The organism is Rhizobium sp. AAP116 (assembly GCF_001295785.1).
Classification (GTDB): domain Bacteria; phylum Pseudomonadota; class Alphaproteobacteria; order Rhizobiales; family Rhizobiaceae; genus Allorhizobium.
In genome coordinates this window covers 342,275-438,536 of the sequence record NZ_LJIB01000004.1, presented here as the reverse complement: position 1 = coordinate 438,536, position 96,262 = coordinate 342,275, and the positions used below count along the sequence as shown (strand labels likewise).

Below are 96,262 nucleotides of genomic sequence, written 5' to 3'. Positions count from 1 at the left end.
GGTGTATCCGAGGGCGGGACGGGGATTAGGGTAAGCGCGTGGAAATGGGCGGGGATGAAAAAACATGTCGGGGTTTGATTTTGCTCGGGATTTCCTCAAAGTCATCCCCCTTTTTTCGGAAAATGGGGCGCAAATGGGAGTTCCCCTCTTCTCCCCAGCGGGGAGAAGGTGCCCCGAAGGGGCGGATGAGGGGGCGGCGCAGCCGAATGCCGGCGAGCACAGAACCTCGATCAATCCGCCAATGCTCTCCCGGGCTGCCTTGCGCTTCGCGCCCCCCCTCATCTGGTCCTGCGGACCATCTTCTCCCCGCTGGGGAGAAGCGGGAGCGAACCGCAAGCGCGACGCCCATCTCCCCCCCTTACGGGGGAGAAAGCGAAATCGAGGAATTGGCTCGATCAGGGCCAAACCTCAGATTTCGCAAGAGGGGGGCTCGGTCAGGTGAGTGCCAACGGAACCATGCCCCTCTCCTGGAAAATCTGAAGTTTAGGCGGCTTGCGCTCGCCTAAGCCTTAGATTTTCCGTCCTCCCCCGCATGGGGGGAGGTGAAGCGTGCCGCTCCTAGAGTTCCTCAAATCCCGACCGCCTTGCGCAGGGCAGCATTGAGCCGCCCCTGCCAGCCCTTGCCGGTCTCGCGGAATTTGGCGATGACGTCTTCGTCAAGCCTCAGCGTGACCTGCTTTTTCGGATGCTCCACGGCTGGACGCCCGCGCGAACGGCGGTGGTCCTCCATTGCCTTGAAGAAGGCAGGCGGCAAGACCTCCTGCGCGGGGCGCATTTTCGCCAGTTCCTCGTCGCTGAGTTCCGGAAACTCGACGGCATCCCAGTCCTCGCGGTCATAGCCGCGTCCAGGCTCGAAGGTTTTCAGTGTCTTGCCTTTGGTGGCCATGGAAGCCTCCTTCTTTCCTTGTCGCTTGCCGGGCGAAAGCTGATGATCGATATGGCTTCCGATCCGAGAAGGGCGAAGACCACGGCTGCCGTCCCCTCACGGAAATATCCGATGGCCTTCAGCCGTCGCCGGCCATCCGCATCTGGCCTGCCGTCTTCGACAACGGCATTCTCCCAATCGAGTTCGCTGACATCGGCGAAGTCGAAGCCGTGCTTTTCCAGGTTGGCGCGCCGCTTGGGTTCATCCCAGATGATCTTCATGATTAAATGTAGCTACATTTAATAGCGATATCAAGACGGGCGTGCCAATAGATGTAAACGCAAAAAACCCGCCGGTCCCACGACCGACGGGTTCAGCTTGATGACAAACCGCTTAACTCTTACTTTGCGTCATCCTCGGCCCTGTGCCGAGGATCTACAACGTCAATAAAATCAAACGGTTGCAGATGCTCGGGACAAGCCCGAGCATGACGACGGAGCCGTTGCCCCAACCTCAGCTGCGCGGCTTCAGATTCTCCGGATCATACAGCGGCTTATACCCCACCGCCGCAACCTCGACCGGATAGGTCTCAGCAAAATACTCGACGTTCAGCTTCCGCCCCACTTCGCAATACTCCGCCGGCAGATAGGCCAGCGCAATGTTCTTGCCGATCGTCGGGCCGTAAGCCACCGACGTGGTGTAGGACCGACGTCCAAGGCTGTCGATCAGGACCTCGCCGGTCGCGGGATCCATGACCGGCATCGAGCCGACGGGGTAGCGGGCGGTGCCTGACTTGTCGACATTGTCGGTCATCACGAGCGTGCAGAGCATGGCGGGCTGCTTGTCACGCGCCTTGTATTCGAGATGTTTGGCCTTGCCGCGGAAATCGGCTTCCTTGACCTTGGGACGCGCCAGATCCGCTTCGATCAGGTTGTACTGGGTGAGCAGGTCGCCGTTCTGCAGGCGCAGGCTCTTTTCCATGCGGCGGGAATTGGCATAGGTTTCGACGCCGAAGGCCATGACGCCTGTGGCACGAAGGGCATCCCAGACGGCGAGGCCGTCTTCGTATTTCATGTGCAGTTCCCAGCCCTGCTCGCCGACATAGGAGATGCGGAAGGCAGTGACGGACTTGCCGGCAATTTCGATCTGCTTGATCGCGGCGAAGGGGAAGTTTTCGGGGTCGAGACCAGCAGGATCGGCGACGGCCTTTTTCAGCGTATCGCGGGCATTCGGGCCCCAGATGCCGATGGTGATGTATTTTTCGGAAGTGTCGGTGATGGTGACATCGAGGCCGCGATCCTGTGCCACGCGCTTCATATAGTGGAAGTCGCGCGGGCCGGCATCGGCGCCGTTGACGAGGCGGCAGCGGTCGGCGAGGCGGAAGACGGTGAAGTCGGCGCGCACCATGCCCTCGTCGTCGAGGAAGTGGGTGTAGATGCCCTTGCCGATATTGGCGTCGCCACCGATCTTGGCGGCGCAGAGCCATTCGAGCAGCTCGACATGGTCAGGGCCTTCGATGTCGACCATGTGGAAATGGCTGAGGTTGACGATGCCGCAATCCTCGCTCATCGCCAGATGTTCGGCATTCGAAACGCGCCAGAAGTGTCTGTTATCCCATTCGTTTTCACGAACCGGAACGCGATCGCCATACTTCTCCAGGAGATGCTCGTTGGCGGCGTAGCCATGCGCACGCTCCCAACCGCCGAGTTCCATGAAGTGGCCGCCGAGTTCGACTTCGCGCTCATACATCGGCGAGCGCTTTGCGCCGCGACCGCTGGCATAGGGTTCGCGGGTGTGCACGGCGGGGAAGTAGATCTTCTGGGCGGCCTCGTAGCAGCGGCCGGCGATGAAATCTTCAGTCAGCTGGTGCGGGTAGAAGCGGGCGTAATCGATCGAGTTGTGGTCGATTTCCGTACGGCCATCGGTCATCCAGTCGGCGATCAGCTTGCCATAGCCCGGGCCGTCCTTCACCCAGATGGCGACGCAGTACCAGAGGCCGCGCACCTTCTGGCTTTCGCCGCAGGACGGGCCGCCGGCAGCGGAGACCTGCAGGAGGCCGTTGAACGAATGGCTCTCGTTATAGCCGAGTTCGCCGAGGATCGGGGTGAGCTCCATGGCGCGCTCGAGCGGCTCGATGATCTGCTCCATGTCGAGGTCGCGCTGCGAGGGCGAGAGGCGCGCCTCGTGCTTTTCGAGGAGCTCGCGCGGATGGCACATGCGCGGATTGTGCTGCTCGTAATAACCCCATTCGATTTGGCCGCCTTCAGACGTCTTCGGGTCGCCGGTGTCGCGCATATAGGCGGAGTTGCCCTGGTCGCGGAGCAGCGGATAGCCGATATCCTTGCCGGTGCCTTCGAACTCGTTATAGGGGCCGAAGAAGGTGAGCGGATGGTCGACCGGCATGACCGGCAGATCCTCACCGACCATTTCGGCGATCAGGCGGCCCCAGAGGCCGGCGCAGACCACGACGTGATCGGCCATGATGGTGCCGCGATGGGTGACGACGCCCTTGATGCGGCCACCCTCGACGATGAGGGACTGGGCCGGCGTATTGCCGAACATCTGAAGCTTGCCGGACTTTTCAGCGGCATCAACGAGTTTGCCGGCAACGGTTTGGCTGCGCGGAATGACGAGGCCGGCATCCGGGTCGAACATGCCACCCATGACCTGGTCTTCCTCGATCAGCGGGAAGAGTGCCTTGATTTCAGCCGGCGAAACATAATGCGCGCGGGTACCAAACGCCTTGGCAGACGACAGCTTGCGCTTGATCTCTTCCATCCAGATGTCATCGCCGGTGCGGGCAACTTCGAGGCCACCGATGCGAGCGTAATGGCCCATCTTCTCGAAGAAATCGATCGAATACTGGGTGGTCCAGACCGAGAGATAGTCGTGGGACGTGGTGTAACAGAAGTCGGAGGCATGGGCGGTCGAGCCGATGTCTGTGGGTATGCCCGATTTGTCGATGCCGACGATGTCGTCCCAGCCGCGCTCGATGAGATGATGGGCGATCGACGCGCCGACGATGCCGCCTAGACCGATGATGACGACTTTCGCCTTGGTCGGAAACTCTGCCATAGCCTTGTGAACCCTGATGTCTGGGAGTGGATGATGTAGCGCCGATCTTAAGAGGCGGGCAAAGACAATTGCAGCCTGTCTGCGACATTCTGCAAGAGACGCACGACCCGTTTGCACTGCAAAATCCGTCTGATCGCGGCGGGATGGGCAGAGAGGATGTCGCGTCGGGAACGAGATGGGGCGCCGACTACAGTCGACGCCCCATCTCGCAGCTGACGGACCTGGAGATCAGACGCGGATGACGCCATTGTCCTCGCCATCCCAATACTGGATGGTCTCTGCATGCACCTTGATCATCACGAGGCCCGGTGTGTCGATACCTTCAGGGAACCAGCGATCGAGATCCTTGGTCCAGTGGGCCTCGAAGACGGCCTTGTCGGCAATCAGGCTGCCGCGCCCGGAGACGGCGACGAAGATGCCAGGCTTGCCGAGCAGGCTGGGCGGCGCGGTAAACGTTAGCGACACGGTCGGATCGGCGGTCAGTTCACGGATCTTGCGGGTGTCGGTATAGGAGAAGAAGTAGCTGTCGCCGTCATAGTCGACATCGCCGTTATTGCTCATCGGCCGACTGGCGATGGCGCCGAATTCGGACTTGGTGATCATCATGCAGAAGTCGATCTTCTGCATCTTCTTGGCGAGGTCGGGAAGGGTGAGTGTCATGGGAGGCCTCCTGCTTGGGTGTCCGGGACAAGCGCCGAACGGGGCGAATGTTCCGGCAAGGGAAGCCCGGCGCGACGTCGTTTCCCCTTGGGCCGATAAGCCGGTGGATCGCCACCTTGCCGCCTATCTTCAGCCTCAGTTGGATCAATCTTTGCCGATAGGCGTTGTTCCACGCTGCCCGAGAAGCCGAAAACGGCCAACCTCCCCGCGGGCAGCAGAACATGGAAGGAGAAATCCCATGAAGAAATTCGTTACGCTCACCCTCGCCGCCCTCCCCGTCCTCACCTCGGCCGGCATTACCGCCGCCGCAGACATGACCGGCGCGGCTCCTGCCCCCGTCGTCATCGAAAGCGACCGTGTCGGCGGTGTGCGCATCGGCTACCTGGATTGCCAGATCGGCGGCGGCTTCGGCTATGTCCTCGGCTCTGCCAAAACAGCCGATTGTGCCTTTACCTCCGTGATCGACGGCGAGCCGCTCGACACCTATTCCGGCTCGATCAAGAAGTTCGGCGTCGACCTCGGTTTCACCACCCAGAGCCGCGTGATCTGGGCCGTCTTCGCCCCGACCGCCGGTTACCACAAGGGCTCGCTCGGCGGCCTTTATGGCGGCGCAACCGCAGAAGCGACCGTCGGCGCCGGCATCGGTGCCAATGTGCTGTTCGGCGGCACCTCCGGCTCGATCCACCTGCAGCCCGTCAGCATTTCCGGCCAGATCGGCCTGAACATCGCAGCAACCGGGACCTCGATGACGCTGCAGCCGTCGGCAATCTGATCGGCCGCATCCGTCACAGAATTGAAAAGGCGCCTCGCAAGGGGCGCCTTTTTTTTTCGTGCTGCGCGTCAGTCGCCGCCGTGAGGACCAACTCAGGTCCCGCAGAAGGTTCGCGTGACCCGCTCCTCTGGCGTCGGGGGCACGCGCAGGTCCGCGGTGTCGGGATCCTCCGCGTAAGGATTGGCAAGCGCCTCGACCAGCCGGTGGAAGAAGGAGAAGTCGCCGTAGACGGCAGCGGCGATGGCCTCTTCGATCCGGTGGTTGCGGGCGATCAGCGCCGGATTGACCGCTTCCATCGCAGCCTGCCGCTCGGCGGCGGTGCGATCATCATCGATGCGGGCCCGCCAGCGGGTGAGCCAGTCGGACAGCCCCGACTGTGGCACGATGAAGAGATCGGTGAACGTCTCGACGGCTGCCCCGCCAGCGACCTTCGAAAGGGTGCGGAAGGTCAGCGTGAAATCGGCCTCGCCCTGATGCATCAGTTCGAGGAAGTCGGTGATCAGCAGCCGATCGTCAGGCCCCTCGCCCGCCAGACCGAGCTTGGACTTGAAGAGCGCGAGCCATGCCTCCTGGAAGACGTCGCCGAAGGCCTTGAGAACACCGTTCGCCGCCTCGATCGCCTTCTCCTCATCCGCATCGAGCAGCGGCAGCAGGCATTCGGCAAGCCGGGCTATGTTCCACTGACCGATCCCGGGCTGGTTGGCATAGGCATAGCGGCCGCGCTGGTCGATCGAGGAGAACACCTTGCGCGGATCGTATTCATCGAGGAAGGCGCAAGGGCCGAAATCGATGGTCTCGCCCGAGATCGCCATGTTGTCGGTGTTCATCACTCCGTGGATGAAGCCGATCGAGAGCCAGCGGGCGATCAACCGCGCCTGCCGTTCGGCGACCAGTGTCAGCATGGAAAGGTAGGGATTTTCAGCGTCGCGCGCCTCGGGATAGTGGCGGTCGATCACGTGATCTGCGAGCGTCTGGACCGCCGCCTCGTCGCCTTGCGCCGCGAAGAACTGGAAGGTGCCGACGCGGATATGGCTTGACGCGACACGGGTGAAGACCGCACCTGGCATCATGGTCTCGCGGACGACCTGTTGACCCGTAGAAACCGCGGCGAGTGCCCGGGTGGCCGGCACGCCGAGCGCGGCGAAAGCTTCCGAGACGATGTATTCGCGCAAAACCGGGCCAAGAGCCGCCATGCCGTCGCCATTGCGCGAGAAGGCCGTCGGGCCGGAGCCCTTGAGCTGGATGTCCCGCCGCCTGCCCCCACGGTCGATCACTTCGCCGAGCAGCAGGGCACGGCCATCCCCGAGCTGTGGATTGAAATGGCCGAACTGGTGACCGGCATAGGCCTGGGCGAGCGGCTCGGCGCCAACCGGAATGATCTGCCCGCCAAAGACCTGCGCAAGCCGCCCCTCGTCGGCGTCAGCGACATCGAGGCCGAGTTCATCGGCCAAGTCCTTGTTGAAGCGGATCAGCTTCGGAGCGGACGCGGCAGCGGGTCTGGCCGGCCGGTGGAAGGTCTGCGGCAGGCGGGCATAACTGTTGTCGAAGGAAAACAAGATGGCACTCCTTGTCCGCGAAGGAGCGGACATGTGTTTGGCTTTCCTCTGATATGGGACTACCCTGTCACGAGACAAGCCGAACCGCGGCTCAGCCCGCGGGTTCTGACCGGGGCGCTGCCGGTCTTTCCGCGGAGAGCGGTGCCGGTGGGAAGGAGCGGCGCGTTCAGGCCGAGAAAGGGCTCGGCCCAGGCCGGCAAGCCGCCAACCGCCGGGACCAAGCGAAAACGGCCGGATAGTCGATGGACTGCAGCCCCGCAACGTCCCCGCGACGTGATTGAAGGGCAGAACACTCGCCATGCGAAAATCGGCATAGAAGAGGCAGCTGTCGGGGAAAACGCAGGCGGTCCAGCCCCATCAGTCGACACGACCAGGATTGGACCAGAGCTTCTGCCCGACAGGGCACCACACCATCTTGCGGGCCATGCCCCCGACGCAGTACGACTGAAGACCTCACCACGCACCCGTCTTGCGAGAACCAAATGCGCCCCGCCCGAAACCTGATCGCCGCTTTTCTTCTGCCGCTTACGCTGCTTGCCGGCTGCACGACGACGGAGGATGCCAATCGCGCCCTGCAGTCGCGCTGGATCGGCCAGCCTGTCGAGCGCTTCTTCGCAGCCTATGGTCCGCCGGAGAGCGAATATCCGCTGTCATCCGGCAAGATCTATACTTGGCGCGGCGGCGACAAGACACGCTACATCCCGCCGACTTATTCAAGCCCGGAACCGGACCGCACCATCGTGCGTACGGAAACCCGCACCGACGGATCCGGCCAGACGGTCGTGACCCAGACACGCGTCATGACCCGTGATCCCTTCTGGGAACCCGAGATGATCACGCCGCCGCAGTATCAGCAGCTCTTCTGTGAGTTGCAGATCAACAGTGACGCCTCGGGCGCAATCACCAGCATCCGTGCAAGCAACGACACCGATGGCGACGGCTTCAGCCTGTCGCGTTGCGCGGAAGTGCTGGGCGTGGAGAAGTGAAGACGGGCGTGCGTCTTCAACGGATCGAGTGGAATTATTGAACACAAACAACTGAAAGGCCTGACTGTCGGGTCATGGCGAACGGCGCCGCAGCGGCGCCACTCCTGATGCAGTCGGAAAGGGCTCAATTGGCCGAGGCGACCACTGTCGTCTCGGCCCGATCGTCCTGGGACGCCTTGGGCAGATAGACGTCGCAGGCGCCCTTGTGGCCGGTCAACTCCTTGACCAGATCATAGGTTGCATCGGCGAGTGTCCAGCGAACCGCGGCCTGCAGGCCTTCCTGTGACTTCGTGCCGATCTTGATGTCGAACAATTCGTCGGAGAAGAAGCGGAAGACGGAGGCGAAGACTTCGCGCCCGACGGCCTGCTTCGAATAGGACTTGGCCCTGACGATGCGCGTCGACTTGGTGTCGGTGACCCGGATGTCGACGGCCGCCGTCACGGCAAACCGGCGGGCGCCACCGCCGCCGCCACCCACGGTTGCCTCGATGCCATCGGAATAGGTGTTGAAGTCGAGCTGCGTGATCACACCATCGATGACATAATCGGAGCCGCGCAGCGCACCCTTGACGAGCGGGCGGAACGGCAGGCTCTCATCGCCGACGACGACATTGCCGCCGTCGCCCAGGATCTGCTCTCGGGCTCGGGCAATTTCCCATTCGGAAACGGCCGTGTTCGATCGGTTGACCTGCTTTACGCCAGCCTTCTGCAGCAGCGAGACCATCATGCCGGCGCTGTCGCGCGGCAGGTAGTTACCGGCTTCTTCGGAGGAATAGCGACCAGTCTGGTCGGTGATGACGTGCACGGCAAACATGCGCGGATAGCGCTGCACCTCGGGCGTCTTGCTCAGGCATTCAAGCGCTGCGTCGACCGGCGTGCGCGTCGCAATCGGAACAGGCCCGAGGAAAGGTTCCTTCGGGGCCTTCTCGGCCGTCTGCGACTGGCATGCGGCGAGCAACAGGACGGGAGCAAGCAAGAGGCTGCGGAATTTACCAAAAGTCATGCCCCAAGCCTCAATTGTTCAGGATGGAATTGTTGCTGTCGGTCTGGGTGATCGTCTGATCACCGGAATTGTCCTGATCGACAGTAATCGTATTTCCAGAGCCATTGATCGTGATGGTCGTGGCATTACCGGTCTGCTGCGTGCCGAGACCGGCAGCCGATCCAACGCCGGTCGCCGGGAACTCGCCCTGCAGTTCGAGGCGGGTGCGCTCAAGATTGAGAAGCACCTGGCGCTCGTTGGGCGTTCGAAACTGGTAGGGACGATCCTCACCGAGGCCGTTCGCGACGGCAGCGGCAGGGCTTATGAGACCCAGCGTAAGAAGCCAGGCGACATGCCGAGAATTGATCATAAAACCCCCATAAATTTATAGGTTACCCATCTCATTCCACCCAATAACCAAGGGTTTGGATAGCACTAAAGCCAGGGAGAGACAGCGGAAATCTACATAAAAAACAACAGAGCAGTTAAGTGACCGAAAGTTCGTTGCTTAAAGACAACACCGCCGCACAACAACGGACACGCGAATCACAACGCTGGACAATAGAAGATGGATGAAGCAAGAATCTTTAAACGACAAGCGATTGTATAGGCGATTCCAATGCGTAAATTTGCATATCTGACACTTGCAGTGGTCCTTGGGGCCTCACCGGCAGCGTCCGAGACGAACGCAGTGGAGAACATGGTGCGTGCCATGGTGGAGCTGAAGCGAACCGGCGCGACCTGCGAAACCTACGTCCGCGGCTCGCCGCAGAGCGTCATGACCGGGATAGACGCCTACTTTACCGCCCTTAACCAGCCCGTGCCGAATACCGTGGATCAGGGCGCGAAGGACAGTATAGGCAAGCTGATCAAGCAACATGCCGCCTATATCTGCTCGACAAAACTGGTGAAGGCGCAGAATAACTACCTCCGTGCGGCCGCGTCCTACATGGAGACGAAGCCGACACAATGGCCCGACGCACCATGGATCGAGTTCCCGCAATGGTGCCAGGACCCGGCCTGCGCGGATTATTGATCTCACTGAAATGGTAGATCACCGCCTGGACGACGCGCGATTGCCGAGCGATTAGCGCTCGATCACGACCGCATTGCCGGTCTGAGACACGGCGCCGGCATTTGCCCCCTGGACGGTCTGGCCATACTCGGCGGACTGCAGCACATCGACCACCTGCGACGTGCCGTCCGGCAAAGCTTTCTTCAAGACGATCACGTTGACATAGTTGTTCGAATTCTGGGTGATGTTCGGCGAAGTGATCGTCTGCGTCAGACCATCGAGCGTGACCTGCTCGACCCGGTTGTTGACGATCTGCCGTCCATTGCTGGATGTCTGGCGGAGGTAACCGATGCTCTCGGCCTCGATATAGTTGGCAATATTGATGCCGTTCTGGCTGATCGAACCCCAGCGCGCGCCATTTTGGAGCGTCACGACATTGTTGATGACCTGATCGCCGGAGAAATCGCGCACCACCTCATCGACATTGCGCGCGATAATGATGTTGCCAAGATTGGTGCCCTCCTGGACAATCGCTCCGCCGCCACCGGCCCCGGTGATGTTCAGTCTGTTGTCGACGACCTGCTCGGCCTGTTTGGTGAAATTCTGCGAACTCAGCGCCACCGACTGCTCGGAATAGACGAGGTTCATGGTGTTGAGGCCAGATTGCCGCACCGTGTTCGGCAATTCAGGCAGGATCAGATGGTTCATCGCGTGCTGCACGGAACCGTCAGCGAAGTATTGCTCGACATTGCCGATATCGCCGCCGATCACGGCATTGCCGATATTGGAGGCATCCTGCTCGATCGACTCCAGGGCGGCAACGGTATTCAGCACGATTTCATTCAGCGAAAGCTGCTTTCCGTCAAAATCCTGACGCACACTTTTCAGCGCCTTGTCATTGATGTCGACAACATTGCCCGCATTGCTGGCTGTCTGCCGAACCCCAACCGCCAATGACGGCGCCGTCCAGTTCAGCACCTGCGTCGCGTCCTGCTGACCCGCGAAACGCTGGATGATCTGGGTAGAGCGCGAAGCCTCGTCAGACGCGAGCAGTTCGAGAGGTTCCGCGGCCGGAAAGCCGGGCACCACAATGGCGACCCCACAGGCAACTGCGAGGGAAACTCGCAAACTCCGGAACATGAAAACACGCATCCCGGCTCATCATGAACCGGACCCCCTCAGACAACTGTTGGAAAGAAACGGGGGCGAGTTGAAACTCGCCCCCATCCAGACAAGTCATTCGCCCGAAGCGATCGCCCCGATCGAGTTGGCGACATTCGTCGCGCTCTGGGTGATCTTCGAGACGTTGTCGAGCGCGCCGACATAGTTCGCAGCGAGCTGGCCGGTGGTAAAGGTCTGAACGATGTTCAGATCGTCACTGACGCTGCCGAGCGAGACCAGGTTTGCGGCATTCAGGGCCGTCTGCGTGACATCATAGATGTCATCGCTGCCGTAACCGCCCTTCCCATGCTTCCAGCCATAGGAACCGACACCCTCAACCGCATTCAACGCGGCCTGGCCGGCGGTCGTCGTCTGTGTGATCGAGCCGGTCACGGAATCGACGGTCAGCGAGTTCAGGACGTTCGTCGCCGACTGCGTGACATCCGACAGGTCTTCGGAGAAGTTCACATAGTTGGCCGCCAGCTGTGCGCCAGCTGCCGTCTGCGTGACAACATCGAGTTCCTCATCAGGAAGGTTGATCAGGTTGGCAGCATTCAGAGCCGTCTGAGTGACGTCGTTGACGTCTTCGCCACCTTCGATCTTGTTCAGCGCGGCCTGGATACCCTGGAACACCTGATTCATGTTGATCTCAGGCGCCGGAACCGGCGGCGGCGGCGGCGGCGAGCCCCAGCCACGCGCCATTGCGGAAGTGGCCATCAATGCAATGACCGAAGCTGCGAGAATAGTTTTCATAGTTTCTCTCCTCTGTTTTAATCTATCGCCCCGATTTCAATCCGTACTCAACCACCTCAGACAGAGATTAGGCCGTACAAGACAACAGAGCTTAACACTCTCCAGACTATTCTGGAGAATCTCTATGTATATTTTGATTCATTCAAAGTCGCCGTTTATCAACGGAAACAATTCAACGACATATCTCTCGATATAGAAGCAGCGCCGAGCACCCCCGAAGCCGTTACAAACGCCACGATAGATATCGAATTATATTTATATATGTAGCGCAATACTAAAGCCTAGGAGACAACCAACCCAACGAGATAGAACCACACCCTCGTTGCTTCGGTCAATACTTTATTAACACAAAATTAGTGATGATTAATGACACTGGTGGACGGTCAAAAACGGTTTTCGAATCAGATGCTTGAATACCAATGGTTGCAAGAGCCACCATTCCTTCGGCAAAAATCCCCAAATTTGGCGTGGCACAGGTCCGGCATTTCGGCACCCAGAGCCCCCAGCCGCGACCGTAGACGATCGGTTTCAAGTATTTGTGACATTTTACTTCAGGCCGGAGGGGGCTCTGACAGGGCGGTGGCGCCCAGTCTCAATGACAACGAGAAGTGGGTTGCGATCATTGAGATTTGGGATGTGACCTCCGCTATCCGACGTAGATTTGCTCTGTGTTTCCCTTGGACAGCGGCAAACCACTTGCGCGAACGTCGTCCATCATCGCCAACTGCCGATCGGCGGAACCGAATATCCGGACGCTCTGGCTCAACCGAGCAAGAGGGACACAGCAGGCTTGGTCTGGTGACGGTCGCCAGCGACGCTCTGATCGTCTTCGGCTGATCCCGACCCATTCCAAGAGGCGCAGATGCGAACGGCGGCACCTTGGCCGCCGTGTTTAGGTATGTGTGCTGACAGGACTACCGCAGAGGCTGGCCTCATTCCGGCGGATCGGTGACGAAGGGCATGATATCGACGCCATCACCGGGAAAAACGGTGAGATGCGGATGATCTTCGAAAAGCCTGGCTGCCGCCTCTGCCGTTTCCGCTTCGACGATCAGATAGCCGCAGATCCCATTTGTCGCCGGGGCAATGCCATCCTTGGTGACACGCATGGCCCTGCCTACCATTCCGCCTCGATTGACGATGGCGGCAGCGTTGCGCTCCTCCCAGGCCATCCACTTCGGAATGCCCTCGGCATCGATCGCATCCTGCTCGGCCTTGGGCAGGTTGCGAAAACGCGCGAAGTCCTCGTGCTTCATCGTATAGACGGCAAGAAACTTTGGCATGTAGGGCCTCCGATCCGGATGCAACGGGCCGGAGGCTAGCGCTTCGGGCGCGGGAAGTCATCCGAAGCGCTTGAGATCAACCGCGTCCGCGATAGGTGGCGACGCCCTGTTCGGGGAGCCAGACGCCTTTTGGCGGCTCGCCGGTCTGCCAGAAGACATCGATCGGGATGCCGCCGCGCGGATACCAGTAGGCACCGATGCGGAGCCACTTGGGATCCAGAAGTTCGACGATGCGCTTGGCGATATAAACCGAGCAATCCTCGTGGAAGGCACCGTGATTGCGGAAGGCGAAGAGGAACAGCTTCAGCGACTTCGATTCCACCAGCCAGTCGCCGGGAATGTAGTCGATGACGATATGGGCAAAATCCGGCTGGCCGGTCATCGGGCAGAGCGAGGTGAATTCGGGCGCGGTGAAGCGCACCACGTAGTCGGTGCCGGCATTGCCGTTCGGCACACGCTCGAGAACGGCGGTTTCGGGGCTGGTGGGCGCTTCCACGCTCTGGCCGAGCTGGGTCAGTCCCGACGTATCGGTCTTGCTCATGATGGGATCCTTTGCTTCAACGCCCGAGTTCGATGCCGGCGCCATGCGCCATTTCGTTTTCGGGTTCAACGTGAATGGTGACGCGCGTGCCGGGCACAGCCTTGTGCACGGCCATTTCCAGCCGGTCACAGATCACATGGGCGTCGCGCACGCTCATCTTCGAGGGCACGACCAGATCGAAGGCGACGAAGGTTGCAGCCCCTGCCCGGCGCGAGCGCAGGTAATGGACGCCCAGCGACCCTTCCGAATTCTCCTTGATCGCCTGCCGGATCGCCTCGGCTTCCTCGGGAGAGACGGCGACATCCATCAGCCCGGCGACGGATTGCGCGATCACCTTCCAGCCCTGCCAGATGATGTTGAGCGCAACAAGGATCGCAAGCACCGGATCAAGGATTGCATAGCCGGTCGCCAGCACCAGCAGGAGACCGATGATCACACCGACGGAGGTGACGACGTCCGACATGATGTGCTGACCATCGGCCGAAAGCGCCGGCGAACGGTGGCTTCTGCCAACGCGGATCAGAAGCGTTGCCCAGGCCGCGTTGATGACGGCGGCAAGGCCGTTGATCGCGAGCCCGAGGAAGGGTGCGTCGGGCAAGGTCGGGTTCTGAAGGGCCGGGATCGCCTCGCGGATGATGAGCAGTGCCGCCACCACGATCAGCACGCCCTCGAGAACGGCCGAGAGATATTCCGCCTTGTGGTGGCCATAGGGATGATCGTCATCCGCCGGCTTCTGCGCATAGCGGATGACGAAATAGGCAAGGAAGGCGGCAATCACGTTGACGGTCGATTCCAGCGCATCGGACAGCAGCGCGACCGAACCCGTCACCCACCAGGCGCAAAGCTTCAGCCCCATGACCCCGAAGGCGAGCGGAATGCCGAAGAGCGCGAGCCGCCGAACGAAAGCGTTGTTGTCAGCCACCATGGCCTTTTCCCTGCAGATGCGAGTGAATTGCAGACGCAATTCCAGAAACGACAAAACCGCCCGGCAAAGCGGGCGGTTCGTTGAAGTGTGAGCGTAATGCCGAAGGGTTGAGGAAAGGTCAAGGCAGGAGATGCTCTCTGCACAGAACCGGAAGGCCGCACCGTGAATGGCCCGGCCAATTCCTTCGTCAGGATGTTATCAACGCCTAGAAATCAAAGGAGGCGGAGAGCATGAATGTCCGGGGTGCGCCGGCCGCGAGGAAACCACGCGCGGACGATGCCCAGTAGTTCTCGTTGAAGACGTTCTCGACATTCGCCCGGATTTCGATCGGCTTGCCGTTCTCGCGTTCGAACTTGTAGCGCGCACCGAGATCGACGCGGGTCCAGCCATCGACCTTCTGCGTGTTGGCCTGGTCGTAGAAGGTACTGCCACTATAGACGAGCCGACCGGTGAGCGTCAGGTTCTCGATCGATGGCAGGTCATACTCGCCGTAAAGGCTGACCATCGTCTTCGGTACCCCCGGCGCGTCCTTGCCGTCGAAGGCGCCATTCCGGGTTCTTGCCAGCTCAGCATCGAGGAAGGTGACACCGCCCAGGAGCCGCAAGCCGTCGATCGGCTCACCGAAGGCTGACAGTTCGACACCACGGTTTACCTGCAGACCGTCAACCGAATAGATGTTCGTGGCTGCCGTGGTATAGCCGCTGGCCTGACGGATCTCAAACAGGGCGGCGGTAAACGCAACACTGCCGAGATCGTATTTGAAGCCGATTTCCTTCTGCTCGTTGACGAAGGGCTGGAACACCTCGTTGGCATTGGCCGCGGCGGCCGGGGCAATCGCCCCTTCCGTCAGCGCCTCGACATAGTTGGCATAGAGCGAGAGGCCGTCCATCAGGCGCAGATTGGCGGCGACGGCCGGGCTGAACCGCGCTTCGTCATAGTAGTAGTTCTGCACGCCAACCGTCCCGCGATCGGGCCGGGTGTTGAAGCCCCTCTGGCGCATTTCCTGGTAGCGGCCGCCGAGCGTGACCTCGAGACGTTCGTCGAAGAAACCCAGCGTGTCCGAAAACGCGACGCTGGTGGACAAGAGGTCGGCAAACAGCGGCAGGTTGTCCGATGTCGGCAGATTGAGACTGCTCACGGCGCTACCGGGCAGGTAGCTCGGATTGTAGATGTTCATCGAATAGGACCCGGGCAGCCCGAGTGCACCGGGCGCAAAGCCGCCACGGTAGTTCTCGTTGAGGCTCTTCTGCACCGAGAGATTGACCTTGTGGTTGACCGGGCCTGTCTCGAACTCTGAACGGATGCCGATTTCCCCGGAATAGCCGTCGATCTGCTGCGGCTGGATCGCAAGCTCAGAGGTCGCATTGCCGTTCGCATTGTTGATCGTATAGGACGAGGTCAGGAAGTCCTCGCGATAGCGGCTGGCGCCCACGGCAGCATAAAGCGTCGTGTTGTCCAGCAAATCATATTCGACACGGGCAGCCGCCATGCTGTGGGTGCTGTCGTGATACTCAAACGGGCTTGCCGTGTTGATGCGGCCATCGGGAGCATCCGGGATCGCAATGCCGGAGGCTGCCGCATTGAAAAGCGATGTCGGTGCATCGATCTGCTGGTCGGAATGACTGAGATCGAGCGAGGCGCGCACGTCTTCACCCTCGTAGTCGAGACCGAGCGAGGCAACGCCGACCTTGATCTCGTTGCTGTCCATGGCGGTATCGCCGAAGCGGTAGGAGCCATTGGCGCGAATGCCCCATTCGCCGGCCGGGCCATAGCGGCGACCGACATCGAGATGGTTCCAGAACTGACCATCGCTGATATAGGTGGTTGTCAGGCGGGTCAGCGGCTCGTCGCCGGCGCGCTTGGGGATGAGATTGACGGTACCGCCGACACGGCCGATGCCGCCGTTGACGAAGGCAGTCGGCCCCTTGAGAACCTCGACCCGCTCGATGCCTTCAAGGTAGCTGCGACGCGGGTTGGCGATATAGGGCAGCCCATCATAGAGCACGTCCAGATTGACCACCGAGAAGCCACGGATGAAGAAGGAATCGCGCTCGCTGAAGGCAGGCGCATCCGAGCGCACGGAGGGGTCGTTGAGCGTGATGTCGGCGACCGTGCGCGCCTGCTGGTCGCGGATCAGCTTTGCCGTATAGGCCGTGATGCTGAACGGCGTTTCCATGATTGAACGATTGCCGAGCGAACCGAGGCGCGCACCCTTGGCCACCTGGTTGCCGGCATAGGCTTCCGGCGGCTGACCGACCGTTCCCGAGGCCGGCGGCTGGCCTTCGGCCGTCGTCGTCACCACGATCGGCGCAAGCCTCGTATCACCGTTCTCGTTAGCGCCGTCTTCGCTGGTCGCATCCTGGCCATGCGCCGAAACGACCGAGATCGCCAGAAGCGAAACGCCTGCAACAATGCTCCGCCTGCTCGCCTTCAGGCTTCGCGTGTGAGTTCCCCTCGACATGTGCATAAAAAGTCCCCTGTTACCAATACACGATCAGCAGCGTCTAAGCCTTGCCGCAAAGCGCAGTCCCTCGAACCGAGGCTGCGCGCGCATGCGGCCGCTTCACCGGGTTCAACGCTCACCGAAGCCGTCCAACGACGGGACCATGAGCATGGAGACCACCGGCTCAGACGCAGGCTGCCAACGGAAAAACGATCGGGTCAGCAGGATTTTTCAGGGGGAAGAAAAAATCTTGAGAGTTTTTGTCATTATTCGAGAAGGACGGGTGAAGACGCCGGTACTCAGGTTGCCCGCGCGTTCGCGAAGATAACGAAAACCAGACAGTCACTTCTCGGAAAACAGCGTGGCTTGATCAGCAAGGAACTTGCGAAGCCTATCCACGCTTCTCTGGCCGCAAGTGTCGCGAACGTCGATGATCAATATCTGGTCAGCAGTCGCCACATACAGCAATGCAAAGTGCGTCCCGCGGATGTGGTATTCTCGAACACGCTCGAAATCCTCGAAGCGTGGAGCGCTCTCGGGATGATTGACGATCGTCCGCTCCGCTGTGGCCAAGGCTGCCGACGCCGCCACGATGTCCAGTTGCGGATGACGCTTGTAGTAGTCGCGCATCCATCGAAGGCCAGGCTCGGCAGTCGGAAGGTAGCGGAGATGCATGGACTTCAGCGCGCCGCCGGAAAATCGTCCTCGTCAGACATCAGCCAGCGGTGCACCTCTGCACTGTCCACGGCCTTGACGTCACCTGCGTCAACGAGACGAAGTCCATGACGTACCCGTTCACGCGTCACGACGCGCTCCTCCACAAGATTGCGGATAGCCTGATCTGCTAGGTCGGAAGCCGAGCGTTTGTCGAAACGCGCGATCTCTTCAAGCGCCTGATTGAGACCGGCGTCGATTTCAGTGGTCAAAACGACCTTGGTCATCAGATCACTGCTCCTTGCGGCTTGGCTTCAGGGAATAGTGTAACGGAGTGTACATGCTGTCAAACAGCAACCTAACGGCAGCTCCGTCGGAAGAGCCGTTAGCCCCCCGGACACGGATCTGCGTCTATCGCCGAAACAATTCGGGGCGCCGAAGCGCCCCGCTTATTCCCTCAAGCCGCTTGCACCTTCGCCCGTTTCGCCAGATGCGCCACCACATTCTCGATCATTCGCATGCCGGCATCGCCGCCGAGCGTCATGATCGATTCCGGGTGGAACTGGACGGCGGCGACCGGTTCCTTGGTGTGCTCTATACCCATGATCGTGCCGTCTTCGCTTTCTGCCGTGATCATGAAATCGCGCGGCAGCGTTGCCGGATCGGCGAAGATGGAGTGGTAGCGACCGACGGTCACTTCCTTACCGAGGCCTGAGAAGACGAGGCCGGGTTCGAGCACGCGGATGCGCGACGGCTTGCCATGCATGGGAACCGCGAGCTGGCGGAGTTCGCCACCATAGGCTTCCGCCAGCGCCTGCAGACCAAGGCAGACGCCAAAGATCGGCAATTGCCGAGCGCGCGCCTTCTTGATTGTCGCCTTGCAATCGAAATCGGCAGGCGAGCCGGGACCGGGCGACAGCACGACGAGATCGGGCTTCAGGCTGTCGAAGATCTCCTCCGGCACCGGCGTGCGCACGGTGTTCACGGTGGCACCCGTCTGGCGGAAGTAGTTGGCCAGCGTATGGACGAACGAATCCTCATGGTCGACGAGCAGGATGTTGACCCCCTCACCCACGCGGGCGACGCCACGCTTGGAGGAGGCATCATTGCCGCTCTTGGCGTCACGGATCGCTGCAATCATGGCGGAGGCCTTCAGTTCGGTTTCGGCTTCTTCTTCCTGCGGGTCGCTGTCGTTCAACAGCGTCGCACCGGCACGCACTTCAGCAATGCCGTCCTTGATGCGCACGGTGCGCAGCGTAAGCCCCGTGTTCATATCGCCATTGAAGCCGACCATGCCGATCGCACCACCATACCAGGCGCGCGGGCTCTTCTCGTGCTTTTCGATGAAACGCATGGCCCACAGTTTCGGTGCACCGGTCACGGTGACAGCCCAGGCATGCGACAGGAAGCCGTCAAAGGCGTCCATGCCGTCGCGAAGGCGACCCTCGATGTGGTCTACTGTGTGGATGAGGCGCGAATACATCTCGATCTGGCGGCGACCGATGACCTTGACCGAGCCCGGCTCACACACGCGGGACTTGTCGTTGCGGTCAACGTCCGAGCACATGGTGAGCTCGCTCTCGTCCTTCTTGGAGTTGAGGAGCTTCAGGATCTGCGCCGAATCCTCGATCGGATCGGCACCGCGGCGGATCGTGCCGGAGATCGGGCAAGTCTCGATGCGCCGACCATTGACACGCACGAACATCTCCGGCGATGCGCCGACGAGATATTCCTGATGGCCGAGATTGATGAAGAAGGAATAGGGCGAGGGATTGATTTCCTTCAGCCGCTTGGAGATCTGCGACGGCTTTGAATCGCAGCGTTCCATGAACTTCTGACCCGGCACGACCTCGAACAGGTCGCCCTTACGGAAGCTTTCCTTGGCCTTGGTAACCAGCTCGGCATATTCGCCGGGACGATGATCGCCGCGCGGCGGGATCGTGTCGGTGTGCACAAAGGGCTCCGGCGCGATCTCCTCCGACTGGCCGATGGTGGTGACGTCACCCTTGGTGAAGTCGTAGCGGTCGATCCAGGCCTTGGCGGAATAATGGTCGACGACGAGGATCTCGTCCGGCAGGAAGAGCACCATGTCGCGCTGGTCATCGGGACGGGTGAGTTTCAGGTCGATGGCGTCGAACTGGAAGGCGAGATCATAGCCGAAGGCGCCGAACAGGCCGATGGCCGCGTCTTCTTCCGAATAAAACAGCGCCGTGATGGCACGCAGCACGGTGAAGACCGTCGGCATCTTCGAGCGCTCTTCCTCGGTGAAGACGCGTGACGGCAGCTTGACGTCGAGATCGAGGCGGGTGGCAGTGCGTGCCCCCAGTGCCAGATCGTCAACGGAGGCCAGCGCCTCGGCAATCATCGCCAGCAGCGCTTCGCCGCGACCATTATAGGCTTCGATCCAGACCTTGCGACCGAAGGAGGAGATGCCGAGCGGCGGATCGACGATCGCCGTGTCCCAGCGCGTATAACGACCCGGATATTCGTAGTTGGACGAGAACACGGCACCACGGCGTTCGTCGAGCTTGTCGACATAGGTGGAGATGGCATCGCCATAGGGCGTCGGCCGGCGCCTGCGCGTGACGGTCACGCCGCCGCGCGTCTGATAGGCTTCCGAGCCGTCTTCCTGCAAAATCGTCGACATATCCGTCCTTCTCCACTCTTCGAGGCCCGTCTCCTGAGGCCTTGAACACGAAAAAGCCGCCTCAGGAAAGTTTCCGGGCGGCTTTGGGGTCAATCGTCTGAAGACATGACTGGTCAAGGCCGCGTTAGCGTGCCCACCACCAAGCAAAGGTCTTCGAAACGATCTTCATGGGCCAACGAATACCGTGGAGCCGCTGCCTTAGCAAGGGCGTTTTGCTGGGCTCAGTTGATGAACTTTTCGACGGCTAGCGCCTTTTGACCCGGGGACTGGGGAACAGGGAGACGAGATGACGAAGACGAGAACGCCGACACTGATCAGTCTCCTGCTGGCCTGGTCGATCGTGACCGGCCTTACCCTGCCCTCGCGCGGCCCCCTGCCGCAAATGAGACCGGAGGTGGCAACGCCAGCACCGGACGCAGAGGCGAAAGCGCCCGACGGCATCCAAACATCCGCTCCCCTCGAGGCTCCCACACCGCAGAGCAAGCCCGAGACAGCGGCCGATGCAGAGGAAGGCACAGAGCCGTCGAGCCATACGGAAACGGAGGCCGCAAAGGACAAAACAAATGACGAGGCCGAGCCTGATGGGGACGAGCAGAAAACCGCTCCCCTTGATCCGCCCCCGCCGGTCGAAGACCCTAAGGCTCTTACCGCATGCCTCGCGGATCTCAAGGCGCTCGGTGCGCGCTTCGAGACGGACAAAGCCATCGATGACGCCGATGGCTGCGGCATCGCGGCCCCGATCACGCTGACAAGGCTCCTCCCGGACGTCGCCTTGGAGCCGGAGGCGACGCTTCGCTGCGAGACGGCATTGCAACTGGCGCGCATGACACGCGACATGCTGAAGCCGGCAGCAGAAGCCGCCTTCCCCGACAAGCCGAAGCTTGCCGCCATCCGCCACGCCTCGGGTTATGTCTGCCGCAACCGAAACAGCGTAGAGACCGGCAAGGTGTCGGAGCACGCCTATGGTAATGCGATCGACATTGCAGCCTTGCGCTTCGGCGCCGAGGAGGAGCCTGTCATGATCGCAAAACAGGACGACGGTACGGCCGAAGCCGCCTTTCAGCGCGCCTTCAATGCCATCGCCTGCCTCTATTTCAACACGGTGCTATCCCCCGGCAGCGACGCGACACATCAGGATCACATGCATCTGGATGTCGTCAAGCGGAAGAGCGGCTTCCGGTATTGCCGGTGACGCAAAGGAAAAGGCGGCGCATCGCTGCGCCGCCTTTGTTGTGGATTTAGCTCAGCTCAGAACTTCTGGGTGAGCGAAATTTTGAAGGTACGGCCGGGTTCAGAGTAGAAGTCCCGCGCCTGCGTCGATGAATTTGTACGGACCGATGCGTAATCGAAGTAGGTCTTGTCAAAGACGTTATAAACCCCGGCGGTGATCCGCATGCCATTCAGCTGTTCCGGCTCCCACCATGCATTGAGGTCAACGACACCGTAGCCTGCAGTCCTAAAATAGGAAGTGCCAGCCGTGCCCTTACCGTCGTCGGCTCTCGATTTTTGCGCCGCGACGAAATCGGCACCAACTCCCCAGAATTCAGTGTCGTAGCCAATGCTGGCCACGACTTTAAGCGGCGCAACCGAACGGATAAAGGTGCCACGATCAAGATCATTGCCCTTCACATAGGCAAGGCCGCCCGAAACGCGGAAACCGTTGTCGAACACTTTATGAGCTGAAAGATCTACGCCGAACATCTCAACATCGGAGATATTGGAATAGCGGGTCCTGCCTTGAGGGTAAGTACCGGTGAAACCAAGTGCGGCGGCCTCGGCAGCAGTGATCGAGGTGACGTCAATGAAATTCTTGTATCGATTGTAGAACACTGAGGCACGTGCGCCCATCTCTTCGTCACCGAGATCGACCCCGAACTCGAAGCCATTGCTCGTTTCGGATTGGAGATCGGCATTGCCAACGCGCAGATAAGTGCCGGATCCGCCAAACGCGCTGTAGAGTTCGCTGGCCGTAGGCGCACGAAACGCCATCGCCCACTGACCGTAAAACTTCACGTCAGGCTGCAGGTCATATGCCAGACGCAACTTCGGTGACAATCCCGCATCCTCGAAGCCGTTCGGCAGTGCCGGATTGAGATAGTTGCGGTCATACTCGGGTGTCATTTCCGGAGAATGCTTCACCCAATCAAAACGCAAGCCTGGAGTTACGGTCACACCCGACGAACCGACCTCGATCTCGTCATCAAAATACAGTCCAACCTTGCTGCTGTTGACTTTCGGCGTATCGGCCTGGTTGGTGTGCAAGTTTAGGCACGTTCCGGTTCTAGGCGTTGTGCAGTTATCGTAACCGCTTGAATATTGATCCGAAACACCGAAGGCAATGTCCAGACCATAATTGAAGGTATGGTTCAGCTGACCAGTCGTAAGCTCGGATTGCGCGGCCCCAATAAACCCGATCGTCCGCTCGTTGTTATCGTTTTCGCGCCCAATCGCGCCGATCGGAGTGGTCTGCCGGATGGCATCATAGCCGTCCATGGTCCGCTGATCCATCCAGTACAAGGATGCCCATGCATTGGAAACTATGGCGTCCTGTGACTGGGCTTCATACTGGTAGTCCAACGAGACGCGATCGCGATCGGTGTCTTTTTTGCCAGTATAGTTTCCAGGCCGGAAGGTGGTGGTGTTCTGTAGGCTTCTGGAATCAGTTACACGATCCTTGCGGAAACGCTCCGCCGTTAGACCAAGTGTATGCCCACCTTCCAGCTGCTGTTCCAGACGGAACAGGAGATTGTGCTGGTCGTACTCGGAAGGATCAGCCTTGGTCCGCGTGGTGCCGAAGGTATCAACGGTACCATTGCTTTTGCGCTCATGACCTTTTTTGTAAGATCCCTGGAACATAACCGAGGTATTCTCCACTCGCTTCGCGACGGCGGCGGATCCCTCCCAGCTGTTGTCGGAACTGTCATAGGTCGTTTTGGCAACCCCGCCCCAATCCTTATCATCTGAGATAAGGTCATCAGGCGTAAGCGTCCGGAGGGCTAGAACGCCCCCCAACGCACCCGATCCGGCTCGGCTCGAGTCGGCTCCACGCATGACATCAACTGCCGAAAGTGCCGCGAAGTTGAACGCATCAACGCCCCCGCTTGCGGCACGCGTCGCGTCGAAGATGTACGGTACAGGAATGCCATCTAAGGTCGTGAGCACGCGCGCGCCCTCGAGACCTCTGATGTTCACGGCTCCGCTGGAGCGGTTAAAGTTGACACCCGGCTCTGCCACGCGACCGAGATCTTCGATGCTCGTGATCTGCTTGGCCTCAATCTCCTCCGCCGTCGTCTCCGTCGCCAGCGGCGTATCCGCAACCGACCCCACCGGCACCCGCTTCCCCTTCACCACGATCGTCTGCAGCTGCGTCTCGCCATTGGCAGTCGTCGTCGTTGCGGCGGTCTGGGCCTTTGCGGGGGCAAGCGAGGAGATGGCTGCGAGGGCCGTGCAGGCCAGCAGGATGGGGCGGAGGGACCGGGAGCGCATGCGTGTCGTCCTTTCAATGGCCGCAGAAAGGGTGTCCCGCTTCCCGGGGGACGGAAGCAGGTCGGCCTGATGTGATTGCGTCAAAAACGCGGCGGAGAGATTTATTCCGCCGTAATCACGCCGTATAAAACATGATGTTCTGAGTCAACATATAAAACATGATCACTTTCATCATGAATTGTGATCGCCGTCACCGTGGCGAAAATATCACAAATTCCGGGTGCAAATTCGGGCTAGAACAGGCCCTCGATCGCTCCGACGTCATTGAGCCGGATACGTTCCGATGAGGGAACGCGTGGCAGGCCTGGCATGGTCATGATCTCGCCTGTGATCGCAACGATGAAACCGGCGCCGGCCGAGAGCCGCACCTCGCGAACATGCACTTCATGCCCCTCCGGCGCGCCGCGTAGCGTCGGATCGGTCGAGAAGGAATACTGCGTCTTCGCCATGCAGACCGGCAGCTCGCCATAGCCCTGCCGCTCCCAATCGGCCAATTGCTCACGCACAGCCTTGTCGGCGGTCACTTCGCCGGCCCGGTAGATCTCGGCCGCAATGCGCTCGATCTTGGAAAAGAGTGGCATGGCATCGGGATAGAGCGGATGAAAGGCGGACGGTGTCTCGGCAATCCGAACCACCGTTTCGGCAAGCTCGGTGATCCCCGCCGAGCCGTCAGCCCAGTGCCGGCAGAGCACGGCTTCTGCTCCGAGGCCTTCAGCGACCGCCTTGACCGCGGCAATCTCGGCATGGGTATCACTGGTGAAATGGTTGATCGCCACCACCGCCGGCACGCCGAACTTGGCGAGGTTTTCCAGATGGCGCGCGAGATTGACGGCGCCCCGTTCGACAGCCGCGACATCCTCGCGGCCAAGATCCTCCTTCGCCACGCCGCCATTCATCTTGAGCGCCCGCACGGTCGCGACGAGGACGACGGCCGAGGGCGTGAGCCCCGCCTTGCGGCACTTGATGTCGAAGAATTTCTCTGCGCCGAGATCGGCGCCGAAGCCCGCTTCCGTCACGACATAGTCGCCGAGCTTCAACGCCGTCTTCGTCGCCACCACCGAATTGCAGCCATGGGCGATATTGGCGAAGGGGCCGCCATGCACCAGCGCCGGATTGTTTTCGAGCGTCTGCACGAGGTTCGGCTGCAGGGCCTCCTTGAGCAACACGGCCATGGCGCCGTCGGCCTTCAGATCGCGGGCAAAGACAGGGCTCTTGTCGCGCCGATAACCGATGATGATCGCGCCGAGCCGCCGCTCCAGGTCTTCGAGGTCGGTCGCAAGGCAGAGGATCGCCATGACTTCCGAAGCAACTGTGATGTCGAAGCCAGCCTCGCGCGGAAAACCGTTCGAGGCGCCACCAAGCGACGTCACGATCTGGCGCAGCGCCCGGTCGTTCATATCCATGACCCTGCGCCAGGTGATGCGACGCGTGTCGATGTTGAGCTCGTTGCCCCAGTAGATGTGATTGTCGATCAGCGCCGAGAGCAGATTATGGGCCGAGGTGATCGCGTGGAAATCGCCGGTGAAATGGAGATTGATGTCCTCCATCGGCACGACCTGCGCATAGCCGCCACCGGCGGCCCCACCCTTCACCCCGAAACAGGGACCGAGCGAGGGTTCGCGGATGCAGATCACGGCCTTTTTGCCGATCCGGTTGAGGCCATCACCGAGGCCGACGGTCGTGGTTGTCTTGCCCTCACCTGCCGGTGTCGGGTTGATGGCCGTCACCAGGATCAGCTTGCCGTCCGGCCGATCCGAAAGCCCCTTGATGAAGCTGGCGGAGATCTTTGCCTTGTCGTGGCCGTAAGGGATCAGGTTTTCGGAGGGAATGCCTAGCTTGCAGCCAATCTCCTGGATCGGCTTTTTCTTGGCTGCGCGCGCAATCTCGATGTCGGATGGTACGGTCATGTGTCCCTGCCCCTTATGTGTGCCGAGAAGATCGGACGGCGCAGCCCGGCTGGCAAGCAGGGCAGAGGACTTTTTTCACAGCGAAGAGTATGGGGCTGAATGCGACATGAGACCTCGCGCTCCCGCTTAGCGGCAAGGCCCCTCTGCCCTGCCGGGCATCTCCCATACACGGGGCGATTTCGGAATGCGGCTGACCTCGCAGCTTTCCGAAATCGAGCTGTGACGTTACACCGAGCCGGCGGCGGGCACCCACTCTCCCCCCAGTGTGTGGGAGATGTCACGCAGTGACAGAGCGGGGGGTGTCCTCAGACCGCAGCGATTGCGACAGCCGTCGCAAACCTCACCCCTCGCCAATCGCGATCAGGCTCGCGTTCCCGCCGGCAGCCGCCGTATTCACCGAGATAACCTGCTCGACCGCAAAGCGGCTCAAGTAAGCCGGTCCACCCGCCTTGAAGCCGGTGCCGGACATGCCGGAGCCGCCGAAGGGCTGGGTGCCGACAACAGCGCCGATCATGTTGCGGTTGACATAGATGTTGCCGGTGTCGAGCGCTTCGGTGACCTTGCGGATCGTCGCCTCGATGCGGCTGTGCACACCAAGCGTCAACCCGTAGCCGGTGGCATCGATCGAGGCGATGACCTGGTCGAGGGCCTTGGCCTTCCAGCGCACGACGTGAAGCACGGGGCCGAAGATTTCCCTGGTCAGCGCCTCTGGCCGATCCAGCTCGACAATATGTGGCGCGAAGAAGTTGCCGGTCGCGGGCACCTTCCCGGCGTAACGCACCTTCTGGCTACGCTTCATCTCGGCGATATGGCTCTCCAGCATCGCCTTCTGCTTCTCGTCGATAACAGGGCCGATATCCGTGGTGATCTCCAGCGGATTGCCGAGATTAAGCTCGCGGGCGGCACCCTCGATCATCTCCAGCATACCGTCGGCGATATCCTCCTGCAGGTAGAGGATGCGCAGCGCCGAGCAGCGCTGGCCGGCCGAGCGGAAGGCCGAGAGCACGACATCGTCGGCCACCTGTTCGGCAAGCGCGGTCGCATCGACGATCATCGCGTTCAGACCACCGGTTTCGGCAATCAGCGGCACGATCGGGCCGTCCTTGGCGGCAAGCGTCCGGTTGATCGCCTGGGCGGTTCCCGTCGAGCCGGTAAAGGCGATGCCGGCGAGCTTTGGATGGGCCACGATCGCGGCACCAACGTCGCCTGCACCGGGCAGCAGCATCAGCACATCTTCAGGCACGCCCGCCTTGTGGAAAAGCTTGACCGCCTCAAAAGCGATCAGCGGCGTCTGCGGCGCGGGCTTGGCGATGACGGCATTGCCGGCGACCAGGGCGGCCGAAACCTGGCCAAGGAAGATGGCCAGCGGGAAGTTCCACGGCGAAATGCAGGCGAAGACGCCACGGCCGCGCCAGGACAAACGATTGAGCTCGCCGGTCGGGCCCGGCATGACCTCGGCTTCACCGAACTGCTTGCGGGCTTGGGCTGCATAGTAGCGGCAGAAATCGACCGCCTCGCGGATTTCGGCAACACCATCGTCCAGCGTCTTGCCGGCTTCGAGCGCCAGAAGCGCAAGCAGACGATCACGATCGGCTTCGAGCAGGTCGGCCAACTTGTCCAGCGTTGCCGCGCGCTCTTCCACCGGGGTCCGTGACCACAGGGCAAAGCCCTGACGTCCGGCAGCGAAGGCGCGGTCGACATCGGCGGGCGTGGCATTGCGCACGGTACCGACCTTGTGGGCGCGATCGGCCGGCGACAGCACGGCCTCGTCACTGGTCGCGCCGGTTGCCCCTGGAACCAGCGGACGGGCCGCGATCTCGGAGAGCGGCTGACCGATGCGGGCCATTAGCCGTTCCAGATTGTCGCGATGGCCGAATTCGAAGCCGGCGCTGTTCTTGCGGTCACCGTAGAGACCGAGCGGCATGGGGATCTGGCTGTGGCGGGCGCTCTGGCCATTGCCGAGACCCAGCTTTTCCGTGGGCCGCTCCAGAAGTGCCGAAACCGGAATGTTCTTGTCACCGGCAACGGCGACGAAGGACGAATTCGCACCGTTTTCAAGCAGGCGGCGGACGAGATAGGCGAGCAGGTCGCGGTAGCCGCCGACAGGCGCGTAGATGCGGCAGGCAATGCGATCATTGCCCGAGAGCAGCGTGTCGTAGAGTGCCTCGCCCATGCCATGCAGGCGCTGGAATTCGAAGCCGGAGCGGTCGGCACCGGCAAGCTCGATGATCGTCGAGACGGTAAGCGCATTGTGGGTGGCAAACTGCGGGAAGATGCGGGCGCGCTTTTCCATCAGCTTGGCCGCACAATGCAAATAGGAGAGATCCGTCGCCTGCTTGCGGGTCCAGACAGGGTAGTCGTCGAGGCCGCGCTCCTGGGCGCGCTTCACTTCCGTATCCCAATAGGCGCCCTTGACCAGACGCACCATCATCCGGCGACCATACTGCTGGCAGAGGCCGTCGATGTAATCGATCACCTGCGGCGCGCGCTTCTGATAGGCCTGGATGGCGAGACCGAAACCGTCCCAGCCTGACAGCGACGGATCGGCAAAGACGGCGGCGACCACGTCGAGAGAGAGTTCGAGACGGTCGGCCTCTTCGGCATCGACGGTGAAATTCAGCTGATGGGCTTTCGCCATCTGCGCGAGCTTCAAGAGATCCGGCACCAGTTCACGCATCACCCGGTCGCGATGGGTGGCGAGATAACGCGGATGCAGCGCAGACAGTTTGACCGAAATGCCCATGCGGTTCGGCAGAAGCTGGCTCTTGCCGTGTTTCGCCATATGCGCGCCGATCGCCTCGATCGCCATGGCATAAGACTGGAAGTAGCGCTTGGCGTCTTCAGCCGTCCGCGCGCCTTCGCCCAGCATGTCGAAGGAGTGGCGATAACCGCGCTCCTCGCTCTTGGCCGCACGCGACAGCGCGTCCTTGATCGTTTCGCCGAGCACGAAGTGATGGCCAAGGAAGCGCATGGCCTGCTTGGTGGCCGAGCGTACGGTCGGGAGGCCAAGGCGCTTGACGAGACCGCGCATGACGCCTTCAGGCGTCTCGCCCGGACGGATGACGCGGGCGGAGAGGCCGAGCGCCCAGGCAGAGGCCGAGACGAACCAGCTGTCGCCGTGTGCCTCGTGTTCGCTCCAGCCGCCTTCTTTCAGCTTGTCCTCGATCAGACGGTCCTGGGTGAGCGCGTCGGGCACGCGCAAGAGCGCTTCGGCAAGCACCATGAGCGCCAGACCTTCACGGGTCGACAAACCGTATTCGCGCAAAAAGTCCTCGACGCCGCCGACCGAGCCGGAATTGTTTCTGATGGCATCGATATAGGTCGTGGCGCGCCGGTCGATGGCGCCGTTCTGGCTCTCGGAGAGCGACAGGCGCGAAGCAAAATGGCGGATGAGCTGGTCGTCGTCGCCGGCATAGGGGGCTTCGAAGCGCGGGAAATCGGTCGTGGCTGGCTTGATCATTGTCACCTCCGTGGTATCGGCAACATATCTTCGCATTTGCCGAATTTCCCACTATTCTTTGGTCACTTCTCTGGCATATTCACTAGGAAAATGGAGTTTGGTAGAGAATGAGCAAAGAACTGGATCGCCTCGACCGAAAGATCCTGCGCGCGCTTCAAGCCGAGGGTCGCCTGAGCAATATCGAGCTTGCCGAACGGGTGAATCTGTCGCCCACCGCGACCGCGGAGCGGGTCCGCCGCCTGACCCGGGAAGGCTATATCACCGGTTACATGGCGATGCTCTCACCGCAGAAGCTTGGGCGCAACCTGTTGGTCTTCATCGAGGTGAAGCTCGACCGCACCACCGCCGATGTCTTCGACACCTTCGCGGCGGCCGTGAAGCGATCGGACGACGTGATGGAATGCCATATGGTGGCAGGTGGCTTCGACTATCTTGTCAAGGCACGGGTCGCCGGCATGGAGGCTTACCGGCAATTCCTCTCCGAGGTCATTTTGCCGCTTCCCGGGGTGCGCGAAACCCACACCTATGCAGTGATGGAAGAGGTCAAGGCAGGATCGGCTCTGCCCGTTTAAATATCAGCATAACAGGCAGTTGCCATTTTGATCGGCAGCAGTCAGACATTAGTCATATTAATCGTGACAGACCCCGAAAAACTGCTAGCTTTTCGTTTGGACTGATATATTGGTCTTAAACTTCCGAATTGATGTCAACTTTCGAAATTGATAAAATGTTTCCAGAAAGACAGGCACTCTTGAGCGAGCACATCGGGAGCTGTCAGAGCCGCGCCGAGCTGATGGACAGTTGGTCCCGGGCAGCGCGTGAATACGGCCTCGACTATGTAAGCTTGGCAGCAGCGCCCACGGCTCAGGACAAGCTGTTCGGCCCGCTCGTGCGGGAGACGACGCTTCCCGCCGATTATTGCCGGGAATTCGATCGTCTCGAATTCCTGAAACATTGCCCGACGGTCACGCATATCAGCCGGTCGATCATGCACAATGACTGGACGATCGGACCGGATGGGAAGGCGGCGACATTTGATTGCCCGCCGGAATTCTCCGCGCTGATGCTGAAATACCGGCTGATCACCGGCATTCTCTTTTCGATGAATTCCGTCGATGGCAGCCGCTTCGTCGTCCGCTATGACGGCGACCGCAGTCCGCTTGCGATGCCCGAAATCAACGAGCTGTCGATGTTGAGCATCCAGGCCTTCGATGTCTTCGACCGTCTGCGCCGCACCACAGGCAATTCGAACGTCTTGTCGGCACGCGAACTCGAGGTCGTTCGCTGGACATCGCAGGGCAAGACCTCGCTCGAAATCGGCCAGATCCTCTCGCTCTCCGACCATACCGTGAACGCCTACATGACCAATGCGATCCGCAAGCTCGATTGCGTCAACCGCACGCAATTGGTCGCCAAGGCGATACGTATGAAGATCATCAACTGATTGCACCAAGCGACTGAAAACAAAAGGGCCCGGTCTCGCGACCGGGCCCTTTTTGCATGCGGCATGGAGAGAAGGCCCCGCCGTCTCAACGATCAAGGATGGCGCGAATCTCGACCATGTTGGAGCGGACGCGCAGGATATAGAAGCCCATGGTCGCGAGATGCGTCGGCATGATCCAGCCGTCTTCGCTGCCATTCGAGATGATTGCCGGCCGGATGCGCAGCGAGGCTTGCAGCTGAAGCTCGAGCTCGGTCCAGATGGCAGTCAGATTGCGCTCACGGATAACGTCGCCGAAATCGGCGCGGGTCGCCCGCAGGATTGCATACTGGGCATAGAGCTGACCATAGGCGAACCAGAAGCGGTCGTCGGCACGGGTATCGAACCAGCCGGCGTTGAACTCTTCCGAACGGCGGCGAAGAATGTCGGAGGTATTGCCGAGGTCGCTGGCCATGCCGTCGAGCAGCTGCAGCAGGTTGTCGGAGCGGGTATCGAAGACGGATTCGCAATTGGCAAGCGAGGTGTTAAAGCGGTTCCAGCTCTCGACAGCAGCCCTGTAGTAGCTCGGGGTCGGCGTCTTGAAGCCGAAGGGATCGGTGCCGAAATACCAGGTTCCCTCGTCGAACTGGATATTGCCGCGCGCATCCTGCAAATCGTTGTTGATGCCGGAGGTGCCGCGCACGCGGCCCAGATTGTCGGCGAGCTGAATGGCGGTCCGGCGCACCACCTGGTTCACGCCGCGCTGGAACGAAGCCTTGTTGTCCATGAACGGCGTCGTATCCCAGTCAAGCCCGAACAGGCCGAGCTTGTAGAGAAGCGTCGAGGAGACCCAGCTGTTCTGATTGACATTCTGGTCGGTTAGCGCGGCACTCATCATCACCACGGCCGAGTCCTGGCAACGATTGGCCTCCCCCGGCAGCGGCGAGCCGGCCGGAACCGTGCGCTCCTCAAACTTGTAGGCTTGGACGAAGGCCGGGTCGAAGGCGTGCCACACCTGGGTGCGATAGATGAACTGTCCATAGACGATCACCAGCAGCACGAGGACGGCAAGGATCGGTCCCTTGATGATCCAGCTGCGGTCGCGATACCAGCCATGGGCTGCCAGGAACGGCCAGAGCAGCCAAGCGACCACCATGCCGATGCCGCGCCCTAGGGCGGCAAAGACGCGCTGGAAAAACGCGATGATGGGATCAAGCATGGTCATCTCCTAGTCCATAAAGGCGTTTGCGGAAGGCGGCCTTGTCCTTCAGATAAGTGTCGGACAGGCGGGATACAACATAATCGCGATAGGCTTCCGGATAGCGCTCGTAAGCGCGGTAGAAGCCCTGCTTGTCGAAGACGAAGCGCGAGACGAAATCGTCTGCCGTCAGATGCGCGATCAGCCGGTTTGTCAGCCACTGATCGGGATGATCAGGCTCGGCACGCACGAGCCACAGCCGCAGCTTAGGATCGATATCCGCCATTCTGAGGTTTCCGGTGCGCGCGAGCGTCCGCAACGCTTCTTGCAAGAGCGGATAGATGCCGCGATCGCTGATCGCCTTGGCGTTTCGATGCAGGAAGGTCTGCATCCAGACCGCATCGATGCGTGTGAGATCCGGCACCGGATCGAGCGTGGCGGCGACCGTCAGAAGCGCCATCTCCAGACGATGGGCAAAGAGGCCCGAGCTTTCCACCCAACTGGCCCGGGGCAGTTCGAGCCGGCCGGTGCGCGCCAGGAAGTCGGCGACCTGAGCGGTGTCATCGATCGAGATGTAGCTCACCTGCCAGGGCCGCGACCGCCGGAAACCGGGGGCTTCGGGATCGCAGATCACGGTGGTGATCTTCTCGTCGACAAAGACGAAGACACCGCCGAAATGATCGGCCCAGAAGGCATCATGGCGGAAGACGAGTTTATCCGGCACCAGCGTGTTCTGCCGGATATCGCCGGTCTCTTTCGCCAGCGACACCATGCGCTCCAGCATCGCGTCGTCGCGCCAGCCATCCGGGCTCGTTACCAGCGCGTCGCAGAGTTGCCGGAGCTGCCCGGCTTTGCCCAGCAGGTCCTCGGCCGAAAGCACCTTGAACTTGACCTCGTTGATCGACAGCAGGTCATCGAGCGTCTTCACCTCGGAGACGCTGTCCTCGATCTCGCCATAGAGTGTGTCCTTGAGCGTAATCGCGTGGATGGCGCGGGCGTTCGCCGCGAAGAATTCATGCATAAGGCCGGCGGTATTGGAAAAACTCGTATGCACCACCGGCAGACTGTCCTGCTCCGGGGTCAGGATGATGAAGCGCCGGTTGACCTTCAACGGATCCAGATAATCGGGATCGCCCAGTTCTGCCGCCACCTGTGGCGAGAAACCGGTGATGTCGATGTCGAATTCGGCGAGCGTGGTCTCGGGCAGGTCGAAGGCGGCAAGTGCCTTGTTGTAGCGCGCGACCAGATGCGGCTCGCGGATCGCAAGCAGGCGGCCATAGATGAGTTCGGCTTCGAGGAGGCGGTTCATGCGGTATCTGTGACCTTCCTGTCCTCGTGCCGCCAGTAGAGGTCATCGAGGTCGAGCTTCAAGACATCGGCGATCGCTTTGAGTGTTGCGACACTGCCGTCCTTCTTGCCTGTTTCGATCTCGGACAGATAAGCGGTGCTGATTCCGGCAGCGGCAGCAAGGTCCTTGGCCGCCATACCGCGAAAATCGCGCCAGACGCGGATCGGGCTTTCACCTTCACCCATCCGGTTGACGTACTCGGCAGGGATCAGCTCTTCCTCGCCCGCAGCTAGCTTCCTCTCGAAACCAACAACAGCCAGACTGTCTTCCAGATCCTCGATGCGCTCGATCAGTGCTTCGTAGTCTTTGCGGCTGAGTACGATCATCTCTTCGCCATTTGGCGTCGTAAACGATGATGCGATCGTCATCAGAGCTCTCCCTCATAGGCTTCACCGCGTGCTGCCACACGCACCACGTCGACGACGGTTCCGTCTTCACGGAAGATCACGCGCCAGTCCCCGATCCGCAGGCGATGGTAACGGCTGTCACGTAACTTTTTGACATTGTTGGCGAGTGAAGCCGGGTCGGCGGCATACTGAAGAACCTTAGACCGGATACGTCGCGCCTCGTTTGCCGGCATCCGGTTCAAGGTCCGTATGGCATCCTTGCTGTAAACAACGTCCCGCACATTCTACCCCTCTACTCCGGTCCCGACAACCAAATTCGCAAATAGCGAATTTCACCACGTCCCCTCGCCCTTCATCTTCTCTATCTCGCCGATCGCCCGTTCCCGCTGGCGCTCGCGGCGGATGATCTCCTTGACCGCAGCATCATCCGACTTGTCGGCGTAGCGGAATTCCGAGTCGGCGTAGCGGTTGATCTCCTGCAGGATCATCTCCATCGTCACCGGGCCGCGCAGTTCGGAGATCATCGCCTTCTTCTCGTCGAAGCTCTTGTGGACGAAGGCGTCAGGCTTTTCGAACCAGGCGTCGGGCAGTTCGACGTCCATCGCCCGCATCTTGATCGCATCGGTGATGTTCTTGATCGCCCGGCCGGTAAAGCGCGGTTCGACGAGCTTGATCGCATGCAGATAGCCGCCGACATCGGCGAGCGTCTCGATTTTACCCTCGGTCTTCTCGTAGCGTTCCCAGACAGCAACAAGGCCGTCTTCCTTCGGGCGGTCATGCTCGCCATAGGAGCGGCTGACCGCCTGCTGGATCTGCTGCCCCGCGAACAGCTGATGCTCCCCCAGCGGGATCTGATGGTTCTTGCCGACGAGCAGCGAGAAGATGTCGATATAGTCCTCGCGCGTCTGCGGCCCATCGACCAGCCAGCGAGCCCCAGCGCGCTGGCGAAGCGCATCATCGACATTCTCCGGGTAGTTGGAGAACATGCCGAAGGTGGCGTTGCCTCGCACGACGGTCGAGGCGCCGGCGAAGCTCTCCATCAGAACGGCCGTCACCTCGTGCTGCCCGGCCGAAGCCCGGTCGTCGGAGCGCTTGGCCGTCACCTGGTCAACATCATCAATCGTGCCGAAGCCGATGACGCGCGGGTTGAGCACGTTGTTGACGAAGCTCTTGGCATTCTGGCCGGACTTGCCCTGATAGGACGAGATCTGGTCGACGCCGAAATTCTCGTAATGGAAGGCATAGCCCGCCATCTTGCAGTAGTCGTTCAAGAGCCCCGCCAGCATCTGGATCAGGATCGTCTTGCCGGTGCCCGGCATGCCGTCGCCGATGAAGGTAAAGAGAAAACCGCCGAGATCGACGAAAGGGTTCATCTGCCGGTCGAAATCATAGGCCATCAGCATCTTTGCAAGCTTCAGCGCCTGATACTTGGCGATGTGGTTGCCGATGATCTCTTCCGGCTTCTTGAAGCTCATCGACAGCGGCTTCGACTTTGCGCCCGGCGCGGCATCGAAACCGTCAAGAGTAAAATCGTCCTGATCGACGCGGATATGGGCGTTTTCGAAGACGCCGAGATGTTCGAAGCGTGCCTTGCGGGTCAGAAGCCCGTCGAGCGCGAGATCGGCGACGCCGCGCACCCGACCGATCAACGTCGCATCGTCGCCCGCCCCCTGCACGGCTGCGTCAATGCCGGCGACCATGCTTTTCAGCGCATCCTGAGCAGTATCGAAGAGGAAATCCGGCGCGCGGATGCCGTCGAGCTGCTCGCCTTCGCCCGCGACGGTGGATTTCAGATAAGCGGCAAAGGCAAAGGCCGCGACATAGGCCTGGGACGAGAGCAACGCCTTGAAGCGGACGGCTTCCTCGCTTTGCAACGGCGCGCTGATGTTCCGCGCCTGCAAAGGCTCCAGCTCGCTCTGCCGGGCAAAGACATCCGATATCGCAAGCGCCACCTGCGCGCCGCGCCTGACGCGGTAGAGCACGGTATGCTGGGCAGGCGTCAACAGCGGATCGGCAGCGCCGGTCGCCTGAATGGTCTTGGAAAGTTCGATTTCGCGGGTGCGTCGCACGGAGCCCGTTGAAACAGTCGAGACGAAACGCCGCCCTGTACCAGCAATCGGGGCACCCGAAACACCTTCGCCCTGATCGAGCACCACGATGCGTGTCACCAGCCCCTGAGCGACGGCCAGATGCTTGGCGACATCTTCTTCCCGCAGCGTCGTAAGGCCTGCCGTCAGTTCACTCATGCTCAGACCTCGCTCACGACCTGATTGCCGGAAATCACGTGAACCTTGAAATTGCCGAAGATCGGTTTGATCTCGCCGGCGGCATAGAGCGCCTGATAGGCGTCATGCGGCACGAGCGCATGCTTCTCATAGGTCGAGACACCCATGCGCGCGGCTTCGAGATCATGCGTTTCGATGTGGAATTCTTGCGAAGCCGGTGTCGAGGAGAAGAAGCCCTTCACCGCGGGCTGTTCGCGCTTGGAGAACACCTCCTGCACCGTCCAGGTCATCACCCAGGCGTTTTCGGGCTTGCGCACTCGATCGAGGATCTCGGTGACGCGGCCGGAATTCTGAGTGAGCCCCGTCGAATAGAGCGGGCCGAGCACAATGCGGCGGACCGACTTCGGATGCAGTGTCGGGAAATCGCGGTCCATGTTGGTGGCGATGGTCGCGGGCGTCAGGGAATAGGCGGAATTCCTGGCACAGAAATCGTCGAATGTGCGGGCGAGCTCGGGATTGAGCAATCCGCCCACCGGAAGCGGGATCTCGACCTCTTCATTGAGCTTACCCTCGGCCGTCACAAGGATCTTTGCGACATTCTCGGAGGAATCCTCGACCGTCGCCAGATAGATCATCGGCAGGGTGCTGACCCCGTCGAAGGCGGCCCAGCTGACAAGATAGGAGGGCCGGCGCGACTGCGGATTGACGCTGACGGCAACGGTGGTCGGCAGGACGAAGGGCGAGAAGATCTCGCCGGCACTCACCTGCTCCAGATAGAGCCGCTCGGCAATCTGCTGCTGCAATGCCGCCGGAAACTCCTTCTGCCGCAGGATGAAATCGACCATTTCCTCGCGCAGCTTGGATACGGCGGGAATGGTCGAAAGCCGTGTGGCGGCGCCCGCGCGATCGTTTTCCAGCTCCAGCACGTTCTGGAAGATCGGAAAGCCGCTCTCGGCCTGGGCGATCTTGAATTGGCCGGTAAAGCCGATTCGGTTCTGCCAGGAAGTGAAGGAGTTACGGAGGCGATCAAGATAGGGCAGCAGGTGAAGCGTCGGCGGCCCTTTCTCGCCGAAGCGGCGATCGGACTGGCCGAAGAACTGCTCGAGCCCCGCAAATGCGGAGGCCATAGTGGTGAAATAGTGCGTGACGGCACTGTTGCGATCGACGGCGTTCATGCCCCTCCCCCCATCGACAGGACCGCGCACCGCGAAGGCGGCACGCGGCCAGATGGCCGCGTCCACATCAACGACATGCTCAAGGCTTCACGTAGTCGGCCGCATTGTGCTTGTCGAGAACCGCCTGGAAACGCCGGGCGAAGGCCTCGTCCGCAAGCTTCTTGCGGCGCTGGATGTCCTGCGTCGAGAGCATGTTCTTCTCGTGCAGCTCCAGGAGATCGCCTATATGCCGCTGGGCGGCTGCACCGATGCCGGCCATCGTTTCTTCGGCCGCCGTATCGACCTGCGAGCCCAAGGTGTTGATCCGGTGTGCGACCTCCTGCTGGGCGGCGGTCTTCAGCGAATCCTCGAGCGCCTTGTAGAGCACGATGCGCTGCTCGGTATCGATGCTCAGCTTGTTGATCAGCGTATTCTGCGCCGCAATCTGGTTGTTCAGACTGTCGACGAAGGTCTGGAACATCGAGGTATAGCGTTCGAGTGTCTGGCTTTCGGCAAGCAGCTCCTGCTCGCGGGCCTGCGCCTGATTGTAATCTGTCGCAAGCTTCGAGCGCTGGGCTTCGAGTTCGGTGCGCTCCGAGGTGTCTGTGGAAGCGGCAATCTTGTTTTCGATGTCGAGCAGCGCCGGATTGAGCGTTTCGATCTTCGTCTGCGTCTCTTCGAGATTGGCGATCGTCTGCTTGCGCCGCTCGATCACCTGCACGAGGCTCGCCTCCGAGGTCTTGTAGCGCTCTTCGAGAACCGTCTTCTGTTCCTTCAGGATGCCGACGATGCTGTCGGACTTGGCGAGCAGTTCCTGCAGGTTGCCGGCAAGCGACATGTTGCGGACGCGCTCGGTGCGCATGCGCTGCGCTCTCTGCTTGGAGAAGATGCCGATGAACTTTTCCATGCCGGAAAAGCTCTTCATGCTCTCGAACTCGGCGCCGAAGACATTGGTCGCGTCCTCCAGCCCGATGATCAGGTCGGCGATATTCGCCTCCATAACCTTCTGCTGGTTGAGGACATCCGAGATCCGGGCGTTCTCGATGTCGAAATCTTGGCCAACCAGCTTCGAATCGCTTTTGGCCAGCGTATCCAGCACCACGCTCGACTGGTCGATCTTTCCACGCATCTCCGAGACGATCTTACGCGTCTTTTCGATCTCAGTGTCGAAGCCTTGCAAAGTCGCCATGTTGTCTCCCTGTCCCTCATGCCGGCGGCTCGCCGGTCTCGTCTCTTGCCACCATAGCGCGTTTCCCGACGCGGGAAAGTATCGCAGCGCACAGCACCAGTCGCCCTCCCCCGATATGGAGGGTCCGAACGCCCACACAAGAGGCGCTATCAGAGAAATGCGACAGCCGCGAAACGGCCGTCGCATCAAGGAGTTGCGAGGATCTTACTGACCGCCGGCGGCAGGATCCTTGAGATAGGCGAGGATGTTGGCGAGGTCATCGTCCTTCTTGACCCCGGCATAGGCCATCTTGGTGCCTTTCACGACGGCCTTTGGCGCCTTCAGATATTCGGAAAGCAGAGCCTCGTCCCAGACCTTGCCCGCACCGAATGCGGTCATTGCGGGCGAATACTTGTAGTCGGCGATCGAAGCGACCGGGCGGCCGACGATACCCTGCAAATGCGGGCCGACCTTGTTCTTGGCCTCGGTCGCGACATGACAGGCCTGGCAGGCCTTGAACGCCTTGGCACCGGCAACCGGATCGCCATCGGCGAGAGCCGGAAACGGAGAGGCCGCAAGCGCGAGCAGCATGATCATTGAAGACGTCTTCATCGAAACTCCTGTATGCATCCAATTGGCGCAAGTGCGCGCCGCCGCCATGGCATCACCTCATCGCACAACAGGCAAGCACTTGCTTTGACGCCCATCAAGCACTCGAACTTTTTTCCGCCGCCCGAGTTCCCTCCCCTGTAGGGGCTAGAGGTCGCAAACAGGGACGGTGGTGCGACGCAAACGCGCGGGCATCCTTGCAATTCTCCGGTATTGAATGTTGACTTGGGAACATCAATAAGAAAACCGGGAGCCTTTCAATGACGTCACTTCTCATTTGTCGCCGCACCCTTGCGGCCGCTGTATCGCTGATCGCCATCAGCGCCATGCCGGTCTCCGCCCAGGAAGCCGAAAGCTGCTCGACCGTCCGCTTCTCGGATGTCGGCTGGACCGACATCACCGCCACCACAGCCACCGCCTCCGTTCTGCTGCAGGCGCTCGGCTATGAGCCGACGACAACGGTCCTCTCCGTGCCGGTCACCTATTCCTCGCTGAAGAACAAGGATATCGACGTCTTCCTCGGCAACTGGATGCCGACGATGGAAGCCGATATTGCGCCCTACCGTGAAGACAAGTCGGTCGAGGTCTTCGGCCCGAACCTCGAAGGCGCGAAATACACGCTCGCGACCAATGCCAAGGGCGCCGAACTCGGCATCAAGGATTTTGCCGACATCGCCAAGCATGCCGACGCGCTGGAAGGCAAGATCTACGGCATCGAGCCGGGCAATGACGGCAACCGCCTGATCCTCGACATGATCGACGCCAACAAGTTCGAACTCGGTGACTTCGAAGTCGTCGAATCCTCCGAACAGGGCATGCTGGCCCAGGTCGCCCGCGCCGAAAAGGATGGCCAGCCGGTCGTCTTCCTCGGCTGGGAACCGCACCCGATGAACGCCAACTTCAAGCTGACCTATCTGTCCGGCGGCGATGACGTCTTCGGGCCGGACTTCGGCGGCGCGACCATCTTCACCAACACCCGCGCCGGCTACACGGCCGAATGCCCGAATGTCGGCAAGTTCGTCACCAACCTCAAGTTCTCGCTCCAGATGGAGAACGAGATCATGGGCAAGATCCTGAATGACGGCCAGGATGCAGAAGCCGCTGCGTCCGATTGGCTGAAGGCCAATCCGGCGGCTGTCGAGCCCTGGCTCGCCGGCGTCACCACCAAGGATGGCGGCGACGGCCTCGCGGCCGTGAAGACGGCACTGGGCCTCTAAGCCCTGTCCATCGATCGTGGAACCGCGCGACCGGAAGGGGGATCCGGCGGCGCGGCCTCCCAGGCATTGAACCTGTGGCCAATCGGGGACGAACATGGATTTTCTGACAGACAACAAACTGCCCATCGGGCCCTGGTCGAAGAGCTTCGTCGACTGGCTGACCGATAACGTCGATTTTGTATTTGATTTTATCGCAACGATCCTCAGCGCGTCGATCAACGCGATGCTCTTCGTGCTTCAGGCACCCTTTCTCAAGGGAACAGCGCTGGAAGCCTTCTATCCGCTGTTCATGATCGCGCTGTTTTCGCTGCTCGCCTGGTTCATGCGCCGCTCGCTCGGAGTCACAGCCTTCACCTTTTTCGGCCTGCTCCTCATCTTCAATCAGGGCTACTGGAAGGAGACCATGGAGACACTGGCACTCGTACTGGCGGCAACCGGCGTGTGCATGGTCATCGGCGTACCGATCGGCATCGCCTGCGCCAGACGCCCCTGGCTCTATGCAGTGGTCCGCCCCATTCTCGACCTGATGCAGACGATCCCCACCTTTGTCTATCTCATCCCGGCGCTGATCCTGTTCGGCCTCGGCATGGTGCCCGGCCTGATCGCGACCGTGATCTTCGCGATCGCCGCCCCGATCCGCCTGACACGCCTCGGCATCATCTCCACCCCGCCCTCTCTGGTGGAAGCGGCCGTGGCCTTCGGCGCGACCCCGACCCAGGTGCTCCGCAAGGTCGAACTGCCCTTCGCCATGCCGCAGATCATGGCGGGACTGACCCAGACGATCATGCTGTCGCTGTCGATGGTGGTCATCGCCGCGCTCGTCGGCGCAAGCGGCCTCGGCGTGCCGGTCGTTCGGGCTCTCAACACCGTCAACATCGCGCGTGGCTTCGAGGCCGGTCTCTGCATCGTGATCCTCGCCATCATCCTCGACCGGATGTTCCGCATTCCCGGAGAAGAGACATGACCGACGCCGTAATCTTCGACAATGTCGACATCGTCTTTGGCGATAATCCCCAGCGTGCGCTCGAAATGCTCGATCAGGGCAAGAGCCGCGACGAAATCGGCGCTGAGACTGGCCTCGTGCTCGGCGTGGCCGGCGCCTCGCTCACCGTCAAGGAAGGCGAGATCCTCGTGCTCATGGGCCTTTCCGGCTCGGGCAAGTCGACACTGCTGCGCGCCGTCAATGCACTCGCCCCAGTGGTACGCGGAAATGTCAGCGTGCGCACGGAAAACGGTTATGTCGATCCCTATAAGGCCTCTGCTCAGGTGCTGCGCGATCTGCGCATGCACACCGTCTCCATGGTCTTCCAGCAATTCGGCCTCCTACCCTGGCGCACAGTGGCAGAGAATGTCGGCTTCGGTCTGGAACTGGCCGGCGTAGCCGAAGCGGAGCGCAAGGAGCGCGTCGCGACGCAGCTCGAGCTCGTCAACCTCTCGACCTGGGCCGACCGTAAGGTCAACGAACTCTCCGGCGGCATGCAGCAGCGCGTCGGCCTTGCCCGCGCCTTCGCGACAGGTGCCCCGATCCTTCTCATGGACGAGCCCTTCTCGGCGCTCGACCCATTGATCCGCACCCGTCTCCAGGACGAGCTTCTCGAATTCCAGGCGCGTCTGAAGAAGACCATCCTCTTCGTCAGTCACGACCTCGACGAGGCCTTCCGCATCGGCAACCGCATCGCCATCATGGAAGGCGGCCACATCATCCAGTGTGGCACGCCGCAGGAAATCGTCCAGAACCCGACCAACCAGTATGTCGCTGATTTCGTGCAGAACATGAACCCGATCAACATGCTGGTCGCCTCGGACGTGATGCGCTCCGGCGTGACCGGCGAACAGCGCCAGGTTACCGGCACCACGGCGCCGGCAACACCGCTCGTCGACATCCTGGATGCGCTGTCGCGTCAACCTGGCACGATCGGGGTCGTTGACAACGGCGTCGTCATCGGCACGATCGACGCTCAGGATGTGGTGAGCGGGTTGACCAAACATCGCCGCAAGGCGTGACGTGCCCTGCCCCGCATCGATGACAGGCGCATGCGGGAGACGGACATGAACGACAAGCCCCAGGTAATCCGGGATACCGACGACGATGCGCGCCGCCAGGCGCGCATTTTGCTGCGGGGCGCGCGATTCGCGGCGATCGGCGTGATCGATCCGGAGACCGGCTTTCCTTTCGTCAGCCGCGTGCTGCTCGGCATGGACATCGACGGCGCCGCGGTCATTCTCGTCTCCGGCCTGTCCGCCCACACGACGGCCCTGCTCGCGGATCCGCGTGCCTCTCTTCTGACAGGCGAACCAGGCAAGGGCGACCCGCTTGCCCATCCGCGCCTGACGCTGCAATGCACGGCCGAAACCGTCGAGCGCGACAGCGATACGCACCAGAGGCTGCGCAGCCGCTTCCTCGCCCGCCATGCGAAATCGCAGCTTTACATCGACTTCCCCGATTTTCGATTCTTCCGGCTGAGGCCCGAACGGGCGAGCCTGAATGGCGGATTCGGCCGTGCCTATCATTTGAGCAGCGCGGATTTCTCGATCCCGCAAATCAATGATGATTTGTTTGAGTGTGAGGCGGCCTTACTGCGAGAATTAGGGGGGCGGCATCCGGAGCTCGCAACGCGCATCGCGACAAAAATTCACGGCGCCCCTGAGGGCGACTGGCGCATTGCCGCCATCGATTCGCACGGATTAGACATCGTTTTCAAAGACTTGCTTATTCGCCACGAGTTTGTGACGCCGATCACAAATGCCCAACATCTGCTATTAGAGTTACCTAAATCAGTATACGCAGTACCTTAAATTTAGGCATATACAAATTGGATGATGCTGGTAGAGTTTAGCCTCCAATTAAGTGATGGATTTTCAACGACTGCCACTCCCCCCAAGGGCGCTCGACCAAAGAAAGTTGAACTGAGATGAAAACGAAAGCTTTGTCCGAACAATCGACCGTTGCTGCAGGCTTGCTGTCCGCCATGGCAAACCCGAAGCGACTGATGATCCTCTGCAGCCTCGTCGAGGGTGAGGTTCCCGTCGGTGTTCTGGCGACCCAGGTCGGCCTGAGCCAGTCGGCTCTGTCCCAGCACCTCTCGAAGCTTCGCGCACAGAAGCTGGTGAAGACGCGTCGCGACGCACAGACGATCTACTACTCCTCGACCTCGGAATCGGTGATCAAGATCCTTGCAACGCTGGAAAGCATCTATTGCCCCCCGGCAGCGAGCAAGACCGCCGCTTGATGACAGCGCTGCCAGAAGCGCACCGATTGAGGGTGGGAGGCGATCAGGTGAACATCCGCTCGCGCGGATGAAGCCTCTGGCATTCGATATTTCAAAGCCCCGGACGGCATCGCCGTCGGGGCTTTTTGCTTGGCGCCGACGGCACGCGCCTTTTCAGCAACGGGTCGTCGATGCATCGCGCTTCCATCACCCGAATTCAGCGATCCATGACCTTTGTTGATGCGCCCCTGCCGGTGGCTTGACCATGCCATGCGCCCTGATAACGTGACGGCGCAATCAACGGAGTTCGGCCCTTGCAGCCGACATCAGGGAGAATGGCCGCCCGCGACCAAAGGGCCATGGAGAACACGATGTCTAACCGCCTCAATTCCACGCCGAACGACCTGCGCGCCTTCTGGATGCCGTTCACCGCGAACCGCCAGTACAAGAAGGAGCCGCGCCTCTTCGTCGGCGCCAAGGACATGCACTACACCACCCATGACGGACGTCAGGTGCTCGACGGCACCGCGGGCCTCTGGTGTGTGAATGCCGGCCACTGCCGCCCGCTGATTACCGAAGCAATCCGCGAGCAGGCCGGCGAACTCGACTATGCGCCGGCCTTCCAGCTCGGCCATCCCAAGGCTTTCGAACTGGCCAACCGCCTGATCGATCTCGCCCCCGACAACATGGCGCATGTGCTCTACACCAATTCCGGCTCGGAATCTGTGGAGACGGCACTCAAGGTGGCCCTCGCTTACCAGCGCGTGAAGGGACAGGGATCGCGCACCCGTCTGATCGGTCGCGAGCGCGGCTATCACGGCGTCAATTTCGGTGGCATTTCGGTTGGCGGCATTGTCTCGAACCGCAAGATGTTCGGCACGCTTTTGACGGGCGTAGACCACTTGCCGCACACCCACCAGCCGGCCAAGAACGCCTTCACCAAGGGCATTCCGGAGCATGGCGGCGATCTCGCCGACGAGCTGGAGCGCATCGTCACCCTGCATGACGCCTCGACCATCGCCGCCGTCATCGTCGAGCCGGTCTCCGGTTCGACCGGCGTTCTGATCCCGCCGAAGGGCTATCTGCAGCGCCTTCGCGAGATCTGCACCAAGCACGGCATCCTGTTGATCTTCGATGAAGTCATCACCGGCTTCGGCCGTCTCGGCGCGCCTTTTGCTGCCCAGTATTTCGACGTGAAGCCCGACATCATGGTCACCGCCAAGGGCCTGACCAACGGCGTCATCCCGATGGGCGCGGTCTTCGTCACCGCCGAGATCCATGACGCCTTCATGCAGGGACCCGAGCACATGATCGAGTTCTTCCATGGCTATACCTATTCCGGCAACCCGATCGCCTCTGCAGCCGCGCTCGGCACGCTCGACACCTACAAGGAAGAGGGCCTGCTGACCCGCGCCTCGGAAATAGCCCCGTATTGGGAAGAGAAGCTGCACTCTCTGAGGGATTGCCCGAACGTCATCGACATCCGCAATCTCGGCCTGATCGGTGCGATCGAGCTGAAGCCGATCGATGGCGAGCCGACGAAGCGCGCCTTCAACGCCTTCCTCAACGCCTATAACGACGGCCTCCTGATCCGCACCACCGGCGACATCATCGCGCTGTCGCCGCCGCTGATCATTACCCACGAGCAGATCGACGAGCTGTTCGACAAGCTGCGCAAGGTGCTGATGAACAACATCTGAGGCCTGCACTCGGAACCAGATGCAAGGAAGCGGCCCGCGTGGCCGCTTTTTTGTAGCTTGCGCGAAGCTGACCATCGGATTCGCTCGCGCTTGTCGCTTGTCGCACCATCCCGTATCTTATCGAGAATCGCACGTTCGATCCTGGCGCAGATGATCGCGAAAGGCTCGGGCGACGACTTCAGCACATCCGCAATCGTCATCACCGACATCACGTCGCGAAGGCCGCAAGCGGATCTGGTCCCTGGAGGAAATCCGTGGTTGACCTCTTCAAGCGTATGTTCGGTAAAGACGTTTCCCTCGCAAACTCACCCGCAAGGGCAGCCCCGGAACCCGAGGCGATCGCCGCAGCGCGCGCCGACGAAGCCCGCCTTGCCGCTCGCCGGGCGCAGATCAGCAATGATCTCTTCGAACTTCAGCAAATCGCCATGGCCGAACTTGCCTTGCGCAAGGAACAGGACGCAGCCGCCGCCAAGGCCGGCTTCGAAGCCGAAGACGGCGTTGGCGGCCGTATTCTGACCGTCTGAAGACGGGCCTTACCGTCAGGCCATAGGCTGCCCCGACAAAGCTGTGGCGTGATCGCACACCACGGCATCGGGTCTTTTGCTGCTCGTCGTTTTTGTCTAAAGCGATCACGGGGAGCAACAAAAGAACCCGAATGGCGCTGAAACCGGCATAGATCGGTCGCGCCGACCCAAGGAGCAGGACATGAAATTTCAACTCTTCGCAGGCGCAGCCTTGGCCGCGCTGATCGCTAGCGCCCCCGCTGCCCGTGCCGAAATTGTGCTCGGCCTGATGGCGCCGCTGACCGGCCCGCTGGCAGCCGTCGGCGCGCAGATCAAGAATGGCGCCGAAACCGCCGTTGAGGAAATCAACAAGAAGGGCGGTATCAACGGCGAACAGGTGACCCTGAAGATCGCCGACGACGCAGGTGAGCCGAAGCAGGGCGTCTCCGCCGCAAACCAGCTCGTCGGTGAAGGCGTGCGTTTCGTCGTCGGCCCGGTCACCTCGGGTGTCGCCGTCCCCGCGTCCAGCGTTCTCGCCGAAAACGGTGTGCTCATGGTCACCCCGACCGCGACCGCCCCTGACCTGACCGCCCGCGGCCTGACCACGGTGCTTCGCACCTGCGGCCGTGACGACCAGCAGGCGGACGTCGCCGCCAAGCTCGCTCTCGGCACCTACAAGGACAAGAAGATTGCCATCCTCGATGACAAGGGCCAGTACGGCAAAGGTCTCGCCGATGCCTTCCAGGCAGCCCTGAACGCCGGCGGCGTCACCGAAGTCTTCAAGGATTCGCTGACAGCAGGCGAAAAGGATTTCGGCGCGCTCATTACCCGCCTGAAGGCCGAAGGCGTCGAGGTCATCTACTTCGGCGGCTACCACCCGGAAGCCGGCCTGATGGTCCGCCAGATGAAGGATGCCGGTCTTTCGGCCCAGCTGATCGCCGGTGACGGCCTGTCGAACAACGAATTCGTCACCATCGGCGGCGACGCTGCCGAAGGCACGATCTTCACCAATGCGGCCGACGCCCTGAAGAACGATGACAGCAAGGCCGCCGTCGACGCGCTTGCCGCCAAGAACATCCCCGCAGAAGCCTTCACGCTGAACACCTATGCAGCTGTCGAGGTCATCGCCGCCGGCATCGCCAAGGCCGGAAGCACCGACGACGCGGAAGCTGTGGCCGCAGCACTGAAGGACGGCTCGGAAATCCCGACCGCAATCGGCAAGCTGACCTACGGCGAGACCGGCGACCTGACCTCTCAGAGCTTCGCGGTCTACAAGTGGGAAGCTGGCAAGACGGTCGCTGCCGAGTAAGCTGACACGCTATCTGACCTTGAAAAGGCGGCCAACGAGGGTCGCCTTTTTTGTTGGTAAACGAAGATTGGAGAGCACACCAGTGAAACGAACGACTGCGCGCGCGAAGTCCCGATACTTGGACAGCACATGATCGTGCCGATTTATAGTTTGATATCCTCGATCAAACTCGTTCGGCAAGTGTGCCAGAAAGCTTCGCTCAATGTTCGGCTGCAAGGAGTACTCATCTCAACCCGGTGGAACTCTCATGGCGCCCATTATACTGATCACCTTTGCAGGCCGACGCAATCGGATGGAAATCCTCACGAATTATGTGAAGGCAGCGCTTTCTGCCGGGATCATCGACGAGTGGCACGTCTGGGACTTCACCCGTTCCGAAGAGGACCGCCTCTGGGTCTCCGAGAACTTCGGTCCCGCGCGCTTCATGCATCCGGACACCCCCTACAATCCTGCAGGCGAGGTGACCGCCTTATCGCCGTTCCGCATGGATGCGGGCATCGGCGGCGATCTGCATCTGGCATTGCTGCCGAAGAACGATCCGGACGTCTTCTACGAGTTCGTGGTCGGCGGCTGGGACAACCAGTTGAGCGCGGTTCGCAAGATGGGCCGGTCGGAACTCGCGACCTTCAACCGTGACACGGTTCCGCGGATTGCCGAATTCTCGACACCCGGCATCCTCTCCCCCAGCCTGCCCAACCCGGTTGCCCTGGCGATCGACCGCAATGGCCACCCTGTCCTGACAGTCAACGGCATGAAGATCGGTCCGATCAACGAGATCAATTTTTCCGGCGGCGCCGATGTGATGGTCCGTGGCGGCTGGGGTTCAGACCTCGAGATCCTCAATGTCAACGATAAGGTCCGCCGCTATATCGGTCCGCGGAACGAGAAATACCCCTACCACCACACCTACGCCTATTATTCGAAGCATGCGAACCGATTCCAGGACGCCATCTTCATGAAGTGCGACGATGATATCGTCTACATGAACCTGGAGCGCCTGAGCGATTTCATCGCCTTCCGCCGGGACAATCCGACCCCCTTCTTGGTTTCGGCCAACGTCGTCAACAATGGTGTCTGCGCCCACTGGCAACAAAGGTCGGGCTCCCTTCCCATCGAAGTCGGCCACTTCGAAATGCCGCCGGGTGGCCTCAACGGCAGCCTCTGGGAAAGCGGAAGCCGTGCGAATGCGCTGCATGACTATTTCCTCCAGACGCCGGACAAGCGCATGCCACTTGTCCAACCGGTCGTGGAGGTGAAGGAACGGGTTTCGATCAACTTCATCTCATGGCTAGGTCAGGATCTGAAGCACTTCGGTTTCCGGCGTCTAGGCGACGAAAAGGCGCTGGCCGTCGACATGCCTCGAATTCTGAACAGGCCCGTGGCGATCTACTCCGATTTCGTCGTCAGCCACTTGAGCTTCGGGCCACAGGAGGCCGAACTGCATGTCGATCGGCTGGTGTCGGCTTATGGCGACCTGATGCGTTTGCAACTGGCGGCGTGATCGAGCGCCAGGCGCGGGCTCGAACAAATTGAAGCCCGCGCAAAGCAGCCATACGAGGGTCGACAGCCTAGGCTATTGCGAGGCTCAGCGGCCCTTTTCAGCGTTGGCGCCTCCTCACTCGGCGTAGATCATTTTCCGCGTCATGCCACCATCAAGCGTCAGCACCGATCCGGTCATGAAGCCGGCGTCGGCGAGATAGAGCACGGCTTTCGCGACATCCTCCGGTCGACCGACGCGGCCGGCGGGATGTTGGGCATGGTCTTCGGGCCACAAGTCGTGGTCTCCCGAGATCCAGCCGGGCGCAATGCCGTTGACCCTGATGTTCGGGCCGAGACTGACTGCAAGGGCGTGGGTCAACCCGAAGAGACCACCTTTCGAGGCAGCATAGGCTTCCGTATTCCTCTCCGACATGAAGGCACGCGTCGACAGCATGTTGATGATGGACGCCCCCTCCCCCATCAAGGGCACGGCAGCACGTGTCATCAGAAAGGCCGCCGTCAGGTGGCTGTCCGTGACCTTGCGCCAATCGTCGAGCGAGAGGCTGATGATCGGTCCCCGTTCCGGACTGGCAACCCCGGAATTGTTGACCAGCAGATCGAGGCTTGTCCAGCCGAGTTCGGCGAAAGCGGCCGAAACGGCCGCCTCATCGGAGACATCACAGAGAACCGACCGGATGCTGGCCGGCCCCGCCTTCAGATCGAAGGAGGCCACCTCATAACCGGCGGTCTGGAGAGCGGTGCAAACTTCTGCGCCGATAAGGCCGGCGCCGCCTGTGACGATTGCATGTTTCATGAAGCCTCAACGGCGACAGACGGGGAAAGTTTCGCTTAGAGTTCAGCCAGCGTTAAAGTAGCCGGTCGCGATACTCCGGTGCCGGCAGCCAGCAGCTTTCGCGCTTGCCGAAGAGCCGGTAGCGGTTTCTCGCGAGCAGAAGGTAGAGCGGGTCGCGGATGAACCGGGGGACGAACCGAAAGACCGACAGGACCTTCCAGGGCCAGCCGAGGCCGGCATAAATCGACAACACGGCATCGCTGTCGCGCAGCATGTGCTCGCCGTCGACCACGATGATGCTGTCCGGATTGCCAGGATCGATGCCGAAGCGGCGGTAGAGCGCCGAGCCCACCTCGCCCTGCATCGAAGCCAGACGAAACCGCTTCTTGCCATCTTGCGAAAGCACGAATTGCGCATTCGCCGAACACAGGATGCATTCGGCATCGAAGAGGATGATTGGGCCGGTGGCGGGTATGGTGTCCATGGGAGGCAATCTAGGCGCGTCTCAGGGCAACGACAATGCGGCAAGCCGTCATTCTCGGCAACGCAGATCGTGACAGACGCTGCGACAGCGTTAGGATGGCGTCTGGCAACAGGCGGGAAGAGGTTGGGAGGATCGACATGAAGAAGGGCTACAAGGACTTGCTGGCGGAGGCGGAGGCACTGGTCGAGGCGGTGGATGCGTCGGAGGCAGCGCGTCTGCATTCGGCGAGCAACGTCGTCTTCGTCGATCTGCGCGACCCGCGCGAGCGCGAACGGGAAGGCACGATCCCGGAGGCCTTCTCCTGCCCGCGCGGCATGCTGGAATTCTGGATCGACCCGGAGAGCCCCTACCACAAACCCGTCTTTGCCGAGGGCAAACTCTTCCTTTTCTTCTGCGCCAGCGGCTGGCGCTCGGCGCTGGCGACGAAGACGGCACTTGAGATGGGACTGGAAAACGTCTGCCATCTCGAAGGCGGCTTTTCCGCCTGGCGCGATCGGGGCCTGCCGGTCGAGACGGTCATGGCGAAGACGAAGGGCTGACGGGCGACCAGCGACCGGCCGTACGTTGAATACCGAGGGCAATTGCTCTATCTTGAAGCGTGAAAGCCGCACGATCGCAACCCTCGCGCATGACGGCGACGAGGCTGGGTCGATGCTCCGCAACGACCCGCGTTCGCCTTGTCCGTGACAGGAAGTCATGGCAGGTGTTGTGAGGGTCCAGTCTCGTGAGGAGACGATCATGGTCGAACGCATCAGCCGCATCTCCAGCAGCGAAGCCTCCAGCCAGACGGAATCCGGCCAAACCCTGAACCTCGGTTCCGACGCGCAAAACGCCTGGGTTGCGGCCCGCCAGTCGAAGATCAATCACGACCTCGAAGAACGGCATCAGCAAGATGCAGAAGAGAAGATCGGTCAAGATTCACCGGTGGAAGACGGCGGCGATGTTGAGGAGAAGCGCTTCTCCGGCGAGAGCGAGCGCATCGGCACCCAGAATTTCGATGAAAACACCCCGTTCGGCGAGCGTGTCGCGATCGTCTGAGCAGGAGCATCTCTTCAAAGGAAGCCCCAGCGAAGAGAAGCCCTGCAGAGCTCGGGAGGGAAGCTCGACACATCCGCGTCGCACTTTGCCGCCAATCCCTTTAGGGTGCGGCCAAACAGACGAGGACCCTTCATGCCCCTTACGATTCGCATCGCCAACCAGGAACTTGCCGTCGAGGTCTCGACGCTCGGCGCAGAAATGCAGTCGCTGAAGACAGCGGATGGCCGAGATTTCCTATGGGACGGCGATGCCACCTGGTGGACGGGGCGGTCCCCCATCCTCTTCCCGATCGTCGGCAAGGCGCCGGACGACCGGCTGGCGATCAACGGCAAGACCTATCCCATGGCTCAGCACGGCATCGCCCGCCGGCGGGAATTTGCAATCGTCGAGCAGACGGCGACAGCCTGTCGCCATGAACTCGTCTCGAGTGAAGAAACGCGCGAGATCTATCCCTTCGATTTTCGCCTGACGCTGGAGCACTGCCTCGACGGACGAAGCCTGTCGGTGACGGCAACCGTCGAGAACACCGGCGACGGGCTATTGCCCTTCGGCCTCGGTTTTCATCCGGCCTTTCTCTGGCCTTTGCCGGGAGCCGAGGACAAGCCGCATCATGTTCAGCTCGACAATGGCGCCGAACCTGCGGTCGTGCAGCTCGAAGCCGGCCTGATCGGCAAGCGCCTGCCCTCTCCCTTCACGGCAGGGAGGCTCGATCTGAACCATGCACTTTTTGCCAATGATGCACTGGTCTTCCCAGAAGATGCGGGCAGCGGCCTCTCTTTCGCCGCAGACGGCGGGCCATCGCTGCATTTTACCTTCGAAAACCTGCCCAATATCGCGCTGTGGCAAAAGCCCGGTGCCCCCTTCCTCTGCGTGGAACCCTGGCACGGCATGGCGGCCCATGCCGGCGGCACAGCGGAGCTCGTGGAGCGACCCTACACCGTGGCGCTGGTGGCAGGGGACGCCATGCGGTTTGGGTTTACGGTCGAGATCAGGGGTTGAGAGGTAAGGCATGGCGGTGAAGACGATTGCGGCCGCGAAGGCGGAAGGTCACCTTGACTGCCTAACCCGCCGCCCTCGCCTTCCGTAAGGCCGAAGTCCACGCAAGGCCGAAGTCCACTCGTCGCGCCTCTTGCCCATACGAGGGCTTCGGCTACTCTCAACGGGTCAAGAACCACGGAGAGGGCAGGCCTATGTGCAATCATTGCGTGATCGAGAATGTGAAACAGAACATGCTGTCGCGGCGCTCGCTGTTCAAGGGCATGGCCTTTGCGGGCGCGGCCGTCGCCGCCGGCGGAGTTTCCAGGCCGGTTCTGGCGCAGCAGAGCCCGAGCAAGGTGGTGGACCTGACCCACGCCTATGACGAGACCTTCCCGACCTTCGACGGCAAGCCGGGCATCGAATACGAATGGGCCGTGGAGTTTGCCGGCAACGGCTATCAGCTGCACAAGCTGACGATCTTCGAACATACGGGCACGCATATCGATGCGCCCTTCCATTTCAGCGCCGACGGCAAGAGCGTCGATCAGATCGAGCCGGAACAGCTGGTTGCGCCACTCGCCATCATCGACATCACCGACCGGGCCAAGGACGACGCCAATGCGACTGTCGAGGCGGCAGACGTCGAGGCCTGGATCAGCGCCAATGGCGAGATCCCTCAGGGCGCGGTCGTGGCACTTCGCTCCGGCTGGGCGAAGAAGGTGAGTGAACCCGCCTTCCGCAATGACGGTGAAGGCAAGTTCGCTTTCCCCGGTTTCGGCAAGTCGGCGACCGACCTGTTGGCGACCCTCGACGTGGCCGCAATCGGCGTCGATTCGCTCTCGCTCGATCCGGGCAATTCGGCCGACTTCGCCGTGCATAACAGCTGGCTGCCGGGCGGGCGCTACGGCATTGAATGCCTGAACAATCTGGAGGAGCTTCCGGTCACCGGAGCGACGATCATGGTCGGCGCCCCGAAGCACAAGCGCGGCACCGGTGGGCCGGCCCGCGTCCTCGCGCTGATTTGAGGACGACCACATGGCTGTCCTCCCTCTCCTCAGCGACGAGCAGGCGAGCGCGGAAGCGCTCGCCGTCTTCAACGATATCAGAACAAAACGCGGCACCGATTACGTCAACAACTTCTGGCGGGCGCTCGCCCATGATCCAGACGAACTCAAATTCGTCTGGGACCGGCTGCAGACAGTGATGGCACCCGGCGCCCTCGACCCGCTGGTCAAGGAACTGATCTACATCGCGGTGTCGGCGACCAATGGCTGCGCCTATTGCGTTCATAGCCACACCGCCTCCGCCAAGTCCAAGGGCATGACGCCCGAAATGCATGCCGAACTCCTGCAGGTCGTTGCCATGGCAAGCCGTACCAATGCGCTGGCGATGGCGCTCGGCGTGCCGGTGGATGAGCGGTTTGAGGCTCATCCCGCCAGCAAGGGTGATTGAGGATCAGCGTCGCAGATCGAGATCGCGGCCCTTTCCCTCTACCCGTCCCAGTCGCTACAGTGCCGGGAACAACAGAATCGGAGACGCTGCATGACCGACCTCGAACGCCGCATCGATCAGGGGACCGGCCGCCAGCCGGCGGATCTCGTGTTGAAGGGTGGGCGCTTCTTCGATCTGGTCACCGGCGAACTGGTTGCCTCCGACATTGCGATCTGTGGCGAGACGATCATCGGCACCGTGGAGAACTACGAGGGCCGCGAGGTTATCGATATCTCTGGCAAGATCGTCGTGCCCGGCTTCATCGACACGCATCTGCATATCGAAAGCTCGCTGGTCACCCCACATGAATTCGACCGCTGCGTGCTGCCCTATGGCGTGACGACCGTGATCTGCGATCCGCACGAGATTGCCAATGTGCTGGGCACCGAGGGCATCCAGTTCTTCCTCGATTCGTCCGAAGAGACGATCATGGACATCCGCGTCCAGCTGTCGTCCTGCGTGCCGGCAACCCATCTGGAAACCTCCGGCGCCGACCTGCCGATCGAACGGTTGTTGCCCTTCCGCGATCATCCGAAGGTGATCGGGCTTGCGGAATTCATGAATTTTCCGGGCGTGATCCACAAGGATCCGATCTGCATGGCGAAGCTCGAAGCCTTCCAGGACGGCCATATCGACGGTCATTCCCCGCTCTTGTCGGGCCGCGACCTGAACGGCTATCTCTCTGCCCGCATCCGCACCGACCACGAATGCACGAGTGCTGCGGAAGCCATGGAGAAGATCCGCAAGGGCATGCATATCCTTGTGCGCGAGGGCTCGGTCTCGAAAGACCTGCACGCGCTGATGCCGATCCTCACCGAGCGGCTGTCGCCCTTCCTGGCGCTCTGCACCGACGACCGCAACCCGCTCGATATCGCCGAGCAGGGCCATCTCGACTATCTCATCCGCGAAGCAATCAGACACGGCGTGGATCCCATCGCCGTCTACCGCGCCGCCTCGATTTCGGCCGCCCGCGCTTTCGGACTTCGCGATAGAGGCCTCGTGGCACCGGGCTGGCGGGCCGATCTCGTGGTCATCGACAGCCTCGAAAACTGCAAGGCCGATATGGTTTTTGCCGGCGGCCGCCGTGTGACAGACGCCCTCTTCGCCACCCGCAAGCCGGTCGCCCCCGTTGGGCTCGACAGCGTCAAGGCCAGGCTCGTGAAGGCCGCGGACTTCGGCGTGCCGGTCGCGGAGGGTGAAACGCCCGTGATCGGCGTCATGCCCGGCAAGATCATCACCGAGCACCGCCGCTACCGCCTGCCGACCTCGGGCAACCAGACCTCCGTCGATCTCGAAAACGACGTGATCAAGGTCGCCGTCATCGAACGCCACGGCAAGAACGGCAACCATGCCAACGGCTTCGTCCAGGGGTTCGGCCTGAAGAAGGGCGCGATCGCCTCGACCGTCGGCCATGACAGCCACAATATCTGCGTCGTCGGCGTCTCAGAAGAGGACATGGCGCTCGCCGCCAACAGGCTCGGCGAAATCAAGGGCGGCTTCGTCGTGGTGGAAGACGGCAAGGTCACCGGCGAGATCCCGCTGCCCGTCGCCGGCCTGATGAGCCTCGAGCCCTATGAGAGCGTGCGCGACACGCTGCATCACTTGAGACAAGCCGCCTATGCCCTTGGAACGACTCTCGAAGAACCCTTCCTCCAGGTCGCCTTCCTGCCACTGCCGGTGATCCCGCATCTGAAGATTTCCGACAAGGGCATGGTCGATGTCGACAAGTTCTGCCTGATCGGGTGAGGATTGGCAGCGGACCATGAAGCCTTATGTTTGAAGCGAGGATGAAGCCATGACCCGTCTCGAACGTCCTATAGAAATGGTCCGCGAACTGTCGCCTGAGGAGTTCGACACCTTTGCGGCCTCGGTGGAAGAACTGCGCGCCGAGCGCTGGGATCGAGAGATCGAACACGATTGGGCAGCAGGACGACTGGACAAACTCATCGAGGGCGCGTTGGCATCTCACGCGGGTGCGCGAACGCGGCCGCTGTGAATCACCACACGACACCGGAGTTCTGGGCTTGTTACAACGCACTTCCAGAAGCGGTTCGCAAACTCGTCGACCGTAACTTCGATCGCCTGAAGGCCGATCCCCAGCATCCATCTCTGCACTTCAAGCAGATCGGCAAGGTCTGGTCGGCGAGGGTCGGCATTGGACATCGGGCGCTTGCCGTCCGGTCGAGCGAGGACTGGATCGGCTCTCATGCGGATTACGATAAACTGATCACTCGATGATCGCTGTGTGCTGGAGGCATGTGGTCCCGCCGCATCACCCAGGAACACAGGATCGTCTACGCCGTTGTCGGCATGGGAGAAGACCAGACGCTGGTCGTCCTGCAATGCCGCTACCATTACTGACGAGGGCCCATGGTATCCGAGACTGAAGGCAATCGAATCAAGCCGTTCCGCCAGCGCCTCGTTCGCCTCTACTACGGCCGCGATACCGCCGCGATCCGCTTCCAGTTCACGCTGATGGTGATCGACATCGCGATCATCGGCTTCTTCCTCGCCGGACCCTATCTGCGTGATCGTCCGAGTTACCTGATCCTCGACTACATGATTGCCGCCTGGATCGCGGTGGAGCTGATTGCCCAATGGTCGGCGTCCTGGTCGACGCGCCGCTTCCTGATGCGGCCGATGACCTGGATCGATCTTTTCGTGCTGGGCACGCTGCTCTTCCCGCAATGGCTGTTCAACTTCGCCTTCCTGCGCGTGGCGCGCATCTGGGCCGTCGCCCAGCGACCGGTCTTCAAACTGATGCTGAACCGGCTAGGCCTGAAGGAGCAGACGGATGTCGTTACCGCCTTCATCAATCTCTTCGTCTTCCTCTTTCTGGTAACCGGCTTCGTCTACACCTTCTTTTTCTATCGCGAAGATCCCGGCACCGGCTTCATTGATGCGATGTATTTCACCGTGGCGACCGTGACGACGACGGGTTTCGGCGACATCACGCTGCCCGGCACCTTCGGCAAGTTGACGTCGATCGTCACCATGATCATCGGTATTTCGCTCTTTGTGCGGCTCGCCCAGGCGATCGTCCGCCCCAACAAGGTGACCTTCCCCTGCCCGCAATGCGGGCTTCAGCGACACGACGTGGACGCCGTGCACTGCAAGGCCTGCGGCCATGTGCTCAACATTCCCGATGACGGCGCCGTCTGATCGTCAAAGCGACTTGCGGAAATAGACGACCCGCTGGGTCTCTTCGAAGCCCAGTGCCGCATGCATGGCATGGGAGACGGTATTGTGGATCTCGGCATCGGAAGCGAGTTCGCTCAGGCCTTCATCCTTCGCCCAATCTGTAACGGCCGCGACGAGGCTCGCCGCCACGCCTTGCCGACGGAAAGACGGGTCCACCACAATGCCCTCCAGGAAGGCCACCGGCGAAGTTTCGCAGCCATTGACATAGTCCGATCGCACATTGGCCTCGGCGAGCCCGATCGCGTTGCCGGTGGCACTCACACAAAGGAAGGCGACAAGCTTCTCCGGCTGCGCCAGCGCGTCGGTGATTTCGGCCCGGTGTCCCTCAAGCGACAGATGCGGCCAGAGCTGATGGCGAAGGGACGCCCAGGCGTCGAGATCTTTTTCTGTCGCTCGCCGCACCCCAAACCCGGTCATGACAATCGCGCGCAAATGCCATCCAGCGGCCCGAGGCGGATCTCTCCGTCGACTACCGAGCCGGTCAGACCGGGCATCGGAAACACCTCGCGCACGCCATGCCCCTTAGGCAAGCCGATCTCCTGCGGCCCCCGGCGGAGATTGAAGACGAAGAGCAGCCGGTCGTCGCCCTTAGAGCGAATGAAGGCCAGCACATCCTCATTTGTCGCCAGAAACTCCATGTCCCCATCGATCAGCGCCGGATGGCTTTTGCGGAAGGCAAGCGTCGCCCGGTAGTGGGGGAGCACCGAGCCGCCGTTCCTCTCCTGCACATCGACCGAAAGCGCCTGATGCTCCGCCGCCACCGGAAGCCATGGCTTGCCCGTGGAAAAGCCGGCCTGCGACTTGCCTTCTTCCCAGACCATCGGCGTGCGGCACCCGTCACGCCCCTTGAAGGCGGGCCAGAAGCGGATGCCATAGGGATCGCGCAGATCCTCGAAGGCAAGCTCTGCCTCGGGCAGGCCAAGCTCCTCGCCCTGATAGAGGCAGATGGAGCCGCGGAGAGCCGAAAGCACTGATATGGCGAGCCGCGCCACAGCCTCCCGTTCCTGCGGCTGCTGGACGAAACGGCTCACATGCCGCGTAACGTCGTGGTTGGAAAAGGCCCAGCAGACCCAGCCGTCCTTCACCTGTTTCTGGAAACTCTCGACGCAGTGGCGGATATGGCTCGGCGTGAAGTCTGGCCCCAGAAGGTCGAAGGTGTAGCACATGTGCAGCTTGTCGCCGCCGGAGGTGTAGGCGGCGACAGTCTTCAGGGAACGGGCGCCATCGCCAACTTCGCCCACCGTCGTGCGGTCCGGATACTGGTCGAGCAATGCCCGGAAGCGCTTGAGGAACTCGATATTCTCAGGCTGCGTCTTGTCATAGAGATGGCTCTGCATGCCATATGGATTGACGTCGGGCGCATCGAGCCCGGCATCCTCGCTGTCGGGCACATGCGGAGGGTTGTCGCGCAGTTCCTTGTCGTGGAAGTAATAATTGACCGTGTCGAGCCGGAAGCCGTCGACCCCACGATCGAGCCAGAACCTTACCGCGTCGAGCACGGCATCCTGGACCGCCTTGTTGTGGAAGTTGAGATCAGGCTGCGAGGCGAGGAAGTTGTGCATGTAATATTGCTTGCGCACCCCGTCCCACTCCCAGGCGGGGCCACCGAAGACCGACAGCCAGTTGTTCGGGGCCGTGCCATCCGGTTTAGCAGCCGCCCAGACATACCAGTCGGCCTTTGGATTATCCCGGCTCGCGCGGCTTTCCTTGAACCAGGGGTGCTGATCGGACGTGTGCGAGATCACTTGGTCGATAATCACCTTGAGGCCAAGCCGCTTCGCCTCCTTCATCATAGCGCCGAAATCGCCAAGCGTGCCGAACATCGGGTCGACGTCGCAATAATCCGACACGTCGTATCCCATGTCGGCCTGGGGCGACGTGAAGAAAGGCGAGAGCCAGATGGCATCGACGCCGAGCGAGGCGATGTAGGGCAGTCGCTCGATGAGGCCCTTGATGTCACCGATCCCGTCGCCATCCGTATCCTGGAAGGAGCGCGGATAGACCTGGTAGATGACGGCGCCCCGCCACCAGTCGGCCGCATTGGATCGGGGGGATTGAGCGGGTGACTTCGTCATGGGCGGATCCTTTGAGCGGGAATCGTCAGGTCGCGCCTAGGGAATCGGGTTCGGAGACCGATGTCAAACACCCCTTCTTCGACTGACATCAGACTGTAATATTGGACCCGCATAAGGCGGTCAGAGCTTCAGAGGGTGAATCGCCGCTCCGGCGGCCGTTCGGATGAGGGCGGACACGCCATGCCGAGACTGACCATCGTGACCGATGCCTGGCACCCTCAGGTCAATGGCGTTGTCCGCTCGATCGAGACCACCAATCGCGAACTGCAGAAGATGGGCGTCGAGGTCTCGATGATCACGCCGGCACCCTTCCGCAGCGCCCCAATGCCAACCTATCCGGAGATCCGCCTGTCGCTCGTCACACCGCGCCGCATCGGCCGGATGCTGGAAGAGCAGCAGCCCGACTACATTCACATCGCCACAGAGGGCCCGCTCGGCCTGATGGCCCGGCGCTGGTGCCTCAAGCACAAGCGTGCCTTCTCGACGACCTATCACACACGCTTTCCCGAATATGTGGCGGCTCGTCTGCCGGTGCCGCTTTCCTGGCTCTATGCCTATGTCCGCTGGTTTCACAATCGCGGCGGCGCCTGCATGGTGGCGACCGAAAGCCTCAGACGGGAACTGGCAGCACAGGGTCTCAACAATCTTTGCCTCTGGAGCCGTGGCATCGATACGAGCCTGTTTTACCCCCGCGAAAAATCGGAAAAACCTTTCGGCCTGCCCCGTCCGATCTTCATGACGGTCGGTCGCGTCGCGGTGGAAAAAAACCTGCCGGCCTTTCTCGATCTCGACCTGCCGGGATCCAAGGTGGTGGTGGGTGACGGCCCTGCCCGTGCCGACCTTCAGGCGCGCTATCCCGACGTGCATTTCACCGGCATGAAACATGGCGAGGATCTCGCCCGGGCCTATGCAGAAGCCGATGTCTTCGTCTTCCCCTCGAAGACCGACACCTTTGGCAACACCATCCTCGAAGCGCTGGCCTCCGGCGTCCCCGTCGCCGGTTATCCCGTGACCGGCCCCGTCGACATCATACCGTCCGGCTCCAATGCCGGCGCCATGGATCGCGACCTGCAAATCGCCTGTATCGCGGCCCTTCAGGCCTCGCCCCAGGCCGCACGACGGCTGGCCGAGACCTATTCCTGGGAAGCGGCCACTCAGCAGTTTTTCGACAATGTCGTGGAAGCGAAAGAGCAGCGCCGCAGGCGTGGTCTCAGGCAGCGCTTCGGCATCCGCCCGCAAGACGCGGACAGCTATCAGGCACCCGCAACCGAGTGAGACTGCCGATTAGCGGCGCCGCTTACGGCCCTCGAACGGGTTCTCGCCCGCCTTGAAGTGGATGCGGATCGGCACGCCCGGCATATCGAAATCGGCGCGCAGACCATTGGTCAGATAGCGCACATAGCTTTCCGGCAGCGCGTCGGGACGCGTGCAGGAAATCATGAAGGCCGGCGGCCGAGCCTTGACCTGCGTCATGTATTTCAGCTTCAGGCGACGGCCGGAAACGGCCGGTGGCGGATGCTGGGTCGTGACACTATCCAGCCAGCGATTGAGCTTGGCCGTCGAGATGCGCTTGTTCCACACCTTGTCGGTGTCGACGATGTTCTGCATCAGCTTGTCGAGGCCGTAGCCGGTCTGGCCGGACATCGGCACGGCGCGGATGCCGCGGGCCTGCGGCAGAAGCCGCTCGGTCTTTTCACGCAAGTCGGCCAGGACCGCCTGCGTATCTTCGACGAGATCCCACTTGTTGAAGGCAAGCACGGCGGCACGACCTTCGCGGAGCACGAAATCGACGATCTGGATGTCCTGTTTTTCGAAGGGAATGGTCGCATCGAAGACGATCACGACGGTCTCGGCGAAACGGACGGCGCGCAGCGTGTCGGCGACCGAGAGCTTCTCGAGCTTTTCCTGCACGCGCGCCTTCTTGCGCATGCCGGCGGTGTCGAACATCTTGATGGTGCGGCCGCGCCAGTCCCACTCGACCGAGATTGAATCGCGGGTGATGCCGGCCTCAGGCCCGGTCAGCAGACGATCTTCGCCGAGGAAGCGGTTGATCAGCGTCGACTTGCCGGCATTCGGACGACCGACGATCGCGACGCGCAGCGGCTTGGTGTCGTCGTATTCGGGTTCGAACTCTTCGTCTTCCTCGCCCTCACCCTCGGTCAGGACGACATCGGTTTCAGCCTCGTCGTCGGGCTCGGGGAAGGCGCGATCCTCGCCGATCGCTTCGACGATGGCGTCGCGCAGGTCGATCATGCCCTGGCCATGTTCGGCCGAGATCGGCACGGGTTCGCCGAGGCCCAGCGTATAGGCGTCATAGAAGCCTGAATCGGATCCACGTGCTTCCGACTTGTTGGCAACGAGCACCACCGGCTTGCCACGACGGCGCAGCATTTCGGCGAGCGTCTGGTCGACGGGCGTCAGGCCGAACTTGGCGTCGACCACGAAGAGTGACAGATCCGCCTCGTCGATTGCCATTTCCGTCTGGGCGCGCATGCGGCCTTCGAGCGTGTCGGCGCCGGCCTCTTCGAGACCGGCAGTATCGATGATGGTGAAGCGCAGATCCACAAGCTTGGCATCGCCCGGACGGCGGTCGCGGGTCACACCCGGGGTGTCGTCGACCAGCGCAAGCTTCTTACCGACGAGGCGGTTGAAGAGCGTGGACTTGCCGACATTCGGGCGCCCGACGATGGCGACTGTGAAACTCATGGGAACGCTAGCTTTCCGGCCTTAAGAGGCCTTGTCGTTGTTACGGCGCCTTGCCGGAGGCCTTGATGTTGTCGAGCAGCATCTGGGCGCGGTTGGCGACATTGCGCGGGGTTTCCGCATCTTCACTGATCTGTTCGAACCATTCGCGGGCGCGGACCATGTCGCCAGCCTTGTAGGCGGCGAGACCCAGCGCTTCGCGGGCAGCGTGGCGCATGGCATTGGTCGGCGTTGCCATCGCCTCGACGACCGCCGAGACATCCTCGTAAGAGCCCGTATCCACTAGCAACCATGCGGCGCGAACCTTCGCCGTGTTGCGCACGGCCTCCGGGATCGAGGCATCGTCGCCAATCGTCTTGAAGGAGGCAATGGCGCCGGCCGGGTCACCCTTTTCGGCCAGAACAGAGGCGCCACGGAAACGGGCGAGCACGCCATAGGCGCCGTAGCCCTCCTGCTCCAGCGCCTGGAGTGCCGCTTCCGCCTCGTCGCGCTTGCCCTGGTCAGCCAGATTGAGCGCCGCAAGGAACTTGTCGCCGGCATCCGAGGCCTGGGTGCTGTCCCAATGCGTCCAGAGGCGATGACCGGCCGTGCCAAGCACGATGACGACGGCGACACCGATGATCCAGCGGCTGTAGCGCTTCCAGGCATTGCGCACCTGGTCGGAGCGAAGCTCCTCGTTCACTTCGCGGATAAAGCTGTCGTTCTGGTCAACCATTCATACTCCCGGACGTCGCCGGCCTTTCGATGCAGTCTATCATGCGTGAGCGGCCTTCTAGCCGATTTTTGCCCGCTTGTAAGGGGAAAACCGCCAACAGCCTTAAGCCGTCACATGGTGAGCGGCGCAACACCGATCAACAGTTTGTGCAGCCACATGGTGATGACGGCCCAAGCGACGATGCCACCGACCACGGCAATCGCATCGAAGCGCGCCGAGACGAAGGGCTTGAGCACCAGTTCACCCGCCCGCACACGACGCTTGTAGCTGATGCGCAGGACCACGCCCCAGGCCAGAAGCGCGACGAACAACAGCACGGATGCGAGATCGCCATTCGCGAGCAGGTGAGCGGCGGCCCAGATCTTGATGGACAGCACGATCGGGTGCTTGGTCTTGGTGGCGATATGTCCGGCCGGCAGAAAACCGGCCACCAGACAGATCATCGCAAACAGCATCAGCGTCGTCGTCAGGTGGTTCATGCCCATCGGCGGGAACCACAAATTGACGACAGGGGCCGTGGCATAACCCCAGATCAAGACGACGAGTGACACGAGGCTCATCACCGAATTGATCACCCGCCAGCCCGTCTCGCCGAAGCGGTCGATCATCGACAGCCGGAAACCGGGCGCGACGACGCGGATGAGATGGGTAGCCAGAAAAAGGATGATGCCGAGAATGAGAAGCGTCATGGGTCAGAACCTTTCAGGTCGAGTTGCCCAAAGCCTTACTGGTCCGGCGATCGAATTTCCAGAGCGTTCAAAGCTTCGCCGCATTTGAATGGGAGGCAACGCACCCTGTTGATTGCCGGGTAGTTGTTGATGTTTCGTAGCCTGATTGCCATTTCCCTCGCCGCAATGGCGACCACCGCGCTCGCCGAAGCGCCCGCCCCTGCGGCAAAAGGCGCGGATGAACAGAGGCCGAAACAACTGCTGCTCGTCTCCTTCGACGGTGCGCATGACAACAGGCTCTGGGCGCGCAGCCGCGAGATCGGGCAGAAAGCCAATGCCCGCTTCACCTATTTCCTCTCCTGCACCACCCTGATCCCGCGCGCCCGTGCCGGCGACTACAAAGCGCCAGGCATCAAGGCGGGGCGCTCGAATATCGGCTTTGCCATGAGCGCGGAGGAAGTCGGCAACCGGCTCGACCACATCTGGAAAGCGCGCGGCGAAGGCCATGAGATCGCCAGCCATACCTGCGGCCATTTCGACGGCAAGGACTGGAGCAAGGCGGAATGGCTGACGGAGTTCGACGCCTTCGACCGGGTTCTGACGAATGCGTGGGAGGATAACGGCTTTGCCGATCGCGAGCCGAATGGCTGGGCAGATTTCGTTGAGAATGACATCACAGGTTTCCGCGCACCCTATCTCTCGGCACCCGAGAGCCTGTTTCAGGCCCAGCGCGAACACGGCTTCCGTTATGATGCAAGCATCGTCACCCACGACCCGACACTGCCCGTCGACAAAGGCGGACTGGCCCGTTTCGGCCTGCCCTTGATCCCCGAAGGGCCGAGGGAACGACGCATCATCGCCATGGACTACAATCTCTTCATCCGCCATTCCGCCGGAATCGACCACCCGTCAAAGGCAAACGAATTCGCCGAGCGCAGCTACCAGGCCTTCCGTGGCGCCTTCGACCGGCAATATGACGGCGAGCGCATTCCCCTGCAGATCGGCCTGCATTTCGTCGAGATGAACGGTGGCGCCTACTGGTCGGCGATGGAGCGGCTGGTAACGGAGGTCTGTCCCCTGCCCGATGTCGCCTGCGTTACCTATGCCGAAGCGCTCGACATGCTGGAGGGCCGGACCAATCCGGCAGCGGCACCCGGCGCCATGTGATACCCCCCGTGATCGTCATGTGATCGTCATGTGATCGGCATGTGATAGCGTGACGCATTTACTTCGCGGCTGGCAGACCCGATATGCCGGGGCAAACATCTCGGGGAAATCCATGAAGATCCTGTTCCTCCTTGCCTGCGCCTGCGTGATAGCCGCCACCATCGGCGCTGTAGCCATTGGTCTTTCGCTGTTCACCCAACCGGAAGCCTATTCCGCCGTGCCCGCGGGCTTCACCTCGCCGGTTTCCGTGTCGCCGAACTTCGGCTAACGACCTCCTGCATCGCAAACACAAAGGCCGCACCGGTTTCCCGGCGCGGCCTTTGTCATTTGGTCGCGTTGTCTCGGTCTCAGTAGGGCCGATCTGCGGCAATCTCGCCCTCTTCTGCCTCGCGCTCAAGGTAGCGCTGGTCGATCGCCGGCAGCGGAGCACCATCAATGGCGGCCTCGAAGGCGGCGAGACGCTTGTGGATCGAGAGCAGTTCGATGATCGTCGACCAATAGCTGACCAGATACTGGAAGCTGTCCGTGACCTGACCGAAGGCGGTGGCGATCTGCTGCCAGACACCCATGGTGATCTTGCCGGCGACGATGGTCGGGATCAGGATGAAGGTCAGGAAGATCGCGTCGAGCTGACCATAGGTGAAGCGCGCAACGTTGAAATAGGTATAGTGCCAATACATGCGGAAATAGTTGCGCCGCACGTTCGTGAAGAGCTCGCGCACGGTGACAGGTTGCGCACGCTCGGCATTGTCTTCGCCATAGACCAGCTCCTTGCGGAAGGCGGCTTCAACGCGCTGGTTGCGGAACTGCAGGCCCGGCAGCTTGATGCCGGCCACCATCAGCAGCACCGTGCCGAACAGCGACCAGAAGATCGCCAGCCAGAACAGCGCATGCGGCACGGCCCCAATGATCGGCAGTTCTGTGACATTCTCCGACATGCGGAAGAGAATCGGCAGAAAGACGACCAGCGTCATGACCGAGTTGATCAGCGCAACACCGAGGCCTTCCAGGATATTGGCAAAGCGCATCGTGTCTTCCTGCACACGCTGCGAGGCGCCTTCGATGTGGCGCAACTGGTCCCACTTCGACAGGTAATAGTCGTTCATCGCATTGCGCCAGCGGAAGACGTAATGGTTGGTGAAGAAGGCGGTAAAGACGGAAAGCGTGACGCCGACCATGCCAATTTCGAGGAAGCGCAGCTGCAACTCGTAGAGCTGGCCGGCCGTGACCGTACCGTCACCGTTGAGCGCCTTCTGGAAGAGATCGAAGAAGGGGCCTCGCCAGTTGTTGACCGCCACCGAGATCTGCACGCTGAAATAGGCAATGAAGATGATGAAGGCCGATCCCCAGATCGACCATTTCGTCCAGGGATGATCCTTGGCGAGGACCTGCCAGACACCACCGAACATCACCACGAAAATAGTGAAGTACAGGTAGAACCAGAGGTTGTCGGGCGTGAAGAAGAAGGCGAGCCCGACGGGCGGCTGCTGCCCTTCTGCCAGCGGCGGCAAGCCGATCGCGGCGCCGATCTGCGGGCCGACGGTATACCAGACGATGATGCAGACGAGCGTCCAGACAGCGGCTGAGGTGAAGAACAGCTTGGGCTGCGGAAAGAAGGAGTGAAACACGCGGAAAACCTTCGTGTGGGAGAAGTCCTGTAGAGCCTGGCGGAACCTAGGGCAGAAGGTTCCGCCCAGCAATGGCATCGCCAAATTGTGGCAGAATTACCCCCGCCAAAATTAAGGGTCTGTAAGGTTGGCGTTAGGTGATGCGGTCTCAAGCTTTTCTTGCCTCCTGCCCAAAAATCGCTAGGGAAGTCGCAAAGCTTATTCAGGAGTGCCACATGAGCGATCTCAGCCTGCAGCAGGCCATCGACAACATCTACACCTCGATCAACAACGACAACGAAGAGATCGATCTTCACATTGCCGCCCTGAAGGCCGCGATGGCGAAGGAAGGCGTCAAGGAAGCGGTGTTCGAGCCGTCCAAGCTCGCGCAGTCGAACCGTCAGGGCCGCAAGATCATGCAGTCCTATTTCAAGAAGAAAGGCGTTGCGGTCGGCTTTTCGAAGTCGGAATAAGCCTGCAGGCCACAAGATCGAACGCTCGCCCTAGTCGGCGAGCGTCAAAACCAGTGGACCATTCTTGGTCACCACGATCGTGTGCTCGAACTGCACGGTCGGCGCGCGTGGCTCGCTGTAGAGCGTCCAGTTGTCCTTGTCGCCGTCCTCGGCCCATTGTCCGCCGAGCGAGAGAAACGGCTCGACGGTAAAAACCAGCCCCTCCTCCATGATCCGCGTCTCATCCGGATCCGGCCAGGTCGAAAGCTCTGTTGGTTCCTCATGCAGGGAGCGGCCGACGCCGTGGCTCGCAAGATTGGTAATCAGCGTATAGCGGTTCTTCTTGGCAAAGGCGCCGATCGAATTGCCGATATCGGCGAGCGGACGGCCGGTCTTTACCTGGTTCAAGCCCACCCAAAGCGCCCGCTTTCCGTCGCGCAGCAACCGTTCCTGCTTGGCTGTGCCTGGCGGCACGATGAAGGACGAGCCGGTATCGCCGAAATAGCCGAGCTTTTCGCCTGACACATCGATGTTGACGAGATCGCCGGCCTTGATCACCCGGTCGCCCGGAATGCCATGGGCGATCTCTTCATTGACCGAGATGCAGGTCGCACCGGGAAACTGGTAGCAAAGCTCAGGCGCAGACTGGGCGCCATTGTCCTCGAGCACCTTGCGCCCGATCAGATCGAGTTCACGCGTCGTGATACCCGGCTCAAGCGCTGCAGCCATCGTCTTGACTGCCGTTGCACAGATCCATCCGATGTCTTTGAGACGCGACAGGTCCTCTTCGGTTTCAACGATCATGGCGTTCCTTCAACGGCTCTTCGACGGGGATAAGCGCTGCCTTAGGCGGCAGACGCTGTCTCCGTCAACGCTTTCCGAACCAGCGGTGCGACTTTTGTTCCGAAGAGTTCGATCCCGCGCATCAGTTCCTTATGCGGCATCGGCCCGATCGCCATCTGCATCAGGAAGCGGTCATTCTTGAAGATGCCGTGCATGGCGACGATCTTTTCGGCAACGGCTTCCGGATCGCCGACGAAGAGCGCTCCACGCGGGCCGCGCGAGGCATCGAACTGCGCCCGGTTGGTCGGGCCCCAGCCACGCTCGCGGCCGATCCGGTCCATCACCACCGCCTGCGGCGCGTAGAAAATGTCGGCCGCAGATTCGGTCGTGTCGTGGATGAAACCATGCACGTTGATGCTGGTCTTCAACTGCTTCGGATCGACACCGGCCTTGGCGGCACTCTGACGATAGAGATCGAAGAACGGCGCAAAGCGATGCGGCTCGCCGCCAATGATGGCAAGGCCGAGCGGCAGGCCGAGATAACCGGCGCGCGCTGCCGACTGGGGCGTGCCGCCGATTGCGATCCACAGCGGCAGCAGATCCTGCAGCGGACGGGGATAGACGCCCCGCGCTTGAAGCGGCTTGCGGGTCTGGCCTTCCCAGGTCACCACCTCGTTTTCTCGGATTTCCATGAGCAGCTGCAGCTTTTCAGCAAACAGCAGGTCGTAGTCTTCAAGGTCGTAACCGAAAAGCGGAAAGCTCTCGATGAAGGACCCGCGACCGACCATCATCTCGGTGCGACCGTTGGAGAGCAGATCGACCGTCGCATATTGCTGGAAGACACGCACCGGATCGTCCGAGGAGAGGACCGAGACGGCGCTGGTCAGCCGGATGTTCTTTGTCTGCACCGCAGCAGCCGCGAGGATCGTCGCCGGCGAGGACGCCATATAGTCCGGGCGGTGATGTTCGCCCAAGCCAAAGACATCGAGACCGACCTCGTCCGCCAGCCGGATTTCCGCCAGAAGCTCGTCGACACGGCGCTTGGCATCGGCCCCCTTGTTGGCGGCATTCGGGTCGACATCGGCAAAGGTGTAAAGTCCGAGTTCCACGGGAAGACTCCTGATTGCGTGTGTTGACTCAGACATAGAGATTTGCGGCTGCACACAAAAGGGCCCGCCATCGAACAGTGTGTCTCCCCGCAATTGCTCTGCAGCGATGAACGGCGTCGGTTGCGTCAAAAGGTCGTTGCGCCGGAACTTCCTTTAGGACTAACCTTTCCCTTCGCGGGCGCAACATCACGCCCGTGATCCATCGGCATCCGTCGAGAAGGAAGCATTCACATGAAAAGAACTGTTGTCATTACCGGCTCCACCAGTGGAATCGGCCTTGGAATCGCCCGTGCCTTTGCCGCTGAGGGGGCCAATGTCGTGATCAACGGCTTCGGCGACGCCGCCGAAATCGAGAAGGCCCGCAAGTCTCTGGAAGCGCATGGCGGCAATGCGCTCTACCATGGCGGCGACATGACCAAGCCGGCCGAGATCGCCGACCTGATCGCCACCGCCGAGAAGACTTTTGGCGGCGTCGATGTGCTCGTCAACAATGCCGGCATTCAGCATGTCTCCCCGGTCGAGGATTTCCCGATCGAGAAATGGGACCAGATCATCGCGATCAACCTGACCAGTTCCTTCCACACGGTGCGCGCGGTCGTCCCCGGCATGAAGGCGAAGAAAAAAGGCCGCATCATCAACATCGCCTCGGCCCACGGCCTCGTCGCCTCGCCCTACAAGTCCGCTTATGTGGCAGCAAAGCACGGCATTCTTGGGCTGACGAAGTCGGTCGCGCTCGAAGTCGCCGAGTTCGGCATCACCATCAATGCGATCTGCCCGGGTTACGTGCTGACACCGCTTGTGGAAAAGCAGATCCCAGACACGGCCAAGGCTCGCGGCATCTCCGAAGAACAGGTGAAGACCGAGGTCATGCTGCGCCTGCAGGCAACCAAGGAATTCGTTTCGATCGACGAGGTCGCTCAGACCGCCATCTTCCTGGCCAGCGACGCTGCCCGCCAGATCACCGGCACCTCGATCTCGATCGACGGTGGCTGGACCGCACAATAGACTTGAAAGATAACGCTGCGCCGCCCACCATTGGCAACATGGTCGGCGCAGCGCCGACGTCCACAGAATGGACGTCTCGAGGGGGACAAAAGACATACATGGCAGACCGCATTCGTTTCATCCTGAACGGCGAAGACATCGCTCTTGCAAGCCTCGACCCGACCGAGACACTGCTCGATTTCCTGCGCCTGAAACGCCGGCTGACCGGCTCCAAGGAAGGCTGCGCCGAGGGCGACTGCGGCGCCTGCACGGTGCTGGTCGGGCGACTGGTGGGCGGCAAGCTTCAGTATGAAACGGTCAATGCCTGCATCCGCTTCGTCGGCTCGCTGCACGCCACCCATGTCGTGACGGTCGAGCACTTGGCGGCAAAGGACGGCACGTTGCACCCGGTTCAGCAGGCCATGGTCGACTGTCATGGCTCGCAATGCGGCTTCTGCACGCCGGGCTTCGTCATGTCGCTCTACGGGCTTTGGCTGACCTCGGAGAACCCCAGCCGTGCCGAGATCGAACGTGCACTGCAGGGCAATCTCTGTCGCTGCACGGGTTATGAGCCGATCGTCAAGGCGGCCGAACAGGTCGGCCAGATCCGCCCGTCCGCCCTCTTCGACCCGCTGGAGCGCGAGCGCGCCAACATCATCGCGAGGCTGGAAGAGATCTCCACCCGCGAAACTATCGCCATCACCGGCCCCGATGGCCGCCGCCTTGTGGTGCCCGGCAGCGTCGAAGGTCTGGCAGAAACACTCGCCGCCCATCCCAAGGCGACCGTGGTTGCCGGTGCGACCGATGTCGGCCTCTGGGTAACGAAGCAGATGCGCGTGCTCGACCCGGTCGTCTTCATCAACCATCTCGAAGACCTGCAGGAGATCACGGTTACGCCCGACGGCATCACGCTCGGCGCCGGCGTCAGCTACTCCAGCGCTCTGGACGTCTTGAGAAAAGAGATCCCCGCATTCGGTCGTCTGATTGAACGCATCGGCGGCCAGCAGGTGCGCAACATGGGCACGATCGGCGGCAATGTCGCCAATGGCTCGCCGATCGGCGATAGTCCGCCAGCCCTCATCGCGCTTTCCGCCACCGTCACGCTACGCTCGGCCTCCGGCACCCGCACCATGCCTCTCGAGGACTATTTCATCGACTACGGCAAGCAGGACCGCCAGTCGGGCGAATTCGTCGAAAGCATGTTTGTGCCCCGCCCGAAAGCTTCGAGTCACGTCGCCGTCTACAAGATCTCCAAGCGCCGCGACGAGGACATCTCGGCCCTCTGCGGCGCCTTCCATGTGGAAGCGGATACGGCCGGTACCGTGACCCATATCCGCATCGCCTTCGGCGGCATGGCGGCAACGCCGAAGCGCGCCCGCGCCGTCGAGGCAGCCCTTTACGGCAAGCCCTTTACGCAAGCGACCGTGGAAGCCGCACGCGATGCCTTCGATGTCGACTACAAGCCGCTCACCGACTGGCGCGCAACAGCCGAATATCGCCAGCTGACGGCGAAGAACCTGCTCACCCGCTTCTTCCTGGAAGTCTCGGGCACCCCGCAGGAACTGCAGCGCTTCGCGACGGAGGAGGCGTGATCATGGATAAGGCGACCTACGAGACGACGAAATACATCAAGGGGCCGATGCACCAGTCGCTGAGGCATGATTCAGCGCACAAACATGTCGCCGGAAGTGCCGAATATATCGACGATATTCCCGAACCATCAGGCCTCCTGCATGGCGCACTCGGCATGGCGGATCGCGCCCATGCGGAGATCCTGTCGATCGATCTTTCGGCGGTGAAATCCCATCCCGGCGTCGTCTGGGTGCTGACGGCCGACGACATCACCGGCGTCAACGACGTCTCCTCTGGCGGCCGCCACGACGAGCCGCTGATTGCGACCGACAAAATCGAATTCCACGGCCAAACCATCTTCGCTGTCATCGCCGAGACCCGCGACGCAGCCCGCAAGGCCGCCCGCCTCGCCAAGGTGGAATATCGCGACCTACCCTTCTGGACCGATATCGACGGTGCGCTGGAGAATGGCAGCCCGCTCGTCACCCCCGGCATGACGCTGAAGCGCGGCACGCCCGAGACCGAGCTCGACAAGGCGCCACACCGCATCCATAGCTCGATGCGCATCGGCGGCCAGGAGCATTTCTACCTCGAAAGCCATATCGCGCTCGCCATCCCGGGCGAGGACGACGATGTCACCGTCTGGTCCTCGACCCAGCACCCCTCGGAAATCCAGCACATCGTCGGCCATGTGCTCGATATCCCGTCGAACGCCATCACCGTAAACACACGCCGCATGGGCGGCGGCTTTGGTGGCAAGGAAACGCAAGGCAACCAGTTTGCGGCGCTCGCGGCACTTGCTGCCAAGAAGCTGAAGCGCGCGGTGAAATTCCGCCCCGACCGCGACGAGGACATGGGCGTCACCGGCAAGCGCCACGACTTCAAGATGGATTTCGATGTCGCCTTCGATGGCGACGGAAAGATCCATGCGATCGAGGCCAACTTCGCCGCCCGCTGCGGCTACTCGTCCGATCTCTCCGGCCCTGTCACCGACCGCGCCCTCTTCCATGCCGATTCGAGCTATTTCTATCCGCATGTGAAGCTAACCTCGCAGCCCTTGAAGACCCACACCGTCTCCAACACCGCCTATCGCGGCTTCGGCGGGCCGCAGGGCATGCTGGGGGCCGAACGGGTGATCGAGGAGATCGCCTATGCGCTGGGCAAGGACCCGCTCGAGGTCCGCAAGGCCAATTTCTATGGCGAGAAGGGATCCGGCCGAGACGTGACCCCCTACCACCAGCAGGTGGAAGACAACATTATCCTGAAGGTCGTCGAGGAGCTGGAAAACTCCTGCGACTACCAGGCGCGCCGCCAGGCGATCATCGATTTCAACAAGATGAGCCCGGTCATCAAGAAGGGCATCGCGCTCACACCGGTAAAGTTCGGCATCTCCTTCACCATGACCGCCTTCAACCAGGCGGGCGCGCTGGTGCATATCTACCAGGACGGCTCGATCCATCTGAACCATGGCGGCACCGAGATGGGCCAGGGCCTCTACACCAAGGTCGCCCAGGTCGTTGCCGACTGTTTCCAGGTCGATGTCGACACGGTGAAGATCACGGCAACGACCACGGCCAAGGTGCCGAACACCTCGGCCACGGCGGCCTCTTCCGGTTCCGACCTGAACGGCATGGCCGCCTGGGATGCCGCCCGGCAGATCAAGGAACGGCTGGTTGCGTTTGCCGCAGAGAAATATGGCGTGCCCGCCAACGAGGTCGAGTTCCTGCCGAACCGCGTGCGCGTCGGCGGTGAGATCTTCACCTTCGGCGACTTCGTCAAACAAGCCTATTTCGGTCGCGTCCAGCTGTCTGCGGCCGGCTTCTACAAGACGCCGAAGATCCACTGGGACCGGGTTGCCGGTCGCGGCACGCCCTTCTACTACTACGCCTATGGCGCCGCCTGCACGGAAGTCTCGATCGATACGTTGACGGGCGAATATCTGATGGACCGCACCGACATTTTGCATGATGTCGGCAAGTCGCTGAACCCGGTCATCGATATCGGCCAGATCGAAGGCGGCTTCGTCCAGGGCATGGGCTGGCTGACGACGGAAGAACTCTGGTGGGACGGCAAGGGACGCTTGAGGACCCATGCCCCCTCGACCTACAAGATCCCGCTCGCCTCCGACCGGCCGAAGATCTTCAACACGCGGCTGGTGCCCTGGTCTGAGAACGCCGAGCCCACCATCGGACGCTCCAAGGCCGTCGGCGAGCCACCGTTCATGCTGGCGATCTCGGTGCTGGAGGCGCTGTCCATGGCCGTGGCTTCGGTTGCGGACTATCGCCTCTGCCCGCGGCTCGACGCCCCGGCGACGCCGGAGCGGGTACTGATGGCTGTGGAAAGGTTGAAGCGGGCGTGAAAGCTCAGCGCAAGGCGGATCGCATCAGGTAGAGCATGGCTGCCAGGATCAGGATCGGCAGCACGAGCAGCTTGACCAGATAGGCCGTTGCAATGCCGATCGAGGCGGCAAACAGATCCGTCGAGATCGCGACGCCATCGCGGATGATCTGCGCATTCGCCGCCGCCGTGGCCGCCATGTCGGAAGCGGCATGCAGGGTGCCCGTGAATGCCGTGCCGAGACGGTCAAACATGCCGTCCTCTGCCGGCGGGATCCGATCGGTGGGTGTAAGGGCGCCAGCCATTCCTGCGGCCTCGTCATCAAGGCCCGCCGCTGCATGCTGACCGCGCATCTGATCGAAAACCTCGGTCGCATGGGTCCAGGCCCGATCCGTGATCGCATCGCCGGCATAGAAGGCGATTGTATAGGATGCCGGCAACAGAACGGCGCCGAGGACACCCAGCACCATGACCGACCGCGTCAGGCGCTCCAGCATCGGCGGTACCCGCCGGGCGGTCAGCGTCATGCCAGCGCAAAACAGCGCGCAGGCCGCAAGGCCGATGGAGGCAACCTTCGCAACGGGCACCAGCACCAGCGACAGGATGCCGGACACGATGGCAAGCCCGAACAGCAGGTCGACCATCCGCTCGATTGTATTGATCACGGGCTGCAGCAACTGGCCGGGGCTCGCGGTAACGGAGGCGACGCCCACCCCGCCGGTAACATCGGCATCGCGGGCCACGCTCATCACCGAGTTCGCAACCCGCAAGGTCGTGTAGAGCGCGCCGCTGCCGAGCGTGACGTCGCGGCTGAACCGAGCGGCGATATCCGCCAGCGGATTGACGAGGAATAGCGCCCCGGCGAAAGCCGCCACAAGCAGCCAGACGATCAAGCCTTTGGTTCTGGTCATTCCCGCTCCCAAGCCTCTCATGCCGAACCATAACACGGCTGACATGTTACCGGCGTGCTTAAACCTCGGTGGAATAAACCCGAAGCCCCGCTGTCCAGTTCCCACTGCCTGGTGCTAGGATCAGCCCATGATCACTGTCGCCACCCTCCCCGCCTTCCTCGTTTCCCATCCTGACGCCATTCTCGTCGAAGTCGTCGAGGCCAAAGGCTCGACGCCGCGCGAGGCCGGCACGTTGATGCTGGTGGCCGAAACAGCACTCTGGGGCACGATCGGAGGCGGCTATCTGGAGTTCATGGCCATCGACTGCGCCCGCAGGGTAATGGCGGGTGAAACGGCGCAAACCGAACTGGATGTGCCGCTCGGCCCTGAAATCGGCCAGTGCTGTGGCGGACGGGTACGCCTGTCCCTCCGCAGGATCGATCCGGCCGTCCGGGAGGCACTTTTGCAACGCCTCGCCGGAGAGCGGGCGCATTTCCCCGAAGTCATGCTCTTCGGCGCTGGCCATGTCGGCCTCGCGCTAGCCCGGGCACTCGCCCCTCTCCCGCTGAACGTCACACTGATTGACTCACGACCGCAGGTCGACGGAGAGGTACCCGACGGCATCGCCTTCCGCCGCGTCGCGATGCCCGAGGCCGAGGTGGCAAAGCTGAAAACCGGCGGTGCCGCCGTCATCCTCACCCACGACCATGCATTGGATTTCCTGATCGCAAAGGAAGCGCTCGGTCGTACCGACCTCGCCTATATCGGCATGATCGGCTCAAAGACCAAGCGCGCCACCTTTGCCTCCTTCCTGGAGCGAGAGGGAACTGGCCGGGCGGCAATCGACCGGCTTGTCCTGCCCATTGGCGGCAGCACGGTGAAGGACAAGCGTCCGGCGGTGATTGCAGCGATGGTGGCGGCCGAATTGCTTGCTGTGTTGCTCCCCTGAAGCGATATCCGAACAAGCGGAATCACATCTGCAGAAATGCGTGCCAACCCGCTCTATCCATTGACTTTCCATTCACAGGACCCCGGACCGCATACGATCGAGCAGCAGCCTATGTGACTCTTCCAGCCGACGCTGCATGTCACCCTTGGCCTCCAACCCCACGTCACGTCTGAGGTCTTCGGGCAGCTCGTCCACCGAGAACCGCCGACGCCGTTTGCCCGGCGAGAAGACTGCCCGCAGCCATTGTTTGATACCCTCTGATCCGGGCATGAACCGTCCTATCGCGGACTCCATCTCTGCCTCCACGCGCATCAATTCGTTTCTATCTGATGCGCAGATAGTGCCGCCGATTGCCCGCCGGATCCAATTCAATTACGCTGGCGATGGATAAAAAGAGTTGATCCATGAAGCTGTCGCGCCAACTGCCGCTAAACGCCCTTCGTGTCTTTGAGGCCGTGGCGCGCCTGTCGAGCTTCACAAAAGCCGGCGACGAGCTCGGCATGACCCAGACGGCGGTCAGCTACCAGATCAAGCTCCTGGAGGAGCATTTGGGAGAAAGGCTTTTTCTACGTTTGCCACGCCGGATAGAAATGACCGCCACCGGCGAACGTCTCCTGCCAAAGGTGTCCGAGGCCTTCACCTTGCTCCAGGAAGCGATGTCAGGCGCAGCACGCGGCGACGACGAGATCCTTGAAATCCACTCCTCGCCCACATTCGCGTCGCAATGGCTGGCCCGCACCCTCGGCGGCTTTCAGTTGCAGCATCCCAACATTGCCGTGCGCCTCTTGCGCGGATCAACCCTCACGGACTTCAACCGTCAGACGGCCGATGTCGCCATAAGAGTCGGACGGGGCCCTTGGCCTGGCCTCACCTGTCGCGAATTGATCAGGCTTGCCTACACGCCCATACTCAGTCCGAAGCTTGCAGACACGATAGGCGGGGTCAACGAGCCTGCAGACCTTCTGAAACTGCCATGGATCAGTCATGATGATCTGCGTTGGCGCTACTGGTTTCAGCTTGCAGGCCTTGAGGCACCGCCAAAATCCGCGCGCAGGCTCGATGCCCTCGGAGTGCTTGATCTCGAAGCAGGTGCCGCCCTTGCCGGCCACGGTGTGGCAATGCTGAGCCCGTTCTATGTGCAGGATGATCTGTTGTCGGGCCATCTGATTCGCCCCTTCGACATCAGCTGGACCGACGACAACACCTATTGGCTCGTCTACCCACAGACACGCGGCAACCAGCCCAAAATCAAGGCCTTCGAGACATGGCTCACGGCCACGCTCGAAGCCGAAAAAGCGCCCTGATTTCACAGACTTCTCGGCAAGAAAAGAATCTCTGCATAAATCGCCCTTCAAGGCCCTCCCCGTGTTCGCGAGGGCTTCCCTTGCAGCGCAATATTTTCCACACTGTCCGGCCGGGAGGACAAAAGGGGAATTCTCTAATGTATGAATACGCGATCGCCTGGGAATGGCTGAACTTTGCTGTCCGCTGGCTGCATGTGATCACGGCCATCGCCTGGATCGGCTCGTCCTTCTATTTCATTGCGCTCGATCTCGGCCTGGTGAAGCGCCCGGGCCTGCCCGTCGGCGCCTATGGCGAGGAATGGCAGGTGCATGGCGGCGGCTTCTACCATATCCAGAAATATCTGGTCGCGCCCGCCTCGATGCCGGAGCACCTGACCTGGTTCAAATGGGAAAGCTACGCCACCTGGCTATCGGGCTTTGCCCTGCTGGCCGTGGTCTATTACGGCGGCGCCGATCTGTTCCTGATCGACCGCACGGTCCTCGACATCGAGCCCTGGCAGGCGATTGGCCTGTCGCTGGCGTCGCTCGCCGTCGGCTGGATCCTGTATGACCTCCTTTGCAAGTCGCCGCTCGGCCGCAACACCTGGGGCCTGATGGCCTTTCTCTATGTCGTGCTGATCGCCATGGCATGGGGCTATACGCAAGTGTTCACTGGTCGCGCCGCCTTCCTGCATCTGGGCGCGTTTACCGCCACCATCATGTCGGCGAATGTCTTCTTCATCATCATTCCGAACCAGAAGATCGTCGTCGCCGACCTGATCGCCGGCCGCACACCCGATCCGCAATACGGCGTGATCGCCAAGCAGCGCTCGCTGCACAACAATTACCTCACGCTGCCGGTCATCTTCTTCATGCTGTCGAACCACTATCCGCTGGCCTTCGCCACGGAGTTCAACTGGATCATCGCAGCCCTTGTCTTCCTGATGGGCGTCACCATCCGCCACTGGTTCAACACCACCCATGCCCGCAAGGGCAAGCCGACCTGGACCTGGCTGGTCACGGTGCTGATCTTCATCGTCATCATGTGGCTCTCGACCGTGCCGAAGGTGCTGACCGGCGAGGAGGAGCAAGTGAGCCTGTCTCAGCGTGAACAGACCTTTGTTGCAAACGGCCATTTCGAAGCGGTGCGCGATGTCGTACAGGGCCGCTGTTCGATGTGCCACGCTGCCGAACCCGTCTGGGAAGGCATTGCGCGGGCACCGAAGAACGTGAAGCTGGAAACGGACGGCGAGATCGCCGCCCATGCCCGTGAAATTTATCTCCAGGCCGGTCGCAGCCATGCCATGCCGCCTGGAAACATCACCGATCTCTCGCCCGAAGAGCGCAAGCTGCTCGTCGCCTGGTATGAGACGACGGTTGAAGGCAAGTGATGACAACAGAAACCCTGATCCGCGGCCGCCTCCTCTCTTTCAGCCGGGCACCTGAGCATGCCGGCGACCGCGAAAGCTATCTCTATGAAGAGGACGGCGCGCTGCTGGTCCGCGATGGCAAGATTGCTAGCGCCGGCGCCTATGCCGATGTGAAGCCCAAGGCCGGCACTGAAGCAACCGAGATCGACCATCGCCCGCATCTGATCCTCCCCGGCCTGATTGATTGCCATGTGCATTTCCCGCAGATGCAGGTGATCGCCTCCTATGCCGCCAACCTCTTGGAATGGCTCAACACCTACACCTTCCCCGAGGAATGCCGCTTCGTCGAAAGCGCCCATGCCGAGCGCATTGCCATCCAGTTTTTCGACGAATTCCTGCGCCAGGGCACGACCACGGCGGTGGCCTATTGCTCGGTGCACAAGGCCTCTGCCGATGCCTTCTTTGCGGAAAGCCTGAAGCGCGGCACGCTGATGATCGGCGGCAAGGTGATGATGGACCGCAACGCGCCGCAGGGCCTGCTGGACACACCGCAGCTGGGTTATGACGAGACGCGCGCCGTGATCGATGAGTGGCATGGCAAGGGCCGCAACCACGTTGCCATCACCCCCCGTTTCGCGATCACCTCGACGCCCGAGCAGATGGCGATGACGCAGAAGCTCGCGGAAGAATTTCCGGACCTGCATATCCAGACGCATCTGTCCGAGAACCACGACGAGATCCGCTACACCTGCGAGCTCTATCCGGATGCCAAGGACTATACGGACATTTATGCCCGCTACGGCCTGCTGCGGAAAAAGGCCCTCTTCGGCCATGCGATCCACCTGTCGGAGCGCGAAGCGGATGCCATGGCAGACAGCGGTGCAGTCGCCGTCCACTGCCCGACCTCCAACCTCTTTCTCGGCTCCGGCCTTTTCCCGCTGAAGGCGATCCAGCGGCGAGAAAAGCCTGTGACCGTCGCGGTCGCCACCGATATCGGCGGCGGTTCCAGCTATTCCATGTTGAAGACCATGGACGAGGCCTACAAGATCCAGCAGTTGCGCGGCGAACGCCTGAACCCGCTGGAAAGCTTTTACCATATGACGCTCGGCAATGCGGTGGCGCTCGATCTCGCCGATCGGATCGGCACGCTGGACAAAGGCACAGACGCAGATATCGTCGTGCTCAATGCCGCCGCGACCCCCGCGATGCGACTGCGGATGGAAACCGTGACATCACTTTCGGAAGAACTCTTCCTGCTGCAAACGCTGGGCGATGATCGTTCCGTGGTCGAGACCTATGTGGCAGGCAAGGCCTCGAAGCCCCAATCCGGCCTTTGAAGTAGCCCCGAGGGAGGGTGCGGATCCATGCTGTTGACCAACCTCGCGCTCGGCACGCTGATGATTTCACTGACGGTGGTCATTCACACCTTCGGCCTGATGGCTGTTACACATGTCATGGCCTGGGTCACCGACCGCATCCGCTTACATGGCCACAGAAGCCATATGCTGGCCATGAACACGGTCGTCATCGGTGTCTTTGCGGTTCTCACAGCCGAAGTCTGGCTCTGGGCCGCCGCCTATAGCCTGCTCGGCGTCGTCGACGATTTCGAGACCGCCCTCTACTTCTCGACCACGACCTTTTCCACCGTCGGCTTCGGCGACGTGGTCCCGCATCCGGAATGGCGCATGCTGGCAGCTCTCGAAGGTGTCAACGGCTTCCTGCTGATCGGCTGGTCGACCGCCTATCTTATCGCAGCCGGCATGCGCGTCGGCCCCTTCAAATCCGGCGAGCACTTCTAATGGCCCACTGTCGTCAATCCCGAAAGGCATGAAATCATGGCCCCCATTCTCGAAATCTCCGACCTGAAGGATCTCGCGCGCAAACGCGTGCCAAAGCTCTTCTTCGACTATGCCGACAGCGGCTCCTATACCGAGAGCACCTATCGCGCCAATGAGAGCGACTTTGCCAGGATCAAGCTGCGCCAGCGCGTGCTGGTCGACATGAGCGGCCGGACGCTCGAAACGACCATGGTCGGCGAGAAGGTGAAAATGCCGGTGGCGCTTGCCCCGACCGGCCTCACCGGCATGCAGCATGCCGATGGCGAGATGCTGGCAGCGAAGGCGGCAGAAGAATTCGGCGTGCCCTTCACGCTCTCGACCATGAGCATCTGCTCGATCGAGGACGTCGCCTCCGTCACCAGCCGCCCCTTCTGGTTCCAGCTCTATGTCATGCGTGACCGGGACTTCGTGATGAACCTGATCGAGCGGGCCAAGGCGGCCAAATGCTCGGCCCTGGTTCTCACCGCCGACCTGCAACTGCTCGGCCAGCGTCACAAGGATATCAGGAACAGCCTTTCCGCCCCGCCGCGACTGACGCCGAAACACCTCTTCCAGATGGCCATGCGCCCGCGCTGGTGCTGGAACATGCTGCAAACCCAACGCCGCACCTTCCGCAACATCCAGGGCCATGCCAAGAATGTCTCCGATCTTGCATCGCTCGGCGCCTGGACCAACGAGCAGTTCGATCCCAAGCTGTCCTGGAAGGATGTCGAATGGATCAAGAAACAGTGGGGTGGCAAGCTGATCATCAAGGGCATTCTCGACGTCGAGGACGCCAAGATGGCAGCAAAGACAGGCGCTGACGCGATCGTCGTCTCCAACCATGGCGGGCGCCAGCTTGACGGGGCGCATTCCTCGATATCAATGCTGCCGAAGATCGTCGACGCCGTCGGCCACAAGATCGAAGTGCATATGGATGGCGGCATCCGCTCCGGCCAGGACGTCTTGAAGGCGGTAGCGCTTGGAGCACGGGGCACCTATATCGGCCGCCCCTTCCTCTATGGCCTTGGCGCCATGGGCAAGGACGGTGTGACCAAGGCGCTGGAGATCATTGCCAAGGAGATGGATGTGACCATGGCGCTCTGCGGCAAACGACAGCTTGCCGATGTCGACAGGTCGATCATCGCAGAAAGCCCGTTCTGAGCGGCCTCAGACGATCCAGCCGCTGGAGAGCGCACTGACCCAATCCATCATGCCGTGGCGGCGCGCAAGCTCTGCCATGGCGAGATTGTCGTAGCGCACCAGCCGAAAGCTCGGCTGCCAGCCACGCGGCGCCTTCTCCAGGATTGCATAGCTGGCAAAGGGCGTAGCCGCCTGAGCCTTGTGATAGACAGGCACATCGTAGTCGAAGCCGGGGCAGCCGACACTGCCGGGATTGACGATCAGCCTGCGGTCGCTGAGTTGCACGGCACGCGGAATGTGGCTGTGCCCACAGAGCATAAGCGTCGCATCGATACCGTCCGCCAAGGCTTCGATCTCGGCCAGCGGCTTCAGGTGGAAGATGCCGTCGGCCGACAGCGTCTCGGTCCAATAGGTGTTGTCGTCCCCAGGCGTGGCGTGACAGAGAAAGACATCATCGCCGAGGAGCGCCGTTTCCGGCAGGCTCCTGATCCAGTCGAGATGCGCCGGCGACAATTGCGGATAGCTCGGCCTCTCCCAGTCCCCCATCGCCTCGAAGGGCCGATCGATGAGCGCTCGATCATGATTGCCGCGCACAGTCAGCGCGTTCAGCGGCATCAGCAGATCGGCGGTGAGCCCTGCCTCGAGCGGCCCCGAGAAACAATCGCCCAGGTTGACGACCGTATCGATCCCTTGAGCCTTGATATCCGCCAGCACCGCTTCGAGCGCCAGATGATTGCCGTGAATGTCGGCGATCGCCGCAAACCGCATACTCAGCTTCCTCGATAGGTGGAATAGCCATACGGCGAGAGCAGAAGTGGCACGTGATAATGCGCCGTGGTGTCGGAGATGCCAAAACGGATCGGGATCACGTCGAGAAAGGGCGGATCCGTGAGCGTGGCTCCCGTCCCCTTCAGATAATCGCCGGCATGAAAGAGCAGCTCGTATTGCCCGATCTGGAATTCCTCGCCGATCAGCATCGGCCCGCCATCGACGCGCCCGTCGTCATTGGTGAAGACCGTCTTGATCAGCTCTGCCTCCTCGCCATTCATCCGCATCAGCTGGATGCGAAGTCCCTGGGCGGGCTTGCCGAGGGCCGTGTCGAGGACATGGGTGGTGAGGCCGGTCATATCTGGGGCTCCCGAATCACGAAGGGGGTCTCGAAGAAAACTTCCTCGAGATTGTTGCCGGGTCCGTCGCGATCCACAACCAGGAAATCGCTGACCTCGCCGATCGCCATCAAGGGATGGTGCCAGGTGTTGCGGCGATAGTTCACCCCCTGATGCGGCGCGGCGAGAAACACCTGCGGTGCACCGGGCTTGCCGTTCTCGTCAGGCGATACCGCGACAAGGAACTGTCGACCGGACAACGGTGAAAAGCTCTGGCTGCCGAAGGGATGGCGCTCCATCATGCCGATCTCATAGGGAAAGGCCCGCGGCTTTCCACGGAAGATGTTGACGATCACCCGCGCCCCCTCGCCCGCAGTCTCTGGCGAAAACAGGCCGTGAAACCGCTCGGTCGTGCCGCCATTGATCAGCCGCATGGTCGAGGGATCGGCTTCGATGACATCGCCGAAAGGCGCGAAACTTTGAGCCGTCAGGGGACGGATGGAGAGCTCGATGGGCAAAGGGGTCATTCTCCCTGGAGATGCGGGTGGCAGCATGTCGGCGGCAAGAGCTGTTTTCCAGCCATCGCGCACCTTGGGAGGATCAAGACTCGCCGCTCCTTCGTCAACCGACAATGCGCGTCAGGCTGTGGAATCGCCAGACCAGAGCCGACGCGGCAAGCGCAAGTGCGGATACGAAGCCGAGCCAGACACCTTGCGGCCCGAGGCCGAGCGGAAAGGCAAGAGCCCAGCCAAGCGGGATAGCCACAGGCCAGTAGGCGAGGATGGAGATCACCGAAGGGATTGCGGTATCGGACATGCCGCGCAGGGCACCCACAAGCGTCGACTGAAGACCGTCGACGACCTGGCTGAGCGCGAATACAAAGAAGAGTGCGGCAGCCAGTTCGATGACGGCGGGATCTGACGAGATCAGGGCCGCGACCTCGGCCCCGTAGAGACCGAGCACCAAGGTCGCTCCGGTCAGCCAGACCGTTCCCATCCCGAGCGCCGCAAAGGTGACGCGGCGCACCCGATCAACGCGCTTTGCGCCCGCCGCCTGGGCGACACGAATGGCCACGGCTCCGGCAATCCCGAGTGGCACCATGTAGAGCAGAGTTCCGACGGAGAGCGCCACCTGATTGGCAGCGAGCGCAACCGATCCAAAGAGACCGATGAGCATGGTCGCAACCGCCATCGCAGCCGTTTCCGCGACATACATCAGGCCGAGCGGAGCGCCCTCCCGCACGAGGGACACCGTATCGACAGAGGTGCGATCGCTTCTCGTCCGCAACCGGACAGTCGACATCGACCATCGCCAGTAGGCAAAGGCCGCAAGCAGCGCAATGCTCTCGGCGACCAGTGACGCAATACCGGCCCCGACAAGGCCGAAGGCCGGCAGAGATCCAACGCCGTAGATCAGACAATAGTTGAGCGGAATGTTCAAAACACAGGCGAGCGCTCCGAAACTCACCCCCATCCAGGGGCGATCAATGGCCTCGAAGGCCGATTTGAAGATCGTGAGGACCGCATAGGGAATGAGAAAGGCGGCGATCAGATGCCAGTAGGCAGTGACCTGCGAGAGCACATCGGCCGGCTGTCCGAAATAGGGCATCAGAAGGAGCGAGGCACTCATCAACAAAGCCGCGCCAGCGCCAGTCACGGCCCCCAGCACCAAACCGGCCCGCAGGAAGGCCGCCACCTGACGACCCTGTCGCGCCCCGAAGGCCATCCCGATGCGGACAGAGATCACCGACAGAAAGCCGTAGATCGCCGCCAGCATGACGGTCGCAACCGCACCCGCAAGGCCCACGGCGGCCAGGGGCACATGCCCAAGCGGCGCAATCATCAGGGAATCCGTCACGGTAATCACGGCACCGGTGCTCAGGCCCACCACGATGGGCACGGCCAGACGCGCGATATCCTTGAGTTCAGTCAAAAAGCTGGGGGTCATGGGAATTGTGTCGTCACGTTCAGGAACATTCAAGACTGCCGCGTGCCTTCTTCAGCAGACGGTCAAGGTCTTCAAGTTCGTCGGGGGTCAGCGCGCGGGAAATACGCTCTGCTGTTTCGGCATAGATCGATTTTTCTTCTGCAATGAGCGCGCTGCATTTGGCCGTCGGTGCCAGAAGCACAGAACGTCCATCGGCACTGTCAGAGAGCTTGTCGAGATAGCCGCCGAGATGCAGCTTGCGCACCATCACCGATGCGGAAGCCCTGCTCACCCGCATCTGATCAGCCAGATCCGCAAGCCGCAGCGGCTTCTCGGCTGCGATCACCAGATAGAGATAGTCGAGTTCCGTCGCGGTCAGGTCCATGGAGCCGCTTTTCTGCGACTCTTCCCGCCATCGGAACCACATATGCCACTGCAGGCAGCGTAGACTTTCTTCCAGATCCATTTCGCACGCTCTGTATAGTTAGACTAACTAACTATACAGAGCGGATCCGTTTTGCAAGCCCCTGCCCCAAGGATGGACTCGAACCAGCGCGACAAACGAAAACAGCGCCGGTGTTTCCACCGGCGCTGCAATCGTTGAACCTTAGCCTGAAATCAGGCGGCGTTCTTGGCGTAATCGGCCGTCGGCACTTCGGCGATCGTCTTCAGTACGACGGAAGCGATCTGGTAGGGGCAGCCCTGGGAGTTCGGGCGGCGATCTTCCAGGTAACCCTTGTAGCCGTTGTTGACGAAGGAGTGCGGAACGCGGATCGAGGCACCACGGTCGGCAACGCCGTAGGAGAACTTGTTCCACGGAGCCGTCTCATGCTTGCCGGTCAGGCGCAGATGGTTGTCCGGACCGTAGACGTCGATGTGCTCCTGCCAGTTCTTGGCAAAGGCCGCCATGAGGGCTTCGAAGTATTCCTTGCCACCAATCTCGCGCATGAAGGTGGTCGAGAAGTTGCAGTGCATGCCCGAGCCGTTCCAGTCGGTGTCACCAAGCGGCTTGCAATGGAATTCGACGTCGATGCCGTAGGTTTCGCAGAGACGCAGCAGCAGGTAGCGGGCGATCCAGATCTGGTCGGCGGCCTTCTTGGAGCCCTTGCCGAATACCTGGAATTCCCACTGGCCCTTGGCCACTTCGGCATTGATGCCTTCGTGGTTGATGCCGGCTTCGAGGCAGAGGTCGAGATGCTCTTCGACGATTTCACGGGCGATCGAGCCGACATTCTTGTAGCCGACGCCGGTGTAGTAAGGGCCCTGCGGAGCCGGATAGCCCTGCTCCGGGAAGCCGAGCGGACGGCCGTTTTCGTAGAAGAAGTATTCCTGTTCGAAGCCGAACCAGGCGCCTTCGTCATCCAGGATCGTGGCGCGGCTATTCGACGGATGCGGGGTGACGCCATCGGGCATCATGACTTCGCACATGACGAGAGCGCCGTTGGTGCGAGCCGGGTCGGGATAGATGGCGACCGGCTTCAGCACGCAATCCGACGAGTGGCCTTCGGCCTGCATCGTCGAGGAGCCGTCAAAGCCCCAGAGCGGCAGCTGTTCCAGGGTCGGGAAGCTGTCGAATTCCTTGATCTGCGTCTTGCCACGCAGGTTCGCTACCGGCTTGTAGCCATCGAGCCAGATATACTCGAGCTTAAACTTGGTCATGGTGCTCTCTCTTCAGTCTCGCGCCACTCATCGGCGCAACAGAGGGGTGATTCTCCGGGTGCCCGGGAGTCGAAAGATAAAAAGCAGGAAGCGTGCCAGTTTGCAGACGGACTGCGAAATGCGGCCATTTTGTCGCAGGCGACCCGCCAAATCGCCGACATTGCAGGCCCTTCTTTAACAGATTGAGCGCATACTCATGGAACCAGAGGCGCGTGTCCGGTGTTGTCAGGCCACCTAAGATCACGAAAGCGCTGTGATGATTTTAAATTCATCACTTTTTCTGCTTTCATATTGCCCACAAAATAGGCATTTTGCACTTTTCATGTGCATTTCAGTTTCAGACGTGGTAAGCATGAACCATCGAGACAACACTCGGTGAAACGAGAGGTAGTAGCATGACAACGAACATGGTTCGGGAATCGGCGAAGATCTACGAATTCCCGGTGCGTGACCTGGCCCGCCTCAACGCCATGCGTGAGCGCCAGACGCCGAAACCCGTGATCTATGAGAGCGGTTCGGCAAGCTGGTATCACGAGGAAGCGATCCGCGAAGCCGAACGGGCGCCGAAGCAGTAAGGGCGAAAGCCCAACAAGAAAGCCGCCCGCATTGCGGACGGCTTGAAGCATGCGACGGGCGGGCCAGTGCCCGCTCTTTTCGTTTCACATACTCTGAAACGCTGAGGCGCCGAACGGGACGTCGCTACCAGCCTCGCCTGGACAGCACTTGCCGCGATTTCGCACGGTGCAGCTGCAGGGCGTGTCAGTCCCTTTCCGGAAGCAGACTTTCGAGGCGGAGCCGCGCAATTTTTTCCACCTGCTGGCAGGCGGTGTCGAATTCCTGGTCTTGGGAGTTGGCGATGCGCGTTTCGAAGGCGGCAAGAATGTCGTCCTTCGTCAGCCCTTTGACCGCGATGATGAAGGGAAAGCCGAACGTCTCGACATAGGCCGTATTCAGCTCGGTAAAGCGGGCATGTTCGTCAGCGCTCAACCGATCGAGCCCGGCGCCAGCTTGCTCTCGCTTGCTGTCTTCCGTCAGCTCGCCCGCAATCGCAAGCTTGCCTGCAAGATCAGGATGCGCACGCAATACGCCCAGCCGCTCATCCTGGCTTGCCGTGCGAAACATCGCAGCCATAGCATCATGCACGTCGAGCGCCGTCAGCGGCGCCTCGATCATGCCTGCATCGAAGGCACGCTCCGCAATGAAGGGCGAATGTTCGAACACCCCGCCGAAACGCTGAACGAAGTCCGCTCTGTCCATGCCGTCAATCCAGTATCATGTGAGGCCGCAGCTGTGACAGCAGCGGCAAGGAGGGCCTGCCCGCGCATCCCGCGAAGCAGTTGATGACAAGGATTAGCCGAGCCCCCTGGTCTTGTCGAGTTTCCGAAGGCGACAGGCACTTTCAACGCAAACCCCAGGGTCCTTAGCTTGCAGCAGACCCGGATCGACCTATCTACAGCTCGCTCCCCCCATCACATTTGAAAGGATACCCCATGCCGATTGCCAAAGGCTATGCCGCAACGGATGCCTCCAAGCCATTGGTTCCCTTCACCTTCGAGCGTCGCGAACCGAACGCGGACGACGTGGTGATCGAGATCAAGTTCTCCGGCATCTGCCATTCCGACATCCACCAGGCCCGCAACGAATGGGGCAACTCGACCTTCCCCATGGTCCCCGGCCACGAGATCGCCGGCATCGTGACAGCAGTCGGCTCGAGCGTTTCGAAATACAAGGTCGGCGACCGCGTCGGCGTCGGCTGCTTCGTCAATTCCTGCCTGCATTGCGAACGCGACCTTTACCGCGAACAGTATATGCCCGGCCTCGTCGGCACCTATAACTCCACGGAAGTCGACGGCGTGACCCCAACGCAGGGCGGCTATGCCGACTCCATCGTCGTCCAGGAAGACTATGTGCTGAGCATTCCGGACAACATCCCGCTCGACAAGGCAGCACCGCTGCTCTGCGCCGGCATCACGCTCTATTCGCCGCTCAGCCACTGGAAGGCTGGCCCCGGCAAGAAGGTCGCCGTCATCGGCATGGGCGGTCTCGGCCACATGGGCGTCAAGATCGGCGCCGCCATGGGTGCAGACGTCACCGTGCTCAGCCAGAGCCTGTCGAAGAAGGAAGACGGCCTCGCCTTCGGCGCCAAGGAATACTATGCCACCTCGGATCCGGAGACCTTCAAGACGCTCGCCGGCACCTTCGACCTGATCCTCTGCACCGTCAGCGCCGAGATCGACTGGAACGCCTACCTGAACCTTCTGAAGGTCGACGGCACCATGGTCCTGCTCGGCGTGCCGGAAAACCCGGTTCCCGTGCATGCCTTCGCCCTGATCGCCGGCCGTCGCTCGCTCGCCGGCTCGATGATCGGTTCGATCAAGGAGACCCAGGAAATGCTGGACTTCTGCGGCAAGCACGACATCACGCCGGAGATCGAGATCATCGACATCGCCCAAGTGAACGAAGCCTATGAGCGTGTCATCAAGAGCGACGTGCGCTACCGCTTCGTCATCGACATGGCGAGCCTCGCCAAGGATTGAGCTGCGAAGACGGAATGAGAAGGGCCCGGTCTGCGCTGGGCCCTCTTTTCGTGGATAGGCCTGTCCCCAAACGAGACGTCATCCTCGGCCTTGTGCCGAGGATCTACTGCGGTCGAATGCAATTGCAACGTCGCAGATGCTCGGGACAAGCCCGAGCATGACGACCTCACAGCTCAAGCCCGTCTTGCCAGGCCCTTGGCGGTATCAAACCTGCAGCTGATACCCATTCCGCTCCGGAAACGGCCAATCCGCTAGCAGCGCCATATCCGGCTTGAAGAGCTCCACCTTCAGCGGGTAGCACTTGGCAACATCACTCGAATGGCTGGCGCTGCAATCTCCACCCGGACACGCGGAAAGAGCGCCCAGCAGGTCGATTTCTGCAAACATTTCGAGGAAATCGCCGGGACGGACGGGGCTTGCCTTCATGAAATACTGCTGCGTATCGCGGGTGAAACCGGTGCACATGAAGACGTTCAACACATCATGCACATGCGGCTCGACCACCTTGATGTCAGCACCCGTGTGATGCGCCAGCGCCCGGCAGAGATTGGAATGGCAGCAATGATGGTAGTCGCCGCCTGAGAGCAGCCGGTTGGTATAGGGATCGCAACGCGTGCCGATCACGTCATGTACGCCGCCACCGAATTCGTCGAAACCATACCAGCCGAGCGTATCATGGCTGATCGTCGCCATGGGGCGCAGCGACGGCAGATTGCTCCACAAGCGATTGCCTGTTGTCACATGGGTCGCATGCAGCGCCCGCGTTTTGCCGGAAAAGAAGCGCTCGGAGAGATCATTGGCGTTCCACAGATTGAGGTCGCCGACCTGCGGTCCCTCGACACTGACGATGCGGAAGAAATGCCCTTTTGGCACCTCGAACGTGTTGCCCTCGCGCGGCTCAACGATCACCTCGCCGACCTTCTCCATCGTCGCCCGCGCCCGCTCCAGAATGCTCATGTCGGGTGCGACAAGTGACTCGACCGGATAGCAGACGACAGGTTTCACGGCGCGGCGGGCAGCCGCATCGGCGGGAACGGGGACGTTGGCGTTGAAAGATGGCATGGGCGGCTCCGGGGATCGGCACATAAAGGAGGTTTGCCGCAAGGTGCCCCACCTGTCCCCTCAAGACAACCGCCTCTCTTCTTGCCCCATGGCCAAGTCTGACTTAGTCATGGAGCCATGAAACTGCCACCGCTCCCCCCGCTCCGCGCCTTCGAGGCCGCCGCCCGTCGCGAAAGCTTCCTGCAGGCCGCGACCGAACTCGGCATGACGGCAGCAGCCGTCAGCCAGCATGTGAAGGCACTGGAGGATTGGCTGGGTCTTGCCCTCTTCGAACGCCGCCCGCGAGGCGTGCGCCTCAACGCTGACGGCCGCGAACTCGGCGCCGCCTGCTCGGAAGGCCTCGGCCACATCGCCCGCGCCGCAGAGCGGTTGACCGCCCGCAAATCCATGGCCCGCGCCAGCCTCGCCAGCATGCCGTCGGTGGTCACCCACTGGCTCGGCCCCCGCCTGCCGCGCTTCCGCGCCCAACATCCTCAGATCCAGGTCTCGATCGTCTATCCTTTGGGGTCATTGACCCCGGATGAAGCCGGCGCCGACCTGTTGATCTGCCACGGGACCCGCCCGCCGGGTCGGGCGGACCACATCCTGGACGCCGCCACGCGGCCCACATGTGCGCCCGCCTATCTGGAGCGGCACGGGCCGATCTCAACACCCGCTGACCTCCTGAAACAGGACCTGCTGCACGACGCGACCGAGGCCGCCTGGCAATCCTGGCTGGCGGCACGCGGGATCGAGGGCCAGACACCTGCGGGACCGCTCTATGCCGATTTCAACCTGCTGGTCAGTTCGGTGCTGTCAGGCCTTGGCATCGGCCTTTGCCCGACCGCCCTCATCACCGACCATCTGGCAGCGGGCACGCTGAGCGTGCTGTTCGATGAAGCCGCCGACGAGGACAAGGCCTATTGGCTGCTGTCAGGCGGGGATCTGTCCGAGCCGGCCGCGATCTTGCGGGATTGGTTGCTGGCGGAAGCCGCGAGTTCGGCTTCGATCGCCTGATACTCGACGCAGGCCTTCTCATACTCGGTACGGAATGCCGGGGATTCCATGAGCTTGGACTTGAGGTCGCCGAGTGTCGTCATCAGGCCCTCACCAAACCGGCTTGTGAAACTTGTGCCAGTGCTCGGCAATCTCAATCCGCTTGGGCACCCAGACCTTCTCATGGCTCGTCACATAATCGATGAACCGCGCCAGCGCCGCAGCGCGGCCCGGACGACCGACGAGGCGGCAGTGGAGGCCGACGGACATCATCTTCGGGCTGCCGTTCTTTCCCTCATCGTAAAGCACATCAAAGGCGTCCTTGAGATAGGTGAAGAACTGGTCGCCGGTGTTGAAGCCCTGCGGCGTGGCGAACCGCATGTCGTTGGTTTCAAGCGTATAGGGGATGATCAGGAAGGGCTTGCCTTCGAGATCCGGCACCCAGAACGGCAGGTCGTCGGAATAATTGTCGGAGGAGTACGTGAAGCCGCCTTCCTCCATCACGAGGCGCAGCGTGTTGTCAGAAGGCTTGCCCTGATACATGCCGAGCGGATGCGAGCCGGTCAGTTCCTTGTGCAGGCGAACCGCCTCGCGGATATGCTCGCGCTCGACGTCTTCTGGGAAATCCTTGTATTCGAGCCAGCGATAGCCGTGGCTGGCGATCTCCCAGTCGGCTTCCTTCATCGCGGCAACCGCTTCCGGGTTGCGCGCCATGGCGAGCGTGACGCCATAGACGGTGACGGGCACTTTCCGCTCGGTGAACATCCGCCAAAGCCGCCAGAAGCCGGCGCGCGAGCCGTATTCGTAGATCGACTCCATGTTGAGATTGCGCTGGCCGGGCCAAGGCTGGGCGCCGACGATTTCTGACAGCAGGTTTTCCGAGGCCGGATCGCCGTCGAGAATGCAGCTTTCGCCACCCTCCTCGTAATTCACCACGAACTGCACCGCGATCCGCGCATCGCCGGGCCATTTCGGATCGGGAATGTCGCGGCCATAGCCTATCAGGTCGCGGGGATAAGGAGCAGTCGTCATCGGTTCACCTCTCGTGTTTTGACGCGAGGCTATTGGCGAGGGCGGCGCCTGTCGAGATGGAAAACACGCATCTTGCTGCAGCGCACAGGTGTCAGGCGATCTTGCGGCTCGAAACCCGGCCCAGCGGATGCAGCGAATGTACGGTAAACGGCGCACCACGTTCAGTCTCGACAAACAGCGCGAGATTGGTCACCACGACAGGCTCGGCGAGAACCGGGTCGAAATGCGCCTTCAAGCCCTGCTCGATTCGCGGGAAATCTCGCGCCAGGAGCGGCCCCGTCAGTGTCATGTGGAAACGGTATTCGTCCATCACATAAGGATGGCCCCAGCGGCTGAGATTGCTGAACTGCGGCGCAGACAAGCGGTCGGGATTGCGCCGTTCGATCTCGACTTCGGAAAGCGGCGCACGAAAACCATCGAAGGCCTGCACAACGGAGGCCGCGAGATGATCGACCTCCGGGCAAGGCCGCTGCAGGATGAGCCCGAAGACGTCGCCGATCCGGCCAACCGAAAGCCCGCGCAATGCGACTGGCTCCATCTGGCCGGCGAAATGCATCAGGTCGCGCAGGAGAGAGGCCTCGTTTGAACCTTCGCTCAAGCGGAACGGCGCCTTGAATGTCGCATGAAAGCCGAAGCGTCGCGGAAGCGCCGTGTGAAAGGCAATCTCGTGCACGCCAAGGCCTTTCAGCCCCGGATGCTCCTCCGCCTCGCCGGAGAACACGTTGCGGCCAAGCCAGCGCGCCGCTGCATCGGCAAGCGGATCACGGGCAGGCGGCGTAAAGCAGATGGCATAGCGCATGTCGAGCACCTCACACTGGCTCGCGACGGCACTTTAGCAGTTGCCGTTACAACCCGGTGGATAGGTGATTTGCATGACAGTATCACGAAGCGCGCGAGGCAATTTCGCGGCAGCTCCCCGAGCTAATCCCTGTGATTTCAGGGTATTTCGGTAAATTACTCATCACCTGTGCGACGCGCAGCCACCGAAACGTGATGGGCGAAGGCAAAACCGTGAGGCAACTGCAGGGCTCCACCGGCAATAGAATCGAGAACTGCATCCGCCAGCCGGTGCGCAATGCCGAAGCTCACCTTGAAGCCGCCGGCCAGCGCATGCACACGAGGATGATCGGGATGAGGGCCGACCATCGGATCCCGATCCACCGCCTTGGGTCTGAGACCCGCCCAACGCTCGACAATCTCCGCCCCGCCCAGCATCGGCGCAAGCTCGCGTGCGGCGGCAATCAGGTCATCGAGTTGCCCATCGGTGGAAAACGGATGTTCGAACGTGTTTTCGCTGGTGCTGCCGATGGCGACCAGCTCGCCTTCATGCGGCACCACGTAGAGGCCGTCGAGATAGAGGAGCGGCAGATCCGTCGGCAGGTCCAGTCTGAGCAGCGCCGCCTGCCCCTTAACGCCCCTTCCGAGCGGCTTGCGAAGCGCCGGTCCGATGGCTTCGAGCAGCGGGAAGGACCCGACACCGGCTGCGACCAGCAGATCCCCGTAACCGATGACGGTCCCGTCGGCGAGCTTCACCTGGCTTGCCTGCGCATCGATCGATTGCACGGCGGCCCCGACCAGCAACCGCACACGCCCCGATCGTTCGAGACGCGCCCGGATCGTGGCCGTCAAAGCACGCGGCGAGACGCGGCCCGCGAGGCGATCGAACACAACGCCAGCCTCCGAAAACTTCGGCGAGGGCCAGTCGGCAAAGGGACTCTCGTCAAGGACGGTCCAGTCGAAGGCCCTGCCTTCCTGGTTCCAGTTCGTTGCCGCCTCTGCCGAATGGCGTTGGGCAATCGGTCTCAGATGCGGCTTTGGCAAGGCGATGAGACGACCGCAGCGCTGATAGCCAGCCGAGAGCCCCGTTTCGCTCTCAAGCGCGGCAATCTCCGCCTCGAGTGACAACAGCCCCTCGAATTGCAGCTGCTTCTTCTCGTTCCACCGATCCGGCATATGCGCCATCAGGGCGCCGAGCAGCCCGCCGCTCGCTCCGCTCGCAATACCGTCACCGTCGATCAGGATCGTATCGATGCCACGGCGCTCTGCCTTCAAAGCCGCCCAGAGGCCCATGATGCCGCCACCGACGATCACGAGATCGGCGCGCAATTGACCTGACATCGCAGCCGTTTTATCGGACATCACCATGACCCATTCAAATTATCCGCCAGGCACCGGCGACACCAAGGCACCGTTGGCCTGGCACGACGGCGATATGCCCTTTTCCACCGCCTTTGGCGATCATTTTTATTGCCAGACCGATGGCCGGCTCGAATGCGGCCACGTCTTCCTGGCCGGCAATGGACTTCCGGATCGCTGGCGCAATGCGGACGATTTCACCATCGGCGAACTCGGCTTCGGCACCGGGCTGAATGCCTGCGAGACCTGGCGGCAGTGGAAGGAGCATCGTGATCCCGGCGCTTACCTCCACTTCGTGTCCTTCGAGCTCTTCCCCATGCAGGCGGAAGAGATCGACCGCGCGCTCGCCCACTGGCCGGAGATCGATGCCGAGCGGCAGGCGCTGGTCTCGCTCTGGCCGACAGATCCTTCAGGCGTCGTTGAAATCGATCTTGATGACCACACGCGTCTGTCCGTCGTCTGCGGCGATGCACTGGAGAACCTGACGGCAAGCATGCTGACCTTCGATGCCTGGTTCCTCGATGGCTTCGCGCCGTCGCGCAACAGCGCCATGTGGTCGGCGGAATTGATGCAGCGGGTCCACGACACGACACGGGTGGGCGGCAGCTTTGCGACCTATGCCGCGGCCGGTTTCGTCAGGCGCAATCTCGGAGCTGCCGGTTTTGACGTCGAGCGCCGACCAGGTTTCGCGGGCAAGCGGGAAATGCTGTGCGGCGTCAGGCGCTCGGCCTGATCAGCCTTCGGCGGCGATCCCGGTAACGGACCTGCCGCTCCATTGCTCGATCTTGCGCATCAGAAGTTCCGGCGAGATCGGCTTGGAAAGATAGTCGTCCATCCCGGCGGCAAGGCAAGCCTCACGGTCGCTGTCGAGCGCATGGGCTGTCACGCCGATGATCGGGATCCGTCCTTCGCCGCGCGTCGCCTCTTCCGCCCGGATCGCGCCGGTCGCCTGGTGGCCGTTCATGACCGGCATCGAGACGTCCATCAGAATGAGATCAGGCGGCTCGCTACGCCAGGCCTCGACGGCCTCCTCGCCATTGCCAACGATGCGATAAGCGATGCCGCTTCCGGTGAGTATCTGGCGGAAGACGATCTGGTTCACCGCATTGTCCTCGGCGATCAGCACCCGAAGGGCACTGTCATCGCGGACGTCGACAGCAGCCGGCTTGCGCTCCAAAGTTACAGGGACGCGCGGAGCCAGTGGCGCAGGTGGCGAAAGCGGACGCAAGCGAGGCGAATTCACGCCATGAACGCGCGCCGTTCGCACCACATCGATGATCGCTCCACGCAACACATTGGCCCGCGCCGGCTTCATCAGATGCGCCTGGATCTTCAGGCTTTCAAACAGCCTGTCATCGCCGACCATATCCATCGAGGTCAGGAAGACCAGCGCAATATCGTCGAACCGACGATCGCTGCGGATCGCCTTCGCGACGTCGATGCCGTTCATATCGGGCATCTGGTAGTCGACGACGACGACGTCAATCGCGAGCCCTTCTGTATGGGCTGCATCGAGAATATCGAGGCCGGTCGGTCCATCCGGAACCGCGAGCCCGTCGAAACCCCACATATCCAGTTGCTCGGTGATGATTCGGCGATTGACGGCGTTGTCATCGATGACCAGCACCCGCGCATCCTTGACCGTGGCTGGCAGTTCCTTCTGGCCGCGGCGCTCGGCAACGATGGCGAGCGGCAATTCGACGGTGAAGGCTGAGCCGCGCCCGACCTCGGATTCGACCTGCAGCTTGCCCCCGAAGAGGCGCACGAGACCGCCGGTGATCGCGAGTCCGAGACCCGTACCCTCGTGGCGACGGGTCGAAGATGTGTCAACCTGGGAGAATTTCTCGAAGATCTTCGCCTGCATGCCCTGGGGAATGCCGATGCCGGTATCCTCGATCCGCAGCTTCAGGATCGCCTGCCCCTCCGCCACAGCGTCCGCGGACACCTCGACATGCACGTGGCCCTTTTCGGTGAACTTGATCGCATTGCCGAGCAGGTTCGTCACGATCTGCCGGAAACGCCCCGGATCACCCATGAATGTGTGGCGCACCTTCTGCTCGCCGGAGACCACGAGTTCGATATCCTTCTCGGCAGCGGCGGCAGACAGCAGCGTCGCCACATCTTCGATGGCTTCCACCGGATCGAAGGGCGACTTGCGCAGCTTCAACTGTCCGGCATCGATCTTCGAGAAATCGAGAATGTCGTTGATGATGGTGAGCAACGCGTTGCCGGACTTCACCATGATGTCGACAAAGGTCTTCTGACGGCTGTCGAGCTCGGACTTCGACAGCAGTTCCGCCATGCCGAGAACGCCATTCATGGGCGTGCGGATCTCGTGGCTCATATTGGCGAGGAAGTCGGACTTCGCCTTGTCGGCCGCCTCGCTGCGCGCCAAGAGCACTTCCAGTTCGGCTTCGCGCTCCTTCAGCTCGGTGAAATCGGTGAGCACGACAACACAACTGCGGTCGCCACCGAAGGTCGCTTCCAGCTTGACCCAGGTCTTGCCGTCGACGAGGAAATTGGTCGAGACTGCGTTTGCTGTCTGCACGGCCGATTGCCATTGCTGCAGAATGTCGTGCGCTTCCTCGCCGAAATCGCCACGCGCCGCGCAATATTCGAATATCGGCCGCCAGCTTTCGCCCGACGCCACCAGGTTTTCGGGCAGGTTCAGGATGCGGCTGAAGGAAGGATTGACCTCCGCGATCCGTCCCTGCTCGATCATCATCAGGCCCTGCGTCATCATCCGCATGGATTCCTGGACGAAGCGCCCGAGCCGCTCCAGCTTTTGCTGCGCCTCGTCGATCTCGCGTTCGCGCGCCCGCATCTCGGTGAGATCGGAATAGGTGAGCAGGATCTTGCGGTCATGCAACCGCGTGATCGTGGCCAGAACGAACTTGCCATCGTCATAGGCAAGTTCGGTGACATGCGAGCCTTCCAGCGCATCGAACTGCGCAAGACGGGCGCGATAGCCTTCCTCGAACTCGATACCAGGCCAGGCATAGCCGAGCTTGTGGTTCATCTCGCAATAGGACCGGAAGGGCAGCCCGTTCAGCTGCATGTCAGCCGGCCAGCGCCAGATTTCCCGGCACTTCTCGTTGGCGAATTCGACCATGTAGTCGGAATTCATGATCACCACGCCGACTGGCATGACCTGCAACATCGAGACGATGTCGGCATAGAGCGACTCGGCGCGTGCCTGGGCCGCGACCAGAGCCTCCTGGCCCTTCTTGAGCATCGAGATGTCGTTGACCGAGCCGACGAGGTAATGCTTGTTCTGCGCCGTGGTGATCCGGCTCAGGCGCGTGATCACCGAGATTTCCTCGCCGCCGCGGACGACGACTTCCCGGTTCTTCTCGATCATTTCGCCGGTCGCGAAGATCCGGAGGTTCTCCTCCTTCATGATCTGACCGTTCTCCGGCCAGAGTTCTTCTTCGGTCAGCCCGTAGATGTCTTCCCGACGCTGGCCGTGAAGGTCCTCATAAGCCTTGTTCACATAGATCATCCGGCGATCCGGATCGCGGATGAAGACAGGCACCGGCATCTGCTCGAGCGCTGCGCGATAAAGCAGCGTCTCTTCTTCGCGCTGATAAATGTCGGAGACGTCGGTATAGGTCAAAAGAATGCGCCCGCCCTCAAGGCGGCGGCTTGCGCCGGCAAGTGCCCGCCCCGACGGCGTCTTCACGTCGATCAGCGGCCCCTCTGCGAGGCTGAGCACCTGTTCGATGCGATAGGCGACGCGCTCGTCGATTTCTTGTGCAGAGAGATTGGGCATTCTGCGGACCATCGCCAGCGTCAGAAAGTCCCTGTAGGACATGCCCTCCAGCTTCTGCGAGGCATCAAATTCCGTCATCTCGATGGCCGCCGCATTGGCAAAAGAGATCTGCAAATCGGGATCGAGAACGATGATGCCGACCGGCAGCGAGGCCATCAGGCTGTGAAGCTGCAATTGCAGCGCTTCCGATTCCTGTCGGACGGATTCCAGCTTCTCCTGCTCGTGTCTGAGAGGAGAGAGATCGGTGATCGAGCCGACGATGTAGCGTTCGCCATCCGGCCCGGTGACGGCCCCGGTGCGGCTGAGGACGGGGATTCGCGTGCCATCGGCCCGCATGAAGTTGTCCTGAAATTCCTCTGTCACGCCGCATTCGAGGACGCGCTGGTTGCCC

General features: G+C 61.4%; 92 protein-coding genes (1 of these 92 only partly in view). 42 read left to right on the top strand and 50 right to left on the bottom strand.

Annotation, left to right across the window (positions count from 1 at the left end):
* Nucleotides 1-568 precede the first annotated feature (568 nt).
* The 4 genes from IP85_RS04780 to IP85_RS04765 form a co-directional block, all read right to left on the bottom strand.
* Nucleotides 569-886, bottom strand: a complete 318-nt coding sequence (locus IP85_RS04780; protein WP_054148502.1) for a BrnA antitoxin family protein — start codon at nucleotides 884-886, stop codon at nucleotides 569-571.
* The gene (locus IP85_RS04775) at nucleotides 862-1,146 is read right to left on the bottom strand and encodes a BrnT family toxin (RefSeq protein WP_054148501.1); all 285 of its coding nucleotides are present in this window, start codon (nucleotides 1,144-1,146) and stop codon (nucleotides 862-864) included. Before IP85_RS04775 ends, IP85_RS04780 begins: the two co-directional genes overlap by 25 nt.
* 232 nt (nucleotides 1,147-1,378) lie before the next feature.
* Nucleotides 1,379-3,940, bottom strand: coding sequence for an FAD-dependent oxidoreductase (locus IP85_RS04770; RefSeq protein ID WP_054148500.1), 2,562 nt, complete (start codon nucleotides 3,938-3,940; stop codon nucleotides 1,379-1,381).
* A gap of 228 nt (nucleotides 3,941-4,168) precedes the next feature.
* Nucleotides 4,169-4,600 carry a pyridoxamine 5'-phosphate oxidase family protein gene (locus IP85_RS04765; protein WP_054148499.1) on the bottom strand — a complete coding sequence of 144 codons (432 nt, stop codon included), beginning with the start codon at nucleotides 4,598-4,600 and terminating at the stop codon, nucleotides 4,169-4,171.
* 238 nt (nucleotides 4,601-4,838) lie between these two features.
* On the opposite strand from IP85_RS04765, the gene IP85_RS04760 reads away from it, so the two are divergent.
* A complete protein-coding gene (locus IP85_RS04760) occupies nucleotides 4,839-5,372 on the top strand; it encodes a DUF992 domain-containing protein (protein WP_054148498.1) in 534 nt (177 codons plus the stop codon).
* Between the two features lie 92 nt (nucleotides 5,373-5,464).
* On the opposite strand, the gene IP85_RS04755 is transcribed toward IP85_RS04760, so the two are convergent.
* Nucleotides 5,465-6,961 (bottom strand): protein adenylyltransferase SelO, encoded by a 1,497-nt coding sequence (locus IP85_RS04755; RefSeq protein ID WP_054148497.1) that lies wholly within the window; start codon nucleotides 6,959-6,961, stop codon nucleotides 5,465-5,467.
* A 449-nt stretch (nucleotides 6,962-7,410) separates the two neighbouring features.
* On the opposite strand from IP85_RS04755, the gene IP85_RS04750 reads away from it, so the two are divergent.
* On the top strand, nucleotides 7,411-7,914 hold the full coding sequence (locus IP85_RS04750) for a hypothetical protein (protein WP_054148496.1): 504 nt from the start codon (nucleotides 7,411-7,413) through the stop codon (nucleotides 7,912-7,914).
* 124 nt (nucleotides 7,915-8,038) lie between these two features.
* Here IP85_RS04750 and IP85_RS04745 read toward each other — a convergent pair whose 3' ends face one another.
* Both IP85_RS04745 and IP85_RS04740 read right to left on the bottom strand, forming a co-directional pair.
* Nucleotides 8,039-8,917 (bottom strand): CsgG/HfaB family protein, encoded by an 879-nt coding sequence (locus IP85_RS04745; protein WP_054148495.1) that lies wholly within the window; start codon nucleotides 8,915-8,917, stop codon nucleotides 8,039-8,041.
* Between the two features lie 10 nt (nucleotides 8,918-8,927).
* Nucleotides 8,928-9,266 (bottom strand): hypothetical protein, encoded by a 339-nt coding sequence (locus IP85_RS04740; RefSeq protein WP_054148494.1) that lies wholly within the window; start codon nucleotides 9,264-9,266, stop codon nucleotides 8,928-8,930.
* A gap of 249 nt (nucleotides 9,267-9,515) precedes the next feature.
* Between IP85_RS04740 and IP85_RS04735 the strand changes: the two genes are divergently transcribed.
* Nucleotides 9,516-9,932, top strand: a complete 417-nt coding sequence (locus IP85_RS04735) for a hypothetical protein (RefSeq protein ID WP_069043640.1) — start codon at nucleotides 9,516-9,518, stop codon at nucleotides 9,930-9,932.
* Nucleotides 9,933-9,983: 51 nt separating this feature from the next.
* Here the strand turns inward: IP85_RS04735 and IP85_RS04730 are convergent, their stop codons facing one another.
* The 9 genes from IP85_RS04730 to IP85_RS04690 form a co-directional block, all read right to left on the bottom strand.
* A complete protein-coding gene (locus tag IP85_RS04730; RefSeq protein ID WP_156322726.1) occupies nucleotides 9,984-11,051 on the bottom strand; it encodes a hypothetical protein in 1,068 nt (355 codons plus the stop codon).
* A 96-nt stretch (nucleotides 11,052-11,147) separates the two neighbouring features.
* The gene (locus tag IP85_RS04725; RefSeq protein WP_054148491.1) at nucleotides 11,148-11,825 is read right to left on the bottom strand and encodes a hypothetical protein; all 678 of its coding nucleotides are present in this window, start codon (nucleotides 11,823-11,825) and stop codon (nucleotides 11,148-11,150) included.
* Between the two features lie 932 nt (nucleotides 11,826-12,757).
* The gene (locus tag IP85_RS04720) at nucleotides 12,758-13,108 is read right to left on the bottom strand and encodes a hypothetical protein (RefSeq protein WP_054148490.1); all 351 of its coding nucleotides are present in this window, start codon (nucleotides 13,106-13,108) and stop codon (nucleotides 12,758-12,760) included.
* A 76-nt stretch (nucleotides 13,109-13,184) separates the two neighbouring features.
* The gene (gene queF, locus IP85_RS04715) at nucleotides 13,185-13,649 is read right to left on the bottom strand and encodes a preQ(1) synthase (RefSeq protein WP_054148541.1); all 465 of its coding nucleotides are present in this window, start codon (nucleotides 13,647-13,649) and stop codon (nucleotides 13,185-13,187) included.
* 16 nt (nucleotides 13,650-13,665) lie between these two features.
* Nucleotides 13,666-14,574: a cation diffusion facilitator family transporter gene (locus tag IP85_RS04710; protein ID WP_054148489.1), complete on the bottom strand. Its 909-nt coding sequence runs from the start codon at nucleotides 14,572-14,574 to the stop codon at nucleotides 13,666-13,668.
* A gap of 205 nt (nucleotides 14,575-14,779) precedes the next feature.
* The gene (locus tag IP85_RS04705) at nucleotides 14,780-17,041 is read right to left on the bottom strand and encodes a TonB-dependent siderophore receptor (RefSeq protein ID WP_054148488.1); all 2,262 of its coding nucleotides are present in this window, start codon (nucleotides 17,039-17,041) and stop codon (nucleotides 14,780-14,782) included.
* 318 nt (nucleotides 17,042-17,359) lie between these two features.
* The gene (locus IP85_RS04700; protein WP_156322724.1) at nucleotides 17,360-17,647 is read right to left on the bottom strand and encodes a hypothetical protein; all 288 of its coding nucleotides are present in this window, start codon (nucleotides 17,645-17,647) and stop codon (nucleotides 17,360-17,362) included.
* Between the two features lie 50 nt (nucleotides 17,648-17,697).
* Nucleotides 17,698-17,958 carry a hypothetical protein gene (locus IP85_RS04695; RefSeq protein ID WP_054148486.1) on the bottom strand — a complete coding sequence of 87 codons (261 nt, stop codon included), beginning with the start codon at nucleotides 17,956-17,958 and terminating at the stop codon, nucleotides 17,698-17,700.
* Nucleotides 17,959-18,128: 170 nt separating this feature from the next.
* Nucleotides 18,129-20,318 (bottom strand): anthranilate synthase, encoded by a 2,190-nt coding sequence (locus tag IP85_RS04690; RefSeq protein WP_054148485.1) that lies wholly within the window; start codon nucleotides 20,316-20,318, stop codon nucleotides 18,129-18,131.
* Nucleotides 20,319-20,604: 286 nt separating this feature from the next.
* Here IP85_RS04690 and IP85_RS04685 point away from each other — a divergent pair, with 286 nt between their 5' ends.
* Nucleotides 20,605-21,510, top strand: coding sequence for an extensin family protein (locus IP85_RS04685; RefSeq protein ID WP_054148484.1), 906 nt, complete (start codon nucleotides 20,605-20,607; stop codon nucleotides 21,508-21,510).
* A 56-nt stretch (nucleotides 21,511-21,566) separates the two neighbouring features.
* Here the strand turns inward: IP85_RS04685 and IP85_RS04680 are convergent, their stop codons facing one another.
* From IP85_RS04680 to putA, 3 genes are all read right to left on the bottom strand, one after another.
* Nucleotides 21,567-23,804 carry a TonB-dependent hemoglobin/transferrin/lactoferrin family receptor gene (locus IP85_RS04680; RefSeq protein WP_054148483.1) on the bottom strand — a complete coding sequence of 746 codons (2,238 nt, stop codon included), beginning with the start codon at nucleotides 23,802-23,804 and terminating at the stop codon, nucleotides 21,567-21,569.
* Between the two features lie 233 nt (nucleotides 23,805-24,037).
* On the bottom strand, nucleotides 24,038-25,711 hold the full coding sequence (locus IP85_RS04675) for a formate--tetrahydrofolate ligase (protein WP_054148482.1): 1,674 nt from the start codon (nucleotides 25,709-25,711) through the stop codon (nucleotides 24,038-24,040).
* A gap of 340 nt (nucleotides 25,712-26,051) precedes the next feature.
* Nucleotides 26,052-29,171, bottom strand: a complete 3,120-nt coding sequence (putA, locus tag IP85_RS04670) for a bifunctional proline dehydrogenase/L-glutamate gamma-semialdehyde dehydrogenase PutA (RefSeq protein ID WP_054148540.1) — start codon at nucleotides 29,169-29,171, stop codon at nucleotides 26,052-26,054.
* 107 nt (nucleotides 29,172-29,278) lie between these two features.
* Here putA and IP85_RS04665 point away from each other — a divergent pair, with 107 nt between their 5' ends.
* Nucleotides 29,279-29,743, top strand: coding sequence for an Lrp/AsnC ligand binding domain-containing protein (locus tag IP85_RS04665; RefSeq protein ID WP_054148481.1), 465 nt, complete (start codon nucleotides 29,279-29,281; stop codon nucleotides 29,741-29,743).
* Between the two features lie 179 nt (nucleotides 29,744-29,922).
* Nucleotides 29,923-30,615: a LuxR family transcriptional regulator gene (locus IP85_RS04660; protein ID WP_054148539.1), complete on the top strand. Its 693-nt coding sequence runs from the start codon at nucleotides 29,923-29,925 to the stop codon at nucleotides 30,613-30,615.
* 85 nt (nucleotides 30,616-30,700) lie between these two features.
* Here IP85_RS04660 and IP85_RS04655 read toward each other — a convergent pair whose 3' ends face one another.
* The 8 genes from IP85_RS04655 to IP85_RS04620 form a co-directional block, all read right to left on the bottom strand.
* Nucleotides 30,701-31,810: a DUF2333 family protein gene (locus IP85_RS04655; protein ID WP_054148480.1), complete on the bottom strand. Its 1,110-nt coding sequence runs from the start codon at nucleotides 31,808-31,810 to the stop codon at nucleotides 30,701-30,703.
* Entirely contained in the window at nucleotides 31,803-33,098 is a 1,296-nt protein-coding gene (locus tag IP85_RS04650) for a DUF6638 family protein (RefSeq protein WP_054148479.1), read from the bottom strand. Before IP85_RS04650 ends, IP85_RS04655 begins: the two co-directional genes overlap by 8 nt.
* Nucleotides 33,095-33,505: a helix-turn-helix transcriptional regulator gene (locus IP85_RS04645; protein ID WP_054148478.1), complete on the bottom strand. Its 411-nt coding sequence runs from the start codon at nucleotides 33,503-33,505 to the stop codon at nucleotides 33,095-33,097. Before IP85_RS04645 ends, IP85_RS04650 begins: the two co-directional genes overlap by 4 nt.
* Entirely contained in the window at nucleotides 33,505-33,765 is a 261-nt protein-coding gene (locus IP85_RS04640; protein WP_082347579.1) for a type II toxin-antitoxin system RelE/ParE family toxin, read from the bottom strand. The genes IP85_RS04645 and IP85_RS04640 overlap by 1 nt, the downstream gene beginning before the upstream one ends.
* A 51-nt stretch (nucleotides 33,766-33,816) precedes the next feature.
* Nucleotides 33,817-35,730 (bottom strand): AAA family ATPase, encoded by a 1,914-nt coding sequence (locus IP85_RS04635; protein WP_054148476.1) that lies wholly within the window; start codon nucleotides 35,728-35,730, stop codon nucleotides 33,817-33,819.
* A 2-nt stretch (nucleotides 35,731-35,732) separates the two neighbouring features.
* Nucleotides 35,733-36,884 (bottom strand): hypothetical protein, encoded by a 1,152-nt coding sequence (locus tag IP85_RS04630; protein ID WP_054148538.1) that lies wholly within the window; start codon nucleotides 36,882-36,884, stop codon nucleotides 35,733-35,735.
* 79 nt (nucleotides 36,885-36,963) lie between these two features.
* Nucleotides 36,964-38,052 (bottom strand): hypothetical protein, encoded by a 1,089-nt coding sequence (locus IP85_RS04625; RefSeq protein WP_054148475.1) that lies wholly within the window; start codon nucleotides 38,050-38,052, stop codon nucleotides 36,964-36,966.
* A 204-nt stretch (nucleotides 38,053-38,256) separates the two neighbouring features.
* Nucleotides 38,257-38,643 (bottom strand): cytochrome c family protein, encoded by a 387-nt coding sequence (locus IP85_RS04620; protein WP_054148474.1) that lies wholly within the window; start codon nucleotides 38,641-38,643, stop codon nucleotides 38,257-38,259.
* A 257-nt stretch (nucleotides 38,644-38,900) separates the two neighbouring features.
* Between IP85_RS04620 and IP85_RS04615 the strand changes: the two genes are divergently transcribed.
* From IP85_RS04615 to IP85_RS04575, 9 genes are all read left to right on the top strand, one after another.
* Nucleotides 38,901-39,857, top strand: coding sequence for a choline ABC transporter substrate-binding protein (locus IP85_RS04615; protein WP_054148473.1), 957 nt, complete (start codon nucleotides 38,901-38,903; stop codon nucleotides 39,855-39,857).
* 94 nt (nucleotides 39,858-39,951) lie between these two features.
* The gene (gene choW / locus IP85_RS04610; protein WP_054148472.1) at nucleotides 39,952-40,821 is read left to right on the top strand and encodes a choline ABC transporter permease subunit; all 870 of its coding nucleotides are present in this window, start codon (nucleotides 39,952-39,954) and stop codon (nucleotides 40,819-40,821) included.
* The gene (choV, locus tag IP85_RS04605; RefSeq protein ID WP_054148471.1) at nucleotides 40,818-41,861 is read left to right on the top strand and encodes a choline ABC transporter ATP-binding protein; all 1,044 of its coding nucleotides are present in this window, start codon (nucleotides 40,818-40,820) and stop codon (nucleotides 41,859-41,861) included. Before choW ends, choV begins: the two co-directional genes overlap by 4 nt.
* A 45-nt stretch (nucleotides 41,862-41,906) precedes the next feature.
* Complete coding sequence (locus IP85_RS04600; protein ID WP_054148470.1) at nucleotides 41,907-42,653, top strand: pyridoxamine 5'-phosphate oxidase family protein; 747 nt, start codon at nucleotides 41,907-41,909, stop codon at nucleotides 42,651-42,653.
* A gap of 116 nt (nucleotides 42,654-42,769) precedes the next feature.
* On the top strand, nucleotides 42,770-43,087 hold the full coding sequence (locus IP85_RS04595) for a metalloregulator ArsR/SmtB family transcription factor (RefSeq protein ID WP_006725707.1): 318 nt from the start codon (nucleotides 42,770-42,772) through the stop codon (nucleotides 43,085-43,087).
* A gap of 350 nt (nucleotides 43,088-43,437) precedes the next feature.
* Nucleotides 43,438-44,766: an aspartate aminotransferase family protein gene (locus tag IP85_RS04590; protein ID WP_054148537.1), complete on the top strand. Its 1,329-nt coding sequence runs from the start codon at nucleotides 43,438-43,440 to the stop codon at nucleotides 44,764-44,766.
* 254 nt (nucleotides 44,767-45,020) lie between these two features.
* Nucleotides 45,021-45,290 (top strand): hypothetical protein, encoded by a 270-nt coding sequence (locus IP85_RS04585; protein WP_054148469.1) that lies wholly within the window; start codon nucleotides 45,021-45,023, stop codon nucleotides 45,288-45,290.
* Between the two features lie 181 nt (nucleotides 45,291-45,471).
* On the top strand, nucleotides 45,472-46,578 hold the full coding sequence (locus IP85_RS04580) for a branched-chain amino acid ABC transporter substrate-binding protein (RefSeq protein WP_054148468.1): 1,107 nt from the start codon (nucleotides 45,472-45,474) through the stop codon (nucleotides 46,576-46,578).
* Nucleotides 46,579-46,825: 247 nt separating this feature from the next.
* Nucleotides 46,826-48,079, top strand: coding sequence for a hypothetical protein (locus tag IP85_RS04575; protein ID WP_054148467.1), 1,254 nt, complete (start codon nucleotides 46,826-46,828; stop codon nucleotides 48,077-48,079).
* 114 nt (nucleotides 48,080-48,193) lie between these two features.
* Here IP85_RS04575 and IP85_RS04570 read toward each other — a convergent pair whose 3' ends face one another.
* Both IP85_RS04570 and IP85_RS04565 read right to left on the bottom strand, forming a co-directional pair.
* Entirely contained in the window at nucleotides 48,194-48,871 is a 678-nt protein-coding gene (locus IP85_RS04570) for an SDR family oxidoreductase (protein ID WP_054148466.1), read from the bottom strand.
* A 52-nt stretch (nucleotides 48,872-48,923) separates the two neighbouring features.
* A complete protein-coding gene (locus tag IP85_RS04565) occupies nucleotides 48,924-49,334 on the bottom strand; it encodes a DCC1-like thiol-disulfide oxidoreductase family protein (protein WP_054148465.1) in 411 nt (136 codons plus the stop codon).
* Between the two features lie 137 nt (nucleotides 49,335-49,471).
* Between IP85_RS04565 and IP85_RS04560 the strand changes: the two genes are divergently transcribed.
* The 10 genes from IP85_RS04560 to IP85_RS04520 all read left to right on the top strand — a co-directional run bounded on the left by IP85_RS04560 (nucleotide 49,472) and on the right by IP85_RS04520 (nucleotide 56,003).
* Nucleotides 49,472-49,873 carry a rhodanese-like domain-containing protein gene (locus IP85_RS04560; RefSeq protein ID WP_054148464.1) on the top strand — a complete coding sequence of 134 codons (402 nt, stop codon included), beginning with the start codon at nucleotides 49,472-49,474 and terminating at the stop codon, nucleotides 49,871-49,873.
* A gap of 199 nt (nucleotides 49,874-50,072) precedes the next feature.
* Entirely contained in the window at nucleotides 50,073-50,372 is a 300-nt protein-coding gene (locus IP85_RS04555) for a hypothetical protein (protein WP_054148463.1), read from the top strand.
* Between the two features lie 132 nt (nucleotides 50,373-50,504).
* Nucleotides 50,505-51,371, top strand: a complete 867-nt coding sequence (locus tag IP85_RS04550) for an aldose 1-epimerase family protein (protein ID WP_054148462.1) — start codon at nucleotides 50,505-50,507, stop codon at nucleotides 51,369-51,371.
* 191 nt (nucleotides 51,372-51,562) lie between these two features.
* Entirely contained in the window at nucleotides 51,563-52,375 is an 813-nt protein-coding gene (locus tag IP85_RS04545) for a cyclase family protein (protein WP_054148461.1), read from the top strand.
* A gap of 10 nt (nucleotides 52,376-52,385) precedes the next feature.
* The gene (locus IP85_RS04540) at nucleotides 52,386-52,802 is read left to right on the top strand and encodes a carboxymuconolactone decarboxylase family protein (RefSeq protein WP_054148460.1); all 417 of its coding nucleotides are present in this window, start codon (nucleotides 52,386-52,388) and stop codon (nucleotides 52,800-52,802) included.
* 90 nt (nucleotides 52,803-52,892) lie between these two features.
* A complete protein-coding gene (gene ade / locus IP85_RS04535) occupies nucleotides 52,893-54,587 on the top strand; it encodes an adenine deaminase (RefSeq protein ID WP_054148459.1) in 1,695 nt (564 codons plus the stop codon).
* A gap of 49 nt (nucleotides 54,588-54,636) precedes the next feature.
* Complete coding sequence (locus tag IP85_RS04530; RefSeq protein ID WP_054148458.1) at nucleotides 54,637-54,837, top strand: hypothetical protein; 201 nt, start codon at nucleotides 54,637-54,639, stop codon at nucleotides 54,835-54,837.
* Nucleotides 54,834-55,079 (top strand): hypothetical protein, encoded by a 246-nt coding sequence (locus IP85_RS04525; protein WP_054148457.1) that lies wholly within the window; start codon nucleotides 54,834-54,836, stop codon nucleotides 55,077-55,079. The genes IP85_RS04530 and IP85_RS04525 overlap by 4 nt, the downstream gene beginning before the upstream one ends.
* Nucleotides 55,080-55,097: 18 nt before the next feature.
* The gene (locus IP85_RS21860; RefSeq protein ID WP_082347578.1) at nucleotides 55,098-55,202 is read left to right on the top strand and encodes a type II toxin-antitoxin system YoeB family toxin; all 105 of its coding nucleotides are present in this window, start codon (nucleotides 55,098-55,100) and stop codon (nucleotides 55,200-55,202) included.
* A gap of 9 nt (nucleotides 55,203-55,211) precedes the next feature.
* The gene (locus IP85_RS04520) at nucleotides 55,212-56,003 is read left to right on the top strand and encodes an ion channel (RefSeq protein WP_054148456.1); all 792 of its coding nucleotides are present in this window, start codon (nucleotides 55,212-55,214) and stop codon (nucleotides 56,001-56,003) included.
* A 3-nt stretch (nucleotides 56,004-56,006) separates the two neighbouring features.
* On the opposite strand, the gene aac(6') is transcribed toward IP85_RS04520, so the two are convergent.
* Both aac(6') and IP85_RS04510 read right to left on the bottom strand, forming a co-directional pair.
* The gene (gene aac(6') / locus IP85_RS04515) at nucleotides 56,007-56,459 is read right to left on the bottom strand and encodes an aminoglycoside 6'-N-acetyltransferase (protein ID WP_054148455.1); all 453 of its coding nucleotides are present in this window, start codon (nucleotides 56,457-56,459) and stop codon (nucleotides 56,007-56,009) included.
* On the bottom strand, nucleotides 56,456-58,117 hold the full coding sequence (locus IP85_RS04510) for an alpha-glucosidase family protein (RefSeq protein WP_054148454.1): 1,662 nt from the start codon (nucleotides 58,115-58,117) through the stop codon (nucleotides 56,456-56,458). The genes aac(6') and IP85_RS04510 overlap by 4 nt, the downstream gene beginning before the upstream one ends.
* Before the next feature lie 180 nt (nucleotides 58,118-58,297).
* On the opposite strand from IP85_RS04510, the gene IP85_RS04505 reads away from it, so the two are divergent.
* On the top strand, nucleotides 58,298-59,392 hold the full coding sequence (locus IP85_RS04505) for a glycosyltransferase family 1 protein (protein ID WP_054148453.1): 1,095 nt from the start codon (nucleotides 58,298-58,300) through the stop codon (nucleotides 59,390-59,392).
* Between the two features lie 9 nt (nucleotides 59,393-59,401).
* On the opposite strand, the gene der is transcribed toward IP85_RS04505, so the two are convergent.
* The 3 genes from der to IP85_RS04490 form a co-directional block, all read right to left on the bottom strand.
* On the bottom strand, nucleotides 59,402-60,823 hold the full coding sequence (der, locus tag IP85_RS04500; RefSeq protein ID WP_054148452.1) for a ribosome biogenesis GTPase Der: 1,422 nt from the start codon (nucleotides 60,821-60,823) through the stop codon (nucleotides 59,402-59,404).
* A 40-nt stretch (nucleotides 60,824-60,863) separates the two neighbouring features.
* Nucleotides 60,864-61,535, bottom strand: coding sequence for a tetratricopeptide repeat protein (locus IP85_RS04495; RefSeq protein ID WP_054148451.1), 672 nt, complete (start codon nucleotides 61,533-61,535; stop codon nucleotides 60,864-60,866).
* Between the two features lie 110 nt (nucleotides 61,536-61,645).
* The gene (locus IP85_RS04490; RefSeq protein ID WP_054148450.1) at nucleotides 61,646-62,224 is read right to left on the bottom strand and encodes an NnrU family protein; all 579 of its coding nucleotides are present in this window, start codon (nucleotides 62,222-62,224) and stop codon (nucleotides 61,646-61,648) included.
* A gap of 129 nt (nucleotides 62,225-62,353) precedes the next feature.
* Between IP85_RS04490 and IP85_RS04485 the strand changes: the two genes are divergently transcribed.
* Nucleotides 62,354-63,370 (top strand): polysaccharide deacetylase family protein, encoded by a 1,017-nt coding sequence (locus IP85_RS04485; RefSeq protein ID WP_054148449.1) that lies wholly within the window; start codon nucleotides 62,354-62,356, stop codon nucleotides 63,368-63,370.
* 112 nt (nucleotides 63,371-63,482) lie between these two features.
* Nucleotides 63,483-63,638, top strand: coding sequence for a hypothetical protein (locus tag IP85_RS22145; protein ID WP_156322722.1), 156 nt, complete (start codon nucleotides 63,483-63,485; stop codon nucleotides 63,636-63,638).
* 79 nt (nucleotides 63,639-63,717) lie between these two features.
* On the opposite strand, the gene sbmA is transcribed toward IP85_RS22145, so the two are convergent.
* Entirely contained in the window at nucleotides 63,718-64,998 is a 1,281-nt protein-coding gene (gene sbmA, locus IP85_RS04480; RefSeq protein ID WP_054148448.1) for a peptide antibiotic transporter SbmA, read from the bottom strand.
* 215 nt (nucleotides 64,999-65,213) lie between these two features.
* Here sbmA and IP85_RS04475 point away from each other — a divergent pair, with 215 nt between their 5' ends.
* Nucleotides 65,214-65,450 carry a hypothetical protein gene (locus IP85_RS04475; RefSeq protein WP_006725732.1) on the top strand — a complete coding sequence of 79 codons (237 nt, stop codon included), beginning with the start codon at nucleotides 65,214-65,216 and terminating at the stop codon, nucleotides 65,448-65,450.
* Between the two features lie 30 nt (nucleotides 65,451-65,480).
* Here the strand turns inward: IP85_RS04475 and map are convergent, their stop codons facing one another.
* Both map and IP85_RS04465 read right to left on the bottom strand, forming a co-directional pair.
* Nucleotides 65,481-66,233, bottom strand: coding sequence for a type I methionyl aminopeptidase (gene map / locus IP85_RS04470; protein ID WP_054148447.1), 753 nt, complete (start codon nucleotides 66,231-66,233; stop codon nucleotides 65,481-65,483).
* Nucleotides 66,234-66,274: 41 nt separating this feature from the next.
* Nucleotides 66,275-67,321, bottom strand: coding sequence for an LLM class flavin-dependent oxidoreductase (locus IP85_RS04465; protein WP_054148446.1), 1,047 nt, complete (start codon nucleotides 67,319-67,321; stop codon nucleotides 66,275-66,277).
* Nucleotides 67,322-67,552: 231 nt separating this feature from the next.
* On the opposite strand from IP85_RS04465, the gene IP85_RS04460 reads away from it, so the two are divergent.
* The 3 genes from IP85_RS04460 to xdhB all read left to right on the top strand — a co-directional run bounded on the left by IP85_RS04460 (nucleotide 67,553) and on the right by xdhB (nucleotide 72,236).
* A complete protein-coding gene (locus IP85_RS04460; protein ID WP_054148445.1) occupies nucleotides 67,553-68,326 on the top strand; it encodes a 3-hydroxybutyrate dehydrogenase in 774 nt (257 codons plus the stop codon).
* Nucleotides 68,327-68,424: 98 nt separating this feature from the next.
* Nucleotides 68,425-69,897: a xanthine dehydrogenase small subunit gene (gene xdhA / locus IP85_RS04455; RefSeq protein ID WP_054148444.1), complete on the top strand. Its 1,473-nt coding sequence runs from the start codon at nucleotides 68,425-68,427 to the stop codon at nucleotides 69,895-69,897.
* 2 nt (nucleotides 69,898-69,899) lie between these two features.
* A complete protein-coding gene (gene xdhB, locus IP85_RS04450) occupies nucleotides 69,900-72,236 on the top strand; it encodes a xanthine dehydrogenase molybdopterin binding subunit (RefSeq protein ID WP_054148443.1) in 2,337 nt (778 codons plus the stop codon).
* 4 nt (nucleotides 72,237-72,240) lie between these two features.
* Here xdhB and IP85_RS04445 read toward each other — a convergent pair whose 3' ends face one another.
* Complete coding sequence (locus tag IP85_RS04445; RefSeq protein WP_054148442.1) at nucleotides 72,241-73,125, bottom strand: hypothetical protein; 885 nt, start codon at nucleotides 73,123-73,125, stop codon at nucleotides 72,241-72,243.
* 127 nt (nucleotides 73,126-73,252) lie between these two features.
* On the opposite strand from IP85_RS04445, the gene xdhC reads away from it, so the two are divergent.
* The 6 genes from xdhC to IP85_RS04410 all read left to right on the top strand — a co-directional run bounded on the left by xdhC (nucleotide 73,253) and on the right by IP85_RS04410 (nucleotide 79,687).
* Nucleotides 73,253-74,053, top strand: coding sequence for a xanthine dehydrogenase accessory protein XdhC (gene xdhC / locus IP85_RS04440; RefSeq protein WP_054148441.1), 801 nt, complete (start codon nucleotides 73,253-73,255; stop codon nucleotides 74,051-74,053).
* Between the two features lie 404 nt (nucleotides 74,054-74,457).
* Nucleotides 74,458-75,357 carry a LysR substrate-binding domain-containing protein gene (locus IP85_RS04430; protein WP_054148439.1) on the top strand — a complete coding sequence of 300 codons (900 nt, stop codon included), beginning with the start codon at nucleotides 74,458-74,460 and terminating at the stop codon, nucleotides 75,355-75,357.
* Between the two features lie 137 nt (nucleotides 75,358-75,494).
* Complete coding sequence (gene puuD, locus IP85_RS04425; protein WP_054148438.1) at nucleotides 75,495-76,727, top strand: urate hydroxylase PuuD; 1,233 nt, start codon at nucleotides 75,495-75,497, stop codon at nucleotides 76,725-76,727.
* Nucleotides 76,727-78,043, top strand: a complete 1,317-nt coding sequence (gene guaD / locus IP85_RS04420; protein WP_054148437.1) for a guanine deaminase — start codon at nucleotides 76,727-76,729, stop codon at nucleotides 78,041-78,043. The genes puuD and guaD overlap by 1 nt, the downstream gene beginning before the upstream one ends.
* Before the next feature lie 27 nt (nucleotides 78,044-78,070).
* Nucleotides 78,071-78,505 carry a potassium channel family protein gene (locus IP85_RS04415; protein ID WP_054148436.1) on the top strand — a complete coding sequence of 145 codons (435 nt, stop codon included), beginning with the start codon at nucleotides 78,071-78,073 and terminating at the stop codon, nucleotides 78,503-78,505.
* Between the two features lie 36 nt (nucleotides 78,506-78,541).
* Complete coding sequence (locus IP85_RS04410; protein WP_054148435.1) at nucleotides 78,542-79,687, top strand: alpha-hydroxy acid oxidase; 1,146 nt, start codon at nucleotides 78,542-78,544, stop codon at nucleotides 79,685-79,687.
* Between the two features lie 6 nt (nucleotides 79,688-79,693).
* Here the strand turns inward: IP85_RS04410 and IP85_RS04405 are convergent, their stop codons facing one another.
* The 6 genes from IP85_RS04405 to IP85_RS04380 form a co-directional block, all read right to left on the bottom strand.
* A complete protein-coding gene (locus IP85_RS04405; RefSeq protein ID WP_054148434.1) occupies nucleotides 79,694-80,434 on the bottom strand; it encodes a metallophosphoesterase family protein in 741 nt (246 codons plus the stop codon).
* A 2-nt stretch (nucleotides 80,435-80,436) separates the two neighbouring features.
* Nucleotides 80,437-80,793: a hydroxyisourate hydrolase gene (uraH, locus tag IP85_RS04400; protein WP_054148433.1), complete on the bottom strand. Its 357-nt coding sequence runs from the start codon at nucleotides 80,791-80,793 to the stop codon at nucleotides 80,437-80,439.
* Nucleotides 80,790-81,299 carry an ureidoglycolate lyase gene (locus IP85_RS04395; protein WP_197277984.1) on the bottom strand — a complete coding sequence of 170 codons (510 nt, stop codon included), beginning with the start codon at nucleotides 81,297-81,299 and terminating at the stop codon, nucleotides 80,790-80,792. The genes uraH and IP85_RS04395 overlap by 4 nt, the downstream gene beginning before the upstream one ends.
* Before the next feature lie 94 nt (nucleotides 81,300-81,393).
* Nucleotides 81,394-82,719 carry an MATE family efflux transporter gene (locus IP85_RS04390; protein ID WP_054148431.1) on the bottom strand — a complete coding sequence of 442 codons (1,326 nt, stop codon included), beginning with the start codon at nucleotides 82,717-82,719 and terminating at the stop codon, nucleotides 81,394-81,396.
* A gap of 19 nt (nucleotides 82,720-82,738) precedes the next feature.
* Nucleotides 82,739-83,083 (bottom strand): MarR family transcriptional regulator, encoded by a 345-nt coding sequence (locus IP85_RS04385; RefSeq protein ID WP_197277983.1) that lies wholly within the window; start codon nucleotides 83,081-83,083, stop codon nucleotides 82,739-82,741.
* 233 nt (nucleotides 83,084-83,316) lie between these two features.
* Nucleotides 83,317-84,357, bottom strand: a complete 1,041-nt coding sequence (locus IP85_RS04380) for a glutamine synthetase beta-grasp domain-containing protein (RefSeq protein ID WP_054148429.1) — start codon at nucleotides 84,355-84,357, stop codon at nucleotides 83,317-83,319.
* 395 nt (nucleotides 84,358-84,752) lie between these two features.
* On the opposite strand from IP85_RS04380, the gene IP85_RS04375 reads away from it, so the two are divergent.
* On the top strand, nucleotides 84,753-84,932 hold the full coding sequence (locus IP85_RS04375) for a DUF2735 domain-containing protein (RefSeq protein WP_054148428.1): 180 nt from the start codon (nucleotides 84,753-84,755) through the stop codon (nucleotides 84,930-84,932).
* A 184-nt stretch (nucleotides 84,933-85,116) separates the two neighbouring features.
* Here IP85_RS04375 and uraD read toward each other — a convergent pair whose 3' ends face one another.
* Complete coding sequence (gene uraD, locus IP85_RS04370) at nucleotides 85,117-85,614, bottom strand: 2-oxo-4-hydroxy-4-carboxy-5-ureidoimidazoline decarboxylase (protein WP_054148427.1); 498 nt, start codon at nucleotides 85,612-85,614, stop codon at nucleotides 85,117-85,119.
* Between the two features lie 233 nt (nucleotides 85,615-85,847).
* Here uraD and IP85_RS04365 point away from each other — a divergent pair, with 233 nt between their 5' ends.
* Nucleotides 85,848-86,894, top strand: a complete 1,047-nt coding sequence (locus IP85_RS04365; RefSeq protein WP_054148426.1) for an NAD(P)-dependent alcohol dehydrogenase — start codon at nucleotides 85,848-85,850, stop codon at nucleotides 86,892-86,894.
* 204 nt (nucleotides 86,895-87,098) lie between these two features.
* On the opposite strand, the gene IP85_RS04360 is transcribed toward IP85_RS04365, so the two are convergent.
* Nucleotides 87,099-87,956 (bottom strand): DUF1989 domain-containing protein, encoded by an 858-nt coding sequence (locus IP85_RS04360; RefSeq protein WP_054148425.1) that lies wholly within the window; start codon nucleotides 87,954-87,956, stop codon nucleotides 87,099-87,101.
* A gap of 117 nt (nucleotides 87,957-88,073) precedes the next feature.
* On the opposite strand from IP85_RS04360, the gene IP85_RS04355 reads away from it, so the two are divergent.
* Nucleotides 88,074-88,952, top strand: coding sequence for a LysR substrate-binding domain-containing protein (locus tag IP85_RS04355; RefSeq protein WP_054148424.1), 879 nt, complete (start codon nucleotides 88,074-88,076; stop codon nucleotides 88,950-88,952).
* Nucleotides 88,953-89,042: 90 nt separating this feature from the next.
* Here the strand turns inward: IP85_RS04355 and puuE are convergent, their stop codons facing one another.
* The 3 genes from puuE to IP85_RS04340 all read right to left on the bottom strand — a co-directional run bounded on the left by puuE (nucleotide 89,043) and on the right by IP85_RS04340 (nucleotide 92,108).
* The gene (puuE, locus tag IP85_RS04350) at nucleotides 89,043-89,963 is read right to left on the bottom strand and encodes an allantoinase PuuE (RefSeq protein WP_054148423.1); all 921 of its coding nucleotides are present in this window, start codon (nucleotides 89,961-89,963) and stop codon (nucleotides 89,043-89,045) included.
* 91 nt (nucleotides 89,964-90,054) lie between these two features.
* Complete coding sequence (locus tag IP85_RS04345) at nucleotides 90,055-90,762, bottom strand: DUF1045 domain-containing protein (protein WP_054148422.1); 708 nt, start codon at nucleotides 90,760-90,762, stop codon at nucleotides 90,055-90,057.
* Nucleotides 90,763-90,917: 155 nt separating this feature from the next.
* On the bottom strand, nucleotides 90,918-92,108 hold the full coding sequence (locus tag IP85_RS04340) for an FAD-binding oxidoreductase (RefSeq protein ID WP_054148421.1): 1,191 nt from the start codon (nucleotides 92,106-92,108) through the stop codon (nucleotides 90,918-90,920).
* Between IP85_RS04340 and mnmD the strand changes: the two genes are divergently transcribed.
* Nucleotides 92,107-92,832: a tRNA (5-methylaminomethyl-2-thiouridine)(34)-methyltransferase MnmD gene (gene mnmD / locus IP85_RS04335; protein WP_054148420.1), complete on the top strand. Its 726-nt coding sequence runs from the start codon at nucleotides 92,107-92,109 to the stop codon at nucleotides 92,830-92,832. The two genes, IP85_RS04340 and mnmD, sit on opposite strands and share 2 nt — an antisense overlap.
* Here mnmD and IP85_RS04330 read toward each other — a convergent pair whose 3' ends face one another.
* Nucleotides 92,833-96,262, bottom strand: partial view of a PAS-domain containing protein gene (locus tag IP85_RS04330; protein WP_197277982.1) — the 3' portion only. It continues 557 nt past the right edge of the window; only the last 3,430 of its 3,987 coding nucleotides appear in the window; its start codon lies beyond the right edge, outside the window — the gene reads right to left on this strand; it ends in the stop codon at nucleotides 92,833-92,835.

Coding starts and splice junctions, on each gene's coding strand:
- IP85_RS04725 (WP_054148491.1), bottom strand. CDS start 11,825: ATGAAAACTATTCTCGCAGCTTCGGTCATTGCATTGATGGCCACTTCC.
- IP85_RS04545 (WP_054148461.1), top strand. CDS start 51,563: ATGTGCAATCATTGCGTGATCGAGAATGTGAAACAGAACATGCTGTCG.
- IP85_RS04555 (WP_054148463.1), top strand. CDS start 50,073: ATGGTCGAACGCATCAGCCGCATCTCCAGCAGCGAAGCCTCCAGCCAG.
- choW (WP_054148472.1), top strand. CDS start 39,952: ATGGATTTTCTGACAGACAACAAACTGCCCATCGGGCCCTGGTCGAAG.
- IP85_RS04620 (WP_054148474.1), bottom strand. CDS start 38,643: ATGAAGACGTCTTCAATGATCATGCTGCTCGCGCTTGCGGCCTCTCCG.
- IP85_RS04505 (WP_054148453.1), top strand. CDS start 58,298: ATGCCGAGACTGACCATCGTGACCGATGCCTGGCACCCTCAGGTCAAT.
- IP85_RS04485 (WP_054148449.1), top strand. CDS start 62,354: ATGTTTCGTAGCCTGATTGCCATTTCCCTCGCCGCAATGGCGACCACC.
- IP85_RS04770 (WP_054148500.1), bottom strand. CDS start 3,940: ATGGCAGAGTTTCCGACCAAGGCGAAAGTCGTCATCATCGGTCTAGGC.
- IP85_RS04565 (WP_054148465.1), bottom strand. CDS start 49,334: ATGGACACCATACCCGCCACCGGCCCAATCATCCTCTTCGATGCCGAA.
- IP85_RS04360 (WP_054148425.1), bottom strand. CDS start 87,956: ATGCCATCTTTCAACGCCAACGTCCCCGTTCCCGCCGATGCGGCTGCC.
- putA (WP_054148540.1), bottom strand. CDS start 29,171: ATGATCAAGCCAGCCACGACCGATTTCCCGCGCTTCGAAGCCCCCTAT.
- IP85_RS04410 (WP_054148435.1), top strand. CDS start 78,542: ATGGCCCCCATTCTCGAAATCTCCGACCTGAAGGATCTCGCGCGCAAA.
- xdhB (WP_054148443.1), top strand. CDS start 69,900: ATGGATAAGGCGACCTACGAGACGACGAAATACATCAAGGGGCCGATG.
- IP85_RS04495 (WP_054148451.1), bottom strand. CDS start 61,535: ATGGTTGACCAGAACGACAGCTTTATCCGCGAAGTGAACGAGGAGCTT.
- IP85_RS04745 (WP_054148495.1), bottom strand. CDS start 8,917: ATGACTTTTGGTAAATTCCGCAGCCTCTTGCTTGCTCCCGTCCTGTTG.
- IP85_RS04680 (WP_054148483.1), bottom strand. CDS start 23,804: ATGCGCTCCCGGTCCCTCCGCCCCATCCTGCTGGCCTGCACGGCCCTC.
- IP85_RS04380 (WP_054148429.1), bottom strand. CDS start 84,357: ATGACCAAGTTTAAGCTCGAGTATATCTGGCTCGATGGCTACAAGCCG.
- IP85_RS04530 (WP_054148458.1), top strand. CDS start 54,637: ATGACCCGTCTCGAACGTCCTATAGAAATGGTCCGCGAACTGTCGCCT.
- IP85_RS04650 (WP_054148479.1), bottom strand. CDS start 33,098: ATGAACCGCCTCCTCGAAGCCGAACTCATCTATGGCCGCCTGCTTGCG.
- IP85_RS04645 (WP_054148478.1), bottom strand. CDS start 33,505: ATGACGATCGCATCATCGTTTACGACGCCAAATGGCGAAGAGATGATC.
- xdhC (WP_054148441.1), top strand. CDS start 73,253: ATGATCACTGTCGCCACCCTCCCCGCCTTCCTCGTTTCCCATCCTGAC.
- IP85_RS04730 (WP_156322726.1), bottom strand. CDS start 11,051: ATGTTCCGGAGTTTGCGAGTTTCCCTCGCAGTTGCCTGTGGGGTCGCC.
- IP85_RS04385 (WP_197277983.1), bottom strand. CDS start 83,083: ATGGACCTGACCGCGACGGAACTCGACTATCTCTATCTGGTGATCGCA.
- IP85_RS04365 (WP_054148426.1), top strand. CDS start 85,848: ATGCCGATTGCCAAAGGCTATGCCGCAACGGATGCCTCCAAGCCATTG.
- IP85_RS04775 (WP_054148501.1), bottom strand. CDS start 1,146: ATGAAGATCATCTGGGATGAACCCAAGCGGCGCGCCAACCTGGAAAAG.
- IP85_RS04720 (WP_054148490.1), bottom strand. CDS start 13,108: ATGCCAAAGTTTCTTGCCGTCTATACGATGAAGCACGAGGACTTCGCG.
- IP85_RS04445 (WP_054148442.1), bottom strand. CDS start 73,125: ATGACCAGAACCAAAGGCTTGATCGTCTGGCTGCTTGTGGCGGCTTTC.
- IP85_RS04760 (WP_054148498.1), top strand. CDS start 4,839: ATGAAGAAATTCGTTACGCTCACCCTCGCCGCCCTCCCCGTCCTCACC.
- der (WP_054148452.1), bottom strand. CDS start 60,823: ATGAGTTTCACAGTCGCCATCGTCGGGCGCCCGAATGTCGGCAAGTCC.
- IP85_RS04395 (WP_197277984.1), bottom strand. CDS start 81,299: ATGACCCCTTTGCCCATCGAGCTCTCCATCCGTCCCCTGACGGCTCAA.
- IP85_RS04740 (WP_054148494.1), bottom strand. CDS start 9,266: ATGATCAATTCTCGGCATGTCGCCTGGCTTCTTACGCTGGGTCTCATA.
- queF (WP_054148541.1), bottom strand. CDS start 13,649: ATGAGCAAGACCGATACGTCGGGACTGACCCAGCTCGGCCAGAGCGTG.
- IP85_RS04490 (WP_054148450.1), bottom strand. CDS start 62,224: ATGACGCTTCTCATTCTCGGCATCATCCTTTTTCTGGCTACCCATCTC.
- IP85_RS04430 (WP_054148439.1), top strand. CDS start 74,458: ATGAAGCTGTCGCGCCAACTGCCGCTAAACGCCCTTCGTGTCTTTGAG.
- IP85_RS04390 (WP_054148431.1), bottom strand. CDS start 82,719: ATGACCCCCAGCTTTTTGACTGAACTCAAGGATATCGCGCGTCTGGCC.
- IP85_RS04615 (WP_054148473.1), top strand. CDS start 38,901: ATGACGTCACTTCTCATTTGTCGCCGCACCCTTGCGGCCGCTGTATCG.
- IP85_RS04655 (WP_054148480.1), bottom strand. CDS start 31,810: ATGCTTGATCCCATCATCGCGTTTTTCCAGCGCGTCTTTGCCGCCCTA.
- IP85_RS04690 (WP_054148485.1), bottom strand. CDS start 20,318: ATGTCGACGATTTTGCAGGAAGACGGCTCGGAAGCCTATCAGACGCGC.
- IP85_RS04540 (WP_054148460.1), top strand. CDS start 52,386: ATGGCTGTCCTCCCTCTCCTCAGCGACGAGCAGGCGAGCGCGGAAGCG.
- IP85_RS04580 (WP_054148468.1), top strand. CDS start 45,472: ATGAAATTTCAACTCTTCGCAGGCGCAGCCTTGGCCGCGCTGATCGCT.
- IP85_RS04735 (WP_069043640.1), top strand. CDS start 9,516: ATGCGTAAATTTGCATATCTGACACTTGCAGTGGTCCTTGGGGCCTCA.
- IP85_RS21860 (WP_082347578.1), top strand. CDS start 55,098: ATGTGGTCCCGCCGCATCACCCAGGAACACAGGATCGTCTACGCCGTT.
- IP85_RS04520 (WP_054148456.1), top strand. CDS start 55,212: ATGGTATCCGAGACTGAAGGCAATCGAATCAAGCCGTTCCGCCAGCGC.
- IP85_RS04780 (WP_054148502.1), bottom strand. CDS start 886: ATGGCCACCAAAGGCAAGACACTGAAAACCTTCGAGCCTGGACGCGGC.
- IP85_RS04550 (WP_054148462.1), top strand. CDS start 50,505: ATGCCCCTTACGATTCGCATCGCCAACCAGGAACTTGCCGTCGAGGTC.
- guaD (WP_054148437.1), top strand. CDS start 76,727: ATGACAACAGAAACCCTGATCCGCGGCCGCCTCCTCTCTTTCAGCCGG.
- IP85_RS04595 (WP_006725707.1), top strand. CDS start 42,770: ATGAAAACGAAAGCTTTGTCCGAACAATCGACCGTTGCTGCAGGCTTG.
- IP85_RS04460 (WP_054148445.1), top strand. CDS start 67,553: ATGAAAAGAACTGTTGTCATTACCGGCTCCACCAGTGGAATCGGCCTT.
- xdhA (WP_054148444.1), top strand. CDS start 68,425: ATGGCAGACCGCATTCGTTTCATCCTGAACGGCGAAGACATCGCTCTT.
- IP85_RS04415 (WP_054148436.1), top strand. CDS start 78,071: ATGCTGTTGACCAACCTCGCGCTCGGCACGCTGATGATTTCACTGACG.
- IP85_RS04675 (WP_054148482.1), bottom strand. CDS start 25,711: ATGACCGTACCATCCGACATCGAGATTGCGCGCGCAGCCAAGAAAAAG.
- IP85_RS04665 (WP_054148481.1), top strand. CDS start 29,279: ATGAGCAAAGAACTGGATCGCCTCGACCGAAAGATCCTGCGCGCGCTT.
- IP85_RS04340 (WP_054148421.1), bottom strand. CDS start 92,108: ATGGTGATGTCCGATAAAACGGCTGCGATGTCAGGTCAATTGCGCGCC.
- puuE (WP_054148423.1), bottom strand. CDS start 89,963: ATGACGACTGCTCCTTATCCCCGCGACCTGATAGGCTATGGCCGCGAC.
- uraH (WP_054148433.1), bottom strand. CDS start 80,793: ATGACCGGCCTCACCACCCATGTCCTCGACACGGCCCTCGGCAAGCCC.
- IP85_RS04575 (WP_054148467.1), top strand. CDS start 46,826: ATGGCGCCCATTATACTGATCACCTTTGCAGGCCGACGCAATCGGATG.
- IP85_RS04705 (WP_054148488.1), bottom strand. CDS start 17,041: ATGCACATGTCGAGGGGAACTCACACGCGAAGCCTGAAGGCGAGCAGG.
- IP85_RS04710 (WP_054148489.1), bottom strand. CDS start 14,574: ATGGTGGCTGACAACAACGCTTTCGTTCGGCGGCTCGCGCTCTTCGGC.
- mnmD (WP_054148420.1), top strand. CDS start 92,107: ATGACCCATTCAAATTATCCGCCAGGCACCGGCGACACCAAGGCACCG.
- IP85_RS04405 (WP_054148434.1), bottom strand. CDS start 80,434: ATGCGGTTTGCGGCGATCGCCGACATTCACGGCAATCATCTGGCGCTC.
- IP85_RS04625 (WP_054148475.1), bottom strand. CDS start 38,052: ATGGCGACTTTGCAAGGCTTCGACACTGAGATCGAAAAGACGCGTAAG.
- IP85_RS04750 (WP_054148496.1), top strand. CDS start 7,411: ATGCGCCCCGCCCGAAACCTGATCGCCGCTTTTCTTCTGCCGCTTACG.
- map (WP_054148447.1), bottom strand. CDS start 66,233: ATGATCGTTGAAACCGAAGAGGACCTGTCGCGTCTCAAAGACATCGGA.
- IP85_RS04700 (WP_156322724.1), bottom strand. CDS start 17,647: ATGCGCGACTACTACAAGCGTCATCCGCAACTGGACATCGTGGCGGCG.
- IP85_RS04590 (WP_054148537.1), top strand. CDS start 43,438: ATGTCTAACCGCCTCAATTCCACGCCGAACGACCTGCGCGCCTTCTGG.
- IP85_RS22145 (WP_156322722.1), top strand. CDS start 63,483: ATGAAGATCCTGTTCCTCCTTGCCTGCGCCTGCGTGATAGCCGCCACC.
- choV (WP_054148471.1), top strand. CDS start 40,818: ATGACCGACGCCGTAATCTTCGACAATGTCGACATCGTCTTTGGCGAT.
- uraD (WP_054148427.1), bottom strand. CDS start 85,614: ATGGACAGAGCGGACTTCGTTCAGCGTTTCGGCGGGGTGTTCGAACAT.
- puuD (WP_054148438.1), top strand. CDS start 75,495: ATGTATGAATACGCGATCGCCTGGGAATGGCTGAACTTTGCTGTCCGC.
- IP85_RS04630 (WP_054148538.1), bottom strand. CDS start 36,884: ATGAACGCCGTCGATCGCAACAGTGCCGTCACGCACTATTTCACCACT.
- IP85_RS04570 (WP_054148466.1), bottom strand. CDS start 48,871: ATGAAACATGCAATCGTCACAGGCGGCGCCGGCCTTATCGGCGCAGAA.
- IP85_RS04510 (WP_054148454.1), bottom strand. CDS start 58,117: ATGACGAAGTCACCCGCTCAATCCCCCCGATCCAATGCGGCCGACTGG.
- ade (WP_054148459.1), top strand. CDS start 52,893: ATGACCGACCTCGAACGCCGCATCGATCAGGGGACCGGCCGCCAGCCG.
- IP85_RS04755 (WP_054148497.1), bottom strand. CDS start 6,961: ATGTCCGCTCCTTCGCGGACAAGGAGTGCCATCTTGTTTTCCTTCGAC.
- IP85_RS04600 (WP_054148470.1), top strand. CDS start 41,907: ATGAACGACAAGCCCCAGGTAATCCGGGATACCGACGACGATGCGCGC.
- IP85_RS04475 (WP_006725732.1), top strand. CDS start 65,214: ATGAGCGATCTCAGCCTGCAGCAGGCCATCGACAACATCTACACCTCG.
- IP85_RS04695 (WP_054148486.1), bottom strand. CDS start 17,958: ATGACCAAGGTCGTTTTGACCACTGAAATCGACGCCGGTCTCAATCAG.
- IP85_RS04635 (WP_054148476.1), bottom strand. CDS start 35,730: ATGAGTGAACTGACGGCAGGCCTTACGACGCTGCGGGAAGAAGATGTC.
- IP85_RS04345 (WP_054148422.1), bottom strand. CDS start 90,762: ATGCGCTATGCCATCTGCTTTACGCCGCCTGCCCGTGATCCGCTTGCC.
- IP85_RS04355 (WP_054148424.1), top strand. CDS start 88,074: ATGAAACTGCCACCGCTCCCCCCGCTCCGCGCCTTCGAGGCCGCCGCC.
- IP85_RS04685 (WP_054148484.1), top strand. CDS start 20,605: ATGACGAAGACGAGAACGCCGACACTGATCAGTCTCCTGCTGGCCTGG.
- IP85_RS04375 (WP_054148428.1), top strand. CDS start 84,753: ATGACAACGAACATGGTTCGGGAATCGGCGAAGATCTACGAATTCCCG.
- IP85_RS04560 (WP_054148464.1), top strand. CDS start 49,472: ATGAAGAAGGGCTACAAGGACTTGCTGGCGGAGGCGGAGGCACTGGTC.
- IP85_RS04765 (WP_054148499.1), bottom strand. CDS start 4,600: ATGACACTCACCCTTCCCGACCTCGCCAAGAAGATGCAGAAGATCGAC.